The following is a 109,539-nucleotide window of genomic DNA, read 5'->3' on the forward strand; positions in this document are numbered from 1 at the left end:
CGTTCGATTACACGCTTGAAGAGCAGGATACCATTCTTGGAAAGCCGTTCATCACCGAACAGGCCAATGCAGTGCTCATCAGCTAACAGCTCTTCCGTACTCACGGCCGCCTCCACAATCCTGAAATCATCGCGTCAGCATACGCCGAATCGATGTTTCAGGAATGTGGATGTACGTTAGGGCCTGCGCCGGGATGACGTTGGTTGATCTGGAGGATGGTTCAGACAGGAGTGACTTCGACAGTGCTTGTTGACTGCGTTCCTTCCCGCGTCATCGCCGGCAGCCGATCGAACCACGGCTGCGCCCCCTCCAGCTGGTGCGCCAGCTGCAGCAACCAATCCTCCCTCCCGAACGGCGCCACGAACTGCACGCCCAGCGGCAGCCCATCGGCAGTCCAGTGCAGCGGCACCGACATCGACGGCGTCCCCGTCAGGTTCGACAGCTGCGTGAACGGCACATAGCGCAGGTTGTCCCGCGCGATCTGTTCAACGGTACTGTCCAGCAGCCCGAGCCGCACCAGCAGGCCGAGCAGGCCGGTGCGCTGCAGGAAGCCCAGCAGGGCCTGCTGTGCTGGCGGCAGGTCGCCGGCACCGTGCTTCACCGGCGGGTGCGCCAGGGTCGGCGTGAGCAGCATGTCGTAGCGCCCGTGAAAGCGTCCCAGGGCCCGCGCGAACGTGTTCCACTGCGCCAGTTGCGTCGTCAGCGCCGGCGCCTTGATGGCGCTGCCCAGCGTCACCAACAGGCGCGTCATCAGTTCCGGCTCGCCGCCGCCGGCGCCGAGCGCCTTCATGCGCGCCACCAGGGACGGCACCTGGCCGAAGTAGATATGCAAGTAACTCGTCGCCAGTGCCGCGCCGTCGATCTCCGGCGCCGCTTCCTCGACTTCGTGCCCCAGCCCTTGCAGCAGCTGCGCCGCATACCGCACCGCAGCCACTGCTTCCGGGTGCACCTCGGTACCGATCGGCGAGCGGGTGGTGAATCCGATGCGCAGCCGGCCCGGCTCGCGCCGCATCAGTTCCGCATAGGGTGCGGCCGGCGGCGCGATCACGAACGGGTCGCCCGGCTCGGCGCCCTGTAGCACGTCGAGCGCCAGGGCGCAGTCGCGCACGCTGCGCGACAACACGCCTTCGCTCGAGGCGCCGAACCAGACCTCGCCCACGTCCGGCCCGGCGGACACCCGCCCGCGCGAGGGCCGCAGTCCGAACAGGCCGCAGCACGCCGCCGGGATGCGGATCGAGCCGCCGCCGTCGTTCCCGGCCGCCATCGGCACGATGCCGCTCGCTACGGCCGCCGCCGCGCCGCCGCTCGAGCCGCCCGGCGTGTGCGCCAGGTTCCACGGGTTGCTGGTACGGCCGAACAGCTCGGGATCGGTCACGCCCTTGAGCGCGAATTCGGGCAGGTTGGTCTTGCCGAAGACGACCAGGCCGGCATCCAGGTAGCGCCGCACCACGGCCGCGTGCCGCGCGGGCACGTGGCCGCGCATCGCGCGGCTGGCATTGGTCGTCGGCAGGCCGGCGTAGTCCTGCAGGGTGTCCTTGAGCAGGAAGGGCACGCCGGCGAAGGGGCCGCGCAAGGGCCCGGCGAGCTGGCGGCGCGCTTCCTGCTCCATCAGGCGCACCACCGCATTGACCCGTCCGTGCACCTGCGCCTGGCGCGCCAGCGCGGCATCGAGCAGTTCGTGCGGCGTCGCCTCGCCGCTGGCGACGAGGGCGGCGAGCGAGGTGGCGTCATGGCGCAGGTAGTCGTGGAAGTGCATGGACAAGCCTGTAAGTGAACTTGTCCCGCATGACATCCTGTGGCGCCGGTCTTGTCAAGGAAAAGCCTGCTAGCGGTATTTCTTCTTGTTCGCCGTGTAGGTGCGTGTATAGAAATCGGGCGGCTTCTTCGCCACCCAGTCGATGAAGGTGCGGATATCGTCGTGGGCGCGCAGGGCTTCCCAGGTGTGATAGGTCTGCAGGAGCTCGCGCTCGGTGAAGGCGGAGTGGATCTTGCGGTGGCAGATCTTGTGGATCGGGAACTGTTCCTTGCCCTTGAAGGTCTTGGGGATCAGGTGGTGGCGGTCGATGTTGACCGTGCCGAGCATGCGGCCGCACAAGGGGCAGGGCGTGTCGGCGATCGGCGTGACGGAGATCGGTTCGGGCGGGCGCTTCGGCATGGACCCCATATGGCGCTGGACCAGGCCACTTGCAAGACGCTTGCCGTAAATACGCGCACACTGCTGAAATTGACGATATAGTGTTCGCCACTTAACATTGTAGTAGAATCATCGCTTACCTTTTTGCAAGATCGTGACGTATCTTTGACCCTGCCGCAATGATTGACGATCGCCCTGACTGCTCCGTTCTTCTCATCGACGATGAGCCTTTTGCGCAAGACATCATTGCGCACAGTTTACAGGGCTGCGTTCGCCATACGCTGCGCTATGAATCGAGCCCCCAGCGGGCGGTCAAGGTGGCGCGCGAGGTGCGTGCCACCGTCGTGCTGGTCGACCTGCGCATGCCGGACCTGGACGGTTTCGAGGTCACCGCACTGCTGCGCGCCCATGCCGACACCGAGGACGTGCCCGTCATCGTCCTGTCGTCCGAAGATGATCCCGAGATCAAGGCGCGCGCCTTTGCCGTGGGCGCCAACGACTACCTGGTCAAGTGGCCCGACCCGCGCGAGCTGGTGGCGCGCGTGCGCTACCACAGCGGCGCCTGCATCGCACGGCGCCAGCGCGACACCGCTTTTGCCTCGCTGCGCGTGAGCCAGGAACAGCTGGCGGCGAGCCAGCTGGCGCTGCACCAGGCCCAGAAAATGGAAGCGATCGGCCAGCTGACCGGCGGCGTCGCCCACGATTTCAACAACGTCCTGCAGATCATCGGCGGCAACCTGCAGCTGCTCAAGCTCGTCGGCAACCTGAACGACGGCGCCCGCACGCGGGTGGACATGGCGCTGTCCGGCGTCGAGCGCGGCGCCAAGCTGGCGGCGCACCTGCTGGCCTTCGCGCGGCGCCAGCCGCTGCAGTCGGTCGTGGTCGACCCCGGCCACCTGCTGCGCGACATGGACGACATGATGCGCCGCGTGCTCGGTCCGAGCGCGCGCATCGTCACCGAGATCGCGCCCGACCTGGGCAGCACCATGGTGGACCCGAACCAGCTCAACAACGTGCTGCTGAACCTGGCCATCAATGCGCGCGACGCGATGGCGGGCAGCGGCACGCTGACCATCCGCGCCCGGAATGCCGGCGCCGGTGCCGGAGCCAATGAGGAATTGCCCGCCGAGGTGCCGAGCGGCGAATACGTGATGCTCGAGGTGGCCGATACCGGCAAGGGCATGCCGAAGGAAGTCCTGCAGCGCGCCTTCGAACCCTTCTTCACCACCAAGCCGGTGGGGCAGGGGACGGGCCTGGGCCTGTCGATGGCCTACGGCTTCGTGAAGCAGTCCGGCGGGGAGATCGTGCTGCGCAGCGAACTGGGGCAGGGAACCAGCGTGCGCATCTATTTGCCGCGCAGCGATGCGGCGCCGTGCGAGGTCGAGCCGGTACACAGCGCGCCGATGACTGGCGGCCTCGAAACCATCCTGGTGGTCGAGGACGAGAAGGACGTGCGCGAGTCGACCTGCGGCATCCTGTCCGCGCTCGGCTATGAGGTGCTGGAGGCGGCGGACGCGCGCGAAGCGGTGGAGATCATCGACAGCGGCCGCCATATCGACCTGGTGTTTACCGACGTGATCATGCCGGGACCGGTCAGCAGCCTGCAATTGAGCGAGATCGTCGGCGAACGGCTGCCGGGTGCGCAGATCCTGTACACCTCGGGCTATGCCGAAGGGGTGCTGGCGCACGAAGGCAAGCTCGACGCCTCGGTCCACCTGCTGCAGAAGCCCTATCACCCGGAGGCATTGGCGGCGCGCATCCGCCACCTGCTGCGCCGCGGCAGGCGCGGCGCGGGCAAGTCAGGCCGGCCGGCCGGCCAGGCTCACTTGGGCTTGACGTAACGGCGCGAACCCGGCGGCGGTTCGTTCAGGACCGCCCAGAAGATGCCGAGGTCGGCGATGGCGCGCACGAATTCCGTGAAATCCACCGGCTTGACGACGTAGGCGTTCACGCCCAGCTCGTAGCTGCGCACCACATCCTGTTCTTCCTTCGAAGAGGTCAGCATGCAGACGGGGATGCTCTTCAGGGCTTCGCTGCTTCGGATCTCGCGCAGCACTTCCAGTCCGTCCACTTTCGGCAGCTTCAGGTCGAGCAGGATGACGGCCGGGTTGCCGACCGTACGCTCGGCGAACTCGCCGCGGCGGTGCAGGTAGTCGAGCGCTTCGGCGCCGTCGCGCACGACCACGACTTCGTTGGCCAGCTGGCTCTTGGCCAGCGCGATCAGCGTCAGTTCGAGGTCGTTCGGGTTGTCTTCGACGAGAAGGATGGGCTTGAGCATCGTTTGCCTCAATGAGTAGGATGGTTCGGAATGCTGAACGAGAAGGTCGCGCCTTCTCCCTGCCTTGACTCGGCCCAGACGCGGCCGTTGTGGCGTTCGACGATGCGGCGCACGTTGGCCAGGCCGATGCCGGTGCCCTGGAAGTCTTCCATACGGTGCAGGCGCTGGAACACGCCGAACAGCTTGTGCACGTATTCCATGTTGAATCCGGCGCCGTTGTCGGCGACGTGGAACACCGTCTCGTTCCCCAGGTCTTCGGAGGTGATGGTGATGACCGCCGGATCGCGCTGGGCAGTGAACTTCACGGCATTGGACAGCAGGTTGAACACGGCCAGGTGCAGGAAGGTCGGGTCGGCCCGGATGGCCGGCAGCGGCTCGATGTGCCACTCGACGTTGCGGCCCTGCATCTCCATGCCGAGCTTGTCGATGCAGGCCGAGACCAGGTCGTTCATGTCCACCTTGGTCGGGCGTAGCGCGGCGCGGCCCATCTGCGAGAACGACAGCAGGTCGTCTACCAGCTTGCCGGCCAGGCGCGCCGATTCCTTGATGTTCTTCAGGAAGCGCTGGCGCCGCTCCGGGTCTTCCGCGCCGGCCGATTCGATCAGGAGGTCGGAGAAGCCGACGATGTGGCGCAGCGGCGCGCGCAGGTCGTGCGAGACCGAATACGAGAACGCCTCGAGTTCCTTGTTGGCGCGGCCCAGTTCCTCGGCCAGTTCCGCCATCTGCTCGGCGCGCTCGAGCGCGATGCCCAGCAGGGCGGTGCGGAACTCGACCGTCAGTTCGATTTCGGCGCTGTGCCAGGGCAGGCTGCGGCCGTGGATGGTCTCGCGCCAGGCCTGGAAGCTCAGGCGCGGCGTCAGCTGGGTCGGGGCATCGGGGTCGGCCCGCTTGTCGTTCGGGTTGCCGGCCCATTCGATGGTCTGCACCACCTCCGGCCGGAACCACAGCAGGTAATGCTTGTGGATGCGCGAGATCGGCAGCGCCAGCAGGCCGCTGGCGTTGCGCACCATGCCGATGGCCGCCGGGTACAGGCTCATCAGGTGATCGGTGTGGAACACTTCGGCGGAATGGCCGTGCACGGCCAGCCAGTCGGTGAGGGCGCGGATCGCCGGCTCGTCCGGGGTGTCGCCGAAGGTCAGCACACGCTCGTCCACCACGATGGCGACCCCGCCCGCGCGCGCGAAGCGCAGCAGCTCGGGGAACACCCCGCTCATGTTCTCCAGGAAGTCGGCGCCCTTGGTCAGGTGGCCGAGCATCTCGACCATGATGCGGCGCACCTCGAGGCGGAAGTTCAGTTCGCTGGCATCCTCGCGCGATTCGATGCACAGCGCCAGGATCTGGCCCAGCTGCTCGCAGACGGTGCGCTTCTCGACCGGCACCGGGCAGGGCATGGCGTTGTGGCAGGAAATCAGGCCCCACAGCTTGCCCTTGACGATGAGCGAGACCGACATCGAGGCCAGCGTGCCCATGTTGCGCATGTATTGCAGGTGTACCGGCGAGACGCTGCGCAGCGCGGCGAAGGACAGGTCGTTGCGCGCGCCGCTCACCGGATTGGTGTCCGGGACCAGGCTTGCGGGGACGTAGTTCGCGTCATGGATCACCCGGATCGGCGACAGCGTGTACAGCGCGCGCGCCTGTGCCGGGATGTCGCTGGCGGGGAAATGCTGGCCGAGGTAGGATTCGTAGCCGTCTTCCTTCGACTCGGCCACCACACGGCCGTGGCCGTCGGTGTCGAACTGGTAGACCATCACGCGGCCGTAGCCGGTCACGGCGCGCACGTGGCGCGCGGCGAGCTCGGACAGGGCCGTGATCGACGCCGACTGGCTGACATTGAGCAGGAAGTCGCCGATCAGGGGGTACAGGTGGCGGAAGTCGGCGGCGCCGGCCCGTTCCGTACCCTCGAACTCGACGATGAGTAGCCCGTCCCAGGCGTGGCCCAGCACGTCGAAGTGCCCGCCGGCGGCAACGGTGACGGTGCCCAGGTAAGCCGGGCGCGATGCCAGCTTGCCGGCCTGGAGCTCGGGAAGCAGGCGCGCGGCGGCGTCGCCGATGGCGTACGCGAGCGGCTGGCCGAGCGCCTCGCTGGCCGGCACGCCGGTCCAGTGTGCGAGGTTGGCGCTTGCCTGCAGGACGCGCAGTTCCGGCGACAGCGTCAGCATGAAGCCATGCGGCTGGATGCTGCCTGGCGTGCGGATCGGCTCGTTCGCACATTGGCTGAGGTCGAGAAGTTCGGGGGAGGCCTGGGTCATGTTTGGCAAACTGGACAGCATGCGGAGGATACAGTCGGGTATTGTAACGTCAAATCCGGCAAATCAAGCATGAGTTGGCCGATTTTTCAAGATTGTTCCTTTCTAAACATGCCAATTGCGTGGCAGATTAATGCTGAGTGACGCTATCATGGTTTCTTTTGCCGGCCAAGATATCCAGGAGCGCCAGGGGCCATGAACACGCAACAACTTGTCAAGCCTTCGCTGACGGACGAACAGCGATTCCAGTACCTCATTGGCGGTATCAGCGACTATGCGATCTACATGCTCGACCCGGCGGGCCACGTCGCCAGCTGGAATGCCGGCGCGCAGCGCTTCAAGGGCTACCTGCCGCACGAGATCCTGAACCAGCACTTCTCGCGCTTCTACACCCCCGAAGACCAGGCCACCGACCTGCCGCGGCGCGCGCTGGCGCAAGCCCTCGAACACGGCAAGTTCGAGGCGGAAGGCTGGCGCCTGCGCAAGGACGGCACCCGCTTCTGGGCCCACGTGGTGATCGACCCGATCTACGACGAGTACAGGAACCTGCTGGGCTACGCCAAGATCACGCGCGACGTCACCCAGCGCAAGCAGGCCGAGGACGCGCTGCGCGAGAGCGAACAGCGGTTCCGCCTGCTGGTGCAGGGCGTGACCGACTATGCGATCTACATGCTGTCGCCCGAGGGCACGGTGTCGAACTGGAATGTGGGCGCCGAGCGCATCAAGGGTTTTGCCCAGGAGGAGATCGTCGGCAGCCACTTCTCGCGCTTCTATACCGACGAAGAACGCGAAGGCGGCCTGCCGCAGCGTGCGCTGGCAACGGCCAGGCGCGACGGCCGCTATGAGGCCGAGGGCTGGCGCGTGCGCAAGGACGGTACGCGCTTCTGGGCCCACGTGATCATCGACGCCATCTACGGCGACGAGGGGAAACTGATGGGCTTCGCCAAGATCACGCGCGACCTGACCGAGAAGAAGCAGAGCGCGGAAGCGCTGGAGCAGGCGCAGCTGGCGCTGTTCCAGTCGCAGAAGATGGAATCGATCGGCCAGCTCACCGGCGGCATCGCGCACGACTTCAACAACCTGCTGTCGGTGCTGGCCAGCGGCCTCGAAGTCTTGAGCATGACGCGCCAGGGCAGCGGCGACGCCAAGACGCTCGACAGCATGCGGCGCGCGATCGACCGCGGCGCCACGCTCACCCAGCAGCTGCTTGCCTTTGCGCGCCAGCAGCCGCTGCAGCCGGAAACGCGCAGCATCAACCGCCTGATCTCCGGTTTCGAATCGGTGCTGCGCCGCGCCGGCAACAACGACATCCAGTTCGAGCTGCGCCTCGACCCGCAGGCCGGCAGCGCGGTGGTGGACGCCGCCCGTTTCGAATCGGCGTTGCTGAACCTGGTGGTGAACGCGCGCGATGCGATGCCCGAGGGCGGCTACTTGACGCTCGACACCGCGCCGGTCGTGCTGTCCGAAGGCGAGGTCGCCGGCCTTGCTCCGGGGCCGTACGTCTGCATCTCGGTCACCGACACCGGCACCGGGATGTCGCCGGAAACCCAGCAGCGCGCCTTCGAGCCTTTCTACACGACCAAGGAAACCGGCAAGGGCACCGGCCTCGGGCTGTCGCAGGTGTACGGCTTCATCAAGCAGTCGGGCGGCGAAGTGGTCATCCAGAGCACGCAAGGCGAGGGCACGACCATCACGATCTACCTGCCGTCGGTGACCACGCAGGACCGGGAAGCGGCGCGCAGCGAATCGGAAACGGTCCTGATCGTCGAAGACGAGCCGGACCTGCTCGACGTGGCCTCCGCGCTGTTCATGAGCATGGGCTACGACGTCATGACCGCACCGAGCGGCCAGGAAGCGATGAACGTGCTGGCCAGCCGCGACGTGGACATCCTGTTCACCGACGTGGTCATGCCCAACGGCGTGAACGGCATCGAACTGGCGCAGTTCACGCGCGAGAACTACCCGAACATCAAGGTGATGCTGGCCTCGGGCTATCCGCAGCCGGCGCTCAGGCTCGACCAGTACCGGCTGGGGGACTATACCTTCATCAGCAAGCCGTACCGCCTGTCCGACCTGGCGCGGGGACTGCGCAGCGTGCATTGAGGGTTGACGGCATGGCCTACGAAATCAAGGCCGTGTCGCTTCCCGAGTAGATTTTCCGGTACCGCAGGTAGCCGCCTCTCGAGAGGATGCCGAACGACTGGTTCCATGGTTCGCGGCCCCCGATCCGGAAGCGGGGAAGCTTGTTCGTCCTGGCATACTCGTCAGCGGCGCGCTCTTCATCCGGTGTCAGCATCAGCCTGTATTCGCCCGTGCGCGCCGCAACGGCCATCGCCTGCTCGCGCTGCCGTACACGCCGGCGCAGATAGTCGTGCATTTCTTGCTCGTTCGCCGGTCCGCTCAATCTGAAGGAAGCCCGGGAATCGTGCACGTAGTTGTCGAACAAATCGGCGGTCGCCGCGCACGGCACCACCAGCGCGTGCCAGAAGGTGGCGATTTCTTCCCATTCCGCATGGTGCAGGTCGCCGAAGCCCGGGCGCTGGAGCGAAGGCTTGAAGCGGCTTCCCATGGACTGCATCCACGCCAGAAATGCCTTGACCTCGTCGTCGAATTCCAGCGCCGCGCTGTGCAGCTCGTTCTGATGAAACGCGGATGCCCGGAGAAAGCTGCCGCTGTCTTGTAGCGGCGCCTTTCCCGACACTCTGCGGTGGACGCGCCACTCGACCTGCTTGCGCATATGCTCGCGTACGATCCGGTGCAAGGGGCCCTGTTTTTCCTTGCAGGTGTCGAGATAGGCGTTGAAGGACTGGATCGTTTCCTTGCTGACCGCGAATTTGGCCTTGGTGGCGTCCGTCGCCAATTCGAGCTTCAGCGGCGTTCCGCTCAGCCGGGCGGCCTTGTACATCATGATGAGGGGAATTCGCGACAGCATGTCGTCGCCGTTCGGATGGGTGCCGCGTCCCTGCTCGCGCGGGCAATAGCCGCCGCCGATATCGGAATGCACGCCGGGTACCACGATTTCCTTGCATCCGGCGGGAACGGCGCCGTCGACTGAAATCGAATCCAGGGGAAAGCTGCGTCTGAGCTCATGTGCAGCGACCAGGTGGAGGCATTTCAGCCCTGCGGGAATGCGCAGGCTGTCTTCCGCATCGGCCCAGGCGCCATGGCCATTCAAGGCTGCTACCCCGTTGCCCATGCCGACAGAGGCCACCGTATCGAAGATGCCGAGAAAGTCGAACTCTACGGGAAAACCGCCGAGCGACATCCGTTTTGCGCCACAAAGCTGTGCATCGAGCCGGCACAGGGAGTGAAGCCAGTTCGCGAAGGCCCGTGCCTGCGTCGCGCCACGGGAGAAGCCGAAGATGGAGATGTAGATCGTCCTGACGATGCCTGGATCTTTCTTCGCCGGCATGCCGGTACGCTTGTCGAGCCAGTGCTGTGCGACCGCCTGGTGCAGGCGGGTCAGCAACCTGCTCAGGATGTATTTCGTTTGCGTGCCGGCAGCCGAGTCGATCACGTCGGCATCAGGACCGTGCCGTCCCTCGACCACCCAGCGCGTGCTACAGGTGAGCGACAGCGTCCCGAACAGATTTTCCAGTTCCGACGGCGAAACCAGTGCGGAACCGAGAAAGAAGCGATGGACATTGTTGATGGCCTGAACGAGCGCCCAGATGATACGGCGCTCGCCCCAGCGGCCGGAGGCGCCGCCGAAGACCTTGTCGGTCGCGGCGCCGCTGTCCCTGACCTGCGGGAATGCCGTGCCGACGCCGGGTATGTAGACCCGGAAGAAATGTTTATGCTCCGCCGATTTGTATTCCCAGTCCGTTGACTTGGGAAGCACCCCGGGGACGCTCATTCCTGGGAAGCAGTCATACAGGCGCGCGACGTTCGAGTGGCTTTTTGTCTTCTCGGCGGCGATGTAGTTATTTCCTGTTCCGTCGAAGAAGAAGCCGAAGAAGAGGTTGGTATCGCAGGAATTTTTGGGTGAACAGATTGGTGTGCTCTCCCTGGCGCGTAGCTTTTTGAGTGCCTTATTTTCCGCGTCATTAAAAAATATTTCGTATCTGGCGCTGTTTTCGAACTCTGGCCCGGCCGGTGTGGAAAGACTTGCGCTCATGGTTTGGCTTTCATGATTGTTTCGAGGTCACTTCTACTGCTATTGAGCCCGTCGATATAGCTCTTTTTTAGGTGCGCGTGGTAACGCGGATCATCCGGGCCCTTAAATCCGGCTATTTCTTTGGCGCTGTATTCTTTGTCGTGTTCCCACATTTCTTTCGCATGAGTCGCGGGATGTTGCTCCAGTTTTTTCAATAGCGATACGAAAGCGCTGACGTGGGCCTCTTCAACGTCCCGATATATCTGCCATCTTTCACGCTGATACTCCAGCGACGGAACTGGCCATCCCTTGATTTTTCCTGGCCAGCGAGGATGATCCGGCTGCACATTGCTGGAAACGACGCCGATCTTTCCATTCGCCTCCCTGATCACCCACAGTTCTCCGGCCTCGGCATACTCCGGCACCTCGACTTCGTGTTCTTCCGTCACCTCGGGCAGGCTCCCGTCGGGACGCTTCTTCAGCCAGTGAATCGTCGTGAGACGAATCTTCGTCCCCGCTTTCCACTTCCACGGAAGCGCGGCGCAGCAGGTCGTGCCGCCGGCAGCGAACGGCGCGATGTGCTCACCCCCGGTGGTTTGTTGCGGGTCGTCGGGAGCGGCGATGAAATAGCTGAATTCACGGTCGCTGTAGTTCACCCCATGCATGCTGACGCTGGCATGCGAGCCCCGGTATTGCGACAGGGCGGCCAGGCCGAACAAGCCCAATGCGCCCAGTATCCCGATCAGGATCTTATATTTCAGCAGCATCCACGGCCTCCGTCTCCAGCACGTGGGCCTGCCACGCTGCGAACAGTCGCACGATATGTTCCGGCGCTTTATCCCGCCCGCCATGCGCCAGTAGCCAGCCGCACCAGTCGACAAGCTCGCGGTTGCCCAACCCGGCTTTCAGGGCCGGTGCCAGCGCGGACGAAATCAACGCATGGGCTTGCGATGGACGATAGGCGGCGCGATCGGGGTGGGCGGCGAGCTGGGCCAGCACTTCATCGGCCCGGCTGTCTTCCACCAGCGCCGCGAACTGCGCATCGTCGAGTTGCGGAGCGGTTGCAATGGCGTCGCCCGCTCCGCCGAGCGCCAGCGTGCGCCAGTTGCCGTCGCGCCCCATATGGCTCCAGCTCACGGCTGGACCGCAGAATTGCGCGTGCTGCGTCCGGTCGAGCGACTTCAGGATGGCGGGAAGGCGCCGGGTGTCGGCGAAACGGAAATTGAAGCGCTGCCCATCGGCTTCGATAACGCACCATGCCGCCAGCCGTGCCGCCAGTTCCCGCCACGGTTCGGGCGTTGCGATCACGCTCACCATTGGCCAGCCCTGGCATCCGCGCAGCACCGGCCCGAGCGCACGGTCATCGGGAACGAAAGGCAGGACGAAGGGAGACACATCGAGCGCGGATGGACCGCTCGCCGGCAGCGCCTCGAACAGCAAGGCCTTGCGGCCGGCGGCGATGCGCCGGTGCAGGCCCGGAACGAAGGCGCCATCGATGAGCAGATGCAGTTCGTGGCCGGCGGGACGCTCCCGAAAGCGCTGCTGCAGCACATCGAGCCAGTCGTCGGCAAATGGATCGGTCAGCATGTCACTCCACCATGGAAAAGGCCGGCCTCGCCGTAGGTGCGCCGCGGGCACTGTCGGCGACATCGGGGCTCACGGCAGACGCGCTTCATTCTTGGGTGAAACCGTCAGCCACGATACGGTGGAGTTAAAAGGGGGCTATTGCGTTAAGTCATCCTACAGGCCAAAGATGATGTCGCTGATCTGCTCGTACACCGGATTGGCCGACGGCCCCTGGTTCGGCCAGTTCAGGATATCGAAGTGGTCATACCCCTTCTGATTCCCCAGGAAGTTCCAGCAACCCTTTATCGATTTTCCGTCGTAGTCGCGCACCGAGTGTCCGGCGGGCGCGCGCATGCTCACCGTGTTGACCACGCCGTCGTTGGCAAACCAGTCGCTGTCGATGCGCACCCGCCCCAGGCCTTGCTGCGTATAGCCGCCCAGCCCGTTCTGCAGGACCGAGGGCACGATCCACTCGCCCGCCATGCCCTTGAAGGCAGGGATCATGTCGAGGCGCGGATACTGGTGGAAGGTGGTCTGGATCGGCGCGATCACGCGGTCGGTGCCGTTGCAGCACCAGGCGCCGGCTTCGGTCGCCACCGTTCCCACCGAGTAGTAATAGATGTGCGGCGAGGTGCGGGCCCACGCGTTGAACTCGCGCGCGCCGTCCGGCGACAGCTCCCACTTGGCCCAGCGGTGCTTGAGCAGCTGATTCATCCACTGAGCCAGCGGGGACTGCAGCACCGGCGTCACGTTGAGGACGGCGTCGGCGAAGGTGGTGCCGTTGTGCGGCGCCGAGATCGTCGTCACGCTGCGCACCCAGCCCACCTTGCCGCCCTTGTACAGCTCGTGCCCGCCTTCATCGTCGGGCGAGCCGTGCTCCAGCAGTTCGACCAGCGCGCGGATGGTCGTGCCGCCCTGGCTGTGGCCGATGAAGTGCACCGGATGCTGCGCGTCCCAGGCCGGATAGAGCGCGAGCGGGTAGTTGTTCGGGTTGTTCTTCGGGTCGGCGGCCCAGCACTTGCCCGCCGGCTTTTGTTGCTGGCCCGGGAGGCCGTGCTTGGCGACGTGCGCCGCGCCGTAGTCGACGCAGCCGCCCTTGATCTGGGCGTACAGGTCGGCGGCCCGGTCCCAGTTCGAGCTGACCGGCCCGACCACCGCCGCGAACACCGTGCGCGGACCGCGGTACACCTGCATGTGCGACGCGATGTCGCCATAGCCGCCCCAGTAGTTGAAGCCGCTGTGCTCGAAGGTGTCCGGGCCGAAGCCGAGGAAGCCGTGCACCAGGATGACGGGATAGTTGTTGGCTGCGGGCGCTGGCACCGAAGCGCCGAGCGCGGCAAGCGCCAGCATGACGTGAACCAAGCGAAACATGCAATTCTCCGTAAATGGCGTCAGAACCATTGTCGGAGGTGCAAGGGAGGAGGGGTTTGCGCTGCGTCGGAATCTTAGCGGCTGTCAGATTTTACGCACAGAAATAGTGCGTGGCAGGCTTGACAGCAGGGTGGCCGGCGTAGCCGGCCACCCTGCGAAAAGCTTAGTTGGTCGCCTTGTTCGAACCGATCGAGGTGGTCGGCGCCGAGGCGCCCGGGTCCACGGCCGGTTTCGGGGCCGGCGTGACCGACGCGGTGACGGCCGCCTTCTCGATCTGGTCCAGGTTCTCGCCGTTCCACACCACGTAATCGTCCACCGAGTACAGGCGGCACGGCTCGGTGCTCTTCGCGGTGCAGGTTGCCAGCGCGCGGCCGTCCGGGTCTTCGCCTTCCTCGGCCCAGGTCCAGGCGCCGCTCGGCGACACCGCGAACGCGCGCGGCGTCATCTTGGTCAGGTATTCCTGGTAGGCGCGGCGGCCATTCTCGGACAGGAAAGGCACGGCCTCGACATCGTCCACTGCGGCGTAGTCGGTCCGGGCCGGGCTCGGGGGAGGCGGCACGTGATGGACGACCTGGGTCGGCATGCCGATCGAGTCGAGGAACTTCATCGTGTCGTCCAGCCACACCTTTTCGCCGTCGCGGCTGGCCAGCATGCCGTGCGCATCGCGCTTGAACGATGCGAACTCGACCAGGCGGCCGCGTCCGCCCGCGCCTTCGAAGGCCGCGTGCATGCGATTGGCCAGTTCCGGGCCGAACAGCGAGTCGTTCTCGCCGTACATCCACAGGGTCGGCAGCTTGCCTTTGCTCTTGGTGCCGTAGTCGGCAAAGGCCGTCACCAGCGCCGAGCGCCACGCGCAGCGGTCGCTGTCGTCGCGCAGGCCGCCGGCGTAGTTGATCAGGCCGCGCACGCCCGGCAGGTCCTTGGTGCCGAGGGCGATCGTGGCCAGGCCGCCGTAGGACTGGCCGGCGATGACGATGCGGTTCTTGTCGACCCAGGGCTGCTTGCGGGCATAGGCCAGGGTCGAGGCGATGTCCTCGGCCTGGGCGTAGCCGTTGGCGGTCATGTTGCAGCCGAAGTCGCGGTAGCTGCCGGTCGAGTTGGCGAAGCCCTGGCGCATCGGCACCATCACGGCGTAGCCGCGTTTCACGAAGGCCGTGGCCATGTGGTAGAAGCGGTCGCGCGGCTGCAGGTTGGGGCGGCCGGGATCCTTGCCGTGGTTGATGATGATGAGCGGGAACGGTCCCGGGCCATTCGGCTGGAACACCGTCGTCTCGAGCATCGCGCGGTCCTGCAGGCCTGCCGGAACCTGCACGATGTGCTCGTTCATCCTGTGATCAAGTTGCAATTCCTGCTGCACGGCGACACCAGGCAGCATGGCAAGGGCGGCCAGTGCCGCGGCGGTCAGGTTGCGAAGCGTGAGGCGTGGATACATGGTCACTCTGTCTCGACTGCGGTGCCGGTTGGAAGGATTACGGAACAATTTCCGTGTGGCATAAGTTGATTCTAGGTACGCAGAAAAAACAGAGCAATATCCGTTTAGTCAATTCCGAAGGTAAATTTTTGTGGCGTGTAAAGATGACCACATGAACGGGCGCATTTGATGCATTCCTGATCAGGTATTGCTGCCCGGAGCTGGTCGAGCTATCAACAAGGCGTGTCCGACGCGCTTCTTCGCCAGCGGTTATGATGCGAAGGTGGCAAAGGAAGAGAGGGAATGATCGGATGAGCAAGTACGCGCCGCGCGAGTGGGCGCCGGACGAAAAGCCGATGCTCCCTGGCTCGCCGTCCACGCCTGCCCATCCGACACCGCTGCGGTGGGCTTTCCTGCCAGTCGGGTGTGAAGAAAGAAGCGATGGATAAGCTGTTGAATCAGCTGTTGAATCAGCCGTTGAATCCGCCAATGCCCGGCACGGCAACGAAGCGCGCACGCTGCGCAACCTGCCTGCGCGCCGAATCGGCCTGCATCTGCCGCTGGATCACGCGCGTGCAAGCGCGCGCGGCGCTGCTGGTGCTGCAGCACCCGCTGGAAGTGGCGAATGCGAAGAACAGCGCACGCCTGCTGCACCTGTGCGTGGCCGGCAGCGCGCTGGCCGTGGGCGAAGCCTTCGAGCCGGCGGCGCTGGAGGCCTTGCTGCATGCGGAGGGCCGGGTGCCGGTGCTGCTGTATCCGGACACGCCCGGCGATGCGGCCCTGGCGGCCCCGCCGCCGTTTGTGCCATTGCCGCCGGAGCAGTTGCGCCTGGTGGTGCTGGACGCCACCTGGCGCAAGAGCCGCAAGATGTTGTACCTGAACCCGCTTCTCCAGCACCTGCCGCGCCTGGCGCTGCAGGACGTGGCGCCGTCGAACTACCGCATCCGCAAGGCGCATGCGCCGCACCAGTTGTCGTCGCTGGAGGCGGCGGCGCTGGCGCTGGCGCAGCTCGAGAGGAGCGATGAAAAGTTCCGGCCTTTGCTCGATGCCTTCGGGGGCTTTGTGGAGCAGCAGGCAGGCTATGTGCCGCACTTGAATTCCGGATGACTGCAGCGTACCATGCTGTATAAATATACAGTATGGAGCCGCCGTGGCCGACCACCGACAATCCCGAGAGACCAGCGCCCGCCAGCCGGTGGACGAGCAGACCATGCTCGGCCCGCGCCCGCTTGCGCGAAAAGGGCGTGGGGCGGTGTCGAACATGCAAGGGCGTTACGAAGTCAACGGCCGCGAAGCGTTCGACGACGGCTGGGAACGTGAGGATGGGGAACCGGCCGGCATCAGGACCGTCGTCACCGACGAATTCGCCAAGACCATCCTGACGCGCAACCAATCGCCGGACATCCCCTTCGATGTGTCGCTCAACCCCTACCGGGGCTGCGAGCATGGCTGCATCTATTGTTTCGCGCGGCCGACGCACAGCTACCTCGGCCTGTCGCCCGGGCTCGATTTCGAAAGCCGCCTGTTCGCCAAGATCAATGCCGCCGAACTGCTGCGGCGCGAACTGGCCAGGCCCGGCTACGTGCCCGAGCACATCGCCATCGGCGTCAACACCGACGCCTACCAGCCCTGCGAGCGCGAACTGCGCCTGACGCGCCAGGTGCTCGAGGTGCTGAACGAGTGCCGGCATCCGCTCGGGCTCATCACCAAGTCTTCGCTCATCGAACGCGACATCGATCTCATCGCCCCGATGGCCGAGCAGGGCCAGGCCTGCGCCGCCATCACGCTCACCACGCTCGACCCGCAGATCGCACGCACGCTGGAGCCGCGCGCGGCGGCGCCGGCACGGCGCCTGCGCACCATCCGCACGCTGACCGAGGCGGGTATTCCCGTGAGCGTGAGCGTGGCGCCGATCATCCCCTTCGTCACCGAACCGGAAATCGAACGGATCCTGGAAGCGGCGCGCGACGCCGGCGCGGTCGGTGCGCACTACGTGGTGCTGCGCCTGCCGAACGAGGTCAACCCGCTGTTCCAGGAATGGCTGCAGGCCCATTTCCCAGACCGGGCCCAGCGTGTGATGAACCGCGTGCGTGACATTCGCGGCGGTAAGGAATACGACAGCGATTTCGCCAGGCGCATGCATGGCGAAGGCATCTGGGCCGACCTGATCCGCCAGCGCTTCACCAAGGCCGTCAAGCGCCTTGGCATGGACGGCTACACCGGCCGCTTCGGCAGGCTGGACGGCTCGCAGTTCAGGCGGCCGCTGGAGGTGCCGAAGGCGGCCAGGCAGAACGTGGTTGCCGCAGCGCAGATGGATCTGTTCTGAAGGCAGTCGCCCTGACTGCCCCTGTCCGAACCCGGTTTCGGCGAAATCCCCACTTTTTCCTCCCCTGACGAACATCGTTTCGCCCCCGCATCCCGGTTGACGGTGGGCGGCGGCCTGCGCGCGCTTGGCACGCCCTTTGCACGTACCTGGTTGTCGCGAGAACGCCGTATCCGCCGGCACCAGCCAGGAGCTACAGATGGACCGACGCCTGCTTGACTACACGCCTGTACTCGAAACCTTCGGGTCGGACGAATTCGAGCGCGAAGCCGAGCGCTCCACCGACGCCGAGTCGGCCCCGCTCGACGTGAGCGAGGAATTCTCCCTCGCGGCCGAACTGCTGGAGGTCAGCCGCCAGGCGGACCTGGATCGATTCCTGTTCAAGTTGATCGGCCGCGCCGGTGCCGGGAAGCGCCTGGCGCGCTCGCCGGTGGCGGGGGAGCTGGCCGTCCTGCTCAGGAAAGCCGCACGCATGACCCTGCGGCCGATCCACCGCAGCGTGTGCTGGCTGCCCGGTCTCGCCGCGCCAGTGTGGCGTCCGGACCCGCGCCTGGTCTCGGAGGCAGGGGAGATGTTCGGGCTCGAGCTCGAAGGCTTGAGCCCGGAAGACAAGGAGTTCGCGCTGGCCAGGCAGTTCGTGCGCTTCGCGAGCGAAGCGGTGCGCACCGCGGGCCGGCGCATCGGCGAACCGCGCGCGGTTGCCAGCGCCGGCTTGCGCGGCGCCGCCCGGCGCTTCGCTCCCGGGCTGCTGGCGCGCCTCGGGCCTGCGCAAGGGGCAGGTCCGGTCCCGACGGCGGGACGCTGGGTCAGGCGGGACGGGCAGATCATCGTTCTCGGCTGTTAGAACCAACCGGGAGAGATCCCAGGCCGGGCGCGCAGTCCGGACATTTGTTGTTTCACTTTTCCAAGGGAGTCCATCATGCATGACATCGATCGCACGACGCGGGAATTCGGCGAAACCGGCTTTGAGTCCGAGCAGTTCGAAATGGGCGGACAAGAGATGGGGCAGGGCGAATCCTTCGAGCTTGGCGGGCAGGGCGAGTTCGGCGGGCAGGGCGAGTACGGGGAGTTCGGGGAATTCGGCGAGTTCGGCGAGATGGGAGAAATGGGCCAGGGCTTCATGTCGGAACAGCAGGAGACGGCCTTGGCGCACGAACTGCTCAACGTCAGCAATGAGCAGCAGCTCGAGAATTTTCTCGGCAATGTCCTGCGCCGCGCCGCGTCGGTGGCCGGAAAGGTGATCAAGTCGCCGGTCGGCCAGGCGCTGGGCGGCGTGCTGAAGGGGGTGGCAAAGAAGGCCCTGCCGCTGGCTGGCGGCGCGCTCGGGGCCTGGGTCGGCGGCCCGCTCGGCGCCAAGATCGGTTCCGGGCTGGCCAGCGCGGCCGGCAGTGCGCTCGGCCTGGAGGCCCAGGAGATGGCGGGCGAGGACCGCGAATTGACCGGTGCGCGCCAGTTCGTGCGGCTGGCCACAGATGCCGCCGTCAAGGCATCCCAGGCCAACGGCGGCAATCCGCGTGCGATCGCGCAGGCCGCCGCGGTGCAGGCGGCGCGGCGCTTCGCGCCCGGCCTGCTCCAGCAAGGCGCCGGCCAGCAGGGCAGCCGGCCCCAGGGCGGCGGCCGCCAGGGCACGGGGGGGCGCGGTTATGGCCGCTGGGCGCGGCAGGGCAACAAGATCATCCTCTACGGCGCCTGACCCCATGGCTATCAGCCCGTTCGCCGTCACGATGATCGAGCAGGAGGCCCGCTCGCTGCGGACCCGGCTCGCCCGCGTGCGGCCCTTCGTCATGATCGAGCCGATGGTGCCGGCCGCGGCGCTGTTGCCCAGCGCGCAGTCGGCCATCGAACGCTACCTGGCGTTGGGGCGGCGCGAACTGCACGGGATGGTGGTTGACTTCCTGGCTTGGCTGCGGCGTTCCAGCGCCAGCGCGACCACCGCCGAGGCGCAGCGCAGGTTCAGCTTCCTGCGGCTGCGATTCAACGCGATGCTCACCCAGTTCGACATGTTCAACGACGTCGTCACCCAGCGCAGCGAGACCGATAACGGCATCTGGCTGGCCGGGTTGGACGTGGTTGCCGCGGATGCGCTGGCGCTGCCCGGCGGCTATTACAGTCCTCCACCGGTGATCTGCTACCTGGACCGCGGGCCCGGCGCCGCGATCCGGCGCGCCCGCACCAGGCTGCCCGGCGGCGGCGAAAACCCGGTCGCGATCATCCGTGTGCCGCGCGAACGCATGATCGGCAGCGGCATCGCCTCGTCGCTGATCCACGAGGTCGGGCACCAGGGCGCGTCGCTGCTGGACCTGGTCAATTCGCTGCGGCCGGAGTTGCAGGCGATGCAGCGCAGCGACCCGGCGCAGCGCCTTGCCTGGCAAATGTGGGACCGCTGGATTTCCGAGATCGTCGCCGATTTCTGGTCGCTGGCGCGGGTCGGCGTGGTGGCCACCGTGGGCCTGATCGGGGTGGTCAGCCTGCCGCGGGTATTCGTGTTCCGCCTGAATGGAGACGATCCGCATCCGATTCCGTGGATCCGCGTCAAGCTCGGCTGCGCGATAGGACAGGCGCTGTTCCCCCATCCGCAATGGCGCCGCATCGACCGGCTGTGGGAATCGATGTATCCAAGCGCGGGCCTGGAGCCGGGTGTGCACGACATGCTGGCGCAGATCGTGCGCGCCATCCCGGCGTTTGTCGCGCTGCTGGTGCGGCACCGCCCGCCCAGCCTGCGCGGCCGCAGCCTGGCCGAGGCGTTCGGCATCGCGGCGCGCCAGCCGGCCGCGCTGGCGGCGCTGTACCGGGCCTGGAGCGCGGCGCCGCAGCGGATGTACGAGGCGTCGCCATCGCTGGTGTTCGCCGTGCTGGGACAGGCGCGCTCGGACGGCCACGTCAGTCCCGAGGAAGAAAACACCGTGCTGGCCAAGCTGCTGATGCACTGGGCCCTGCGCGCCACCCTGGACACGTCCTACCTGTGCGCCGACGCGTTGCGGCGCGGCTGGCCGGTCGCCGCCAATGGCGCCGGAAACGTCCCCAACATTGCGTGATTTATCAACGAGGAGAACGAGATGAACAAGTGTGTCGTCGAACAGGAGGACCTGCCCGGGGCCGTGCGGGTGACGGTTGCCGATTGTAATGGAAAAGCCGGGCCGCCCGTAGGGGCGGAGTTGCGCCTGTATTGCTATACCGGCAGTCGGGAAGGGTGCGCGGCGTTCAACGACACCGAGTCCACGACCTGGGAGCCTGACAAGAATGCCGAGTATCGGACGGCAACCACGGACACGAATGGGATCGCCTTGTTTCCGAGGGTCGATGCCGGCCTGTACATCCTGATGTTCAATCACTACCCAAAGACCGATCCCTGCTGCATTGAAGTGGAGCGCGGCTGTACCGTGTCGGTCCGGATCGACCTGGATATGGGCGTGAAGACGGAGCTGGTGCAACCCTGCGCCATGAACCGGGATCCGTCGTGCTTCGTAGGAGACCAGCCCGTCAATGCAATAATGCAAATACACGATTCGGACTATTTGCTGGCCAACAAACAGATCCTGGTACTCCCCGACCCCCCGTGGAGGCCGAACAATGGTGGCGACCCGACCAACCTGACCTACACCCTGGATCCATCCTCCGCGAAGATCCAGAAATTCGGTGCGACCATCTACATGATGCGCCTCGATGGCAACACCTCGGCGCACGGTCCAGCGCTGGCCGCCTCCGCACGCGCCGGCGCGGCCGGCGAGGGTATGGCGACGGCCGCACACATGAGGACGGAGTCCCAGTTCGCCCTCAACAACAGGGCCGCCACGCCGATCAGCGGCAACGTCACCGTGTCGATGAGCCGCACCGAAACCGAGCCGACCGAAGACCTGGCCCTGTGGACCCTGATCCGCAACAGCACCGAGGCGCTGTCGTTCACCAGCTACCTGCACTTCATCGACGGCGTGTTCTGCGACCCCGCCACCCTGGAGGCCGGCCCCGCATTCGAGAAGTACCGCTTCAGGCAGAAGAGGCCGATGGTGGATACGCTGCGTGCCAAACGCTTCCTGCCCTTCGTCGATGCCGAAGCCTATCGCGTGCTGAAGGCGGCCACCGAGGCCTTTGTGATGGTCAATTGCGGGGTGGCCGGCGATGCCTTTGATTTCGACGGGGACAACAGCTACCTCGACCGGCGCGACATCCCGGGCGGGTTCGACCTGCAGCGGGTGTTCCAGGAGGGTTACCTCGAAAATGAAAGTGGCATCAACATGCTGCCCTACCTCGCGGTCCTCCGGCGCAAGCTGCCCGACATCGGCATCGTCAAGCCGATCGAGCCGGACGAGGACCTCTGCTTCGGCATCATCCAGAAAAAGCTCAGCAACCCCTGCATGATCGAACTGATCTGGTCGTACTGGCAGGAAGAGGGCATGCTGGTGCAGTCGATGAACGCGATCACGCGGCGCTTCCAGAACGTGCGCGGCGGCTCGGCCGACCCGCTGTCGAACCTCGAGATCGATCCGCTGCGCCCGCTCAACAACCTGATCTGGGGCTATACGCAGGACGAGCAGCACCGGCTGTCCGTGGTGCGCCGCAATTACGAGTACGACCACCACTACGGCGTGCGCCTGGCAGGGCGGGCGGTCCGCGAGTTCCGCCCGGCCGATTCGCGCTCCAAGTTCCTGGAGGCCTTCCACTTCCTGCTGCGCCTGTGCAGCGCGTTCTTTCGCCAGGACGACGACACCACCGTCAAGGCCGATGCCTTCCCGGTGCTTAACGCCCTGAAGGAGGTGCACCTGATCCTGTCGCAGGGGGCGCACAACCAGTTCGGCGACCTGCCCTCGACCGCGCGGGTCGAGATGATGATGCAGCAATGGTTGCTGGCCCGGCCCGAGTTCCGCGAATTCCTGCCGACCCGGATCATGGTGGCGTATCCGGAACCGTGGATGGACCGGGTGGACGCGATGAAGAAGCTGCAGGAATGGAGCGATACCAGCGTGATGCATTTCCGTAACCTGGCGATCTTCGGCGAGCAGCTGCTGCTGAGCATCCGCTACGGCAACTGGAGCGACATCTACGAGCCGACCCCCGCATTCAACTGGACGCGCTTCTGGCGGCCGCAGATCCAGGGCTACATCCACGCCTACCGCGCCGCCACCGGGGTCGACCTGGCGGGCGAGCAGCGCGACCCGGTCGCCGAGGGCACCTTGCCCTCGATCCTGCTGCGCCGGCGGCTCGAGCAGCAGGTGCGCAGCACCGCCTGACGGAGAATGCCATGCCCGACTTCGGCAGCGCCCTGTACCTTGGCCTGCGTCACCCGAGCGCCACGCTGGGGGCGTGGGACGCGCTCACCCTCGGGCGTCCGGCCGGCAGCGCCGACCCGCCCGGAAGCCGCGCGCTGGCGGCCGGGTTGGCGCGGCTGGCAGGCACCGGCGCGGCCACGCTGCTGCCGTCGACCCTGCATCTGTTCTTCGACCTGCTGGCGCTGTTGGGCACGCAGCGGATCGTCCTGCTGCTCGACGACGCCTGCTATCCGGTGGCGCGCTGGGGCGCGGAGCAGGCTGCGGCGCGCGGTACGCCCCTGCAGTCCTTCCCGCACGGTTCCGCCTCGGGCGCGCTGCGTGCCGCCACCGCGGCCGCGCGCGCCGGCCGCCGGCCGGTGCTGGTCGCCGACGGCTGGTTTGCGGGGGGCGGCACGGCGCCGCCGCTGCGCGCCTACGCCGATATCGCGCGCCGCTTCGACGGCTACCTGGTGCTGGACGACACCCAGGCCTTCGGCCTGTTCGGCCACGCGCCGGGAGGCGGCGCGCCCTACGGGGCCGGCGGCGGCGGCTCGCTGCCGCTGCACGGGCTGGCCGGACCGCATGTCGTGCTGGGCGCCTCGCTGGCGAAGGCCTTTGGCGCGCCCTGCGCGGTGCTGGCGGGCGACGCGGACCTGGTCCGCCGGTTCGAGGCCGGGAGCGCCACGCGCCGCCATTCCAGTCCGCCTTCGGTGGCGGCCATCCGCGCCGGCCTGGGTGCGCTGCGGCTGAACCGGACCCACGGCGAGGCGTTGCGCGCGCGCTTGTGGGGCCTGGTCGCGCTGTGGCGCGACGGCCTCGCGCGGCACGGCCTGGCGGCGCGCGGCGGCAGCTTCCCGGTGCAGACCCTGGAACTTGCGCCGCGCGTCGATGGCGTGCGCCTGCACCAGCTCCTGCGCGGCGCAGGGATCGAGACGGTGCTGCAGCGGGATGACGGGCGCGCCACTGTCAGCTTCCTGTTCCGCGCCGACCACGGCGGCGCCGACATCGAGCGCGCCGTCACTGCCCTGGCGGCCTGCCTGCGCCGGCCCGGATCAACCACAAGTGCCCGTCTGGAGGCCTTATGAACGAGGTATTCGAAGTCATGAAGTTCGGCGCCGGCAGCGACGCCGGGGAGTGGGAGCAGGAACGCGGCGGAGGACGCGGCGGCGGGGGGCGTGGTCCCGGACGTGGAGGCGGAGGTGGAGGGCGCGGCATGCCCGGGCGTGGAACGGGGATGCGGACGGGGCGTGGGCGGACCTGGCCGCGCTACTACCCGATCACCGGCGGCGGTCCGTTGTGGAGCTATCCGGTGCCGTATCCCACCCCGTATCCCACCCCGTATCCCGAGCCCGATCCATACCCTGACGGGCCGGGCAGGGGAGCGCAGGAACCCGGCGCCGACGATGGCATGGAAGGCGAGCTGCCACCGCAGTTCAAGGCGGTCATCCAGAAGCTGGGGCTGCCCGAGTACAAGTCTGTCGGGACGCTGGACAAAGCGATCAGGAAGTTGCCGAACAGGCTTGCGGGCCTGTACCTGATCGTGTTTCGCGGGAAAAACGGACGCGAGAGGGCGTATCACGGGCAGTCGGCCGACGTGCGGCAACGCCTGTTGCAGCACAAGCTATGCGCCACCATCCTCGACGTCGATACCGGAATGCACCGTGTCTATGCCGCAGCCGTGCCGGATGGCATCGACAAGGACAGGCGCCGCAAGCTCGAGTACGCCGTCCACGACATCCTGCTGCGCAACAGCAAAGGACAGCTGGAGCCTGGGCCTAACCGGCTGCTGACCAACCAGAAGCGCGAACTGGAACAGGAACTGCTGGGCGAAGCCTGGCGCTGAATCGTGGAGGTCATGATGATGCACAACGAAACATGCCGCTGCATGCGTTGCCAGGGCGAGACGTTCGAGATGCTGTCGTTCCCGCCGCCAGCGCCCTTCGGCGAGGTGGAGGAGATGGAGCTGGCGATGGAATTGTTGTCGGTCGCGAGCGAGGCCGAAATGGATCAGTTCATCGGCAAGGTGTTCCGCAAGGCGTGGAGGGGCGTCAGGAAGGTCGGGTCGGCGATGGTCAAGCCGCTGGGCTCGGCGCTCAAGGGCGTGGCCAAGGCCGCATTGCCCTTCGTCGGCGGTGCGCTCGGCTCGTTCATCCCGATTCCGGGCGTCGGCACCATGATCGGCAGGATGGCCGGCAACGCACTCGCCAGCGCGCTCGAGGTCGAGGTGGAATCGGAGCTGGCGGGAGCAGGGCGCGACGAGCAGGAGCTCCGGATGGCCTTGCGCTTCGTGCGCATCGCCGGCAACGCCGCCGAACGGGCGGCGCGGGCGGCGCCCGGCCAGGGACCGGGCGACGTGGTGCGCGACGCACTGGAGGGGGCCCTGACCACCCACCTGCGGACATTGCCGCAGCCGGTGATCGGGCGCTGGCGCCAGCGCCGCCAGGCACTGCGGGGCCGCTGATGATCATCGACTGCCACTGCCACGCGGGGGAGGGCGACGGCTTCAGCGGCCCGTGGGACAGCGACGCCAATCTGGACAAATACGTGCGGCGCGCGCGCAAGGCCGGGATCGGGCGCACGGTACTGCTGGCCGCCTTCCATTCGGACTATGCCATCGCCAACCGGAGCGTGGCGCGGATCGTGGCAGGCGACCCGGAACGCTTCTACGGATTCGCGTTCGTGCACGCGGCGCGCGACCGCGGCCGCGTGCACCGGGTGGTGGGCACGGCGGTCGAGCAGTACGGCTTTGTGGGCATCAAGCTGCACCGCATCGACGCCCGCATCAGCCGCGAGGTGTGCGACGCCGCGCGCGCCTTCCGCCTGCCGGTGCTGTATGACCCGGTCGGGGACGTGGCGGTGGCGGAGCTGCTGGCGCAACAATACCCGGACGTGAATTTCATCCTGCCGCACCTCGGCAGCTTCGCCGACGACTGGAGCGCGCAGCTGGCGCTGATCGACCACCTGGTGCGCCACCCCAACATCTATACCGACACCTCCGGCGTGCGCCGCTTCGACCTGCTCCAGCAGGCGGTGGCGCGCGCGGGCGCGCACAAGGTGCTGTTCGGCTCGGACGGGCCGTGGCTGCATCCCGGGGTCGAACTGGCGAAGATCCATGCGCTCGAACTGCCGGAGCGCGAGCAGGCCATGGTCCTCGGTCAGAACCTGCTGCGCCTCATTCATGCTAGGTTTTCTGCCGGCCCTTCCGGCGGATCTGCAGGGCGCGGTCAGTAACGCCAAGGCGCGCGGCGGCACGCTGGTTATTGCCGTCTTCCTGCGCCAGCACCAGCTGGATCGCGAGCTCGCCCGCAGCCTGGGTGATGCGCGACAGCGGCATGCCCAGCGCGACCGCCTGGCCGATCGCCGCCTCGAAGCGGGGGTCGGGCCAGGCCGCCGGCCCCGTTCCCACCGGCCGCTCGTCCGGCGGTATGTCGCCGATCGTGAGCGGGCCCGGCCCCACGTGCCTGTGCCAGGCGCGCGTAACCGCTTGGCGCAGGTCGCGCACATTGCCGGGATACTCGCGCGTCATGAAATATTCGCGCACCCCCGGGTCCAGTCCGGGCGCGCCGGCCGGCGCCGCCAACAGGGACAGGAAGTGGGTGGCCAGCGGCAGCACGTCCTCGCGCCGCTCGCGCAGCGGGGGCGTGCGGCAGCGCCATGCCGCGATCCGGTAGAACAGGTCGGCCCGGAAGCGCCCCTGCAGCACCTCCTGTTCCAGGTCGCGGTTGGTCGCGCACAGCAGGCGGAACTCGGTGCGTTGCCAATGGTTGCTGCCGATCCGCTTGTAGCTGTGCTCCTGCATCGCACGCAGCAGTTGCGCCTGCAGCGACAGCGGCAGCTCGCCCACTTCGTCCAGGAACAGCACCCCGCCATCGGCCTGCGCCAGTGCGCCGTCGCGCGCCGTGGCGGCGCCGGTGAACGCGCCGCGCTCGTGGCCGAACAGTTCGCTGCCGCCCAGATCGAGCGACAGCGTGCTGCAATCGAGTACGGTGAACCGTCCGCCGCGGCGGTCGAGCCGATGGATCGCCTGCGCGATCAGGTCCTTGCCGGTGCCGGTCTCGCCTGTGATCAGTACCGGCGAATCGGTGAAGGCAGCGATCTCGACCACGCTGCGCACCAGTGTGCGCCAGGCCACGCTGGCGCCAACCAGGGCGGAACGGACCTTCGGCGTGTCGGCCAATTTACGCACTGCTTCCCAGCGCGCCAGCCGTGCCGTGACCTGTTCGATCTGGATGCGCTCGTCCGGCCAGGGCAGCACGTCGGCTGCCCCGGCCGCGAGCAGGGCCCAGCTGTCGGCGGTGGAGAGGGCTGCGGGCCCGGCGGCAATGGCGAGCACGGTGGCCTGCGACGAGAGCTGGCGCAGCTGCGCCAGCGTGGCGCCGGAGACATCCGTCAGTACCGCCAGGCCGTGGGAACCAGAGCGGTCATCGACGGGCGTCAACGCGATATGCGCATGTGCCAGGGCCTGCGCAATGCGCTCACGCATCGATCCAGGCACTGAATCGAAAAAATGGAGCCAGGCGGACAGCGTCATTCAATCCCCCTCGTCTTGCAGATGTCAGGGTACGAACGCTGCCGCGGAGCGGGTAATGAGATTTCGCAAACGCGTGCCGGATCTTTCACCTGGAAGCGGCGGCCGTGTGGGATTTGCGTGAGCAGCGCGACTTTATCTCACCAATACTCACACTTTATTTCACGCCGCTTGAGTTCCATGCAATAAGGTCGAGCTGGGAACGCTTTGAAAAAACAGTTGCTTCGTTTATGGGTGAATACGGCAGGAATTCGTGCTTAATAACCGATTCCTCACGGGAATTTCGATATGAGTAAGCGACCTGCGTGGCGGGCCTGCCATTCATCCAGGCTATGTGGGCTTGTGAGAATTGCTCGTATGGAGCGATGTAATTCTCGCGAATACTCACTTTTTATCCATATTGCTTGGATTCTATGCATATCAAGTAGCGCAAGCACGCTTCAAGCAAGACCACGCTCTCAGCTGTTGTGTCAATACGACGTCAATCTCCGCTAAATATCTGATTCTTTTCGGGAATTTCGATATTGCCTGGCAACTTACCTTTGCTGTCAAGAAATTATATGGCAGAGCTCGTTCCTCCGTTTCATAGTTGAGTGAGATTTTGCTAGGAATCATCACTTTTTGACCCGATGTAATTCTTATCATTTGAAGGAAGTCGATTGATTTATTCAATCAAATTTCAATCACTATTGGCAAATTCTCACACCTACTTTTTCGATAACATTTTCCCGTCTTAAATGATTTGCGATTACGCAAGTTCATTCACTTACTTATCGAAAGCGAGCGATGAAACTTCTTCGACAGGCAGGGCAAGGAATGATGGAGTACGTGGTCATCGTTGCACTCATTGCAGTGGCAGCGATCGCCGTGTACTCGGCTTTTGGCCGCACGCTGCGTGTGCAAACCGCCGGCATGGCGCAGGAGGTTGCGGGCAAGCAGGCCTCGACGGCAAACGCGACGGACGCTGCCAACGCCGCCGCGGGCCGCGCCAACGATCCGCAAAAAACCGGCATGGCCGGTTATGCCTACGCCAACGACGCAAAGAATTAACCGCGGTGCGCAGTGCGCGCCGCAAGTTAATGCAGCAACCGATGCAGTAACGCTCATTCAATCAAGGAGAGAACCATGAAATTCACGTTGAAACGCAAGCAGCTGGGCCAGGGGATGATGGAGTACGTGATCATCGTCGCCCTGATCGCTGTCGCCGCCATCGGTGTCTACAGCACCTTCGGCCAGACGGTTCGCAACCAGACCGCCGGCCTGGCCAAGGAAATCTCGGGCAAGGATTCCAGTGCCCAGGTCACCGCCGCCGGCGCGGCGTCGACCAGCGCGGCAACCCGCGGCAACACGGTCAAGGGCATGTCCGAGTACAACAAGGACAACGACGCCAAGTAATCGGCGCCGAGCACGCTGAAAAGGGGAAGATCGTGGTGCGGGTCGATCGAAGCGTTCCGATGGCGGGGGCCGGGCAGGCCGGGCAGGCATTGGTGCTGTGCCTGCTGTTTGCCGGTGCCGCCGCCCTGGTCAGCCTGCTGCTGTTTAACAGCGGGATGCTGGCCAACACCAAGACCCAGTTGCAGAACGCCGCCGATGCCGGCGCCTATAGCGGCGCCGTGATGCTGGCGCGCGACCACAACTTTTCGGCGTATGCCAACCGCGCGATGGTGGCCAACCAGGTTGCCGTCGCGCAGTTGGTCAGCCTCGACTCCTATCTCGAGGACGCGGCCAGCACCCATGCGCGCCTGAACGACCTGGTGCAGCACGCCCAGTCGCTTATCCCGAGGAGCAAGCCGAGCTGGAATGCCGGCAAGCGTTCGCCGATCGAGCGCGTGAATACTGCATACGGGAAGCTCGGCGGGCCGGCAGTCAAGTCGCTCAACCGCCTGGTCCGCGCATTCGAGAATGCGCAGCGCCTGCACCATACGGCCACGGCGGCGAACGTCATGTTCATCGTCAACGAAGTCATCCAGAAAAACGACCCGCAGGCTTCGCTCAGCACCGGGATGTTCCAGAGCGCCACGACGCTCGTACAGATCGACAAGTGGAAAAACGACTATACGAAGGAATATCGCGCCAACGACAGCTCGTCGGCGGCCGACCGTTTTGCCAACGTGGTGGTCGACGAGCAGTCGACCGATGCTTTTACCCGCAACCGCCGTTCGATTCCGCTGCCGGCCTGGTCGGGACGGCCGACAGCGTTGTCCTGCCTGCTCATCGGCCAGCCGGTCAACACCACCTTCGGCTTCGTGCACGGGGGCGGCACCATCCTCAGCAGCGACAAGCGGCGCTGGCTGGCGCTGGACGCATCGATGGGCGCGGGTGTACATGTGTGCCGCTACTACGTGCCTTTCGTGGGCGTGGTGTACACCACGCTGCCGCTGATCGACCCCAGCTCGCACGGGTTCGGCGGTTCGGGCGGCGCGGTAGCCGGGCGCGGCGGCGCCTATGGCGAAAGCAGCGGGTTCTCGGGCAACCCCGGCAGTACCAACCTGTACGGGTACTCGCTGGTGATCGCGGCGATTCCGGCCGGCGTGCGTTACCTGAGCAAGGGGCCGGGCGCCAGCCTTGACGTGAACGGCGGCTTGCAGGACAGCTACCGCGATCTCGCCGACCTGGCCCACAAGCCGGTCAACCAGTCGCCCGAACTGAACGGCGGCCAGACCCCGTTGACGGTCGAGGTGGAGCGCCCCGCTTCGAGCGTGCGCACCTCGTCGGCCTTCCTCGGCGGCGCCAGCAACCTGCGCCTCGATCCGGCGCTGAAAGGCGCCACCATGCGCAGCCTGTCGTCGGCCCACGCCTTCTTCTACCGGCCGAAGCAGAATTCCAGCGCTTTCACGCGTACCGGCTGGCAGCGGGCGGACAACCGCGCCGAAATGGCCAACCTGTTCAACCCGTACTGGCAGGCGCGCCTGCGTGACCCGAGCCTCGCCGAGCGCGCCGCCTCGTTTGGAGCCCAATGATGCGAACTTTCCCTTTCTGCAGCCGACGGCAGAACGGCCAGGCGCTGGCGGAAATGATCGTGGTGGCGCTGTTCTTCCTGGTGCCGCTGTTCCTGGCTATCGTTGCGCTCGGCAAGTTTACGGATGTGCAGCACACCACGCAAATGGCGGCGCGCTATGCAGCCTGGGAGCGTACCGTCTGGTACGAAGCCGGCAGCGGCCGCTTCGACGACATCAACGCGCCGAACCGCAAGAGCGCTGCCCAGATCAACGCCGAGATCGCCGCCCGCGTGTTCAACGACCGCTCTCGCAACACCAGCGTGATCGCGGACACCGACCGCAACGCGACCGGCTTTGTCAACGGCACCGATCCGCTGTGGCGCGACAACGCCGGCGTTGTCTTCCTGCGCGACTTCCAGCAGGCCGGCAGCGCCCTGGGCAGGTCGCGTCCGCGCACCGACGTGGCCGGCGCCGCCTTCAACCTGGTCGGCGGCCTGTCGCTGCCGCCCGGTGTGGTCGGCACCCTGGTGCCGCCTCTGCCGGCCGACACCATGGCAAGCGCGACCGTGTCCTTGCGCGAGATGGCGCGCGATAGCCAGGCCTACCAGCGCCTGTGGCCGCGCGCCGGGGTCTGGGTGGATGACTGGGCCGGCCTCGACTTCAGCGCCACTGGCGCCGTCGTGTCGAACACCTGGGGCGCCAACGGATCGGGCGGCACCAAAGGCGTGGTGGCACTGTCCGTACCCACGGCGCAGGGATTGGGGACACTGGTGGGCACCACCGTCAATGCCGCGATCCTGACCTGGGATCCCTTGATGCCGAAAGTCGACCTGGGCCGGATCGAGGTCGATGTGGTGCCCGAGGACCGGCTGCGATGAGAGGCTTCGTTTCCATCCTGGCCCTGGCCGCGGCATGCACGGCCGCCCCGTCCGCCGCCTGCCCGCAGAAGGTGCCGGCCGGACTGGCGCCGACAGTGGTCGGCGAGGGCGTGCGTGTCGACGGCCTGACCCTGTCGATCCTGCAGGTGCGCGGCGCCGAACCGGGCGAAGCGGTGCTTGACCGGGTCGAGCAGGCATGGCGCGCCGAAGGCTATCGCGTCAAGCGCAACCGTGCTGCCGGCTGGAACATCGTGTCGGCGCTCGGAGAGCGCTGCCTGAGCACCCTGCAGTTGGCCGAACGGGGCAGCGCCGAAGGCTTTTTCGCGGTCAACCCGCTGACCCGCGCGCGCGCCGGCACGCCACCGGCGCCGCCCGGTGCGCGCCTGCTGTCCGCCGTCAGCAGCAAGGAGGACGACGGACGCCGGGGCACCATGGCCGCACTGGTCTCGCAGCAGCCGGTCGACGCCTTGCGCGAGTACTACATGCAGCGCCTGCGCCGCGACCGGTGGGAGAGCGTGCGCGCCGACGCCCGCGGCAGTGCCGAAGGCCGCAGCGACAGCGTGGTGGTGAGCGCCCAGCGCGGGCGCGAGCGCATCGAGGTCGTGCTCTGGCGCGACATCGAGAGCCATATCGTGGTCAACCAGGCGGAGGCCCTGTGAAGCCGGCGCGCGGCCAGGCCTCGACCGAGTACCTGGTGGTGCTCGTGCTATGCGTGGTGGTGCTGGTGGCGAGCGCCCTGGGGGCGTCGCCGGTGCAGGAGCTGATCCAGGCAGTCAAGAATTACTTTGCGGCGTACTCGTACGCCATTTCCGTCACACCTGTCAGACCGTAAGGTAGGGAGTCCGATGCAGAATCAACCGAACGCCGTCCGCGTCAGCAAGCGGCTCAAGAATCCCCTGGTGTTGCTGCTCATCGCGGCCGTGCTCGCCATGGGTGTGGCATGGATCACGCTCCAGTACCTGGAGCGGCGCGAAGCGGCCATGAAGGCCGAACTGGCAGCGAGCGGCCAGGCCAATGCGCCGCGCCGCATCGCGGTAGCGGTACCGATGGCCGACGCCGGGGTCGGCACGGTGCTGAGCCTGGACACCTTCGTCGCGCGGCCGGTCGAGGAGGACCTGGTGTATCCGGACACTGTGCTCGCCAGCGACTTCATGTCGATGCAAGGCATGAAGCTGGCGCGGCCCGTGCTGCGCGGGCGGCCCCTGCGCGTGACCGACCTGCAGGTGCCCGAGGTGCGCGATGTCGCCGCCGTGCTGCCGGCCGGGCGGCGCGCACTGACCATCGAGATCGACAACGTCAATTCGATCGCCCAGACCCTGCGCCCGAACCACCGTATCGACATCTACCTGCTCAGCAAGATCGAGAACCAGGGCGCGGCGGCCGGGCAGGGCGCCGCAAAAGGCTACGAGCAGGTCAGCCTGTACATGCAGGACATGGTGGTGCTGGCGACCGGGACCGAATTCGCCGACGTTACCCGCACCGACGGCCCGGCCCTGGACAAGATGGTACGTCCTGGCGAGATCGACGGCAGGCGCGACGGCGACTACGACACCGTCACGCTGCTGGTCACGCCCGAGCAGGCGGCACGCCTGATGGTCGGCCAGAAGCTGGGCAGCTACCGGGTGGTGCTGCGGGGCGAACAGGACCGGACCCAGATCGCGCAGCGCACCTTGCGCGGCATCGACGTGATGGGAGGCGCCCCGCGCGCGCGCGACGCCGGCATCGAGTTCATCGTCGGCGGCGGCGGCGACAAGCTGATCTCGGAACTGGCCCAGGCGCCCTCACAGGATGCGCGCGCGGCGGTGCAGCGCGCGCGCAGCCAGGCCACGCCTTCGTCGCCACCCCGGGCCGCACCGGCCCAGGCAGCGCCTGCCCAGGTGCCGCTGCCCGGGCGTACCACGCTGACCATCAGCGCTCCCACCACCCGCGCCGACCAGGTCATCGCGCAGCGGAAACAATAACCTGACCATACGAACCGACCTATGTCCAGAATCGCTCTGCTGACGGCGCTGTCGTGCGCCCTGTTCCTGTCCGGCGCCGTACATGCCGGCAATGCTCCCCTCGTCGCCGGCGCAAGCCCGGACGTGTCCACCGCGCAGCCGGCATCCCGCGCGGCGGTGCGCCAGGCGCCACGCAAGACCGCAGGCGCGCCGCCTGCCGCCGTGCAGCCTGATGCGCCCCAGTCCCTGATCATGGCGCTCGGCGAGGTCAAGCTGCTGCCGATGCAGGCGAAGGTGCGGCGCGTGGCGCTCGGCAGCGGCTCCGTGCTGAGCGCCACCACGGTCGACCAGAGCCTGCTCCTGATCGCCGAGGCACTGGGCGACACGTCGCTGCTGGTATGGACCGGCGGCGCCGTCCGGCATTACCAGGTGCAGGTGGTGCCGCGTGGCCTGGCCGGCATGCGCGCCAAGCTCGAGGCGCTGGTAGGCGACCAGAAAGGCATCACGATCAGCCAGGTCGGCACCGAGCTGGTGCTGTCGGGCGTGGCCCACAAGGATGTCCTGGCCAGGCTGGCCGGCCCCCTGGACGACATGCCGGGTGTGATCAACAACATCCGCGAAGACCCGGGCCCGGCGTTCGCCCGTTCGGTGCTGTTCCGCCTGCACTTCGTCGAGATCAACCGCACGCTGCTCGAGAGTATCGGCGTCAGGTGGGACGACGAGGCCATGGGCCCGTCGCTGGGCCTGACGGGCGTGGCCAAGAACACAGGCATCTACAAGAACATCCCGCCGTCGACCGGCGAGAACAACCTGCTGGCGCCGAATCCGGGCTTCATCAGCCGCAACGGCTCGACCAGCGGCGTGTTCTTCGGCCTGGCCACCACCATCGGTTCGCGCCTGCGGCTGGCAATCACCGACGGCGATGCGCGCGTGCTCGCCACGCCCGAACTCACCGCACGCAGCGGCGGCAAGGCCAGGCTGCAGGTCGGCGGCGAGGTGCCGATCCCGCTGGCCGGCGCATTCGGCGCCACCACCGTCGAGTTCAAGCCCTACGGCATGCTGTTCTCGATCGAGCCGCATATCGATGCCAACGACGTGATCACCGCCAAGCTGTCGACCGAGCTGTCGCAGATCGACCCGTCGGTGTCGGTCGCGGGCATCCCCGGGTTCATCACGCGCACCACCGACAGCGAGATCAGCGTCAAGCCGGGCGAGGTCGTGGCCTTGTCGGGCCTGGTCAACAGCGAGTTGTCGAGCGCGATCGACCGGGTTCCGGCCCTGAGCCGGATTCCGCTGTTCGGCCGCCTGTTCCGTTCGGACGACTTCCGCAACCGCAAGACCGAGCTGGTGGTCTTCGTCGAGAGCGAGATCATCAACGCCGGCGACGGGCTGGCCGCGGCGCTGCGCCAGCGCGGCGAAGAGGGCCGTCGCGAGTTCGAAGAAAAATCCGGCCAGGACCCGCTGCCTACCCCTTTCCGGCAGCAGCTGGCGCCGGCTGCCGCGCCGACGGGAGAATGAGATGATCCGTGTCCAGCTGTTCAAGCGCGAGCAGTTGCTCGGCGAAGCCACCTGCGAAGGCGCCAGCTGTTTCCTCGGCAAGGACGAGGACAGCCTGCTGCCGCTGGCCGGCTGGCGCGTCGGCCGGCGCCAGGTGCAGCTGGCCGTGCGCGAGGGCGGGCTGTTCGTCAGCGATGGCGGCGGCATCGCACCGATCCGCGTGAACGGCAACGCCGTCAACGAATACGGCCCGCTCGGCAGCAACGACGTGGTCGAAGTCAGCGACTATACGCTGCGCCTGGCCCTGGTGGAGCAGCTGCGCGTGGCGCCGGAGCCCGGGCCGGCCCCGGCGCCGCAGCGCCGGATGCAGGAGCAGGCCGGGGCCGATGTCCTGCCGCTGGAAACGCAGGACGGCATCGCCGCGCGCGCCAGCCTGCACAAGAAGCTGATCGCGGCGATGGACCTGCGCCGCGTGAACGTGTCGCGCATGGGCGACGCCGAACTGCGCGTGGCGGTGCAGCGGATCATCGAGGAACTGATCGACACCGACGGCCAGTTCGCCCCGATGCGGCAGTGGCGCGACCAGCTGTGCCTGGTGGTGCTGAACGAGGTGGTCGGCCTGGGCCCGCTCGAGGAACTGCTGGCCGACGAATCGGTCAGCGAGATCATGGTCAACCGCCACAACGACATCTTCATCGAGCGCGACGGCCAGCTGCAGCGTTCCAGCGTGTCGTTCTCGAACGATGCTTCCGTACTGGCGGCGATCGAGCGCATCGTGTCGCCGCTGGGCCGGCGCATCGACGAGAGCTCGCCGATGGTCGACGCGCGCCTGAAGGACGGCTCCCGGGTCAATGCGATCATTCCGCCGCTGGCGATCAAGGGTCCGAGCGTGACGATCCGGAAGTTCGCGCGGCGCAAGCTCACGGTCGACGACCTGATCGGCTTTGGCGCGATCACTCGCGAGATGACCGAGTTCCTGAAGGTGGCGGTGGAGCGCCGCGCCAACATCGTGATCTCGGGCGGTACCGGCTCCGGCAAGACCACGCTGCTCAACGTGTTGTCCGGCTTCATCCCCGACGACGAGCGTATCGTGACCGTGGAAGACGCGGCCGAACTGCAGCTGTCGCAACCGAACCTGGTGTCGCTGGAAGCGCGGCCGGCGAATATCGAGGGGCGCGGCGCAGTCACCATCCGCGACCTGGTCAAGAACTGCCTGCGGATGCGTCCCGACCGGATCGTCGTCGGCGAGTGCCGCGGGGGCGAAGCGCTGGACATGCTGCAGGCGATGAACACCGGCCACGACGGTTCGCTCACCACGGCGCACGCCAACAACCCGCGCGACTGCCTGTCGCGCCTGGAGGTGATGACATTGATGAGCGGGCTGGATATCCCGATGCAGGCGATTCGCGAACAGATCTGCTCGGCGGTCAACCTGATCGTGCAGCAGACCCGCTTCTCGTGCGGTACGCGGCGCGTGACCCATATCACCGAAGTCACCGGCATCGAGCACAGCGTGATCAGCATGCAGGACATTTTTCGCTTCGAGCAGGACGGCTTCACGCCGGCAGGCAAGGTGCGCGGGCGCTGCCTGCCGACCGGGCACGTGCCGGAGTTCTACCAGGACCTGGCGCGCCGTGGAATCGAAGTCGACATGTCGATCTTCGGGCGCGAGCCGTCGATGGCCCAGTCTCCGGTGCGAAAGGCGGTAGCATGAACGATACCATGGCCCTGCTGGGCGTCCTGTTCGCCGGCGGCTTCGTCCTGATCTGGATGACGCTGCATTTCGGCAGCCGCTGGTTCGCACGGCGCCAGGAGCGCACTGCCGTGTCGGCGGCGACCGAACTCGAAGGCATGTTCATCTTCACCGACAGCAATCGCATCATGGTGATCAACCTGGCGGTGCTGATCCTGCTGCCCGTGCTGGCCTGGTTCGCCACGGCCAACCTGCTGCTGGTGGGCGCCTGCATGGCGCTGGCCTTCGTCGCGCCGCGCTACGTGGTGCGCTACATCGCGCGGCGCCGGCTGCGCGAGTTCGAGCAGCAGCTGCCTGACGCGCTGCTGATGCTGACCGGCGCCCTGCGGGCCGGCGCCAGCATGATGATCGCACTCGAGAGCGTGGCCGCCGAGGGCAAGCCGCCGGTGTCGCAGGAGTTCGAGCTGCTGCTGCGCGAACTGCGCCTGGGCACCGACTTCGGCGTCGCGCTGCAGAACCTGGAGCGCCGGGTGCCGCTGCCCGACCTGTTGATGGTCACCTCGGGCATGGCGCTGGCGCGCGAGGTCGGTGCCAACCTTGCCGAGACGCTGGAATCGGTGGCTCGCACCATCCGCGCCAGGCTCCAGATGGAAGGCAAGATCCGCAGCCTGACCGCGCAGGGCAAGATGCAGGGACTGGTGATGTCGGCGCTGCCGCTGTTCCTGGTCATGATCCTGCGCGTGATGGAGCCCGAAGCGATGCAGCCGCTGTTTACCGAATGGTACGGCTGGTGCACGCTGGCTTTCATCTTGCTGGCGGTCGCGGTCGGCTACCACTTCATCAGCAAGATCACCAATATCGATGTGTGAGGAACCATGCAACAGATCCTGATTGCACTCCTGGTCGGCGTCGTTTTCGTGCTGTTCGCCGCCACCGTCGTCTACAGCGCCGTGCGCCTGACCGAAGAGGTGCCGGACGAAGACCGCGAATACCTCGACCCGCTGCCGCGCGGCCTGCGCCTGCTGTGGCCGCTGCTGCGGATCGTCGACTACCACGTGTGCCAGCGCCTGCCGGCGCGCCTCACGCGCGGCCCGGCCGACAGCCTGCGCCTGTCCGGGCTGCTCTACCTGATGAGTCCGACCCAGTTCATCGCCCTGTGCCTGGTCTCGCTGGCCGGCTTCGCGCTGCTGGCGGCGATCGCGCTGCCGCTCGCCGGGCAGGAAGGCAACGGCTTCTGGATCGCCTGCGCGGCATTGTTCGGCTTCGTGTATCCGCGCGTGTGGCTCAAGGACACGCTCAAGCGCCGCCAGAAGATGGTCGTCAAGGCGCTGCCGGCCTACCTCGACTTCCTGACGATGGGCGTGGAAGCCGGCCTGAACATGGCCGGGGCGATCGGCCAGGCGGTGGCCAAGGGCCCGGAAGGCCCATTGAAGAACGAGTTCGCGTTCGTGCTGCGCGACCTGCGCTCGGGCCTGACTCGGGCCGAGGCGCTGCGCCGGATGGACGAACGGCTGAAGGTGCCGCAGGTGACGAGCTTCATCAATGCCGTGATCCAGGCCGAGCGCATGGGCGCCAGCCTGGGACCGACCTTCCGCGCCCAGGCCGACCAGCGCCGCATCGAACGCTTCCAGCTGGCCGAGAAGCTGGCGATGGAGGCGCCGGTCAAGCTGATCTTCCCGCTGGTGGCGTTCATCTTCCCCGTGACCTTCGTGGTGCTGATGTTCCCGATCGCGGTGAAGTTCATGCAGTCGGGTGCGTTCTGAGGAGCGGGCGATGCGACACCTGATCCTGGAAATCTCCGCGCCCGGCGGCGCAGAGCGGCTCGAACTGATGATGGCCGCCTCGACCCTGGAGCGGATGCGCGGCCTGCTCGGCCGGGCGGCCCTCGGCCCGCGCCAGGGCATGCTGTTGCCGCACTGCGGCATGATCCATACCTTCGGCATGCGCTACCCGATCGACGTGGTCTATCTCGACCGCCGCAACCGGGTGCTGAAGGTCAGTGCCGCGCTGGCGCCGCGCCGCATGGACGGACACTGGCGCGCCCGTTCGGTGCTCGAGCTGGCCGCCGGCAGCGCAGCCGCCTGCGGCATCCGGCCCGGCTGCACGCTGGCGCTTCCGGGCGGGGAGGGGCGATGAAGGCGTTGCCGCGTGCGGCGGGGCAGGCCATGACCGAGTTCCTGATCGCCTTGCCGCTCCTGATCCTGCTGCTGTTCGGGCTGGTCCAGTTCGCGCTGATCTACCAGGCGCGCGCAACGCTCAACCATGCGGCCATGCTGGCGGCACGCGCCGGGGCGCTGCATAACGGCGACCGCGGGGAGATGCGGCAGGCGCTCGCGGACGGGCTGGCGCCGCTGTTCGCCAGCGAAGCTTCGGCGGCGGGCTACGCGCAGGCCGTGCTCAAGGCAAGGGTCGAGACGGCCGCGCTGGCCAACATGGCGGCGCTCGACGTGCTGAACCCGACCCGCGCGGCGATCACGGATTTCGGGCGCGCCCGGCTTGACGGCACGGGCGGGCGCGAGCTGCCGAACGACACGCTGAACTACCGCAGCACTGCGCCGGGCGGGGCTTCGCGCATCTCCGTCCAGGACGCCAACCTGCTGCACCTTCGCGTGACCTACTGCTTCCGGCTGATCGTTCCCGTGGTCGACCGGGTGATCCATGCGGCGGCCAACGCGCTCACGCCGCTGGACCCGGCGCTGTCGGCCAACGGCATGTCCGATCCGTTCGGCACCGGTGGCACCACGGTACCGCGTCCGGCCTGTTTCAATCCGGCGTTTCGCGGGCCGCGCATCGAGATCCGCAGCGAAGCGTTCGTGCGGATGCAATCGCCATTCTACGAATCGAACCTATGAACAAGTACGTTATCATGACCGCGCTGATGAGCCTGGCGGCAGCCGCCTGCGCCCAGGATGTGCCGGCCCAGCGCTATGTCGATGCGCAGGGCGTCGAGATCATCCAGAACCGGGCGGCGCCACGGCCGGCCCCGGCCGCGTCGCGCACGCCGGCGCGGCCTGTCGCAGGTGCAGGCACCCCGGCCGCGTCGCCGGGCGCCCCTGTATCCGATGCCCGCTTCCAGATCAGCGCCGCCGAACAGGGTGCCCGCGATCGCGAGCGCGAGGCCATCCTGCGCCAGGAGCTGGAGACGGAGATGAAGAAGTTTGAAGCCGCGACGAAGACACTGGCCCAGGCCGAGCAGGCGGCGCGCTCGCAACCACACGTCGGGGCCGTACTGAAACAATTGAAAGAGGTATTGCATGCACATCAGCAGAACATCGAGTCCCTCGGCGCAGAACTCCAGCGCACGCGCATGGCCAACTAGTCCGCGCCGGGCTGCCGCCGCGCTGTCCGCGGCCATGGCCCTGGGCTTGGTCCTGGCAGCACCGGCGCCGGTCACGGCGCAGCAGTTGCGCAACGCGCCGGGCGGAGCCGATACGCCGGTGCTGTCGCGTTACCAGGGGTCGATCCTGTATGCCTTCGGCGAGGAATCGGTCGGCAGCGCGCAGGTGGTCGAGGCGGACAAGGGCAAGCCCGTAGTGCGCGCTGCCGAGGGTAAGATCAGCAACCGCTTCTACTGGAGCCCGGTCGGTACGTCGCCGCTCGAGATCTACCGCAACTACCGGCAGGCGCTGGAAGCGGCCGGCTACCAGATCGCCTACGCCTGCGAGGAAGCGAAATGCCGCCAGGACGGCACCCAGCCGCTGGTGGCCGGCCTGCCCGAGGCGGCCAAGTGGACCGAGTCCGATGCGCTCGTGCGCAGCATCTTCAACAGCGGCAACCAGCAGGGGTTCTACCTGATCAGTGCGCGCAAGCCGGCCGGCAGCGGCTTCCAGCGCGTGCAGGTGGCGACCTCGCTCTCGAATCTGTCGCCTCCCTACGAAAAGCGGGTGCGCCAGTTCGTGCAGGTCATCGAGCCGGCGACGGTCCAGACCGGCAAGGTCACGGTCGATGCCAACGCCATCGGCGACGCGCTCAAGCGCGACGGCAGGATCGCCCTGTATGGCGTGCTGTTCGACACCAACAAGGCGTCGCTGCGCGCCGATTCGGACGAACAGCTCAAGCAGATGGCGAAAGCGCTGGCCGATGCGCCCGGCGCGAAGGTGTTCATCGTCGGGCACACCGACAACCAGGGGGATTTCGAGAACAACATGGGCCTGTCGCAGCGCCGCGCGCAGGCCGTTGCCGACGCGCTGGCCAGCCGTTTCGGCGTTGCCGCCAACCGCATGACGGCGCGCGGCGTGGCCAGCCTGGCGCCGGTCGCATCGAACCAGAGCGAAGACAGCCGCGCGCGCAACCGCCGCGTCGAGCTGGTGCTGCGCTAGCAGCTGGAAGAACAAGGAGAACGAGCAGATGAAAGCAAGTCATACCATGATCGCCGGGCTGGCCCTGGCCCTGGCCAGCGCAGGCGCAAGCGCAGCGGGCGCGCCCGATCCCCGCTTCTTCCCGGCGCCGGGCCTGTACAAGATCGAGACGCGCCAGGACAGCACGGCGCACAACCCGGCCGGCAAGGCGCAGTCGCGCACCGCGGTCGATGCCGCCACCGGCGCAGGCAATACCAGCTATCGCCGCATCGACGGCGTGGCAGGCAGCTTTGCCACGCCGGGCGACGGTCCGCAACAGGTGTGCATCCGCCCGGTCAAGGCTGGCAGCCTGCCGCAAGGGATGCAGATCGACGGCTGCAGCGCCGGCAAGGGACAGGTCGTCGGCGACAGCATGGTCTCGTCCAGCAGCTGCCCGTGGGGCAAGGTCGAGACGCGCATCCGCCGCATCGATGCCCGTACCTGGGAGACCACGGCCCACACCACGATGACCGGCGCGCCGAGCGTGGCCGACACCGCCGGCGGCCTGCTGGCGATGCGCAGGGCTGCCGAGAAGATGGCGAAGGAGGGCACGGCAGAGGAGCGCGCCGAAGCGCGCGCCTTCCTGGAAGAGTCGAAAGGCCTCGAAGCCGAGCTGCAGAAGCACCAGAAGGCGGCGCTGCCGGCGGCGGCGATGAAGAGCGGCGCCGGGCCGGTGCAGGAATACAGGACCGTGCAGCGCATGACGCGGATCGGCGACTGCAAGGGCTGAACCCGGCTGGCGCCTGCCGCGCCGCTCAGGCCACGCGGATGAAGTCGTCCAGGTGCCGCTCGATCTCGAACACGTGCGCGTCCGGCTTGCCCAGTTCGCGCAGCGCCCTGGCCAGCTCCAGCAGGTATTCGCTGTTGGGGCCGCTGGGGCCGCGCGCCGTGGCGATCTGGCGCGCGATGTCGCGCTCGCTGGCCGGACCGAGGAAGGCGGCATTCTCCTGCGTGGCAATGTAGACGATGCCCTCGGCGGCGGTGCCGTCCTCGAAGGTGATGTCGGTGGCCAGGCGCAGGTAGCCGTTCTTCTCGCGGTGGTCGAGGTGGGCGAATTCCTCGGGCGTGACGAGGTAGGCCATGCCGTGGCAGGTGGCGCCGGTCTCCGGCACCAGGGTCACGACCCGGCCCGGGGCGCTCTCGGTGCCGCGGTGGTCGTGCGAGCCCTGCCAGAAGCGGCGGCTCCAGCCCGAGATGGAAGCGGGGCGGTGTTCGATGAAGGGGAAGTCGGCCTTGAAGATCAGTGAACCGTAACCGAACAGCCAGACGCTGTCGTGGCTGTCGAAACGGTTCATCAAGCGGTTGATCTCGATGGTGTTGTGGGACATTGGTAAAAACTGCGCGGTGACGGCTGCGGTAGGCGATGCACCGGATTGTAGCGCGGCTGCTAGCCTCGTGCCTGCCTCACGAAAGCGTGCAGGAAGCCGATGAAGCTTTCGGTGGCGGGCGACAGCGAGCGGCCGGGACGCGTGTAGACGAAGAAACGGCGGGTCAGCACCGGTTGTTCCAGCGGACGCATGACGAGGCCGTACAGGCTCACCAGCGGCGCGGCGTAGGGCAGGCACACCGTGACGCCCAGCCCGGCGGCGGCCATCGCCAGCGCGGTGGTCATGAAGGTCACTTCGTTGGCCGGCTTCACCGGGACCTCGCGTTGCAAGCCATGCAGCGAGGCGTGGACGTCGTCGAGCAGGCGCTCGGTGAACTGGCCCTGCAGCGAGATGAGCGGGTAGCGCGCCACGTCGTGCCAGGTCACGCGCGCCTGCTCCTCCAGCTCGTGCCCCTTGGGGAACACCAGCGCGAACGGCATCTCGAACAGCTGTTGCGCGTGCAGCGGCGGGGCTGGCTCGCGCTCGGGGCCGACGCCGAAGTCGGCCTCGCCCGACAGCACGCGCGTGATCACGTTTTCCACCCCGGTGTCGCCCAGGCGCACGTCGATGTCCGGGTACTGCGCGCGGTAGGCGGCGATCGCTTCCGGCAGCAGCGTGCACGACATCAGCTGCGGCGCCGCGACGCGCACCACGCCTTTCTTCAGCGAGGTGTGCTCGGCCACGTTCGCCAGCGCGCCGTCGAGGTCGTCGATCATCTGGCTGAACAGCGGATAAAGCTCGGTGCCGATGTCGGTCAGGAAGATCCGGCGCGTGCTGCGGTCGACGAGCCTGGCGCCCAGGGTCTGTTCGAGCTCCTTGATCAAACCGGAGAGCGCGGACTGCGTCACGTGCATGGCTTGCGCGGCAAGCGTAAAGTTACCCGTCCTGGCCACCGCGACGAAGGCGCGCATCTGGCGCAATGTCGGGTTCATGATGCGCGATTCATAAGATAGTCCGATAAATGCGGTGAAAAATACTGTTTGTATGATAGTTCGTTTTCGATTGTAATGGCGGAAAGTCATCACTCCTGAAGGAAACGCAATGAAACTCGCTACGCTCAAGCATGGCGGCCGCGACGGCACCCTGGTCGTCGTCAGCCGCGACCTGGTGACCTGCCAGGCTGTCCCGAAGATCGCGCCGACCATGCAGTACGCGCTGGACCACTGGGAAGAGACCGCGCCCCAGCTGAAGAAGATCTACGAGCGCCTGAACCTGGGGACCGCCGACCGGGCCGAGTCCTTCCTCGAAGAGGAGTGCCATTCGCCGCTGCCGCGCGCCTACCAGTGGTGCGACGGCTCGGCCTACATCAACCACGTCGAGCTGGTGCGCAAGGCGCGCAATGCCGAGGTGCCGGCATCCTTCTACAGCGACCCGCTGATGTACCAGGGCGGCTCGGACGCCTTCGTCGGCCCTTGCGACCCGATCGCCGTGCTGTCGGAAGAGTGGGGCGTGGACCTGGAAGCCGAGGTGGCGGTCATCACCGGCGACGTGCCGATGGGCGCCAGCGTCGAGGAGGCGGCCGCGTCGATCCGCCTGGTCATGCTGGTGAACGACGTCTCGCTGCGCAACCTGATCCCCAACGAGCTGGCCAAGGGCTTCGGCTTCTACCAGTCCAAGCCGGCCAGCGCCTTCTCGCCGGTGGCGGTCACGCCGGACGAGCTGGGCGAGGCCTGGGTCGATTCCAAGCTGCACCTGCCGCTGCTGGTGACGCTCAACGACCAGCCCTTCGGCCGCCCCAACGCCGGCGAGGACATGACCTTCAGCTTCGCGCAACTGGTCGCGCACGCGGCTACGACGCGCGAGCTGGGCGCCGGCAGCATCGTCGGCTCGGGCACGGTGTCGAACAAGCAGGGCAGCCTGCACGGTTCGAGCATCGCCAACGGCGGCGTCGGCTACTGCTGCCTGGCCGAGGTGCGCATGTACGAGACCATCGAGCAGGGCAAGCCGGCGACGCCGTACCTGGCGTATGGCGATACGGTGCGCATCGAAATGGTCGACAAGGACGGCGCCAGCATCTTCGGCGCCATCGACCAGGAAGTGGCGCAGTATCACCGGAAGGACGTGCACCGGAAGGAAGAAAGGAAACCGGCATGAAGCTCTACACCTATTTCCGCAGCTCGGCCGCGTACCGGGTGCGCATCGCGCTGAACCTGAAGGGCCTGGCCTACGAGGCGGTGCCGGTGCACCTGTTGCGCGACGGCGGCCAGCACCTGGCGCAGGAATACCTGGCCGTCAACCCGAGCGCTCTGGTGCCGGCCCTCCAGGACGATGCGATCGTCCTGAGCCAGTCGATGGCGATCCTGGAATACCTGGAAGAGGCTTATCCCGCAACGCCGCTGCTGCCGCAGGACTTGGTAGGACGCGCCCGCGTGCGCGAGCTGGCGCAGATCATCGGCTGCGACATCCACCCGGTCAACAACCTGCGCGTGCTGAAGTACCTGGTGAAACACCTGGGCCAGGACGAGCAGGCCAAGACCGACTGGTACCGCCACTGGATCATCGAAGGCTTCCGCTCGCTGGAAGCCCACCTGGCGCGCAACCCGGGTACCGGCACCTTCTGCCACGGCGACAGCCCGACCATCGCCGACTGCTTCCTGGTGCCGCAGGTGTTCAATGCCAAGCGCTTCGACATCGACGTGACGGCGTATCCGACGATCGCGCGCATCAATGACCTGTGCGTGGATTTGCCGGCGTTCAAGGCGGCGCATCCGTCGCAGCAGCCGGATGCGGAGTGAGGGTTCGACGGCTCGGCAGCATTCAAGAATTGGGTTCCCGCCTGCGCGGGAACGACGTGCTCGAGGAAGTAGCCGGAATCACGACTGCACCATTCTTCCGCTAACCTGAAGACCGTCGTCCCCGCGCATGCGGGGACCCACCCGTACCGCAGCTGCCAGCTCATCCGGGAGCTACATAAAAAACATCAATGCCGCGTCTCCGACCGGTCCGGCTCCGACGGCGTCGAAATCTCGTCCAGCGCCTGCTCGGCCGCGTCGGACGAGGACTTGGTTGCCAGATCGCCCAGCGACACGATGCCCACCAGCTGCTTCGACTGCTCGTCGATCACCGGCACGCGCCGGATCTGCACGTCGCCCATGGTGCCCAGCACCTCGTCGATGTCCTGGTTGCTGTAGCAGGTGCGCACGTCGGTGCTCATCACGTCGCCGACAAAAGCCTGGTCCGGCGACTGGCCGGCGGCCACCGAGCGCACCGTGATGTCGCGATCGGTGATCATGCCCACCAGCTGGTCGCCGTCGCAGACAGGAATGGCGCCGACATTCAGCTCATCCATCAGCTGGGCCGCGCGCTGCACGGTTTCCTTCGGCGAGATCGTTTGCACATCGGGTGTCATCACTTCACGAACGGTTTGCATACATCCTCCTGCATGGTTGGGTTGGTCGAAGGCCCCGGCGTTGCACGCAAAGGCAGCGGAAAAATCATGCCTTGAAATGCCAAAGGCGGACGCTAGATTGACCAGTGGAACAAGCCCCCGCCAGGCAACCACGACACGCGACGCTGAAGGCTGCTGCGTTACAATCGCGCCTCCCTTCGCCTTGCCTTTCCACTATGTCCGACCACCATATTCCCGAACCCATCCTGGCTGCGCTCGACCGCGCCGACGCCTCCTGGCGGCCGATCCTGGAAGCCGGCCTGCAGGCCGTCGCCGCCGCCAGCCCCGACTACCTGCCGGCGCTGGCCGTCGACGACTACCTGCCGACCGAAGGGCGCATCTTCGCCGCCTTCGCCCAGTCGCTGCAACAGGTGCGCCATGTGCTGGTGGGCGAGGGGCCGTATCCGCGCGCCGAGAGCGCCACCGGCGTGTGCTTCATGGACGGGGCGGTGGGAGAGTTGTGGAGCGAGACCGGCCTGTCGAAGCCGGTCAACCGCGCCACCTCGCTGCGCAACTTCATGAAGATGTTGCTGGTGGCGGATGGACGATTGCAGCCCGAGAGCACCGGTGGCAGCGCGCTGGCCCCGGTGGCGCAGGCGGCGCGCGCGAGCGGTTCAAGCTCGATCCAGACCCTGGCGCAGTTGCAGGACAACCTGCACCGCCACGGCTTCCTGCTGCTGAACGCGGCGCTCGTGTTCCGCAAGCATGTGGCGCCGGCCGTCGATGCGCGTGCCTGGCAACCCTTCCTGCAGACGGTGCTGGCCGCGCTGGCCAGGCAGGCGCCGCCGCCGACGCTAGTGTTGTGGGGAAAGATCGCAGAGCAGCTCCAGCGCCTGCCGGAGGCACGGCAGTTGCCGCAGATCCTGGCCGAGCACCCGTACAACCTGTCCTTCATCCGGCACAAGGGCATGCAGGAACTGTTCGGGCCGATGGAATTGCTGCGCTTGCAATAAAGCGCGGGACGCGGAAAAGCGGGGAAAAGACGGGGGAGGGGGGGCTTCGGTGGCCCCGGGCGTTTTGGGGGGCTCCGAGACAAGCCGGTCAAGATTTGCTATACTTGACTAAATCGTTCAGGTAATCGGGTTATTCGGCAAGGCCGCTGCAAGCGTTGACATGCTGCGCTGCACCCGGTGATTGAACAAAAGCAATATTTTACACTAACCGGGGTTGTGATGCGTCTGACCACCAAAGGCCGTTTTGCTGTTACCGCAATGATCGATCTTGCCCTGCGCCAGGGCAATGGTCCGGTCACGCTGTCGGGCATCAGCCAGCGCCAGGCCATTTCGCTGTCGTACCTGGAGCAACTGTTCGGCAAGCTGCGCCGCCACGAGATCGTCGAGTCGATCCGCGGCCCCGGCGGCGGCTACAGCCTGGCCCGTCCGGCGGACAAGGTCACGGTTGCCGACATCATCATCGCGGTCGACGAGCCGCTGGACGCCACCCAGTGTGGCGGCAAAGAAAATTGTCACGGCGCCGACGCTGCTTCCGGCACCCGTTGCATGACCCACGAACTGTGGACCACGCTCAACGCCAAGATGGTCGACTACCTCGATTCGGTCTCGCTGCAAGACCTGGTCGACCAGCAGAAGCAGAAAGAACAGAACGTCGTGGTGGTGCACCGCACCGCCGGCGCCAACGCCACCGCAAAAATTGAAACCGGAGTGAACTGATGAACGCGCCTTTGGACAAAAAAATCGAGCAGAGCTTCGTGACTGCGCCGCATTTCCCCATCTACATGGACTACTCGGCGACCACCCCGGTCGATCCGCGCGTGGCCGACAAGATGATCCCCTACCTGCGCGAGCAGTTCGGCAACCCGGCTTCGCGCAGCCACATGTACGGCTGGACCGCGGAAGCCGCCGTCGAGGAAGCGCGCGCCAACGTCGCCGCCATCGTGGGCGCCGACCCGCGCGAGATCATCTGGACCTCGGGCGCGACCGAATCGAACAACCTGGCCCTGAAGGGTGCCGCCCAGTTCTACAAGACCAAGGGCAAGCACATCATCACGGTCAAGACCGAGCACAAGTCGGTGCTGGACACCGTGCGCGAACTCGAGCGTGTCGGCTTCGAAGCCACCTACCTCGAGCCGCAGGACAATGGCCTGATCACCATCGAACAGCTGGAAGCGGCGATCCGTCCGGACACCATCCTGGTCTCGGTCATGCTGGTCAACAACGAGATCGGTGTGATCCAGCCGATCGACGAGATCGGCGCGCTGTGCCGCTCGAAGGGCATCATCTTCCACTGCGACGCCGCGCAAGCCGTCGGCAAGGTCCACATCAACCTGGAAAGCAGCAAGGTCGACCTGATGACCTTCACCGCGCACAAGGTCTACGGCCCGAAGGGCGTTGGCGCCCTGTACGTGCGCCGCAAGCCGCGCGTGCGCCTGGAAGCCCAGATGCACGGCGGCGGCCACGAGCGCGGCCTGCGTTCGGGCACGCTGCCAACCCACCAGATCGTCGGCATGGGCGAAGCCTTCCGCATCGCCAGGGAAGAGATGGACGCCGAACTGGTGCACGTGAAGGTGCTGCGCGACCGCCTGGCCAAGGGCCTGCTGGAGATCGAAGAGGTCTACATCAACGGCGACATGGAGCACCGCGTCCCGCACAACCTGAACGTCTCGTTCAACTATGTCGAGGGCGAGTCCTTGATCATGGCGATCAAGGACATCGCCGTGTCCTCGGGTTCGGCCTGCACCTCGGCCAGCCTGGAGCCGTCCTACGTGCTGCGCGCCCTGGGCCGCAGCGACGAGCTGGCGCACAGCTCGATCCGTTTCACCATCGGCCGCTTCACGACCGAGCAGGACATCGATTTCACCATCGAACTGCTGAAGTCGAAGGTCGGCAAACTGCGCGAACTGTCGCCGCTGTGGGACATGTTCAAGGAAGGCATCGATCTCAATTCGATCCAATGGGCAGCCCATTAATCACGGAATTCTAGGAGCATAAAATGGCATATTCGGACAAAGTACTGGACCACTACGAAAACCCGCGCAACGTCGGCGCTTTCGACAAGGGCGACGAAGCAGTGGGCACCGGCATGGTCGGCGCACCGGCCTGCGGCGACGTGATGAAGCTGCAGATCAAGGTCAACGACCAGGGCCTGATCGAAGACGCGAAGTTCAAGACCTACGGCTGCGGTTCGGCCATCGCCTCCAGCTCGCTCGTGACCGAGTGGGTCAAGGGCAAGAGCCTGGACGAGGCGCTGGCGATCAAGAACACCCAGATCGCCGAAGAGCTGGCGCTGCCGCCGGTCAAGATCCACTGCTCGATCCTGGCAGAAGACGCGATCAAGGCCGCCGTGGCCGACTACAAGAGCAAGCACGCCGAAAAGGCGTAACTGGTAGCAACTGAGTTAGACAGAAACTGGAGCAAGCCTTATGGCAATCACCCTGACTGAAAAAGCCGCGAAGCACGTCAACCGTTACCTCGAACGCCGGGGCAAGGGCCTCGGCTTGCGCTTCGGTGTGCGCACGACCGGTTGCTCCGGCCTGGCTTACAAGCTCGAGTACGTCGACGAAGCCTCGAACGAAGACAATGTCTTCGAATCGCACGGCGTGAAGGTCTTCGTGGATCCGAAGAGCCTGCCGTACATCGACGGCACCGAACTGGACTTCGCGCGCGAAGGCCTGAACGAAGGCTTCCGCTTCAACAACCCGAACGTCAAGGACAACTGCGGCTGCGGCGAAAGCTTCCGTATCTGACATGAAGCAGACGCACTTCGAGCTGTTCCAGCTGCCGGCCACGTTCGCGGTTGACCAGGCCGCGCTGGACGCGGCCTTCCGCGAAATCCAGGGCCGCGTGCACCCGGACCGCTTCGTCAACGCCTCCGACACCGAGAAGCGCGTGGCGATGCAGTGGGCCACCCGCGCCAACGAGGCCTATGCAACCCTGCGCAACCCGCAAAAGCGCGCGCAGTATCTTTGCGAGATCAACGGCGTCGATTTGCAGACCGAGTCGAACACCGCCATGCCGGCCGCCTTCCTGATGCAGCAGATGGAATGGCGCGAGGCGCTCGAGGATGCGCGCGCGGCGAAGGATGCGGGCGCCCTGGACGAGCTCGATGCGCAGGTGCGGCGCGAGCGCAAGGCGATGCTGGAACAGGTCGGCAGGCAGCTCGACGGCGGCGATTATCATGGGGCGGCGCAGACCGTGCGCGCCATGATGTTCCTCGATAAATTCGGGGAAGAGGTACAGTACGCATTCGAGGCGTTGGACGCGTAAGCGGTAAACATCGAATGATCGCGGTACGTAGGGTGGGCGGGTCTCCCGCCCACGCGTCCAAATAGAGTATGCATTTCGACGGCGAATCCGTCAGTTGAACGCGTGGGCGGCAGAGCCGCCCACCCTACAAGAACAACAAACAGGTAACACGACAATGGCACTTCTCCAAATCGCCGAACCAGGCATGTCCACCGCCCCCCACCAGCACCGCCTGGCGGTCGGCATCGACCTGGGCACCACCAACTCGCTGGTTGCGACCGTGCGGAGCAGCATTCCGGAAGTGCTGAGCGACGAGGACGGCCGTGCGCTGCTGCCCTCGGTCGTGCGTTACCTGCCGAACGGCCATGCCAATATCGGCTACAAGGCCCAGGCCCACCAGACCACCGACCCGAAGAACACCATCGTCTCGGTCAAGCGCTTCATGGGCCGGGCTTTGGCCGACATCGCCCACGCCGAGAACCTGCCCTACGATTTCGTCGACGGTCCCGGCATGGTCCAGATCAATACCGTCGCCGGCGTGAAGAGCCCGGTCGAGACCTCGGCCCAGATCCTGGCCACGCTGCGCCAGCGCGCCGAGGATTCGCTCGGCGACGAGCTGGTCGGCGCCGTGATCACCGTGCCGGCCTATTTCGACGACGCCCAGCGCCAGGCCACCAAGGACGCCGCCCAGCTGGCCGGCATCAACGTGCTGCGCCTGCTGTCCGAGCCGACCGCCGCCGCCATCGCCTATGGCCTGGACCACGGCAAGGAAGGCATCTACGCGGTCTACGACCTCGGCGGCGGCACCTTCGACATCTCGATCCTCAAGCTTTCCAAGGGCGTGTTCGAAGTGCTGTCCACCGGCGGCGATTCGGCCCTGGGCGGCGACGACTTCGACCATCGCCTGTTCTGCTGGATCGTCGAGCAGGCCAGGCTGGCCCCGCTGTCCGAGCACGATACGGCCACGCTGATGGTCAAGGCGCGTCAGGCCAAGGAACTGCTGTCGACCAACGACGAAACCACCGTCGAGGCGATCCTGAAGTCGGGCGAGATCGTGCAGGTGCAAATCACCGCGCACACCTTCGCCGAGATCACCAGGCACCTGGTTGCCAAGACCATGAATGCGATCCGCAAGGCGATGCGCGACGCCGATGTGAGCGTCGAGGACGTCGACGGCGTCGTGATGGTCGGCGGCGCCACCCGCATGCCGCATGTGCGCCGCGCGGTGGGCGAGTTCTTCCATACCATCCCGCACGCGAACATCGACCCGGACAAGGTGGTGGCGCTGGGCGCCGCCATCCAGGCCAACCTCCTGGCCGGCAACCGCGCCGAGGGCGACGACTGGCTGCTGCTGGACGTGACCCCGCTGTCGCTCGGCATCGAGACGATGGGCGGCCTGGTCGAGAAGATCATTCCGCGCAACTCGACCATTCCATGCGCCCGCGCCCAGGAATTCACCACCTTCAAGGATGGTCAAACTGCATTGGCGGTCCATGTCGTGCAGGGAGAGCGCGAGCTGGTCTCCGACTGCCGCTCGCTGGCACGCTTCGAGCTGCGCGGCATTCCGCCGATGGCGGCGGGCGCCGCGCGCATCCGCGTGACCTACCAGGTGGACGCGGACGGCCTGCTGTCGGTGTCGGCGCGCGAGACGCGCTCGGGCGTGGAAGCGTCCATTACCGTCAAGCCGTCCTATGGCCTGGGCGACGACGAGGTGGCGCGCATGCTGCAGGACTCGTACAGCGCGGCCCAGGGCGACATGCAGATGCGCGCACTGCGCGAAGAACAGGTCGAGGCCGAGCGCATCCTGCTGGCCACGCAGTCGGCCCTCGATGCGGATGCGGACCTGCTGAGCATTGAGGAGCAGGACGAGGTGGCCAAGCTGGTGCACGGCGTGCGCGACGCGATCTACCGTTCGAACGACACGGCGCTCGAGCCGGGCCAGCGCCAGGACGGCCTGCACGCGGCCGTGCAGGCGCTCGCCAAGGGCACCGAGGAATTCGCCGCGCGCCGCATGGACAAGAGCGTGCGCAAGGCGCTGGCCGGCAAGTCGCTGGACGAGGTGTAAAAGGCTGGCCGATCGCCGGCGCGAATTACGACCATGAGCCTCAAGACCGTCATTCCCGCATAGGCGGGAATCCAAGTTGGTCGCGTTTCGTTAGCGCACGCAAAAATTGGGTTCCCGCCTTCGCGGGAACGACGTGCGGAGGCAGTTACATAGAAAAATCAACGAGGTAACCCAAGTGCCACAAATCGTCATCCTTCCCCATCCGGTGTTCTGCCCCGACGGCGCCGTGCTCGAATCCCCGAGCGGCAAGTCGATCTGCGACGTGCTGCTGGAAAACGACATCGAGATCGAACACGCCTGCGACCGCGTCTGCGCCTGCACCACCTGCCACGTGATCGTGCGCGAAGGTTTCGAGTCGCTCAACGAGCAGGAAGAAAAAGAAGAAGACATGCTGGACAAGGCCTGGGGCCTGGAGCCGAACTCGCGCCTGTCGTGCCAGGCCATCGTCGCCGACGAAGACCTCGTCGTCGAAATCCCGAAGTACACGATCAACCACGCGGCCGAGAAGAGTCACTGAGGAGTCACTGAGGAGCCACGGAGGAGCCATTGAGGCCGCCGGGTAGTCACCGAAAGACTCACCGCACCGAACGCCACCGGACGCAACGAGCAGGAGGCTGCCATGAAGTGGACCGACGTCACCGCCATCGCGGAAGCCCTCTACGAGAGGTACCCGGAGGTCGACCCCGCCACGGTGCGCTTCGTCGACCTGCACAACTGGGTCGTCGGGCTCGACGGGTTCAACGACGACCGCACGCGCGGCGGCGAACGCATACTGGAAGCCATTCAGGCAGCATGGATCGATGAAGCACGCTAAGCACACCCCCAAACCCATGGCAGCGCCCACAGCGCCCGAACTTCCGCCCGAGGTCCGTCCCGGCCAGTCGGTCGAGCTGCTGAAGGAACTGCACATTCTCACGCGCGACGGCAAGCTGAACCAGGACAGCCGCCGCAAGCTCAAGCAGGTCTACCACCTGTACAACTTCATCGAGCCGCTGCTCAAGGACGTGCAGGCGGAAAAGCCCGGCGTCTCGCTGGTGGACCATGGGGCAGGGAAGTCCTATCTCGGTTTCATCCTGTACGACCTGTTCTTCAAGGACCTGGCCGACGGCTCGCACATCTACGGCATCGAAACCCGCGAAGAGCTGGTCAGCAAGTCGACCGAGCTGGCGGCGCGCCTGGGCTTTACCGGCATGTCCTTCCTGCCGCTGTCGGTGGCGGAATCCACGACCTCGAGCAAGCTGCCGCCGACGATCGACATCGTCACCGCGCTGCACGCCTGTAACACGGCCACCGACGACGCCATCGACTTCGCCCTCAAGAAGAAGGCGAAGCACATGGTGCTGGTGCCGTGCTGCCAGGCCGAAGTCGCCACGGTCTTGCGCAAGAACAAGGGCAGGGATCTGGGCCGCAGCGCGCTGACCGAGATCTGGCGCCACCCGATCCATACCCGCGAATTCGGCAGCCAGGTCACCAACGTGCTGCGCTGCCTGCAGCTGGAAGCGCACGGCTACCAGGTGACCGTGACCGAGCTGGTGGGCTGGGAGCACTCGATGAAGAACGAGCTCATCGTCGCCACCTACAAGAACCTGCCGCGCCGCCGTCCGGCCGAGCGCCTGCAGGAAGTCCTGGCCGAGCTCGGCCTGGACGAGATGAAGCAGCGTTTCTACACCCCGCAAGCGGCGCAAGACGCGCCTTTGGCAACCGACTGACCACGGACTGAAAACGACATGAGCAAGAACGAGCACTGGATCGACCTGCGCAGCGACACCGTCACCCAACCGTCGGAAGCGATGCGCGCCGCGATGGCCGCGGCCGACGTCGGCGACGACGTGTACGGCGACGACCCGGCGGTCAACCGCCTGCAGGACTATGCCGCCGACCTGTTCGGCTATGAGGCCGGCATGTTCGCCCCCTCGGGCACCCAGACCAACCTGATCGCCCTGATGGCCCATTGCGCCCGGGGCGACGAGTACCTGGTCGGCCAGGAAGCGCACACCTACAAGTATGAAGGCGGCGGCGCCGCGGTGCTGGGCTCGATCCAGCCCCAGCCGATCGCCAACCAGGCGGACGGATCGATCCTGCTGTCGGACATCGAGGCCTACATCAAGCCCGACGACATGCACTTCGCGCGCACCCGCCTGCTGGCGCTGGAAAACACGATCGGCGGCCGCGTGCTGCCGCAGGACTACGTGAAGGCGGCCACCGACTTCGCGCACAGCAGGGGCCTGGCGACCCACCTCGACGGCGCCCGCATCTGCAACGCGGCCGTCAAGAACGGCACCAGCCTGCGCGAGGCCGTGAAGGGCTTCGATACCGTGTCGGTCTGCCTGTCGAAGGGCCTGGGCGCGCCTGTCGGCTCCGTGCTGCTGGGTCCGAAGGCCTTCATCGAGCAGGGCAAGCGCTGGCGCAAGATGCTGGGCGGCGGCATGCGCCAGGCCGGCGTGCTGGCCGCCGCGGCGCACTACGCGCTCGAGCACAACGTGCAGCGCCTGGCCGAGGACCATGACAATGCCGCAGTATTGGCGCAGGGCCTGTCGCAGATCGAGGCGCTGAAGGTCCACGCCCCGCAGACCAACATCTTCTGGATCGACGTCCCGGCTGCCGCCTGCGAGCCGCTGCGCGAGGCGCTGGCGCGCGCGCGCATCCGCGCCACCGTCGGTCCGCGCATGCGCCTGGTGACGCACCTGGACGTATCCGCTGCCGACGTGGCCCGCACCGTCGAGGTGTTCCAGGCCTTCTTCGCCGATTGGCGCGCCCAGTGACCGGCAAGATGACGAACGACGCTCCCGACGAAGGCGTCCGCCTGGCCAAGCGCGTGGCAAGCCAGCTGGGCTGTTCGCGCGCGGAGGCCGAGCGCTACATCGCCGGCGGCTGGGTCAGCGTCGACGGCAACGTGGCCGAAGACCCTGCCATGCGCGTGCTGCCGTCGCAGGACGTGCGCCTGCTGCCCGGCGCCACCGCCGAGGAACCGGCGCCGGTGACGATCCTGCTGCACAAGCCGGCCGGCTTCCATTCCGGCGTCGGCGCGCGCGGCGAACCCGCGCTGGCCTGCTTGAGGCCGGAAGCGCTGGCCCAGGGCCACGGCCAGCCGCGCTTGCTCAAGCGGCACCTGCACAAGCTCACCCTGACGTCGCCGCTGGAGACCGATGCGAGCGGGCTGGTGATCTACTCGCAGGACTTCCGCGTGGTGCGCAAGCTGGTGGAGGAAAGCGCGCGCGTCGAGCAGGAATTCATCGTCCACGTCACCGGCACCATCAAGGAAGGCGGGCTGGCGCTGCTGAACCATGGCTTGAACTTCAACGGCAAGCCGATCGCGCCGATGAAGGTAAGCTGGCAGAACGAGCACCGCCTGCGCTTCGCGCTCAAGGGCGTGCGGCCGGGGCTGATCGACCACATGTGCCGCGAAGTGGGGCTGGAGATCGTCGAGATGCGGCGCATCCGGATCGGGCGGGTGCCGATGGCGGGGCTGCAGGCGGGGCAGTGGCGGTATCTGCTCGACCATGAGCGGTTCTGAATGCGCTAGCGTACGCATGCAACATTGGCCGGCTTCGCCACGCGCCTCCTGATCAGTCCTTCCGGCGCCAGAGTTGCATCCCGATCGCCGCCGCAAGCGCCGCCACCCCGACGACGAGCGCCGTGTTGTGCTGCTGCTCCGGCCGGCGCTGCCCGCTGTGGATGCCGCTGGCGCCGCGCGGCGGGGCATACAGCACGCCGCGCGTGTCCGCTGCCGGTTCGGCCCGCTTCGCCCAGGCATCCAGGAAACGGTTCATGCCTGATGCGATGAGGTTGGGCACGGCCAGGTTGGCCAGCCTGAGCACCGAGACCGGCGCCCCCAGCGACGTGGAGTCGCGCGGATGCCGCGCGAGGTCGACGATGGCCTCGGCCACCTTTTCGGGCCTCAGGACCCCCGGCGGATAGGAGAGCCTGGCGCCGGTGTAGTTCGCCGCGTGACGCAATCCGGGTGTGTCGACGAAGGTCGGATACACGTCGCAGACATGGATGCGGGGCCGCTTGCCCAGTTCGGCGCGCAGGGCCTCGCTGAAGCCGCGCAGGCCATACTTGCTGGCCGAGTAGGCGGCGGCGTAGGGCGAGGCGACGAAGCCGCCGGCCGAGATCATGTTGACCCAGATGCCGTGGTCCTGCTCGAGGAAGACCGGCAGCACCGCGTGGGCATCGTTCATATGGCTGATGAGGTTGGTCTCGATGATGCGCCTGTGGTCGGCCATCGGCACCTCGGCATACTTGCCGACCACGCCGCTGCCGACGCTGCTGAACCACAGGTCGATCCGGCCCAGGATCGCGCGCGCCCTGCGCGCGAATGCCGCGACCGCGTCGGCATCAAGCGCGTCCACGACCAGCGCCTCGGCCTGGCCGCCGGCCTGGCGGCAGCGCTGCGCGACGTCGTCAAGGCCTTCCTTGCCCCGTGCGCCCAGCACCAGGTGCGCACCCTCGCGCGCGAATGCGACGGCCGTGGCCGCCCCGATGCCGCTCGACGCGCCCATGATGACGACGCGGATGTTCGAAAGCTTCATGGTTCACCTTTCTTCAGGATCCAGGTTGGAAGCCTTCGATTATTCCCCTGTTCCTTTCATTGCCGCGTTCGAATGCCGCGCAGCAAATCCGGGCGTGCCAACGCCGCTAGGGTTTGGGCAGGAAGATCAGGCGCGTGCCGGCCAGGCGATCGTGCAGGAATTGCCGGTCCTTGTCAAACAGCGCCGTCGTCGCCCAGGCCGCGATCCCGACCAGGAATGCCGCCGCGATCTGCCCCTTGCCGTGCAGCTCGAAGGCCCAGCACACGAGAAGGGCCGGCAGGAACCATCCCCAGGCCAGCAGGAAACGCAGGGCCGCCGTCCTGAACGGCACGCGGGCGCAGCCGGGCTTGACCACCTTGATGCGCCAGGTCTTCATGGCCAGCGTGTGTCCGCTGTCGATCCAGGACCACATGAAATAGCCCGCCGTCACCAGCAACAGGTAGACCTTCATGCCTTCCTTCGCTACCGGATGCTGGCTGTTCCACGTCACCAGCATGTACAGCGCGACCGCGAACATCTCGACGGCAAGCAGCAGCAGGCCTTCGTACAGCATGGCCGTCACGCGGCGGCGGATGCTTGGCGTGGCGACCGGCGCCGGCCTGCCGGCCTGCGTTGTTGCCTGCTTGGGTGCCAGCTCGGGTGCTTGCTCGGTTGCTTGCTTAGTTGCTTGCATTCGGTGCGGACTGGACGGCGGATGGAGGAGGGGCGGCGCTCGTACCGGACGCGGCTGCCGGGGCGGTTGCGGGTGCCGGTGCGGATGCAGGTGCCGAACCGGGTGCCGGCGCCGGGGCTGGGGCCGAGACAGGCGGCGTCGACGCAACGCCCGCCGGGGCCGTGGCGGCGGGGCTGGTCGATGCGGGGGTGGTTACGGCGGGCGTGGCGGGCGCCGGCTCCGGCAGGATGCACGCGGTACCGCGGCGCATGGCGCCCGGCGGGCAGCTGGTCGGCGCGGCGATGATCGGCGAGTGCGGCATCGACGGCGCGCCCTGCGGCCGCGCCGTGCCCGAGCGCGCGAGCTTGCGCTTTTCTTCCTCGGACAACTGCTTGTAGCTTTCCCAGGTCGCAGCCTTCTGTTCCGGATCGAGCTTGCGGGTCTTGTTGTAGTTTTCGCGGGCCAGTTCGCGCTGGGCCGGCGTCAGCCGCATCCACTGGCGCATGCGCTCATGGATGCGTTGCTGCTCGGCCGGGCTCATCGAGGCGAAGCGGTGCGACAGCTCCAGCCAGCGGCGCTTGCGCATGCCTTCCATCTGGTCCCACTCGGGCTGCAGCGGGGCGAGCGCCACCTGCTGGGCGGCGGACAGATGGCGCCAGAGCGGCCTGTCGAGGGTCTTGGCGGCCGGCTTGGCGTCGTCGTCGGCAACGTCGGCCGCGTCGGCGCCGCGCGTCGCGGACGCGGTCGAGTCGGACCGGTTGTAGACCGCCCAGGTCGCGGCCCCGGCAATCAAGACCGCTGCCGCAGTTGCAACAACGGCGATGCGAGGCTTCGGAGCGGGCTTCGTCATTGCTGGCGCTGTTGCGACTCCACGTAGGCGTTGAAACCGTGGTCGAGGTAGGCCGTCAGCGGCAGCTCGTCGGCCAGCACGGCCGCGTCGGCCTCGGCCATGGCGGCCAGGCGCTGCTGCTGCTCGTGCTGGTACACGCCGCCCATGCCGATCACCAGCGCCAGCATCGGCGCCACGACCCCCAGCCGCGCCAGGTTCGTGCTGGAGAACAGCGACCTGAAGTCGAACAGCGGACGCTTGCCCTGGCGCGCCGCTGCGCGAGGAGCATCGGGTTTCTTGCGAGACAAGGCGCGCGCGCGCGCCGCGGCCAGCCGCTCGGTCGTCGAGGCCGGCAGTGCGTCGAGGTTCTCGTTCAGGGCATGGCGTACCTTGTACGCCAGGTTGATGTCGTCCGTGTTCATAGCTTGATTCCCTTGGCCTTGAGCGCCGCGGCGAGAGCGTGGGTGGCGCGGGAGCAGTGCGTCTTGACGCTCCCTTCCGAACACCCCATCGCTTCGGCCGTCTCGGCCACGTCCATGTCCTGCCAGTAACGCATGAGGAAGGCTTCCCGTTGACGCGGTGGGAGCTTTTCTACTTCCTGTTCGATGATCTGCAAGGTCTGTGCACGCTCGAACTGGTCTGCGCTCGATTCCGCGGCGGCCGTCCCTTCCTCGGCTTCGTACGAGGAAAGTATATCAAACTCCTCGTCGTCTCCCTCCGGGCGGCTGAAGCCGGAGAACAAGCTAATCCATGTATTGCGTACCTTTTCTCGGCGGAAGTAATCGAGGATGGTCGTCTGGAGAATGCGCTGGAACAGCATGGGCAGCTCGGCTGCCGGCTTGTCGCCGTATTTCTCGGCCAGCTTGATCATCGCATCCTGCACGATGTCGAGGGCCGCCTCGTCCTTGCGTACCGCATAGACCGCCTGCTTGAACGCACGCCGTTCGACATTCTCGAGGAAGTCGTTGAGTTCTTTGTCTGTGGCCATGCGTCGTTGGAAAGGGCGTGTAATGCGAATGCCGTAAGGAAAACTGTCGAATGCTAGCAAAAAACCATGCCGGGCGCATCCAAATCGCGCAGCGGGCCTGCCGGCGACCGGCCAAGGCGTGCAAAAACTGCATGAAGTTAGTCGAAATGATTCGTTGTTGAGCATGTTGGGCGTGGCTATTCTGAAAACACGACCACTCCCGCCCACTCACTCATTGCTCACCATCATGCCTCTCGATTCTACCCGACAGGACTTCGACATCCGCCCCCTGGTCAACCAGCCGCTCGGCGCCGAGGTGCTCGGCCTCGACCTTGCCCGTCCGCTCAGCGAGGACGATTTCGACCGCCTGCACCGCGCCCACCTCGAGCATCACGTGCTGGTGTTCCGCGAGCAGTCCTTCACGCCGCAACAGCAGGTCGATTTCAGCCGCCGCTTCGGCCGCCTGCAGATCCACGTGCTGCGCCAGTTCCAGCTACCCCTGCACCCGGAAGTGCTGGTGATCTCGAACATCCGCGAGAACGGCCAGCCGATCGGGCTGGGCGATGCCGGCCACTTCTGGCATTCGGACCTGTCATACAAAGCCGTGCCGAGCCTGGGCTCGATGCTGCACGCGCAGGAGTTGCCGGCCGAGGGAGGGGATACCCTGTTTGCCAACCAGCACGCCGCCTATGAAGCGCTGCCGGGCAAGATCAAGCGCGAGATCGCCGGGCTGCGCGCCGAGCACAGTTACCTCGCGCGCTACGAAGAGCTGCGCCGGCGCAATCCCTGGCGGCCTGCGCTGACCCAGGCGCAGATCGACGAGGTGGTGCCGGCGGTCCATCCGGTGGTGCGCACCCATCCGGAGACGGGACGCCGCGCGCTGTTCGTCAGCGAGCACTTCACCACGCGCCTGCTGGGCGTGCCCGACGAGCGCAGCCGCGCGCTGCTCGACATCCTGTTCGAGCACAGCACCCGGCCGGAATTCGTCTACCGCCACGGGTGGCGGCCAAACGACCTGGTGTTCTGGGACAACCGCTCGCTGCTGCACCTGGCCACGCCCTTCCCGCAGGAGCAGCGCCGCAAGCTCTACCGTACCACCATCGAGGGCGACGTCCCGTTCTGAACCGGAGAACACCATGATCGATAACATGAAGTTCGCTGCCGCGGCGCTGGCATTGGCCCTTGGGGTATCCGGGACGGCCCAGGCCGAAGGCAGGATCCGCATCGCCGAGCAGTTCGGCGTCGTCTACCTGCTGCTGAACGTGGCGCAGGACCAGAAGCTGATCGAAAAGCACGGCAGGAAGCACGGCGTCGACATCGCTGTGGACTGGGTCAAGCTGTCGGGCGGCGCGGCCGTCAACGATGCGCTGCTGTCCGGCTCGATCGACGTGGCCGGCGCCGGGCTCGGTCCCCTGTTCACCATCTGGGACCGGACCCGCGGGCGCCAGAACGTGCGCGCCATCGCGTCGCTCGGCAACTTCCCGTACTACCTCGTCAGCACCAACCCGGCCGTGAAGACCATTGCCGACTTCAGTCAGAAGGACCGGATCGCGTTGCCGGCGGTGACGGTGTCGGTGCAGGCGCGCATCCTGCAGATGGCGGCGGCGAAGCAGTGGGGCAAGGCGGAATTCCGCAGGCTCGACCCGCTCACCCAGACCGTGCCGCACCCGGACGCGGCGGCCGCCCTCATCGCCGGCAAGACCGAGCTGAACGCCCACTTCGGCAACCCGCCGTTTCAGGAGCAGGAACTGGCCGGCAATCCACGGGCGCGCATCGTGCTCGATTCGTATGAGGTGCTGGGCGGCCCCAGCTCGGCGACCGTGCTCTATGCCACCGAAAAATACGTCAAGGAAAACCCGAAGACCTACCGTGCCTTCATCGACGCCCTTGGCGAGGCGGCCCTGCTGGCGAGCAGGAATCCGGAAGCGGCGGCCGACGCCTACCTGCGCGTCAACAAGGGCAACATCGACAGGGCGCTGCTGGTGAAGGTGATCAGGAACCCGCAGGTGCAGTTCCAGGTGGCGCCGCAGAACACGCTGGTGCTGGCGCAGTTCCTGCATGAGGTGGGCGCCATTCGCAACCGGCCGGCGAGCTGGCGCGATTATTTCTTCGTCCACCCGGCGCTGGGCGATGGAAGCTGAGGAGCCGAGCATGAGTCCGCTGAACCTGGTCCAGAACGAACCGCTGCTGCGCGTCGAGCACGTCACGCTCGCATACAAGGGCGAGCGCGGCATCGTGCGCGCCACCGAGGGCGTGAGTTTCGACGTGCACCGCGGCGACCGCTTCGTGCTGCTGGGGCCGTCCGGCTGCGGCAAGTCGACACTGTTGAAAGCCGTCGGCGGCTTCATCGCGCCGCAGGCCGGCAGCCTGACGTTGGCCGGCCAGGCGATCACCCGGCCGGGACCGGACCGCATCGTCGTGTTCCAGGAGTTCGACCAGCTGCCTCCGTGGAAGACGGTGCGCGAAAACGTGATGTTCCCGATGCTGGCCGGTGGCGTGAAGCGCAAGGAGGCGGACCAGCGGGCGCGCCACTGGCTGGGCAAGGTCGGGCTGGCGCGCTTTGTCGATGCGTATCCGCACACGCTGTCGGGCGGCATGAAGGCGCGGGTGGCGATCGCCCGCGCGCTGGCGATGCAGCCGGCCATCCTCCTGATGGACGAGCCCTTCGCCGCGCTCGATGCGCTCACGCGGCGCAGCATGCAGGAAGCGCTGCAGGCCTTGTGGGAAGAGATCGGCTTCACCATGCTGTTCGTGACGCATTCGATCGAGGAAGCGCTGGTGGTGGGCAACCGCATCCTGCTGCTGTCGCCGCATCCGGGGAGGGTGAGGGCGGAGCTCAACAGCCACCAGTTCAGCCTGGCCAGCGCGGGCAGCGCCGAGTTCCAGGCGGCGACGCAGCGGATCCATGATTTGTTGTTCGGGGATGTTCATGCGCCGCTTGAACGCGCGCTCGGCGGAACCGACCACGCGTTCGACCACCATCCGAATTGCCGATGACTTTGCCAATGATGACTCCTCCAGTCCGGCCTGAATACATTCTCGATACTGCGCCAGCCGCGCCGGTGTCTGCGCCATCTTCCGGCCAGACAATGGGAAGTGCGACGCGCAACCTCGCCTGGCTGCGCAAGCTCGCCATGCTCCTTGCCATCGCCCTCGCCTGGGAAGCCTCGGCCCGCTGGGTCGACAACGACCTGCTGCTGCCCGGCGCCGTCCAGACGGCCCAGGCCTTCGGCGCCGGCATCGTCTCGGGCGAACTGTGGGGCTACATCGGCGTCTCGCTCCAGGTGCTGACCCAGGGCTTCGTGCTCGGCGTTGCCGGCTCCTTCCTGCTGACCTGGCTGGCCGTCTCCAGCAAGGCGGGTCGCGAGCTGATCGACACCCTGACGGCCATGTTCAACCCGCTGCCGGCGATCGCGCTGCTGCCGCTGGCGCTGCTGTGGTTCGGCCTGGGCAAGAGCAGCCTGCTGATGGTGCTGGTGCATTCGGTCCTGTGGCCGCTGACCCTGAACGCGACCGCGGGCTTTCGCGCGGTGCCCGAGACCCTGCGCATGGCCGGCCGCAACTACGGCCTCGGCGGGCTGCGCATGGTGCTGCACATCCTGGTCCCGGCCGCGCTGCCGAGCATCCTGTCGGGCCTGAAGATCGGCTGGGCCTTCGCCTGGCGCACCCTGATCGCCGCCGAGCTGGTGTTCGGGAGTACCTCGGGACAGGGCGGGCTGGGCTGGTACATCTTCCAGAACCGCAACGAGCTCTTCACCGACAAGGTCTTCGCCGGCCTGGCCGCCGTCATCCTCATCGGCCTGGCCATCGAGCACCTGGTGTTCCAGACCCTGGAACGCCTCACCGTCCGCCGCTGGGGCATGCAGCGCTGAGCTTCCGTATCGCACCATGCTTGTGCATGCTTCTGCCCCCAATCTTTTTTCTTCATGGAGGCTTGACCAAAATGGTGCAACGCAGTAATGTGTTTGAACGCTTTGCACCCCCGAAGCTCTCCGGTCACCCGGTGAAGGCCCACACGCCATCTCCGGATTGACGCGCTTTCATTTGTAGGCAGTTTGCTCCGACCCGCGCCACAAGCGCGAGAGATGCGTATAAACGCTACAGACACTCAAGCCGAACGAGTTGCGCCTAGCGCCCGTGCGTAAGGACCCTACGGTGTCCTGAACCACAGTCGCGACCGCAGAGAGAAGGGAAGCATGAGGGCTGTTGCGCACATCGCATTTCGTTAGGAACGGGCATCCGATCAAACTCCCATTGGGTCTTGAAAGGAATGAACATGAATAACGAAGGATCAGCCCAGATCACTGGTGCTGAAATTGTGGTGCGTTGTCTCGCGGAAGAGGGCGTCAAGCACGTCTTCGGTTATCCCGGCGGGGCAGTCCTCTACATCTACGACGCCATCTTCAAGCAGGACAAGTTCCAGCACGTCCTCGTCCGCCACGAACAGGCCGCTGTGCACGCCGCAGACGCCTATTCGCGCAGCTCCAACACCGTCGGCGTCGCCCTCGTGACCTCGGGTCCGGGCGTGACCAATGCCGTCACCGGCCTGTCCACGGCCTACATGGATTCGATCCCGATGGTCGTCATCTCCGGCCAGGTGCCGAGCCATGCGATCGGCCAGGACGCCTTCCAGGAATGCGACACCGTCGGCATCACCCGCCCGGTGGTCAAGCACAACTTCCTGGTCAAGGATGTCCGGGAACTGGCCTCGACCATCAAGAAAGCCTTCTTCATCGCCCGTACCGGCCGCCCCGGCCCCGTGCTGGTCGATATCCCGAAGGACATCACGATGCACAAGTGCGCCTTCGAATATCCCCGCGAGATCGAGATGCGTTCGTACCGTCCGGTGGACAAGGGCCATGCCGGCCAGATCCGCAAGGCGGTGCAACTGCTGCAGCAGGCCGAGCGCCCGATGATCTATGCGGGCGGCGGCGTGATCCTGGCCAATGCGTCGAACGAACTGAACCGCATGGTCGAGAAGACCGGCTTTCCGATCACCAACACGCTGATGGGCCTGGGCGCCTCGCGCTCGACCAGCCCGCACTTCGTCGGCATGCCGGGCATGCACGGCACCTATGAAGCGAACATGGCGATGCAGCACTGCGACGTTCTGATCGCCATCGGGGCGCGCTTCGACGACCGCGTGATCGGCAACCCGAAGCACTTCGCCTCCAACCCGCGCAAGATCATCCATATCGACATCGACCCCTCGTCGATCTCGAAGCGCGTCAAGGTCGATATCCCGATCGTCGGCAACGTCAAGGACGTGCTGGTGGAACTGCTCTCGCAGCTCGACGCGAGCTCGGCCCAGCCGAACGCCCCGGCGCTGCAGGCCTGGTGGAAGCAGATCAACGCATGGCGCGGCCGCGAATGCCTGGCTTACGCGCCTTCGGACGAGGTCATCAAGCCGCAATCGGTGATCGAGCAGCTGTACAAGGTGACGAACGGGGACGCCTTCATCACCTCGGACGTGGGCCAGCACCAGATGTGGGCCGCGCAGTACTACGGTTTCGACAAGCCGCGCCGCTGGATCAATTCCGGCGGCCTGGGCACGATGGGCGTGGGCCTGCCCTACGCCATGGGCGTGCAGATGGCGAATCCGGATGCAACGGTCGCCTGCGTCACCGGCGAAGGCTCGATCCAGATGTGCATCCAGGAGCTCGCCACCTGCAAGCAATACCACCTGAGCCCGAAGATCATCCTGCTCAACAACCGCTTCCTGGGCATGGTGCGCCAGTGGCAGCAGATCGACTACGGCTCGCGCTATTCCGAGTCGTACATGGATTCGCTGCCGGACTTCGAGAAGCTGGCCGAGGCCTATGGCCACGTCGGCATGCGCATCGAGAAGCCGGGCGACGTGGAAGGCTCGCTGCGTGAAGCCTTCGGGATGAAGGACCGCCTCGTGTTCATGAACTTCATCACCGACCAGAGCGAGAACGTCTGGCCGATGGTCAAGGCGGGCTCGGGCCTGTCCGAAATGCTGCTCGGCTCGGAGGACCTGTAATGCGACACATCATTTCCGTCCTCCTCGAGAACGAAGCCGGCGCGCTGTCGCGCGTGGTCGGGCTGTTCTCGGCACGCGGCTACAACATCGAAACCCTGACCGTGGCGCCGACCGAAGACGCGACCCTGTCGCGCATGACCATCGTCACCAGCGGCTCGGACGACATCATCGAGCAGATCACCAAGCACCTGAACCGCCTGATCGAGGTGGTGAAGGTGGTCGATCTCACCGAAGGGCAGCACATCGAGCGCGAGCTCATGCTCATCAAGGTGCGGGCGGTCGGCAAGGAGCGCGAAGAGATGAAGCGCACCGCCGACATCTTCCGCGGCCGGATCATCGACGTGACCGAAAAGACCTACACGATCGAACTGACCGGCGCCAAGAGCAAGCTCGACGCCTTCATCGACGCCATCGACCGCGCCTCCATCCTCGAGACCGTCCGTACCGGCGGCTCGGGCATCGGCCGCGGCGAGCGCATCCTCAAGGTTTAAAAAAGTCGTAGGGTGGTCGGCTCTGCCGACCGCGCGTTCAAGCAACGCAAACATACACACACATTTAAATAATTATCTAAGGAATGACCATGAAAGTTTTCTACGACAAAGACTGCGACCTCTCCCTCATCAAAGGCAAGAACGTCGCCATCATCGGCTACGGCTCGCAGGGCCACGCGCACGCCCAGAACCTGAGCGAATCCGGCGTCAACGTCACCGTCGGCCTGCGCCGTGGCGGCGCATCGTGGAACAAGGTCGAGCAGGCCGGCCTGAAGGTCGCCGAGGTCGATGAAGCGGTGAAGAATGCCGACGTCATCATGATCCTGCTGCCGGACGAGAACATCGCCCAGGTCTACAAGGAAAACGTCGAGCCGAACGCGAAGCAGGGCGCGGTGCTGGCCTTTGCCCATGGCTTCAACGTGCATTATGGACAGGTGGTGCCGCGCGCCGACCTCGACGTGATCATGGTCGCACCAAAAGCGCCGGGCCACACCGTGCGCGGCACCTACACCCAGGGCGGCGGCGTGCCGCACCTGGTCGCCGTGTACCAGGACAAGTCGGGCGCGGCGCGCGACATCGCGCTGTCCTACGCCATGGCCAACGGCGGCGGCCGTGCCGGCATCATCGAGACCAACTTCCGCGAAGAGACCGAGACCGACCTGTTCGGCGAGCAGGCCGTGCTGTGCGGCGGCACCGTGGAACTGATCAAGGCCGGCTTCGAGACCCTGGTGGAAGCCGGCTACGCGCCGGAGATGGCCTACTTCGAGTGCCTGCACGAACTGAAGCTGATCGTCGACCTGATCTACGAAGGCGGCATTGCCAACATGAACTACTCGATCTCGAACAATGCCGAGTACGGCGAGTACGTCACCGGCCCGAAAGTCGTCACCTCGGCGACCAAGGAGGCAATGAAGCAGTGCCTGAAGGACATCCAGACCGGCGAGTACGCGAAGAGCTTCATCCTCGAGAACAAGGCCGGCGCCCCGACCCTGATCTCGCGCCGCCGCTTGACTTCCGAGCACCAGATCGAGGAAGTCGGCGCCAAGCTGCGCGCGATGATGCCGTGGATTGCGAAGAACAAGCTGGTCGACCAGTCGAAGAACTGATCGGTCACGGCGGGGTTGCGTAGGGTGGACGGCTTCGCCGTCCGCGCGTTCAAATCCTGCTGAAAACGAGGCTCCATGATTTGCATGGAGTCATTGAACGCGCGGTCGGCAGAGCCGACCACCCTACAAAACGACAATTCGAGACACCTTTCGCATTGTCATTCGTACCTTTGGCACGAATGACAATGCCTCCAGCCGCTCAGTTGCAACGATCCATTACAAAATCACGATGGAACTTGCTGGGCCGGTATCGTATAAGTGACGCGGACATCCGTCGTAACTTACTGGAGAACAATAAATGAAGATTTCCACATCACTCGTCGCCGCCACAATGCTGCTGGCCTTCCAGGCCCACGCGCAAACCGCCCAGGTGGGGCCAGCCCCGTCCACCACCGGCACGCTGGTCGTGGTGCCGGCCTTCGGCGAAGTGAAGCACGCGAACGACCAGGCAACCGTGATGTTCGCGGTGGAAGAGCATGACAAGGACAAGGCCGCCGCAAGCGCCCGCGTGAACCGCAAGATGAAGGAGGGAACCGAGATCGTGCGCCGCGCCGATCCGCAGGCCGAACTCAAGACCATGGGCTACTACACTTACCCGGTCTATCCTGAGGTTGCACCCATGCCGCCGATGCCGCAGCCGGCAACGGGTACGCCGCCGAGGCCGGTGCCGATCGCCTGGCGCGTGGGCCAGTACCTGGAAGTGAAGACCAAGAACCTGCAGGCGTTGCCGAAGACGGCCGCCGCCGCGCAAAAAGTGCTGCAGATCAATAGCGTCACTTTCGGGCTGAGCCCGGAACTGGAAAAGCGCCTGGACGACCAGCGCATCGCCGCCACCTACCGCAACCTGAACGAACGCATCGTCTCGATCGCCAGCGCGATGGGGCGCAAGCCGGGCGACGCCGTGCTGGATACGGTCGACTTCGAAGGTTCGGGCAACTATGCCGGCGATGCACAGGGGGCGGGCGCGCCCGCGATGATGCGCATGAGCGCCAAGCGCGAAATGGCCGACGAGATGCCGGAACCGAGCTTCGAACCGGGAGAAACGACCCTGCAGATGCGTCTGGTTGGTAAGGTGCGATTCAAGTAAGCGATACAGGCAATAATAGCCATTCGCTAACATGCTGTTCCCGCCTCTATAATGCAGGGAACAGCATCACTTGAATACGGATCCTTATGCCAACTTTTCCACGACGCAGAACACCAGGGGCAGCGCCGAAAGCGCCACGATTTTCCCGCTTGAAACGCTTTGGGCGTCGGGCGGAAGACCGGGTGCAGGGCGAGCGCGGCCGCGGTATCTACCTGCTGCCGAACGCGTTCACGACCGGCGCCTTGTTCTGCGGCTTCTACGCGATCGTCATGGCGATGAACCAGCGCTTCGAGCACGCCTGCTGGGCGGTGTTCATCGCGATGATCCTCGATGGGCTGGATGGACGGATCGCGCGCCTGACCAACACCCAGTCGGAGTTCGGCGCGCAGTACGACTCCTTGTCCGACATGGTGTCGTTCGGCGCCGCGCCGGCGCTGGTGATCTATGAATGGTCGCTGCGCGGCCTGGGCAAGCTGGGCTGGATCGCCGCCTTCATTTACTGCGCGGGCGCCGCGCTGAGGCTGGCGCGCTTCAACACCAACATCGAGGTGGTGGACAAGCGCTTCTTCCAGGGCCTGCCGAGCCCGGCGGCGGCGGCCCTGGTGGTCGGCTTCATCATGATGATGACCGATCCGGACATCAACGTCAGCTCGCGCCAGGTGGACTGGGTGAGCTGGTGCATCGCAGTGTTCGCGGGCCTGACGATGGTGTCGAACGTACCGTTTTACAGCTTCAAGGACGTGAACTTCCGCAAGTCGGTGCCGTTCATCGTGGTGTTCCTGATTGCCCTGGCCTTCGCGCTGCTGGCGATCGACCCGCCGAAAGTCCTGTGGCCGATTTTTGTGATTTACGGCTTGTCGGGGTATGCCGTGTTTGCCTGGCGCGCAGCCAAGGGCAAGCCGGTGAGCATCATCCCGCTCGACGACGACGAGCCGGACGACGGCGTGCGCCGCTAGCGCGGACCTTCGGGCCGGGCAGGGCGCCCGCTGACAGTTTTCATTCTGTTTAGCACATGGAGCCCGCAATGCCGCACACGACGCCTGACCCGAAGCCCGACACCTCTCGCCTCATCATTTTCGACACCACCCTGCGCGACGGCGAGCAATCGCCCGGCGCCTCCATGACGAGGGACGAGAAGGTGCGCATCGCGCGCCAACTCGAGCGCCTGCGGGTGGACGTCATCGAAGCCGGTTTCGCGGCGGCATCGCCCGGCGACTTCGAAGCGATCCGCGCGATATCGAGCGCGGTGCGCGATTCCACCATCTGCTCCCTGTCGCGCGCCAACGACCGCGACATCGCGCGCGCCGCCGAAGCGCTCGCTCCGGCCGCGCGCAAGCGCATCCACACCTTCATCGCCACGTCTCCGCTGCACATGCAGATGAAGCTGCGCATGGAGCCGGAGCAGGTGCTGGAGCAGGCAAAGCTCGCCATCCGCTACGCGCGCAAGCATACCGACGACATCGAATTCTCGCCCGAGGACGGCAGCCGCTCGGACGAGGAATTCCTGTGCCGCGTGCTGGAAGCCGTCATCGCGGAAGGAGCAACCACCATCAACTTCCCCGACACGGTCGGCTACGCGGTGCCCGAGCAGTTCGGCGAACGCATCCGCCGCCTGCGCGAGCGCGTGCCCAATTCGGACAAGGCGATCTGGTCGGTGCACTGCCACAACGACCTGGGCCTGGCGGTGGCCAATTCGCTGGCCGGGGTGGCCATCGGCGGCGCGCGCCAGATCGAGTGCACCATCAACGGTCTGGGCGAGCGGGCCGGCAATACCTCGCTGGAAGAAGTGGTGATGGCGCTGCGCACGCGCCACGACTACTTCAACCTGGCGGTCGGCATCGACACCACGCAGATCGTGCCGGCGTCAAAAATGGTCTCGCAGATCACCGGCTTTGCGGTGCAGCCGAACAAGGCGGTGGTGGGGGCCAACGCCTTCGCGCACGCCTCGGGCATCCACCAGGACGGCATCCTGAAGGCGCGCGAGACCTACGAGATCATGCGCGCCGAAGACGTGGGCTGGACCGCCAACAAGATCGTGCTGGGCAAGCTCTCCGGCCGCAACGCCTTCAAGTCGCGCCTGCAGGAGCTGGGCATCGAGCTGGAATCGGAAGCCGAGGTGAACACCGCCTTTGCACGCTTCAAGGAACTGGCCGACCGCAAGGCCGAGATCTTCGACGAGGACATCATGGCCTTGGTGTCCGCCGAGGACCACGCCCAGGAAGGCGAGCTTTATCGCCTGGTGTCGCTGGCGCAGCGCTCGGAAACCGGCGAGCTGCCGCATGCGAAAGTCGTGTTCGCGGTGGACGGCAGGGAAGTGTCGGTGGAGTCTTCGGGCGACGGGCCGGTGGATGCGGTGATCAGCGCGATCGAGAGCGTGGTGAGAAGCGGGGCGGAGCAGGTGCTGTTTTCGATCAACGCGATCAGCAACGGGCCGCAGTCGCAGGGCGAAGTCACGATCCGCCTGTCGCATTCGGGCCGCATCGTCAACGGCGTCGGCGCCGATCCGGACATCATCGTGGCCTCGGCCAAGGCGTATTTGTCCGGGCTGAACAAGCTGCACTCGAAGGTGGAGAGAGTGAATCCGCAGGGGGTGTGAGTGTCAACGCGGCTTTGACACGAGCCGGCCGCCCCTGCACGCTGTGCGTTTTGGCAAGCGTGCGTGCAGGAGTTTGCCGTGAGCGTCACCATCCGCCCACTGACAGGCGCGCATGCAGCCGGTGCGCGTCATCGATACCTAGAGCAGGGATTTCATGGCCGACTAGTTCGCTGACGGTACGAAGAGCCAGCTGCCGACAGTCATCAATATCCATACTCCGGAAGCTTGGCAATCGTCGTCGGTTACCGGCTGGGCGGCGGAAACGTGGCCGCGGCACTCAACCGCATAGTCGAAAAACAACGGCACTGAAATGCCTGCATTCCGCTGGACTGACGTGGGCGGCGAGATTCGCCTTATGAACGATCAAGGGGACAACTATGCGAAACTTTCTGCTCATACTTTCGCTGCTGGCGCTGTTGGCCGGCTGCGACATGCGCGAGACTTACGAAGATGTCAGTACCGAGCCCCGGTCCAGGCAAGCCATCGGTATCCGCTATGAGGTCATCGGCCTGGTCTATGCGCACGGAATCCGGCCGCATTCCCAGGCGCCGGTCGACTACGTGGTGATCCTTCCGCCACCCGGCATCGGAGGGACAATGATCGCCTGGCGCGAACCTGTGCCCAAAGGATCGATCATCACGGTCCGCAAGGTGGTGCGCACCAACCGGGTCTTCGAGGGCCGCATGAATCTCGGGGTAGAACTGGATGGCATGCCGCTGCCGGTCGACGCGCCTATCACCATCGAACTCGTGCGCGAGAACGAAGGCAAGGGCTACCTTGATCTGAATCCGGAGATCTACCGCAGGCTGCCTGCGGGCTAGCCGATACGTAGGCATCTGGAGCGATAGGTGGTGATGGAAGCGGCGGCAAGTCGGTTACGTGGCTTGATGCGTACGGGATCCGGCCACATTCGAAAGCGCCCGTGGAATACGTGCCCTGATCCCGCCGCCGGGTATCGAAGGACCATGATCGCGTGATCGGACGCAACCGTACTGCCTATGTATGGATCGGTGGCCAGCTGTTCGGGATGGCGCGCGACGGACAGTTCTATGCGAGTCACAATGCTCAGGTTGGCCGGCCCGAGATGCTGACCAATGCCAGCGGTACCGTAGTCTGGCGCGGCGCCAACGCCGTGTTCGACCGCTGGGCGACCCCAACCAACGCGGTTGGCGGACTGAACATCGGATACCCCGGGCAGTACTTCGACGAGGAGAGCGGGCTCTGGTACAACTGGCACCGCTATTACGACCCGGCGACCGGACGCTACATCCAGCGCGACCGGCTCGGGCTGGCTGGGGGGATCAATCCGTATGCGTATGCCAGCAGCAACCCGCTGATGCGGATCGACCCGCTCGGACACCAGGGCCCGGGAGGTCATCGGGACGCGTTACGAAGTGGTCGGGGGGGACGCCTACGGAATACGGCGGCACTCGAAAGCCCCGGTGGAGCACGTGCATCTTATTCCGCCGCCAGGCATTGATGGGTCCGAGATCGGCTTCAGCGTTCCTGTGCAGTGTGGCTCGACGGTCACGGTGCGCAAGGTAGTGCGCACCAATCGGATTTTCGAGGGCGACATGAACCTCGAGGTCGACCTGGAAGGCGCGCTGCTGCCAGCGGACGTTCCTGTCACCATCCAGCTCATGCGTGGAAACGAAGGCAAGGGCTACCTGGAGCTGAACCCCCAGATTTTCCGCAAGCTTCCGGCCAGTTGAGTTTTGGCGCGGGCGCCTCCGGGTGCCGCGACTTTCCCACAGCATGTACGCGGTGGATGTCGACAACAAGACTGACTGCACCAAGTTGCCGTGACAGCGGGCCGCAGGCATCGTGCCGAAGATGGCGATTTCGAACTAGCCCCGCTGCATGGCTTGGCCCCGACGCGCTCGAGGTCTTCGTGCGCAGCGAAGCGGGGCACCAGCCTAGGCTACCACCCCATCATCTTCGCCTCGGCCAAGGCGTATCGGTCGGGCCTGAACAAGCTGCACTCGAAGGTCGAGCGGGTTAACCCGCAAGGGGTGTAAGGCGGCTGTCCGGCTGTTCACCTGCACCTGGATTCCCGCCTTCGCGGGAATGACGGGTTCGACGTGAGCGGTCTGCATGACTATCTTGCTGCGCCAGCCTGAAGACCGTCGTACACCCCACTGGGGCCTACGACTCCCCGCGAAGGCGGGGACCCGATTTCGTACCGCATCCTGCAGTGCCGGAACGCGCGGCGGCAAGCGCTCACCACCCGAACCTGTCCCTCGGCTCATACATCGGATCCGGCCCGTTCATCATCTGCCGCACGATGCCCTGCTGGTCGAAGTGCACATGCATGAGCGAATTCCACACTCCCGCCTCCTTGTACCGGTACGACCAGACCTCGTAGTCCCGGAAGCCGACACGCGAGGTTTCTGCCGGCTTGCCGACGGCGCGCAGCACGTCTTCCCGGGTCGCCTCGTCGATCTTGATGGTGGCGAACTTCTCGCTGGTCAACACCTGCTCGTAGGACACCAGCCGCCCGTCCGGACCGATGCGCGCCATGAAGGTTTGCTGCCCCATGGGGCCGGTCGCATACTCGAGGATGCGGTCGTTGCCGGCACCGTAGATGGCGGTCGGTGTGCCCATCTTCTGCTGCACGATGTCGACCGGATCGCCGATGCTGGGCGCCTGGCGCAGCATCGCGGCACAACCGCCGAGCGAAACGAGCGACACGACTGTTGCAAATATGATCAATTTTTTCATCGATACCCCCGTCAATGGCCCCGAAAACGCCATGATGCACCATCCGGCCGACGCAAACAGTGGCCGCACGCGCGGTTTTCCCCTATACTGGCGGGTCTGCCCGATTTGGGCAGGTACGTTAGTAGTAAATCGACAATCACGGTGCGCTGGGTTTCGACTCATGCACCGCATGTGAAAGGTAACATCATGACTGTAGAAAACATCAACAAAGCCGCGATCATCGCGGACAACGCACGTGGCCAGAACGATACCGGTTCGCCGGAAGTCCAGGTCGCACTGCTGACCGCACGCATCAACGAACTGAACGGCCACTTCAAGGCACACCAGAAGGATCACCACTCGCGTCGTGGCCTGATCATGATGGTCAACCGCCGCAAGAGCCTGCTGGCTTACCTGAAGAGCAAGGACGCCAACCGTTATCGCGACCTGATCGCCAAGCTCGGCCTGCGTAAGTAATCGTTGGTCAAGACGATTTAGTCACGAAATGCCTGCGCCAGATAGCTGTCGCGGGCATTTTTTGTTTTCATCGTCAGTTGTTGTTGAGTTAATGGCGGATTGTAAGAGCCGCCCGTGGTGAGGTGAACGACAGCTCCTGAAAATCTGTCGGCAAATAGAAAGGGATTACCCATGTTTAACAAAGTTACGAAAACCTTCCAGTACGGTCAACACACGGTCACCCTGGAGACGGGTGAAATCGCGCGCCAGGCAAGCGGCGCCGTCGTCGTGTCGGTCGAAGATACCGTCATCCTGGCAACCGTGGTCGCCAAGAAGGACGCCAAGCCGGGCCAGGACTTCTTCCCGCTGACCGTCGACTACATGGAGAAAACCTACGCAGCCGGTAAGATCCCGGGCGGCTTCTTCAAGCGCGAAGGCCGTCCTTCGGAAAAGGAAACCCTGACCTCGCGCCTGATCGACCGTCCGATCCGCCCGCTGTTCCCGGAAGGCTACCTGAACGAAGTCCAGGTCATCATCCACGTCCTGTCGGTCAACCCTGAGATCGACCCGGACATCCCGTCGATGATCGGCGCCTCGGCTGCGCTGTGCATCGCCGGCATCCCGTTCAACGGCCCGATCGGCGCAGCCCGCGTCGGCTACGCGAACGGCCAGTACATCCTGAACCCGACCACCACCGAGCTGAAGACCTCGCAGATGGACCTGGTCGTGGCAGGCACCGAAACCGCCGTGCTGATGGTGGAATCGGAAGCGCAGCAGCTGTCCGAAGAAGTCATGCTGGGCGCGGTCGTCTTCGGCCACGACCAGATGAAGGCCGTCATCGACGCCATCCACGACCTGGTGGCCGAAGGCGGCAAGCCGGAAGTCGAATGGGCGCCGGCGCCGAAGAACGAAGAACTGATCGCCCGCGTGGGCGACCTGGCCGGCGCCGCGATCCGCGACGCCTACCAGACCCGCGAAAAGTCGCTGCGCCAGCAGAAGCTCAAGTCGATCTCCGCCGAAGTCATGGCAGGCCTGGCGACCCAGGGCATCGAAGCGGATAGCGCCGAAGTCGGCAACATCCTGTTCGACATGGAAGCCAAGGTCGTGCGTTCCCAGATCCTGGACGGCGAGCCGCGCATCGACGGCCGCGACACCCGCACCGTGCGTCCGATCGCGATCCGCACCGGCGTGCTGCCGCGTACCCACGGCTCGGCCCTGTTCACCCGCGGCGAGACCCAGGCACTCGTGGTGGCCACCCTCGGCACCGCGCGCGACAGCCAGAAGATCGACGCGCTGATGGGCGAGTACACCGACGACTTCATGATGCACTACAACATGCCTCCGTTCGCCACCGGCGAAACCGGCCGCGTGGGCACCCCGAAGCGCCGCGAAGTCGGCCACGGCCGCCTGGCCAAGCGCGCGCTGGTCGCAGCTCTCCCTTCGCCGGAAGAGTTCTCGTACTCGGTGCGCCTGGTCTCGGAAATCACCGAGTCGAACGGTTCCTCGTCGATGGCATCGGTCTGCGGCGGCTGCCTGGCGCTGATGGACGCCGGCGTGCCGATGAAGGCGCACGTCGCCGGCATCGCCATGGGCCTGATCAAGGAAGGCGGCAAGTTCGCGGTCCTGACCGACATCCTGGGTGACGAAGACCACCTGGGCGACATGGACTTCAAGGTGGCCGGTACCCCGGCGGGCATCACCGCGCTGCAGATGGACATCAAGATCCAGGGCATCACCAAGGAAATCATGCAGGTGGCGCTGGCGCAGGCCAAGGAAGCCCGCCAGCACATCCTGGCCGAGATGCAGCGCGCCGTGCCGAGCGTGAAGACCGAGCTGTCGGACTTCGCACCGCGCCTGATCACCATCCGCATCAACCCGGAAAAGATCCGTGACGTGATCGGCAAGGGCGGCGCCGTCATCCGCGCGCTGACCGAGGAAACCGGCACCCAGATCGACATCACCGACGAAGGCATCGTGACCATCGCTTCGGTCGACGCCGCCGCCGGCCAGGAAGCCAAGCGCCGCATCGAAGAGCTGACCGCCTCGGTCGAAGTGGGCAAGACCTACGACGGCACCGTGCTGAAACTGCTGGACTTCGGCGCGATCGTCCAGGTCATGCCGGGCAAGGACGGCCTGCTGCACATCTCGCAGATCGCCAACGAGCGCGTGAACGCCGTGGCCGACTACCTGAAGGAAGGCCAGCAAGTGCGCGTGAAGGTCCTCGAGACCGACGAGCGCGGCCGCCTGAAGCTGTCGATGAAAGCTGCCGATCCGGTGGAAGGCGCGGCGCAGTAATTCTGCTCGCGGCTTCTAGCCTACGAAAACCGCCAGTGCGTGAGCCTGGCGGTTTTTTTATCGGCAACGCATCCCGGTTTGAGGCGGCACAACGAGTACGCAAAGCAAGCTCCGAGAATCGAAGCCACGGCTTCTTTTTCGCGGGTAAAGCATGCGCTCCCTGATCCGCCTCATCGCCCTGGTCTGCCTGTCGCTGTGCCTGCAAGCCTGCGGCGGCTCCACCTCCGTCGCCCTGTATGTCGAATGGGGCTCGTGCGACTTCGATCGCGACCGGTGGGGACGGGCGGACCGGATCGCGCGCGGTTGCATGATGCCGTCCTTTCTCGACAGGTACCAGCCGGTCGGGATGTCCGCCGTCGAGTTGAAGTTATGGCTGGGTGAGCCCACGACCTATGCCGACCTGGAGCATCCGGCCTACCTGGTGGCGCAGCTTGGGGCGAACGGCAGGCCGGGCAGGGAGCAGTTCCTGGTGTTCAGGCTCGACTGGCTCACCGGGCGCGTGGTCGGGGTCGAGCTGCTGCCGGTCTACTAGGTTCCAGTTGGCGGCGCTGCCTGCCTGTGTGTCGATTGCAGACCTGCAATCAAAGCACATCGATTATCATTGTCTTTTCGCCGAACCCGGCATGCCAATGTTGTCCACCCTGGCGACCGGTCATTTGTTCCCGCCAGATTGCAGCTTGCCATGTTCATAGACGAGATTCATCAACGCTTCCCCGACAGCAGCCTGCTGGCCCAGATGATCGCCGAGAACTCGGTGCACGGCCTGGTCATGATGGATGCGCAGGGCTACTGCCGTTACGCGAACAAGGCCTGGCTCGACATGTCCGGGTACACGCTCGAGGAATTCGCGGCCAGGCCGCTGCACGACCTGGTCCATCATCACCACCCGGACCGGCGCGCGTTGCCGATGGAGTCGTGCCCGTGATCGACGGCTACGAACTGGCGCGCCGCCTGCGCGCACGACCGGAAAACGCCGGCGCGACCCTGATCGCGCTGACCGGCTACAGCCAGGAACGCGACCGGGAAAGGGCCATGGCCGCAGGCATCGACCACCACCTTGCCAAGCCGGTCGACATGGCCAGGCTGGCGGCGCTCCTGGCCGGGCCGCGCGCGGCAGGATGAACGAGGAACCCGCATGAAGATCGGAGAGCTGGCCGAACGCACGGGCTGCCTGGTGGAGACGATCCGGTACTACGAGCGGATCGGCCTGTTGCCGCCGCCGGATCGCTCGCCGAACAACTACCGTTCCTACAACGAGGGGCATGTTGAGCGGCTGTCCTTCATCCGCCACTGCCGGGCGCTCGACATGACGCACGACGAGATCCGCGTGCTGCTCGCGCTGCGCGACCGTCCCGAGCAGGATTGCATCGGCGTCAACGAACTGCTCGACAGGCATATCGCGCACGTGGCCGAGCGCATCGCGGCCTTGTCGATGCTGGAAAAGCAGCTCAAGGACCTGCGCGGCAGCTGCATGGCGGTCGATGCCACGCGCTCGTGCGCCATCCTTCAAGCACTCGTTACGGAGACGCGCGAGGCACCGCGGCAAGGCGTCACGGCAAAACCGATGTGCGCACCCTGGGCGCAATGAGATGATGCCGGCCCGCCCTGGGCCAAGCCGGGGTACTTTGCCTGGCGGAATTGTCAGGTCTGAAAGATGTATTTCCAAAAACTACCCAACCGTCTCCTGTGCATGCTTGGAGAAATGTTATAGTTGGCCATTTAACAGAATTCGCCGAACCGGCCGCCTGCTTCCGGCCGGGCGGCATGATCGAATACACTGAATAGGGATAAGAACGATGACCACCAAGGATTACGCAACCCGTATCAGCCAGTTGATCCTCGACCAACAGGCCGCCATCGGCGCCGAATGGCTGGGGCAACTGGAAGCACTGACGGTGCGCAGCAATGCGGCTTCGAAGGAACAGCTGCGTAATCACACCCAGCAGTTCCTGACGACCTTCGCCAATGCCACCCGTGGCGGCGAACTGGACAACATCGACCATCGTTCCTGGGACGATGTGCGCGACCTGCTGGCCGAGATTTCGTCCAGCCGCGCCAGGTCCGGCTCGACCCCGAGCGAGACCGCGACCTTCGTGTTCTCGCTGAAGCAGCCGGTGTTCGCCCACCTGCGCCAGGGCTTCGAAGGCGACAATGAAGCCATCGCCTCGGCCTCGTGGACCATCAGCACCCTGCTCGACAAGCTGGGCCTGTACACCATCGAAGTCTTCCAGAAGACCAAGGACCAGATCATCGTGCGCCAGCAGCAGGAGCTGCTCGAGCTGTCCACGCCGGTGGTCAAGCTGTGGAACGGCATCCTGGCGCTGCCGCTGATCGGCACCCTCGATTCGGCCCGCACCCAGGTGGTGATGGAGAACATCCTGCAGAAGATCGTCGACACCGGCGCCGCCATCGCCATCATCGACATCACCGGCGTGCCGACCGTCGACACCCTGGTGGCCCAGCACCTGATGAAGACCATCGCCGCCGCGCGCCTGATGGGCGCCGACTGCATTATCAGCGGCATCCGTCCGCAGATCGCCCAGACCATCGTGCACCTCGGCGTGAACCTCGAGGACGTCACCACCAAGGCGACCCTGGCCGACGCCTTCGTGGTAGCGCTCGAGCGCACCGGCACCTCGGTCATCGCCAAGGCATAAGGCAGCGCACATGGAACGCATCCCTATCCTGCGCATGGGCGACCTGCTGCTCGTGACGATCCAGGTCGACATGCACGACCGCCTCGCCATGCAGCTGCAGGACGACCTGACCGAGCGCATCGTGAGCGACGGCGCCAAGGGCGTCCTGATCGACATCTCCGCCCTCGACCTGGTCGATTCCTTCATCGGCCGCATGATCAGCAATACCGCCGCCATGGCGCGCGTGCTCGACGCCCAGACGGTCGTCGTCGGCATGCAGCCGGCGGTGGCGATCACCCTCGTCGAGCTGGGCCTGACCCTGCACGGCGTGAAGACCGCACTGAACGTCGAGAAGGGCATGACCCTGCTCGGAAAGAGCTACAAGTAATGAACGACGCGCATACCAATGCAGTCCTGTTCGAGACCGCGCTGCTGGATAGCCACCGCCAGCACCGCACCGCACGCGTGACCCTGCGCCTGCAATCGGACGAGGACGTTGTGGGGCTGCGCAAGCAGGTGCGTGAGCGCGCGGTGGCCATCGCCTTGTCCCTCGTGGACCAGACCAAGCTCGTCACCGCCGCCAGCGAACTGGCGCGCAACACGATCAAGTATGGCGGCGGCGGCGAGGTCCACCTCGACAGCCTGTCCGACGGCATCCGCAACGGCGTCGGGCTGCTGTTCATCGACGCCGGGCCGGGCATCCCCGACGTCGACAGCGCGCTGCGCGACGGGTTCACCACCGGCGGCGGCCTGGGCCTGGGGCTGGGCGGTTCCAAGCGCCTGGTCGACGAGTTCACCATCGACAGCCGGCCAGGAGAGGGCACTGCCGTGCAGGTAGTCAAATGGAAGCGCTGATCAGTTCCCTCACGCGGCAGCAGGTCTTCGCCATCACGCACGCCAGCGATGTTTCCGCCGCACGGCGTGCCGGCCAGCGCCTGGCCGACGAACTCGGCTTCGACGAAACCCGCGCCGGGCAACTGGCGCTGATCGTCACCGAGGCCGCCACCAACATCCTGAAGCATGCGGGCGAGGGCGAGATCCACATCGGCCCGGCGCAGTCGGCGGCCGGCAGCGGCGTCGACGTGCTGGCGCTCGACAGCGGGCCGGGCATTGCCGACATCGACGCCTGCCTGGTCGACGGCATGTCCACCACCGGCACCGCCGGCACCGGGCTGGGCGCGCTGCGCCGGCTGTCCGACGAATTCGACGTTTACACCGAACCGGGCCGCGGCGCGGCCTTTTTCATGCGCCTGTGGCGCGATTCGCCGGCGCCGGAACCCTGCGGTGTCGAGATCGGCGCGCTGTGGGCGCCGCTGGCGGGCGAGGACGAATGCGGCGACGGCTGGGCCGTGCGCTGCGACGCACGCGGCGCGACGCTGCTCGCCGCCGACGGCCTGGGCCATGGTCCCGACGCGGCGCGCGCGGCGGCGGCAGCCATCGAGACGCTCGGCCGCAACAAGACGGCACAGGCGGACGAACTCATGCTCGCGGCCCACGAAGCCCTGCGCAGCACGCGCGGCGCCGCGCTGGCGACCGCGCGCATCGACTTCGCAGGCGACGAGCTGCGCTTTGCCGGCATCGGCAACATCGCCGGCTGCGTCATCGAGGACGGCCGCCGCGCGCTGGTGTCGCACAACGGCATCGTCGGCCACAACATGCGCAAGGTGCAGGAGTTCGCGGTGCCGTTCCCGCGCGGCGCGCTGTGCATCCTGCACTCGGACGGCATCCAGACCCAGTGGGACCTGGACAAGTACCCGGGCCTGGCGGGACGCAGCACGGTCCTGATCGCGGCCATGCTCATGCGCGACTTCATCCGCCGCCGCGACGATGCGATGGTGCTGGTGGTGCGCCGCCACGGGAGCGCTTCATGACGGCCCAGCGCATCCTGAATGTCGCCCTGGACCAGGACCCGGACGTGGTGCTGGTGCGCCAGCGCGCGCGCCAGCTGTCGGAACTGCTCGGCTTTTCGCAGCAGGACCAGGTGCGCGTCGCCACCGCCGTGTCGGAAGTGGCGCGGGTGGCCTGCCACCAGGGCTCGGGCGGGCGCGCCTCCTTCCTGCTGGCCAGGATCGGCATGCGCCAGCACCTCGAAGTGACGATCAACCCGGGTACCGGCCCGCGCATGGCGTCCGCGCCGGCCGGACTGCAGGAGGGCATCACCAGGTCCTTGCCGGAACTGGCCCTGATCACGGCGCACCGCCTGATGGATTCGTGCGACGTGGAACCGGAGCAGGGGGTGGCCACCGCGATCACGATGCGCAAGGCGCTGCCGCCCCAGGTCATGATCGTCCCGTCGCAACTGGCCGACATCAGCGCCCGCATTGCCGCCAGCCCGGTCTCGAACACGCTGCAGGAATTGCAGCTGCAGAACCAGGAACTGGTGGCGACGCTGGCCGAGCTGCGCGAGCGCCAGGACGACCTGCTGTCGCTGACGCGCGAGCTGGAAGACACCAACCGCGGCATCGTGGCGCTGTACGCCGAGATCGAGGACAAGGCCGAGCGATTGCGCCGCGCCGACGAGATGAAGTCGCGCTTCCTGTCCAACACCAGCCACGAGCTGCGCACGCCGCTGTCGTCGATCCGCGCGCTGGCCCAGCTGCTGCTGGACCGCATGGACGGCGAGCTGACCGTCGAGCAGGAACGGCAGGTGCAGTTCATCGCCAAGGCGGCCAACGACTTGTCCGAGCTGGTCAACGACCTGCTCGACCTGGCCAAGATCGAGGCCGGCAAGGTCGAGGTCCTGCTGGCGCCGGTGGTGGTGGAGAACCTGTTCCGCGCGCTCAAGGGCATGCTGCGCCCGCTGGTGGACGAAGGCCGCGTGGAGCTCGTGTTCGAGCCTTCCGAGGTGGAGCAGGCCTTCGATTCCGACGAAGGGAAGATCTCGCAGATCCTGCGCAATTTCATATCGAATGCGCTCAAGTTCACCGAGCATGGTACGGTGCGGGTCTCGGCCGCCTACGGCGCGGCGGGCGACACGATCGAGTTCGCGGTCGCCGATACCGGGATCGGCATCAGCCCCGACAACCTGCAACTGATTTTTGAAGAGTTCAGCCAGATCGAGCATCCGCTCCAGCGGCGCAGCAAGGGAACGGGCCTCGGCCTGCCGCTGTGCCGCAAGCTGGCGGACCTGCTGCACGGGCGCGTCGACGTGTCCAGCACGCCCGGCGTCGGCTCGACCTTCACGCTGACCCTGCCGCGACGCTTCCCGCAGTCCTCCCCGGACAGCAGCCAAGACGGAACCGAATCATGAAAGCCAATCCGACCCTGATCCTCAACGTGGACGACAACGACGGCGCCCGCTACGCCAAGACCCGCATCCTGCAAGGGGCGGGCTTCGAGGTGGTGGAGGCGACCAACGGCACCGATGCGCTGGAGATGGTCAAGCGCCTGTGCCCGGCGCTGGTGCTGCTGGACGTCAAGCTCCCGGACATCAACGGCATCGAGGTCTGCCGCCGCATCAAGGCCGATCCCGACAGCGCCATGGTGCTGGTGCTGCAGACCTCGGCCGCGCTGACCGGGCGCGCCGACAAGATCCGCGGGCTGGAAGGCGGCGCCGACAACTACCTGGCGGCGCCGATCGAGGCCGACGAGCTGATCGCCAACGTCAACGCGCTGCTGCGCATGCGCCAGACCCAGGTCGAGCTGCGCGACAGCGAGGAGCGCTTCCGCCAGCTGACCGACAACATCGACGACGTGTTCTGGATGTTCGCCGTGCCCGGGGGCGACCTGGTGTACGTCAGCCCGGCCTATGCCGACATCTGGGGACGCAGCGTGGCCTCGCTGCGCGAACAGCCGGGCGGCTGGCTCGATGCCGTGCATCCCGACGACCGTGAACGCATCGCCGTGCGCTGGCGCCAGCTGCCGCGGGCGGCCCATTACGACGACGAGTTCCGCATCAGCGTGCCCGATGGGCGCACGCGCTGGGTGCGCGACCGCCTGTTCCCGGTGCGCGATGCGCGCGGCGAGGTGTACCGCGTGGCGCGCGTCACCAGCGACATCACGGCGCGCAAGGAAATGGAAGCGCTGCTGCGCGCGGCCGACCGCAACAAGAACCAGTTCCTGGCCACGCTGGCCCACGAGCTGCGCAATCCGCTCAGCCCGATCCGCAACGCGGCCGCCTTGCTGGGCGTGGCGGGCGAAAGCGGCGGCCACAAGGTCGACGAACGCCAGGCGCGCGCACGGGAAGTCATCACCCGCCAGGTCGACCACCTGGCGCACCTGGTCGACGACCTGCTCGACGTGGCCCGCATCTCCGAAGGCAAGATCGTGCTGCGCACCGAGGAGGTGGACCTGGGCGCCGTGGTGAACCAGGCCGTCGAAACCGCCGGTCCCTTGATTACCGCACGCGAACACCACCTGAACGTGAGTTTGCCGGAACAGCAGGTGTGGGTGAACGGCGACCCGGTACGCCTGGCCCAATCGGTCGGCAACCTGCTGCACAACGCCGCGAAATTCACGCCCAAGGGCGGCGAGATCGGCGTCACCGTCAGCCTGGGCGAGGGCCGCGAGGCGGGACGCGTGAAGATCGCCGTGCGCGACAACGGCATCGGCATCGCCGAGGACAACCTGCCACGCATCTTCGGCATGTTCGCGCAGGTCGGGGCGCCGCCGGACCGCGCGCCGGAAGGCCTGGGTATCGGCCTGTCGCTGGTGTCGCACCTGCTGGAACTGCACGGCGGCCACCTGTCGGCCGAAAGCCCGGGCATCGGCATGGGCAGCACCTTCACGGTCGACCTGCCGCTGCTGCGCGTCGCCTCGCCCGAGGCCCGGCCCGACCACTGTACGGGGCCCGACACCGGCGGCAGCGGCATGCGCGTGCTGCTGGTGGACGACAATGTCGATGCGATGGAGATGATGGGCTTCCTGCTGGCCGAAATGGGCTACGAGACCTGCACCACGGCCGACGCCTCGCAGATCGAGGAGCTGGCGCTGCGCCACAAGCCGCATGTGATCGTGCTCGACATCGGCCTGCCGGGCATCGACGGCTACGAGGTCGCGCGCCGGATCAAGAAGAGCCCGGCGCTGTCCTCGATCCGCCTGGTGGCGCATACCGGCTACGGCTCGCCGGAAGACCGCCGCCGCGCGCAGGAAGCGGGCTTCGACGCCCACCTCGTGAAACCGGCGGAGCTGGAAGACCTGGAGAAGGCGCTGAAAGGATGAGCCACTTCGGCTAGAATGCCGACAGGAGGACGACCTCCCCCGCGGTGGGAAGAATGTCCGGGACGGCCCGGCTTTTCGAAAGGAGAGCCGGTATGGCTTGGATCATGTTGTTGGTAGCGGGACTTTTCGAGGTCGTGTGGGCGGTGGCGATGAAGCAGTCGGCAGGCTTCACCCGGCTCTGGCCCAGCCTCGTCACCCTGGTCGGGATGGTCATCAGTTTCGTGCTGCTTTCCGCGGCCATGCGCAGCATTCCCCTCGGTACCGCTTACACCATCTGGACCGGCATCGGCGCCGTGGGCGCGTTCGTGGTCGGGGTCACGCTGCTGGGAGAGCACCTGAGCGTCATGCGGGTCGTGGCGGCGGTGTTGATCGTGTCGGGGCTGGTGTTGATGAAGTTGTCGGCTGACTGACCTGCTGCGGGCCACATGCAGAAATCCAAGACGGTGCGTAACCCGGAAAGTTAAAAGCCCCGCGCCAGCGGGGCTTTTCCTTTGCAGCGGAAGAATTACTTGTCCGTCACCGTGAACTCCCCGAAGGCCTTGAGCTGCTCGCCCACCGCCTTCTGGTCGCCCACCACGACGATCGACTGCTTCTCCGGCGCGAAGTACTTCTTCGACACGTCGCGCACCTGTTCCGGCGTCACCTTCTGGATGCGCGGCACGTACTCCCCGAGGAACTCCGCGGGCAGGCCGACCAGCCAGTTCGCCGCCAGGGTGTTGGCCACGCCGCGCTGCAGCTGGTTGGTCAGCAGGTAGCCGCCCGCCACGTAGCGCTTGTTCATCTCCATTTCCCTGGTCGGCACCAGCTCGGTGCCGATGCGCGTGTACTCGCCGAAGTATTCGTTCAGCGCCGCGCCGGTGACCTCGTTGCGCACGTCGGCGCCGCCGACGATCGCGCCGCCCGCGCGGTGCATGCGCGCGCCTGCCGAGGCGCCGTAGGTATAACCCTTCTCCTCGCGCAGGTTGGTGTTCACGCGGCTCGAGAAGCCGCCGCCGAGGATGGTGCTGGCCAGGCGCAGCGGGATCTGGTCCTGGGCGCTGGCGGCGATGCCGGGGCTGCCCAGGCGCAGGGTCGACTGCACGCTGCCGTCGCGCTGCAGCAGGATGCGCGCCGGCTTGGCCGTGCCCGGGGCCGACGCGGTCTCGGCCGGGGCAGGGCCGCTGGCCTTCCAGTCGCCGAAGGCCGCCTGCGCCAGCTTCATCGCCTCAGCCTCCTTGATGTTGCCGGCGATGACCAGCAGGGCGCGGTCCGGGCGCATGCGCTTGGCGTGCTCCGCACGCAGCATGTCCTGGGTCACGGCGTTGATCGATTCCACGGTCGGGGTGGTGCGGCCGTACGGGTGCTCGCCGTAGACCGCGCGGTTGAGGGCGCGTTCGGCGCGGAAGGTCGGCTGGGTTTCGGACACGCGCAGCGACTGCAGCGCATTGGCCTTGGCCAGCTGCACTTCGCTTTCCGGGAACGTTGGCGTGCGCGCGATCTCGGCCAGCAGCTGCATCATCGGGCCGGCCTGCGAGGCCAGGGCATTGGCCGAGACGACGATGCCGTCCGACGTCGGGCTGCCGGCGACTTCGCCGCCCATGGCCTGGGCCGCCTCGGCGATCGCGCGCGAGTCGCGCTTGGCGGTGCCCTCGTTGAGCAGGCCGGCCAGCATGCCGGCAAAGGCCGGGGTCTGCGGCGAGTCGGCGGCGAAGCCGGCGCCGCGCACGGCCAGCACGTAGTCCACGCGCGGCAGGCCCTGGCGCGGCACGAACCAGACGACCAGGCCGTTCGGCAGGGTCTTCTTGGCGATCTTCGGCACCGGGATCGGCTTGTCCTTGCCGTAGGCGGGCATCGGCAGGTTCTGGTCCGCGGCGGGCGCGGAGCTTGCGGCATGGGCGGCCGCCGGCGCGAATGCGACCGAGACGGCGAATGCGAGCATCAGTTTTTTCATCGATGCGCTCCTTATTTGTTGGTGCCCGCAGCCGGGGCTGCAGCGGCAGGGGTTGCGCCGGGGGCCGCGAGCATCGCGGCCGGCTTGCGGTCGATGACGGTGCGGTTGGTCGGCACCAGGTAGGTGCGCGCTGCGCGCTGGATGTCTTCCGAGGTCACGCCGTCGATCCAGCCCGGGATCTTGTTGACCACGTTGGCGTCGCCCCACAGCACCTGCATCTTGGCCATCATGTCGGCGCGGTTGATGAAGCTTTCCAGCTGGTTGTTCCAGTTGGCCAGCATGCGGGTCTTGATGCGCTTGAGGGTAGCGTCGTCGACGCCGTTCTGGACGACCCTGGCGATCTCCTCGTCCATGGCCTTGAGCATGGCGTCGGCGCTGCTGTTCGGCTTGTACAGCGCGAAGATGGTCATCACGGTCGGGCCGTCGTACTCGAACGGGCCGGTCAGGCCGAACAGGGTGTCGACGTTCAGGGCGATCTCGCGCCCCTTCACCAGGCCCTGGTAGAACAGCGAGGCGTCGCCGCCGCCCAGCAGTTCGCCCAGCACGGCCATTGCCGGCTGGTCGCGGTGGCCGCGCGGCGGGACCTTCCAGGCGGCGGCGATCGCCGGCACCTGCGCCAGCGGGTCGCTTTGCACCACCCGCTTTTCCTGCGTGTTCAGCCCTTCGCTGAAGTCGGTCGGCTTCGGGGTGGGGCGGGCCGGGATCGCGCCGAAGTACTTCTGCGCCAGCGCGAAGCCCTGGGCCGGGGTGACGTCGCCGGCGATGGCGATCACGGCGTTGTTCGGGCCGTAGTAGTCGCGGTGGAAGGCGCGCACGTCGTCCAGGCTGGCATTCTCGAGGTCTTCGAAGCTGCCGTACCCGTCGTGGTTGTTCTCCCACTTCTGGAAAGCGTGCTGGCTGATGTCGATCCAGTAGAAGCCGCCGTAGGGCTGGTTCTTCACGTTCACGCGGATCTCCTCCTTGACCACGTCCTGCTGGTTCTTCAGCGTGGTCGGGTTGAAGTCGAGTGTCTTCATGCGGTCCGCTTCCAGCCACAGGATCGGCTCGAGCGCCGACACCGGGGCGGTCTCGATGTAGTTGGTGTAGTCGGGACGGGTCGAACCGTTGTTGCGCCCGCCTCCGGCGGTGATGGTGGTGTCGAACACGCCTTTCTTGGCGTTCGGGGTGCCCTGGAACATCAAGTGCTCGAACAGGTGGGCGAAGCCGGTGCGGTTCTTCGGTTCCAGGCGCATGCCCACGTGGTAGACGACCGAGACGCCGACGGTCGGCGAGCTGTGGTCTTCGGTGACGATGACCGTCAGGCCGTTGTCGAGCTTCTTGACATTGACCGGCAGGGTCCACTGGTCCGACTTGGCGGCGAATGCCGACAGCGAAAAAGCGAGCCCTGCCAGCAAAACAGGTAATTGGCGCATGCGCATGGGTGACCTCGAAAATGTACTCGGGAAGGTGAGCTTGTCTTGACAGCCAGGCTGTCATGCGCTGCATCTTAGCGTAATAACATGCCAATAAGTAATCTTTTTAGACGGAAAAGTTTGTGCAATGTCCAAGCGCGGCAACGCACGCCTGTCCCGCCATATGCCGCCCTGGACGGCGCTTTTTGCAGTTCATCGCACGAAGCTGGGGTGACGGCGGCAAAGCCGATATAGTTGCAACATGCCAAGACCGGCAATCCGCTGGTCATGTTGCGGCCGGTAGCCAATCGCTGTCGGCCAGCGACCAGGAACATGTATCTGTCATTCTGGAGAACCCGATGAAGCACCTTTCCAAGCTCGGCGTGGCCTTTGCGGCACTGTGCGCCACGCTGTTCGCCCCGCTGTTCACCGCTGCGGGGAGCGCGGTCGCGGCGCCGGACACGGCCACCGAAACGCGCCCGGTCGATGCGCGCGTGGTGCGCGTGAGGCTCGACGGGGTGGTGGACCTGAAGATCCGCCAGGGCGCGACGCCAATGCTGGTGCTCACGGGCGACCCGCGCCTGCTCGGCAGGACCACCACGCTGCAGAGCGGCGACACCCTCAACATCGGCACCGAGACCAAGGGTGCGGGCATCAACCTCGGGCGCAGCATGGGCCTGCACGCCGAACTGACCTTGCCGAACCTGCGCGAAGTGAGTTCCGAGAGCCTGGGCGGCACGGCGATCAGTGGCTTTTCGGGCGACGAACTCGAGCTCAACCTCGATGGCGCCGGCTCAATGAATGTATCATGTAACTACAGGTTGCTGAGCGCGAAGCTCGGCGGCGTCGGCAGCATGAAAATCCATGGCATCAACAGCGACAGCGTCGAGCTGAACCTGAGCGGCGCCGGCCACGTGGTCCTGTCCGGCCGCAGCCGGCAGCTCAAGGCCGAACTCGGCGGCCTGGGCGGGCTGGACGCCAGGGCCTTCGCGGCCGAGAGCGTGATCCTCGAGCTGTCCGGCCTGGGCAACGCGACCGTTACCGCCAGGGACGCCGCCAACGTGACGCTGTCGGGCCTGGGTTCGGTGACCGTGTTCGGCAAGCCGCTCAATCGCAAGGTCAGCGTCGACGGCCTGGGCAAGGTGAACTGGAAGTAGGCGGAACCCTCGGCAGCACCAGAACAACAAGAAGACAGAACGAACAAGAACAACGGGATACCTTACGAGGACCAGGGATACGCAGAGATCCCGACTCCATGTACGAGACATGAAAAAACTACTCATAGCGATCGTATGCGCACTCGGCCTGCAGGCCGGCGCGCACGCGGGCTTTGCGGAAGGGGCGAGCGCGTACAACGCGCGCAACTACGCGACAGCACTGAAAGAGATCGTTCCGCTTGCCCGGGCCGGCCATGCGGACGCCCAGCATTTGCTGGGCCTGATGTATTACATGGGCCGGGGCGTCGCGCGCGACTACAAGCAGGCCTTTTCCTGGCACTACAAGGCGGCCCAGCAGGGCAAGGCCGACGCGCAGTATGTGGTGGGCGCCATGTACTACACCGGCAACGCCGTGCCGCAGGACCAGCGCCACGCCGTCACCTGGTTCCGCAAGGCGGCCGAGCAGGGGCACGCCGAGGCCCAGCATGCGCTCGGCCTGATGTACCGCTACCACCAGGCCGGCATGCCGCAGGACATGGTGTTGGCCTACATGCTGTGGAACCTGGCGGCCGCCAGCGGCAACCGCAACGCGGTCGACCAGCGCGCCGCGATTTCGCGCCAGATGACGCAGGAGCAGATCGAGGAAGCGCAATCCCTGTCGCGGCTGTGGAAGCCGGGCAGGCCGCTGCCGACGACGTCCCGCACCGGGGGCAATTCCTGATGAAAGAACCGCCGGCATTGCCGGCGGTTTGTTTTGGCAGGGCGGGCGAGCTGGAATTTCATGCTCCGGTTGAGCGCGTGGGCGCAATGTGGTCCACTGGACTACATTGCCCTGCCCCCCTATGGGTCACTTCGCCGGCGCCGGCGCCGCTGTCGCTGCCGGCTCCGCTTGCAGCGCCCTGGCCGCGCTGCGGAATACGGCCAGCGGCACCGCATTGCCCATCGCCTGGTAGCCCAGGTCGTTCGGATGCAGGTGGTCGCCGCTGTCATAGGCCGGCAGCAGGCGCGTCGGGCGCGACGGGTCGCGGGTGGCGCGGTCGAAGTCGATCACGGCATCGAACTCGTCGTTGTTACGGATCCAGTTGTTCACCGCCTGCCGCACCACCTCTTTCTCGGGCGAGTAATAGGCCGCGCCCTCGAAGGGCGTCAGGGTGCCGCCGATCACGCTGATGCCCTTGGCATGCGCACGCGCGATCAGCTGGCGGTAGCCGGCGATCAGGTCTTCCGCCGTGACCGGATTGGCGGGCGAGCTGTTGCCGATGTCGTTGATGCCGATCAGGACCACCAGGTAGCGCACGCCGGCGGTGGACAGCACGTCGCGGTCGAAGCGTTCCAGCGCGCTGCGCCCGGCCAGCGGATTCGGCGAGTTGCCCAGCAGGCGGTTGCCGCTGATGCCGCGGTTGACGACGCCGAAGCGGGCATTGATGCCGAGCACCGGGTCGCGCTCGGTCTGCAGGCGCCGCGCCAGCCAGTCGGGCCAGCGGTTGTTGGTGTCCGGCGTGCTGCGGGTGCCGTCCGTGATCGAGTTGCCGAGCGTGACGATGGCCGGCCCGGCCGAGTCCACCTCGACAGCCGTGAGGAAGGGCCAGATGGTGATGGTGCGCTGCACCGGCAGCGTCGCCGCGGCCGTGAAGTTACCGGGCAGCGAAACGTAGTTGGTCTGCAGCGCCAGCGAGTGCAGCGTCGTCGCCTGCACCGTGCCGGGCAAATACAGGCTCACGGCCAGGTCGGACAGCGGCGGAACGTTCAGCTCGACCGGATCGGACAGCACCGGGGCGCCCGGCGGGATCGTGATCGCCGTGCGGCCGCCGAAGGTCAACGGGCGGTCGGTGCCGGCCGCGACGTCCGAACCGCCGGCGCGCAGGCCGATGCGGGCTGCGCCGATGGTCAAGGGCGTGGTCCCCAGTTCGTTCGACACCCGGATGCGCACGCGGTTGCCGCCGATGCTGGTGTGGACGATCAGGCGCAGCGTCTGGTCGGTGAAGGTCTGCAGGGCGGTTTCCGGCGGCGGTCCGGCCGGCGCCGTGCCCCAGGTCGTGGTCCACTGTTCGGTCGTCCACGGCTGGGCATGCACGGGCTGGCTGGTGAACGACATGGCGGCCGCCAGCATGGCGCTGCCCAGCAGCAGGCGCCGGCGCAGCGGGTTCATGCGGCGGGTGGAGGAGGCGATGCCGGCGGAAAAACGCTGCGCGGCATCGAGCAGAACGGGCAGGATACGTTTCATCGTGTACTCCCCAAAGAGGCAGCCATGCGGTATGCATGAGCTCGCATGAACAATCTAGCCACGCACGCAGCCATGGACAAGAAGGCAACGGTCTCATCCATTGCGCAGGATCGAAGGCGGAGAAGTTTGACATTCCTGCAAGAATTTTTGCTGGTGGCTGGGCAATCTTGTACGGGTTGTGCCGGCACCGTGGTGCGCGAAGACTTCGGGCAGGCCGGCTGCAGTTTCTTCTTCGGTCCGGATGTGGCGGTGAAGGTGGCGCAGGAAGCCGGCATGACCCTGGCCGGCTTCGTGCGGGGAGGGCGCCACGTGCTCTACAGCCATCCGCAGCGGCTCGCGCCGAGGCCGCCTTGAAGGCGGTATGATGCAGCCCTTCGAACCGAGCATCCTGGAGTCTTCATGGTCATCGTGACCCACAACGGCAAGTTCCATGCGGACGACGCATGGGCGGTCGCCGCGCTGCACATCCTGTTCCCCGACGCCGCCATCGTCCGCACCCGCGAGCCGGCGCTCATCGAGGCCGCCGATTTCGTCGTCGACGTCGGCGGTATCTGGGACCCGGCCGCGGGCCGCTTCGACCATCACCAGAAGGGCTTCGGCGGTGCGCGCGCCAGCGGCGTGCCCTACGCCAGCGCCGGTTTGGTCTGGCGCGAATACGGCGGGCGCTGCGTGGCCGCGCTGGCGCTGGCGCACACCGGGCAGCAGCTCGACGAGGACACGGCCCAGGGGCTGGCCTACGCCATCGATGCCGACATCGTGCAGTACCTCGACCTGTCCGACGTGGGCGCGGCCAAGAACGCACCGGGCGGCTATGGCCTGTCGGCCGTGGTGTCGGGCTACAACCCGAACTGGATGGACGAGGAGCGCCTGGGCTATGGCGAGCAGGCCGAGGCCTACCGCCTGGCGCAGTTCCGCAAGGCGATGGCATTCCTTGCCGACGTGATGATCAATGCGGTCAAGTACCGTGTCGGCGCGCTGGCCGCGCTGGCGCAGGTGCGGCAGTCCGAGGCGCTCGAGAACGGCCGCCTGCTGTTCCTGAAGAACGCCGCGTTGCCATGGAGTTCGGTGGTGCGCAAGGAGATGCCGAAGGTGCTGTTCGTGCTCAGCCACAGCCTGTCGGAAGACCGCTACATGCTCCATACGGTGCCGGCCACAACCGACACCTTCGAGGCGCGCGCCGACCTGCCCGAATCCTGGGCCGGCCTGCGCGACGCCGATCTGGCGGCGGTGACCGGCGTGCCGGACGCGAAGTTCTGCCACAACGGCCGCTTCATCGCGGCCGCCAAGTCCTATGAGGGCGCCTACGCCATGGCGCTGCAGGCGCTGAAGGCCGTGGACGACGGGCTGACGCCGGTGTTCGAGCGGCCCCCGCTGACGCCGCCGTTGGCGTCGGCGGTTGCTCCCTGAGCCTGCTGCTTCGGCTGGACCCGGTTGCAGCATGCGTTAGGTAAGGCACCGTCCCCGGCCCGGGGAGACATTATCTTGGACCCATGGCCAAGACTGTCTCCGTCAAGAAGCTCTACGCGATGCAACGCACGTCGGCCGCGCTCGACCGTGCGGCGCGGGCGCGGCCGTTCGGCCCCGAGACCGACCGGGCGCTGCGCTGGGCGGCGGCCTGGGGCATGTCGGCCGGAATCCGGGCGCCCCACACGCGGGTACGGCTGCGCCGCGATACCTTGTCTGGCTCCGCGCCGCGTGTCCACCCCTGAGCAGGCTTCATGGTAATCTCCTCCCCTGGCCAACCATGTTTGCCGATCCGCGGGGCGGCGCCAGGCGCTGCGCCGATCGATGGAGCCACCGTCATGATTTCCAGGCGCAAGCTGAACCACACCGCAGCAGGACTGCTCGACAAATTCGTCGGGCGCTACAATGACCATGAAGGCTACTGGGCGCTTGGCGTGCTCTACAAGGAGGCGCGGATCTCGGCCAACCGGGTCGAGATCGACATGCTGGATGCGAGTGTCCAACCCGCGTCGCCCATATGTACCGACCTGGCCCGTACCTGGGCCTCCTGCCTGCGGCAGGCAATCGACCGGCACGGCATCCCGACGCATGACCTGGCGGCCGCGTCCATCTCCATCGAGTTCGGCCTGCCGGCAGTACCGACGCCGCCAGGCCTCGTCGCGTGGGGCGATCCTTTTCCTGTGCACCTTGCGCCTCGCATCCGCGATGGCCGCGTGTCCACCAGGCAGAAGAGCGGGCATTGCAGGCCCAGCGACCAGTTCCCTGGCCGCCGCAGCGGACGCTACACCGGCTAGCGAATAGCGGACGCGCAGCTTTTTCACGGCTCCCGTACAATTGCGGTTTTTGTAACACGGGAGCATCCATGCGCGCCATCGAAATCACGCAGCCGGGCAAACCGGAGGTCCTGCAGCTGTGCGAACGCCCGGTGCCGGTGCCGAAGGCCGGCGAAGTGCTGGTCAAGGTGCACGCGGCCGGCATCAACCGGCCGGACGTACTGCAGCGCCTCGGTAAATACCCGGTGCCGCCCGGTGCCTCCGACCTGCCGGGCCTGGAAGTGGCCGGCGAGATCGTCGGCGGCGACTTCGCCGCCGCCGGCTTCGCCAGGGGCGACATGGTCTGCGCACTGGTGCAGGGCGGCGGCTATGCCGAGTACTGCACGGCGCCGGTCGAGCAATGCCTGCCGATCCCGGCCGGACTGAGCCCGCTGGAGGCCGCCTCGCTGCCGGAGACATTTTTTACCGTCTGGTCAAATGTGTTCGACCGCGCCCGCCTGTCGCCCGGCGAAACGCTGCTGGTGCAGGGCGGCAGCTCGGGCATCGGCGTCACCGCGATCCAGCTCGCCGCCGCGCTCGGCCACCGCGTGTTCGCCACCGCCGGGACGGACGAAAAATGCCGCGCCTGCGAGGCGCTCGGCGCCGAACGCGGCATCAACTACCGCAGCGAGGACTTCGCGGCCGTCGTGAAGGCATCGACGGGCGGGAAGGGCGTGGACGTGATCCTCGACATGGTCGGCGGCGACTACCTCCCGCGCGAAATCGACTGCCTGGCCGACGACGGCCGCATCGCCCTCATCGCGCTGCTCGGCGGCGCCAGGGCCGAGATCGACATGGGTCAGGTCCTGCGGCGGCGCCTGACGATCAGCGGCTCGACCCTGCGCCCGCGCCCGGTCGCGTTCAAGGCCGCGATCGCGCGCAGCTTGCGCGAACGCGTATGGCCGTTGTTCGGACAGGGCACACTCAAGCCGGTCATCTACCGCAGTTTCCCGCTGGCCCAGGCCGCCGAGGCGCATGCGCTGATGGAGTCGAGCACGCACGTGGGCAAGATCGTGCTGGAAGTTGCCGGGCACTGAGCGTCAACTGAGCAGCGCTGCGCTAACAGATTGAATCAAAAAGGGAAGTGGCAGCCGGCAAGGCCTGGGCAAGGCCCAGTCATTGTTTGACCGCCACATATTCGACCGCTAGAATAGCGGGTTAATTTAATGATGGGGTTCTATGCGTCCCAAACTCGTCGTAGGTAACTGGAAAATGAACGGCAGCCGCGCGGCCAACGCCTCGCTCCTGACCGGTATCCTTGAAGGTCTCGCCGACGCCAAAGCCGCTTGCGCGGTGTGCGTCCCCGCTCCCTACCTGTACCAATGCCAGGATCTGTTGCAGGACAGCCCGGTGGCCTGGGGTGCGCAGGACGTGTCCTGCCATCCGGTCGGCGCCTATACTGGTGAAGTGTGCATGTCGATGCTGCAGGATTTCGGCTGCCGCTACGTGATCGTCGGCCATTCCGAGCGCCGCGCCTACCACGGCGAGACGAACGAACTGGTGGCGAAGAAGGCGAAAGCCGCGCTGGAGTCGGGCCTGACCCCGATCGTCTGCGTCGGCGAAACGCTCGAGCAGCGCGAAGCGGGGCAGACCATGGACGTGGTCAATGCCCAGCTCGACGCCGTGCTGGAACTGGTCGGCCCGGACGCGGTGGCGAAGCTGGTCATCGCCTACGAACCGGTGTGGGCGATCGGCACCGGCAAGACCGCGACTCCGGCGATGGCCCAGGAAGTGCATGCCGCCGTGCGCGAGAAGCTGCGCGCCTGCAACGCCGAGGCGGCGCAAACCGTATTGGTCCTGTACGGCGGCAGCATGAAGCCGGATAATGCGGCGGACCTGATGGCGCAGCCGGACATCGATGGCGGCCTGATCGGCGGCGCAGCACTGAAGGCGGCGGATTTCCTCGCGATCATCCGTGCCGCGCAGTAAAAAGCGCAGTACAAAGACGCAGTAAAAAGAGTATGGCAACGCCGCGCGGCAAGGCCGCGCGGCATGCAGTAGTCGTGCAGCAGTCGTGCAGCACCGCAGTACAGCAACAAGAAACAAGAATCAAAAAGCATCTACAACGTCGTTAACTTGGGAATGGAATTGCAATGAACACCATGTTCAATCTGATTATTGTCGTGCAGGTTATCTCGGCCCTGGCCATCATCGGCCTGGTGCTGGTCCAGCACGGCAAGGGCGCCGACATGGGCGCTGCCTTCGGCTCCGGCGCCTCGGGCAGCCTGTTCGGCGCCTCGGGCTCGTCGAACTTCCTGTCGAAGTCGACCGCCTTTGCCGCCGCGATCTTCTTCGCGTCGACCCTGGCGCTGGCCTACATCACCAATAATCGTACCGCCGGCATCGATGGCGGCGTGATGGAGCGCGTGACCGTGCCGTCGTCGCAAGCGCCGGCTACCGGCATCCCGAGCGACGTGCCGGGCGCCGGCCCGAACGCCGGCCCGGCCACTGCACCGGCCGTCCCGGTGAACGATATCCCGCAGACGCCTGGCGTCTCGAACCCGGCGCCGTCGACCGCCCCGGCCGCCGACGCGCCGGCTGCCGCTCCGGCAGTTCCGGCCCCGGCCACCAAGTAAGAAGTAACAGGTCGTAAAAGTAGTAGAAGTAAATCCGTCGGGTATCGTACGCCCGTTCGCGATTAGCGGTAGAATGCGGCTCGCAACGGGCTGTGTTTCTCCTGTAGCCCGGCCGGCACTGGCCTTCGACGCACTGATCAAGCTGTAAAGATTGTTTGGCAAGATCAAATAGTTGAAAAATTGCGAAAATTCCTTGTGATAGCGCAATTTGTGCATTGAAAAGTAGTGCTAAGGCAGGGTAAAATACTGGTCTCCAGCCGACGTGGTGAAATTGGTAGACACGCTATCTTGAGGGGGTAGTGGCGAAAGCTGTGCGAGTTCGAGTCTCGCCGTCGGCACCAAGATATGAAAGAGCCAGCTAGGGCGCATGAGCGATCGCTCTCCTGCCTGAGCTGGCTTTTTTACGAGGATCAGTCGTACGGTCCTGGTGGCAACCATCGGGGATCTTGAAAACCATCGCAAGCGACCGCATTGTCGGTCGCGAAGCGCGTTGTGCGGGTCGTGCGCCGGGGATTGCAGCCTGGCCTGGTTCGACAGTGCAGGGCGCAGCAGGTTGTTCGAGGTCATCCAGCCAGGTTCGCGCGATTCGGAGCTGCAGCCCTGCAGTGTTTCATTAACCGATCGTTCAAGTAGGCTTCACGTGAACCTCGAAAGTTATTTCCCCGTTCTTCTCTTTATCCTGGTTGGTGTCGGCGTCGGCGTCGCTCCGCAGGTGCTCGGCCGCCTGCTCGGCCCGCACCGCCCCGACGCGGCCAAGTTGTCCCCGTATGAATGCGGCTTCGAGGCTTTCGAAGATGCGCGCATGAAGTTCGACGTTCGCTACTACCTGGTGGCGATCCTGTTTATTTTGTTTGATCTGGAAACGGCATTCTTCTTCCCATGGGGCGTCTCGATGCGCGAACTGGGCTGGACCGGTTTCATCACGATGATGGTGTTCATCGCCGAATTCGTCGTGGGCTTCTGGTACATCTGGAAGAAAGGTGCCCTTGATTGGGAATAAGCCATGGCAATTGAAGGCGTATTAAACGAAGGTTTCATTACCACCACAGCCGATAAGCTGATCAACTGGGCGCGCACGGGATCGATGTTCCCGATGACGTTCGGCCTGGCATGCTGCGCGGTCGAGATGATGCATGTGGGCGCAGCCCGCTACGATCTCGACCGTTTTGGCATTGTGTTCCGCCCGTCGCCGCGCCAGTCCGACGTGATGATCGTCGCCGGCACGCTGTGCAACAAGATGGCTCCCGCGCTGCGCAAGGTGTACGACCAGATGGCCGAGCCGCGCTGGGTGATCTCGATGGGCTCCTGCGCCAACGGCGGCGGCTACTACCACTATTCGTACTCGGTGGTGCGCGGCTGCGACCGCATCGTTCCGGTCGACGTCTACGTTCCGGGATGCCCACCGACCGCAGAGGCCCTGCTGTACGGCATTTTGCAGCTGCAAAACAAGATCAAGCGCACCAATACCATCGCGCGCTAAAAACCAGCGATTCATCATGACGACAAAACTCGAAACTCTCGAACTCGCCCTGAAAAAAGCACTGGGCGAGGGCGCCGCCATTAGCTCGGCGCTGGGCGAAGTGACTGTGGTGGTCAAGGCCGCCGACTACATCAAGGCGATGCAGACCCTGCGCGACGACCCGTCTCTTCGCTTCGAAGAAATGATCGACTTGTGCGGCGTCGACTATTCCCAATATGGGGAAGGCACCTGGGACGGCGCGCGCTTCGCGGTCGTCGTCCACCTGCTCTCGCTCGAGCACAACTGGCGTGTCCGCGTGCGCGTGTTCTGCCCGGACGACGACATGCCGCTGCTCGAGTCGATCACCCCGATCTGGCGCGCCGCCAACTGGTTCGAGCGCGAAGCGTTCGACCTGTTCGGCATCCTGTTCGACGGCCACGGCGACCTGCGCCGCATCCTGACCGACTACGGCTTCATCGGCCACCCGTTCCGCAAGGACTTCCCGATCACGGGCTACGTCGAAATGCGCTACGACCCTGAACAGAAACGCGTGATCTACCAACCGGTAACGATCGAACCGCGCGAGAACATCCCGCGCGTGATCCGCGAAGAAACCTACGGGACGAAATAATGGCTGAGCTTAAGAATTACACCCTGAACTTTGGTCCGCAGCACCCGTCCGCACACGGCGTGCTGCGCCTCGTGCTGGAACTGGACGGCGAAGTCATCCAGCGCGCCGACCCGCACATCGGCCTGCTGCACCGCGGCACCGAAAAGCTGGCCGAGACCCGCACCTACCTGCAATCGGTCCCGTACATGGACCGCCTGGACTACGTGTCGATGATGTGCAACGAGCACGGCTACGTGCTGGCGGTCGAGAAGCTGCTGGGCATCGAAGCGCCGATCCGCGCGCAGTACATCCGTACGATGTTCGACGAGATCACCCGCATCCTGAACCACCTGATGTGGCTGGGCGCGCACGCGCTCGACATCGGCGCCATGGGCCCGTTCCTGTACGCCTTCCGCGACCGCGAAGACCTGTTCGACGTGTACGAGGCCGTCTCGGGCGCGCGCATGCACGCGGCCTACTACCGCCCGGGCGGCGTGTACCGCGACCTGCCTGACCGCATGCCGCAGCACAAGGAATCGCCGATCCGCTCGAAGAAGGCCATCGACGACCTGAACGCCGACCGCCAGGGTTCGGTGCTCGACTTCATCGAAGCCTTCACCAAGCGCTTCGACACCTATGTCGACGAATACGAGACCCTGCTGACCGATAACCGTATCTGGAAGCAGCGTACGGTCGGCATCGGCGTGGTGACGCCGGAAGACGCGAAGGCGATGGGCTTCACCGGCCCGATGCTGCGCGGCTCGGGCATCGCCTGGGACCTGCGCAAGACCCAGCCGTACGCGGCCTATGCGAACCTCGACTTCGACATCCCGGTCGGCACCAACGGCGACTCGTACGACCGCTACCTGGTGCGCATGGAAGAAATGCGCCAGTCGAACCGCATCATCAAGCAGTGCATCGCCTGGCTGAAGGTCAACCAGGGTCCGGTCATGATCGACAACTACAAGATCGTGCCGCCGAAGCGCATGGACATGAAGTCCAACATGGAATCGCTGATCCACCACTTCAAGCTGTTCACCGAAGGCTTCCACGTGCCGGAAGGCGAAGCCTATGCGGCCATCGAGCACCCGAAGGGCGAGTTCGGCATCTACATCGTGTCGGATGGCGCCAACAAGCCGTACCGCCTGAAGATCCGCACTCCGGACTATGTCCACCTGCAGAGCCTGGACGAAATGGCGCGCGGCCACATGATTGCCGACGCCGTGGCCATCATCGGCACCCAGGACATCGTGTTCGGCAGTATCGACAGGTAACGCTCACGTTCGCTAAGAGGGCAAGAAAGATTATGTTATCGCAGGAATGCTACAAGAAAATCGATCGTGAGCTGGCCAAGTATCCAGCCGATCAACGCCAGTCGGCCGTGATGGCCTCGCTGGCCCACGCCCAGGTCGAACTGGGCTGGCTGTCGCCAGAGACCATGCAGGAAATCGCCGACTACATCGGCATGCCGGCGATCGCCGTGCAGGAAGTGGCGACCTTCTACAACATGTACAACATCAAGCCGGTCGGCCAGCACAAGATCACCGTGTGCACCAACCTGCCGTGCGCGCTGTCGGGCGGCGAACGCGCCGGCCAGCGCATCAAGGATGCACTGGGCATCGACTACCGTGAAACCACCGCCGACGGCAAGTTCACCCTGGTCGAAGGCGAGTGCATGGGCGCCTGCGGCGACGCACCGGTGATGCTGGTGAATAACCACCGCATGTGCTCGTTCATGAGCGACGAGAAGATCGACGCCCTGCTTGAGGAACTGAACAAATGACCAGCCTGCACGACCGTCACATCAACCCGCTGATCCTCAAGGACCTGAACGGCGACAACTGGCGCCTGGCCGACTACGTCAAGCGTGGCGGCTACTCGGCGCTGCGCCGCATCCTGGAAGAAAAGATCACGCCGGAACAGATCATCGCCGACATGAAGGCATCGGGTCTGCGCGGCCGCGGCGGCGCCGGTTTCCCGACCGGCCTGAAGTGGAGCTTCATGCCGCGCCAGTACCCGGGCCAGAAATACCTCGTCTGCAACACCGACGAAGGCGAACCGGGCACGTTCAAGGACCGCGACATCATCCGCTACAACCCGCACGCGCTGATCGAAGGCATGGCCATCGGCGCCTACGCGATGGGCATCACCGTGGGCTACAACTACATCCACGGCGAGATCTTCCAGGAATACCTGCGCTTCGAAGAAGCGCTGGAAGAGGCGCGCGCCGCCGGCTTCCTGGGCGACCGCATCATGGGTTCGGACTTCTCGTTCCAGCTGCACGCGCACCACGGCTACGGCGCCTACATTTGCGGTGAAGAGACCGCGCTGCTCGAATCGCTGGAAGGCAAGAAGGGCCAGCCACGCTTCAAGCCGCCGTTCCCGGCCTCGTTCGGCCTGTACGGCAAGCCGACCACGATCAACAACACCGAGACCTTCGCGGCCGTCCCGTTCATTCTGAACCTGGGCCCGGAAAACTACATGGGCCTCGGCAAGCCGAACAACGGCGGCACCAAGATCTTCTCGATCTCGGGCGACGTCGAGCGTCCGGGCAACTACGAAGTCCCGCTGGGCACCCCGTTCGCCAAGCTGATGGAGCTGGCCGGCGGCATGCGCGGCGGCAAGAAGATCAAGGCCGTGATCCCGGGCGGCTCGTCGGCGCCGGTGATCCGCGGCGAGGTCATGATGGACACCGACCTCGACTACGACTCGATCGCCAAGGCCGGCTCGATGCTGGGCTCGGGCGCCGTGATCGTCATGGACGAGACGCGCTGCATGGTCAAGTCGCTGCTGCGCCTGTCGTACTTCTACTACGAAGAATCCTGCGGCCAGTGCACGCCGTGCCGTGAAGGCACCGGCTGGATGTACCGCATGGTCCACCGTATCGAGAACGGCCAGGGCCGTCCGGAAGACATGGATCTGCTGAACAACATCGCGGGCAACATCAAGGGCCGCACCATCTGCGCGCTCGGCGATGCCGCGGCAATGCCGGTGGAAGCGATGATCAAGAACTTCCGCGAGGAGTTCGAATATCACATCGAGCACAAGCACTGCCTCGTGCCCACTTACCTTTAAACCAGGTCAGGTAACGATCAAATGGTTGAAATTGAATTAGACGGCAAGAAAGTCGAAGTCGCACCAGGTTCCATGGTGATGGACGCCGCAAACAAACTCGGGACCTACATCCCGCACTTCTGCTATCACAAGAAACTGTCGATCGCAGCGAACTGCCGCATGTGCCTGGTCGAGGTGGAGAAGGCGCCGAAGCCGCTGCCCGCCTGCGCGACTCCGGTCTCGCCGGGCATGATCGTGCGCACCCACAGCGACAAGGCCGTGCAGGCGCAGAAGTCGGTGATGGAGTTCCTCCTCATTAACCACCCGCTGGATTGCCCGATCTGCGACCAGGGCGGCGAATGCCAGCTGCAGGACCTGGCCGTCGGCTACGGCAAGGGCAACTCGCGCTATGCCGAAGAAAAGCGTGTCGTGGCGCCGAAGGAAGCCGGCCCGCTCATCTCGATGGAAGAGATGACCCGCTGCATCCAGTGCACCCGCTGCGTGCGCTTCGGCCAGGAAGTGGCCGGCGTCATGGAATTCGGCATGGTCGGCCGCGGCGAGCACTCGGAGATCACCACCTTCGTTGGCAAGACCGTGGACTCGGAAGTATCGGGCAACATGATCGACCTGTGCCCGGTCGGCGCGCTCACCAGCAAGCCGTTCCGCTTCTCGGCACGTCCGTGGGAACTGCAGCGCCGCAAGTCGGTCTCGCCGCACGACTCGCTCGGCTCGAACCTGATCGTCCAGGTCAAGGGCGGCAAGGTCATGCGCGTGCTGCCGCTGGAAAACGAAGCCATCAACGAATGCTGGCTGTCGGACAAGGACCGCTTCTCGTACGAGGCGCTGGACAATGCCGACCGCTTGGTCAACCCGATGATCAAGCAGGACGGCAAATGGATCGACACCGACTGGCAGACCGCGCTGGAATACGTGGCCCACGGCCTGCGTAACATCCGCCACGAGCACGGCGCCGACAGCATCGCCGCTGTCGCCACCGCGCACTCGACGCTGGAAGAACTGTACCTGCTGAACAAGACCGTGCGCGGCCTGGGTTCGGACAACATCGAGTTCCGCCTGCGCCAGACCGACTTCGCGCTGGACGGCCAGGTTACCCCGTGGCTGGGCATGCCGATCGCGGACATCTCCAAGCTCAAGCGCGCCTTCGTCATTGGCTCGTTCCTGCGCAAGGACCATCCGCTGGTCGCGACGCGCCTGCGCCAGGCCACGAAGGGCGGCGCCAAGCTGTCCATGCTGCACGCGGCCGACGAAGAGCTCTTGATGCCGGTCGCAAACAAGCTGATCGCCGCACCGGGCGACTGGCTGGCCGCGCTGTCGGAAGTGGTCGTCGCCGTGGCAGCCGCCAAGGGCGTTGCCGCTCCGGCAGGTTTCGAGAACGTGGAAGCCGGCGCCGCCGCCAAGGGCATCGCGGCGACCCTGGTCGGCATCGATACCCCGGGCGCCGTCCTGCTGGGTAACGCCGCCGCGCAGCATCCGCAGGCATCGAAGCTCCACGCCGCTGCGCAATGGATCGCCGAACAGACCGGCTGCAGCTTCGGCTACTTCGTCGAAGCGGCCAACACCGTCGGCGGCTACATCGTCGGCGCAACCGGCAAGGGCGCCGGCAAGACCGAAGCCGCCTTCGCCACGCCGAAGAAAGCCTATGTGCTGCTGAACGCGGAACCGGAACTGGATGCGGCCAACCCGCAGCAGGCCAGGGCCGCCCTGGACGGCGCCGAGATGGTCGTTGCCATGTCGGCTTTCAAGCACGGCATGGACTTCGCCGACGTGCTGCTGCCGATCTCGCCGTTCAGCGAGACCGCCGGCACCTTCGTCAACTGCGAAGGCCGCGCACAGAGCTTCAACGGCACCGTGCGTCCGCTGGGCGAGACCCGTCCGGCCTGGAAAGTGCTGCGCGTGCTGGGTAACCTGCTGGGCCTGTCGGGCTTCGACTACGAGACTTCGGAATCGATCCGCGACGAAGCCATCGGCAAGGGCAACCTGGACCTCTCCAGCAAGCTGAACAACGTCGCCAAGCTGGCGCCGACCGCAGGCAGCTACGCCCCGGCCGGCCAGCTCGAGCGCGTCACCGACGTGCCGATCTACTTCACCGACGCGCTGTCGCGCCGTTCGGAACCGCTGCAGCGCACCGCCGACGCCAACGCGCCGCTGGTCAATCTGTCGAAGGCGGTTGCCGAGCAGATCGGCGTGAACGCCGGCGACCTGGTGCGCGTGTCGCAGGGCGCGGGCAGCGCCGTTCTGGTGGCCAACGTGGACGCACGCCTGCCGTCGAACGCAGTGCGCGTGGCTGCCGGCCACCCGGCCGTTGCCACCCTTGGCGCGATGTTCGGTCCGATTAATGTTGAAAAAGCGGTTGAAAAAGCAGGGGAGGGCAAGTAATGGCAACGCCCGATTTCGTCAATGCACTAAACGCCGGCGGGGCTGACCTGCTCGGCCCGGTCTGGCCGCTGGCCTGGACCCTCATGAAGATCCTGGTGGTGCTGCTGCCCCTGATGGGCCTGGTCGCCTACCTGACGCTGTGGGAGCGCAAGCTGATCGGCTGGATCCAGATCCGCGTGGGCCCGAACCGCGTGGGTCCGGGCGGCCTGCTGCAGCCGATCGCCGACGCGGTCAAGCTGCTGTTCAAGGAAATCGTGGTCCCGACCAAGGCGACCACGAACCTGTTCGTGCTTGGTCCGATCATGACCATCATGCCGGCGCTGGCCGCCTGGTCGGTGATCCCGTTCGGTCCGGAGGCCGCGCTGGCCAACGTGAACGCCGGCCTGCTGCTGCTGCTGGCAATCACCTCGATCGAAGTCTACGGCATCATCATCGCCGGCTGGGCCTCGAACTCGAAGTACGCCTTCATGGGTGCGATGCGCGCCTCGGCACAGATGATCTCGTACGAAATCCCGCTGGGCTTCGTGCTGGTCGTGGTGCTGATGGTGACCGGCAGCCTGAACCTGACGGACATCGTCGTCAGCCAGCAGGCCGGCATGTTCGCGGACATGGGCCTGAACCTGCTGTCGTGGAACTGGCTGCCGCTGCTGCCGCTGTTCGTGATCTACCTGACCTCCGGCCTGGCCGAGTGCAACCGCCACCCGTTCGACGTCGTGGAAGGTGAATCGGAAATCGTGGCCGGCCACATGGTCGAGTACTCGGGCATGTCCTACGCGATGTTCATGCTGGCCGAATACGCCAACATGATCCTGATCGCCACGACCGCATCGCTGCTGTTCCTGGGCGGCTGGTCGGCGCCGTTCGGTTTCCTGGACATCGGCGGCGGTCTGGGTGGCTTCTTCTGGCTGTTCCTGAAGACCTTCCTGCTGGTTTCGCTGTTCATCTGGGTTCGCGGCACCTTCCCGCGCTACCGCTATGATCAGATCATGCGCCTGGGTTGGAAAATCTTCATTCCGATCACGCTGTTCTGGCTGGTGGTGGTCGCAGTCTGGATGCAGACGCCGTGGAATATCTGGTAAGGAATCACTGAAAAATGACTCGGATTAAAGAATTTGTCGGCAGCCTGATGCTGACCGAACTCTTCAAGGGCCTGGCCCTGACCGGCAAGTATGCGCTGTCGCGCAAGATCACGGTCCAGTACCCGGAAGAGAAGACGCCGATGGGCAACCGCTTCCGCGGCCTGCACGCCCTGCGCCGCTACCCCAACGGGGAAGAGCGCTGCATCGCGTGCAAGCTGTGCGAGGCCGTGTGCCCGGCGATGGCGATCACGATCGAATCGGCCCAGCGCGAGGACGGCACCCGCCGCACCACGCGCTACGACATCGACCTGACCAAGTGCATCTTCTGCGGCTTCTGCGAAGAATCGTGCCCGGTCGACTCGATCGTCGAAACCCACGTGCTGGAATACCACGGCGAGAAACGCGGCGACCTCTACTACACCAAAGAGATGCTGCTGGCCGTGGGCGACCGCTACGAAGCCGATATCGCCGCCGCCCGCGAAGCGGACGCGAAGTATCGCTGATGGCCCGCCAATAAGAAGAGGCTTATAAGTCATGGAATTTACAACTGCTTTGTTCTACGTGTTCGCGGCCATCATGGTGCTGGCAAGCTTGCGCGTCATCACCACCAAGAACCCGGTCCACGCCGCGTTGTTCCTGGTGCTCGCGTTCTTCAACGCGGCCGGCATCTGGATGCTGCTGAAGGCCGAGTTCCTGGCCATCGTGCTGGTGCTGGTCTACGTCGGCGCCGTCATGGTGCTGTTCCTGTTCGTCGTCATGATGCTCGACATTAATATCGACCGCATGCGCGAAGGCTTCTGGGGCTACCTGCCGCTGGCCTCGGGTATCGGCGCCCTGATCGTGCTCGAGATGGCTGCCGTCCTGTGGCAGGGTTTCCTCGGCTTCGAGCAGTCGCCGGAAGCCGCCGCCGCGAACATCGGCGGTACCAAGGAACTGGGCCTGCTGATCTACACCCAGTACATCTACGGCTTCGAGATCGCGGCCGTGATCCTGCTGGTGGCGATCATCGCAGCCGTCGCCCTGACCCTGCGCAAGCGCCGGGACACCAAAGCAATCGACCCGGGCCTCGCCGTCCGCGTCAAGCGTAACGACCGCCTGCGCATCGTGAAGATGGATGCGGTCAACCAGCGCGCCATCGATGCAGCGGCTGCCGAACAGGCGGCAGCGCAGGCAGCGGCCGCACCGAAGGAGGCACCATGACTTTGTCGCTCGCACATTACCTGATCCTGGGCGCGATCCTGTTCGCGATCTCGGTGATCGGTATCTTCCTGAACCGGAAGAACATCATCATCCTGCTGATGGCCATCGAACTGATGCTGCTGGCGGTGAACCTGAACTTCGTCGCATTCTCGCATTACCTGGGAGACGCGGCGGGACAGATCTTCGTGTTCTTCATTCTGACCGTCGCGGCCGCCGAAGCAGCAATCGGCCTGGCGATCCTGGTGGTCCTGTTCCGTAACCTGGACACGATCAATGTGGAAGACCTCGACCGCCTGAAGGGCTGATGGTCTCGGCTTGATAAACAATAACGATTAAGGTTCAACAATGGCGGGGCAACTCTCTTCCTCAATGTTACTGGCGGTGCCACTGGCGCCGCTGGCAGGTTCGGCAATCGCCGGCCTGCTCGGTACCAAGTTCTTTGGCAACGTGGTCGGTCGCAAGGTGTCGCACACCGCGACCATCCTGGGCGTGCTGATCGCGCTGATCATCTCGGTCCAGACCCTGATGGCGCTGCTCGACGGCGCACCGGTCTTCAATGAAGACATCTATACCTGGATGACCGTCGGCACGCTCAAGCTGGCCGTCGGCTTCCAGATCGACATGCTGTCGGCAGTGATGATGTGCGTGGTGACGTCCGTCTCGCTGATGGTCCACATCTACACGATCGGCTACATGGCCGAGGACGAAGGCTACAACCGCTTCTTCTCGTACATCTCGCTGTTCACGTTCGCGATGCTGATGCTGGTCATGTCCAACAACTTCCTGCAGCTGTTCTTCGGCTGGGAAGCGGTGGGCCTGGTCTCGTATCTCTTGATCGGCTTCTGGTACACCCGCCCGACCGCGATCTTCGCGAACATGAAGGCCTTCCTGGTCAACCGCGTGGGCGACTTCGGCTTCATCCTCGGTATCGGCCTGCTGCTGGCCGCATCGGGTTCGATGCAGTACACCGAAGTCTTCGCCCAGGCCGACACGCTGGCCGGCATGACCGTGCCGGGCATCGGCTGGCCGCTCCTGACCGCCGCCTGCATCTGCCTGTTCATCGGCGCAATGGGCAAGTCGGCGCAGTTCCCGCTGCACGTCTGGCTGCCCGACTCGATGGAAGGCCCGACCCCGATCTCGGCGCTGATCCACGCTGCAACCATGGTTACCGCCGGCATCTTCATGGTGTCGCGCATGTCGCCGCTGTTCGAACTGTCGGACGGCGCACTGAGCTTCATGATCGTCATCGGTTCGATCACCGCGCTGTTCATGGGCTTCCTGGGCATCATCCAGAACGACATCAAGCGCGTCGTCGCTTATTCCACGCTTTCCCAGCTGGGCTACATGACCGTCGCGCTGGGCGCCTCGGCCTACTCGGTCGCCGTGTTCCACCTGATGACCCACGCGTTCTTCAAGGCGCTGCTGTTCCTCGGCGCGGGCTCGGTCATCATCGGCATGCACCACGACCAGGACATGCGCAACATGGGCGGCCTGCGCAAGTACATGCCGATCACCTGGATCACCTCGCTGCTCGGTTCGCTGGCCCTGATCGGTACCCCGTTCTTCTCGGGCTTCTTCTCGAAGGACTCGATCATCGAGGCCGTGCACGCAACGACCATCCCGGGCGCCGGCTTTGCCAACTTCGCCGTGCTGGCAGGCGTGTTCGTGACCGCCTTCTACTCGTTCCGCATGTACTTCCTGGTCTTCCACGGCGAAGAGCGCTGGCACACTGCCCATGGCCACGACAGCCATGCGCACGATGCGCACCAGCAGCACGTTGCCGCCGCAGGCAAGGGCGATCCGCACGCGCTGCACGATTCGGACGCGCACCATGAAGAAGAGCACGGCCACGACCACCATCACGGCCTGGCCCCGGGCCAGAAGCCGCACGAGTCGCCGTGGGTGGTGACCGTGCCGCTGATCCTGCTGGCGATCCCGTCGGTCATCATCGGCTACCTGGCACTCGGCCCGATGGTGCATGGCGACCTGTTCAAGGGCGTCATCACGGTCAACCCGAGCCACCCGGCGATGGCGACCCTGAGCGAAGCCTTCCACGGCCCGATGGCGATGGTACTGCACGGTTTCCAGACCGCACCGTTCTGGCTGGCACTGGCCGGCGTGGCGGCGGCGTACTACTGCTACATGGTCAACCCGCGCGTTCCGGCCTGGTTCTATGCCAAGTTCAAGTTCCTGCACACCCTGCTGGACAACAAGTACTACATGGACAAGTTCAACGACGTCGTGTTCGCCGGTGGCGCACGTGCGGTGGGCGGCGGCCTGTGGAAAGTGGGCGACCGCGGCCTGATCGACGGCCTGATGGTCAACGGCTCTGCCCGCCTGGTGGGCTGGTTCTCGACGATCACCCGTACCTTCCAGACGGGTTACATCTACCACTATGCGTTCGTGATGATCGTCGGCGTGCTGGGAGCCCTGCTGTACTTCTTCCCGTTCTGGCGCGGTTAATCAGGCCTCGAAAAGAAAAAGCGAAAAATGATGCAGTCAATTTCTACATTTCCACCTTACCTGAGCCTGTCCATCTGGCTCCCGATCCTGTTCGGCCTGCTCGTGCTGGCCGTGGGACGCGACAAGAACGCCGGTTTCACGCGCATGCTGTCCCTGGCCGGCGCCGTCGTCAGCCTGCTGCCGACGCTGCCGCTGATCGCGAACTTCGACAGCACCGCGCACGGCATGCAGTTCTATGAAACCGCTGCCTGGATCGAGCGCTTCAACGTGTTCTACACGCTGGGCGTCGACGGTTTGTCGCTGTGGTTCGTGCCGCTGACCGCCTTCATCACCATCATCGTGGTGCTGGCGGCGTGGCAGGTGATCGACGAGCGCATCGGCCAGTACATGGGCTCGTTCCTGATCCTGTCGGGCCTGATGATCGGCGTGTTCACCGCGCTCGACGGCCTGCTGTTCTACTTCTTCTTCGAAGCCACCCTGATCCCGATGTACATCATCATCGGTGTGTTCGGCGGCCCGAACCGCGTGTACGCAGCATTCAAGTTCTTCCTGTACACGTTCTTCGGCTCGCTGCTGACCCTGGTCGCGATCATCTACCTGTACAACGCTTCGGGCAGCTTCGACATCCTGAAGTGGCACGCCCTGCCGCTGACGATGAACGAGCAGATCCTGATCTTCATCGCCTTCTTCATGGCCTTCGCCGTGAAGGTCCCGATGTGGCCGGTGCACACCTGGCTGCCGGACGCCCACGTGGAAGCGCCGACCGGCGGTTCCGTGGTGCTGGCCGCGATCATGCTGAAGCTGGGCGCATACGGTTTCCTGCGCTTCTCGCTGCCGATCACCCCGGACGCCTCGCAGTACCTGGCCCCGGTGGTCATCGTCCTGTCCCTGATCGCCGTGATCTACATCGGCCTGGTGGCGATGGTGCAGAAGGACATGAAGAAACTGGTCGCCTACTCGTCGATCGCGCACATGGGCTTCGTCACCCTGGGCTTCTTCATGTTCAACGACCTGGGCGTGCAGGGCGGCCTGATGCAGGCGATCTCGCACGGCTTCGTGTCGGGCGCGATGTTCCTGTGCATCGGCGTGCTGTACGACCGCGTCCACTCGCGTGAAATCGCCGACTACGGCGGCGTCGTCAACACGATGCCGAAGTTCGCCGCCTTCGCCGTGCTGTTCTCGATGGCCAACGCCGGCCTGCCGGCCACCTCGGGCTTCATCGGCGAATTCATGGTGATCCTGGGCGCAGTCGAATTCAACTTCTGGACTGGCGTGCTCGCCGGCACCGCCCTGATCCTGGGCGCGGCCTACTCGCTGTGGATGGTCAAGCGCGTCGTGTTCGGTCCGATCGGCAACAAGAACGTCGCCGAACTGACCGACCTGAACGGCCGCGAGTTCGCCCTGCTGGGCGTGCTGGCCATCGCCACCCTGTGGATGGGCCTGTATCCGGCGCCGATCGCCGAAACGCTGCAGGTGTCGGTCACCGATCTGCTGCAGCACGTTGCAGCCGGCAAATTGCCTCAATAAACTGCCATGAATGAAATGAACTCCACATTGTTAGCAGCGGCCGACACCAACCTGGCGCCGGTCTATGCCGAAATCTTCCTGCTGATCGCGACTTCCGCGATCCTGCTGATCGACCTGTTCCTGAAGGAGGGCAAGCGCACCTGGACGTACGCGCTGTCCCTGATGGCCATCGCCGGCTGCGGCGTGCTGACCTTCGCCGACATGAACGCCGGCGCCACCGTATATACCTTCAACGGGATGTACGTGTCGGACCCGATGTCCAACCTGCTCAAGCTGGTGACCTACGTGGCCACCGCCATGACCCTGGTGTATTCGCGCCAGTACGCCGAAGACCGCGCGATGATGTCCGGTAACCTGGGCGGCGAGTTCTATTCGCTCGCGCTGTTCTCGATGCTGGGCCAGATGATCATGATCTCGGGCAACAGCATGCTGTCGCTGTACCTGGGCGTGGAACTGATGTCGCTGTCGCTGTACGCCCTGGTGGCGCTGCGCCGCGACCACGCGATCTCGACCGAAGCCGCGATGAAGTACTTCATCCTGGGCGCACTGTCGTCGGGCTTCCTGCTGTACGGCATGTCGATGATCTACGGCGCGACCGGTTCGCTGGACCTGACCACCATCGGCCAGGTGAGCGCGACCGCCGACGCCAACCGCACCATCCTGGTGTTCGGCCTGGTGTTCATCGTTGCCGGCCTGGCGTTCAAGCTCGGCGTGGTGCCGTTCCACATGTGGGTACCGGACGTGGTGCAGGGCGCCCCGACCGCCGTCACCCTGCTGCTGGGCGGCGCACCGAAGCTGGCGACCTTCGCCATGGTGGTCCGCCTGCTGGTGGAAGGCCTGCCGGCGATGGCGTTCGACTGGCAGCAGATGCTGCTGGTGCTGGCCGTGCTGTCGCTGGCCGTGGGTAACATCACCGCGATCGCCCAGACCAACATCAAGCGCATGCTGGCCTACTCGACCATTGCCCAGATGGGCTTCGTGGTCCTGGCCATGATGACCGGCGTGGTCGGCGGCGACAACAGCAATGCCGCCTCGTCGTACAGCGCCGCGATGTACTACACCATCACCTACGTCCTGACCACGGTCGGCAGCTTCGGCCTGATCATGATGCTGGCGCGTGCCGGCCACGAAGCGGAGAACATCGCCGACTTCAAGGGCCTGGGCAAGCGCAGCCCGTGGTTCG

Annotated in this window: 114 protein-coding genes and 1 tRNA gene (1 of these 115 only partly in view); 91 read left to right on the forward strand and 24 right to left on the reverse strand. The window is 65.8% G+C overall.

What is annotated here, in order from left to right; translation table 11 throughout:
- Nucleotides 1-220 precede the first annotated feature (220 nt).
- Nucleotides 221-1,756: an amidase gene (locus ACFFJK_RS18460; RefSeq protein WP_379681063.1), complete on the reverse strand. Its 1,536-nt coding sequence runs from the start codon at nucleotides 1,754-1,756 to the stop codon at nucleotides 221-223.
- 69 nt (nucleotides 1,757-1,825) lie between these two features.
- On the reverse strand, nucleotides 1,826-2,155 hold the full coding sequence (locus ACFFJK_RS18465) for a hypothetical protein (RefSeq protein ID WP_379681064.1): 330 nt from the start codon (nucleotides 2,153-2,155) through the stop codon (nucleotides 1,826-1,828).
- Nucleotides 2,156-2,313: 158 nt separating this feature from the next.
- Here ACFFJK_RS18465 and ACFFJK_RS18470 point away from each other — a divergent pair, with 158 nt between their 5' ends.
- Nucleotides 2,314-3,975: a response regulator gene (locus tag ACFFJK_RS18470; RefSeq protein WP_379681065.1), complete on the forward strand. Its 1,662-nt coding sequence runs from the start codon at nucleotides 2,314-2,316 to the stop codon at nucleotides 3,973-3,975.
- Here ACFFJK_RS18470 and ACFFJK_RS18475 read toward each other — a convergent pair.
- Nucleotides 3,957-4,412, reverse strand: a complete 456-nt coding sequence (locus ACFFJK_RS18475) for a response regulator (protein WP_379681066.1) — start codon at nucleotides 4,410-4,412, stop codon at nucleotides 3,957-3,959. The two genes, ACFFJK_RS18470 and ACFFJK_RS18475, sit on opposite strands and share 19 nt — an antisense overlap.
- 8 nt (nucleotides 4,413-4,420) lie before the next feature.
- The gene (locus ACFFJK_RS18480) at nucleotides 4,421-6,661 is read right to left on the reverse strand and encodes an ATP-binding protein (protein ID WP_379681068.1); all 2,241 of its coding nucleotides are present in this window, start codon (nucleotides 6,659-6,661) and stop codon (nucleotides 4,421-4,423) included.
- 192 nt (nucleotides 6,662-6,853) lie between these two features.
- Here ACFFJK_RS18480 and ACFFJK_RS18485 point away from each other — a divergent pair, with 192 nt between their 5' ends.
- On the forward strand, nucleotides 6,854-8,761 hold the full coding sequence (locus ACFFJK_RS18485; protein WP_379681070.1) for a hybrid sensor histidine kinase/response regulator: 1,908 nt from the start codon (nucleotides 6,854-6,856) through the stop codon (nucleotides 8,759-8,761).
- 16 nt (nucleotides 8,762-8,777) lie between these two features.
- On the opposite strand, the gene ACFFJK_RS18490 is transcribed toward ACFFJK_RS18485, so the two are convergent.
- The 5 genes from ACFFJK_RS18490 to ACFFJK_RS18510 form a co-directional block, all read right to left on the reverse strand.
- Nucleotides 8,778-10,775, reverse strand: a complete 1,998-nt coding sequence (locus ACFFJK_RS18490; protein ID WP_379681071.1) for a Tle1 family T6SS lipase effector — start codon at nucleotides 10,773-10,775, stop codon at nucleotides 8,778-8,780.
- A complete protein-coding gene (locus ACFFJK_RS18495; RefSeq protein WP_379681072.1) occupies nucleotides 10,772-11,521 on the reverse strand; it encodes a DUF3304 domain-containing protein in 750 nt (249 codons plus the stop codon). Before ACFFJK_RS18495 ends, ACFFJK_RS18490 begins: the two co-directional genes overlap by 4 nt.
- The gene (locus ACFFJK_RS18500; protein WP_379681073.1) at nucleotides 11,505-12,341 is read right to left on the reverse strand and encodes a DUF4123 domain-containing protein; all 837 of its coding nucleotides are present in this window, start codon (nucleotides 12,339-12,341) and stop codon (nucleotides 11,505-11,507) included. Before ACFFJK_RS18500 ends, ACFFJK_RS18495 begins: the two co-directional genes overlap by 17 nt.
- A gap of 153 nt (nucleotides 12,342-12,494) precedes the next feature.
- A complete protein-coding gene (locus ACFFJK_RS18505; RefSeq protein WP_379681074.1) occupies nucleotides 12,495-13,691 on the reverse strand; it encodes an esterase/lipase family protein in 1,197 nt (398 codons plus the stop codon).
- A gap of 163 nt (nucleotides 13,692-13,854) precedes the next feature.
- Nucleotides 13,855-15,123, reverse strand: a complete 1,269-nt coding sequence (locus ACFFJK_RS18510) for a dienelactone hydrolase family protein (protein WP_379681250.1) — start codon at nucleotides 15,121-15,123, stop codon at nucleotides 13,855-13,857.
- 468 nt (nucleotides 15,124-15,591) lie between these two features.
- On the opposite strand from ACFFJK_RS18510, the gene ACFFJK_RS18515 reads away from it, so the two are divergent.
- The 10 genes from ACFFJK_RS18515 (at nucleotide 15,592) to ACFFJK_RS18560 (ending at nucleotide 25,899) form a co-directional block, all read left to right on the forward strand.
- Complete coding sequence (locus ACFFJK_RS18515; RefSeq protein ID WP_379681075.1) at nucleotides 15,592-16,209, forward strand: tRNA-uridine aminocarboxypropyltransferase; 618 nt, start codon at nucleotides 15,592-15,594, stop codon at nucleotides 16,207-16,209.
- A gap of 103 nt (nucleotides 16,210-16,312) precedes the next feature.
- Nucleotides 16,313-17,428 carry a PA0069 family radical SAM protein gene (locus ACFFJK_RS18520; RefSeq protein ID WP_379681252.1) on the forward strand — a complete coding sequence of 372 codons (1,116 nt, stop codon included), beginning with the start codon at nucleotides 16,313-16,315 and terminating at the stop codon, nucleotides 17,426-17,428.
- Between the two features lie 196 nt (nucleotides 17,429-17,624).
- On the forward strand, nucleotides 17,625-18,269 hold the full coding sequence (locus ACFFJK_RS18525) for a hypothetical protein (RefSeq protein ID WP_379681077.1): 645 nt from the start codon (nucleotides 17,625-17,627) through the stop codon (nucleotides 18,267-18,269).
- Nucleotides 18,270-18,344: 75 nt separating this feature from the next.
- Nucleotides 18,345-19,118 (forward strand): hypothetical protein, encoded by a 774-nt coding sequence (locus ACFFJK_RS18530; RefSeq protein WP_379681079.1) that lies wholly within the window; start codon nucleotides 18,345-18,347, stop codon nucleotides 19,116-19,118.
- Nucleotides 19,119-19,122: 4 nt separating this feature from the next.
- Nucleotides 19,123-20,460 carry a hypothetical protein gene (locus ACFFJK_RS18535; RefSeq protein WP_379681081.1) on the forward strand — a complete coding sequence of 446 codons (1,338 nt, stop codon included), beginning with the start codon at nucleotides 19,123-19,125 and terminating at the stop codon, nucleotides 20,458-20,460.
- A 21-nt stretch (nucleotides 20,461-20,481) separates the two neighbouring features.
- Nucleotides 20,482-22,650 (forward strand): hypothetical protein, encoded by a 2,169-nt coding sequence (locus tag ACFFJK_RS18540; protein ID WP_379681083.1) that lies wholly within the window; start codon nucleotides 20,482-20,484, stop codon nucleotides 22,648-22,650.
- Between the two features lie 11 nt (nucleotides 22,651-22,661).
- Nucleotides 22,662-23,753, forward strand: a complete 1,092-nt coding sequence (locus ACFFJK_RS18545) for an aminotransferase class I/II-fold pyridoxal phosphate-dependent enzyme (protein ID WP_379681085.1) — start codon at nucleotides 22,662-22,664, stop codon at nucleotides 23,751-23,753.
- The gene (locus ACFFJK_RS18550) at nucleotides 23,750-24,511 is read left to right on the forward strand and encodes a hypothetical protein (RefSeq protein WP_379681087.1); all 762 of its coding nucleotides are present in this window, start codon (nucleotides 23,750-23,752) and stop codon (nucleotides 24,509-24,511) included. Before ACFFJK_RS18545 ends, ACFFJK_RS18550 begins: the two co-directional genes overlap by 4 nt.
- A gap of 15 nt (nucleotides 24,512-24,526) precedes the next feature.
- On the forward strand, nucleotides 24,527-25,129 hold the full coding sequence (locus ACFFJK_RS18555; protein ID WP_379681089.1) for a hypothetical protein: 603 nt from the start codon (nucleotides 24,527-24,529) through the stop codon (nucleotides 25,127-25,129).
- Complete coding sequence (locus ACFFJK_RS18560; RefSeq protein ID WP_379681091.1) at nucleotides 25,129-25,899, forward strand: amidohydrolase family protein; 771 nt, start codon at nucleotides 25,129-25,131, stop codon at nucleotides 25,897-25,899. Before ACFFJK_RS18555 ends, ACFFJK_RS18560 begins: the two co-directional genes overlap by 1 nt.
- Here ACFFJK_RS18560 and ACFFJK_RS18565 read toward each other — a convergent pair.
- Complete coding sequence (locus ACFFJK_RS18565; protein ID WP_379681093.1) at nucleotides 25,850-27,151, reverse strand: sigma-54-dependent transcriptional regulator; 1,302 nt, start codon at nucleotides 27,149-27,151, stop codon at nucleotides 25,850-25,852. The two genes, ACFFJK_RS18560 and ACFFJK_RS18565, sit on opposite strands and share 50 nt — an antisense overlap.
- An 861-nt stretch (nucleotides 27,152-28,012) precedes the next feature.
- Here ACFFJK_RS18565 and ACFFJK_RS18570 point away from each other — a divergent pair.
- The 16 genes from ACFFJK_RS18570 (at nucleotide 28,013) to ACFFJK_RS18645 (ending at nucleotide 41,210) form a co-directional block, all read left to right on the forward strand.
- Nucleotides 28,013-28,246, forward strand: coding sequence for a hypothetical protein (locus tag ACFFJK_RS18570; protein ID WP_379681095.1), 234 nt, complete (start codon nucleotides 28,013-28,015; stop codon nucleotides 28,244-28,246).
- 75 nt (nucleotides 28,247-28,321) lie between these two features.
- Nucleotides 28,322-28,591, forward strand: coding sequence for a Flp family type IVb pilin (locus tag ACFFJK_RS18575; RefSeq protein ID WP_379681096.1), 270 nt, complete (start codon nucleotides 28,322-28,324; stop codon nucleotides 28,589-28,591).
- A 32-nt stretch (nucleotides 28,592-28,623) separates the two neighbouring features.
- Entirely contained in the window at nucleotides 28,624-30,156 is a 1,533-nt protein-coding gene (locus tag ACFFJK_RS18580; protein WP_379681097.1) for a pilus assembly protein TadG-related protein, read from the forward strand.
- A complete protein-coding gene (locus tag ACFFJK_RS18585; protein WP_379681098.1) occupies nucleotides 30,156-31,013 on the forward strand; it encodes a hypothetical protein in 858 nt (285 codons plus the stop codon). Before ACFFJK_RS18580 ends, ACFFJK_RS18585 begins: the two co-directional genes overlap by 1 nt.
- Nucleotides 31,010-31,672 carry a hypothetical protein gene (locus ACFFJK_RS18590; RefSeq protein ID WP_379681100.1) on the forward strand — a complete coding sequence of 221 codons (663 nt, stop codon included), beginning with the start codon at nucleotides 31,010-31,012 and terminating at the stop codon, nucleotides 31,670-31,672. The genes ACFFJK_RS18585 and ACFFJK_RS18590 overlap by 4 nt, the downstream gene beginning before the upstream one ends.
- Entirely contained in the window at nucleotides 31,669-31,845 is a 177-nt protein-coding gene (locus ACFFJK_RS18595; protein ID WP_379681101.1) for a hypothetical protein, read from the forward strand. Before ACFFJK_RS18590 ends, ACFFJK_RS18595 begins: the two co-directional genes overlap by 4 nt.
- 13 nt (nucleotides 31,846-31,858) lie before the next feature.
- Nucleotides 31,859-32,974: a Flp pilus assembly protein CpaB gene (cpaB, locus tag ACFFJK_RS18600; RefSeq protein ID WP_379681103.1), complete on the forward strand. Its 1,116-nt coding sequence runs from the start codon at nucleotides 31,859-31,861 to the stop codon at nucleotides 32,972-32,974.
- 21 nt (nucleotides 32,975-32,995) lie between these two features.
- Nucleotides 32,996-34,471: a type II and III secretion system protein family protein gene (locus ACFFJK_RS18605; RefSeq protein ID WP_379681104.1), complete on the forward strand. Its 1,476-nt coding sequence runs from the start codon at nucleotides 32,996-32,998 to the stop codon at nucleotides 34,469-34,471.
- Between the two features lies 1 nt (nucleotide 34,472).
- Entirely contained in the window at nucleotides 34,473-36,164 is a 1,692-nt protein-coding gene (locus ACFFJK_RS18610; RefSeq protein WP_379681105.1) for a TadA family conjugal transfer-associated ATPase, read from the forward strand.
- A complete protein-coding gene (locus tag ACFFJK_RS18615) occupies nucleotides 36,161-37,012 on the forward strand; it encodes a type II secretion system F family protein (protein WP_379681107.1) in 852 nt (283 codons plus the stop codon). Before ACFFJK_RS18610 ends, ACFFJK_RS18615 begins: the two co-directional genes overlap by 4 nt.
- Nucleotides 37,013-37,018: 6 nt before the next feature.
- Nucleotides 37,019-37,906 carry a type II secretion system F family protein gene (locus ACFFJK_RS18620; RefSeq protein ID WP_379681108.1) on the forward strand — a complete coding sequence of 296 codons (888 nt, stop codon included), beginning with the start codon at nucleotides 37,019-37,021 and terminating at the stop codon, nucleotides 37,904-37,906.
- Between the two features lie 10 nt (nucleotides 37,907-37,916).
- Nucleotides 37,917-38,279 (forward strand): DUF192 domain-containing protein, encoded by a 363-nt coding sequence (locus tag ACFFJK_RS18625; protein WP_379681109.1) that lies wholly within the window; start codon nucleotides 37,917-37,919, stop codon nucleotides 38,277-38,279.
- Complete coding sequence (locus tag ACFFJK_RS18630; protein ID WP_379681110.1) at nucleotides 38,276-38,995, forward strand: TadE/TadG family type IV pilus assembly protein; 720 nt, start codon at nucleotides 38,276-38,278, stop codon at nucleotides 38,993-38,995. Before ACFFJK_RS18625 ends, ACFFJK_RS18630 begins: the two co-directional genes overlap by 4 nt.
- Nucleotides 38,992-39,462, forward strand: coding sequence for a hypothetical protein (locus ACFFJK_RS18635; protein WP_379681112.1), 471 nt, complete (start codon nucleotides 38,992-38,994; stop codon nucleotides 39,460-39,462). The genes ACFFJK_RS18630 and ACFFJK_RS18635 overlap by 4 nt, the downstream gene beginning before the upstream one ends.
- Before the next feature lie 34 nt (nucleotides 39,463-39,496).
- Complete coding sequence (locus ACFFJK_RS18640) at nucleotides 39,497-40,462, forward strand: OmpA family protein (RefSeq protein ID WP_379681114.1); 966 nt, start codon at nucleotides 39,497-39,499, stop codon at nucleotides 40,460-40,462.
- Nucleotides 40,463-40,490: 28 nt separating this feature from the next.
- Nucleotides 40,491-41,210, forward strand: coding sequence for a hypothetical protein (locus ACFFJK_RS18645; protein ID WP_379681115.1), 720 nt, complete (start codon nucleotides 40,491-40,493; stop codon nucleotides 41,208-41,210).
- A gap of 25 nt (nucleotides 41,211-41,235) precedes the next feature.
- On the opposite strand, the gene ACFFJK_RS18650 is transcribed toward ACFFJK_RS18645, so the two are convergent.
- The gene (locus ACFFJK_RS18650) at nucleotides 41,236-41,808 is read right to left on the reverse strand and encodes a gamma-glutamylcyclotransferase (RefSeq protein WP_379681117.1); all 573 of its coding nucleotides are present in this window, start codon (nucleotides 41,806-41,808) and stop codon (nucleotides 41,236-41,238) included.
- A gap of 59 nt (nucleotides 41,809-41,867) precedes the next feature.
- Nucleotides 41,868-42,779: a LysR family transcriptional regulator gene (locus ACFFJK_RS18655; protein ID WP_379681119.1), complete on the reverse strand. Its 912-nt coding sequence runs from the start codon at nucleotides 42,777-42,779 to the stop codon at nucleotides 41,868-41,870.
- Between the two features lie 109 nt (nucleotides 42,780-42,888).
- On the opposite strand from ACFFJK_RS18655, the gene ACFFJK_RS18660 reads away from it, so the two are divergent.
- Both ACFFJK_RS18660 and maiA read left to right on the forward strand, forming a co-directional pair.
- On the forward strand, nucleotides 42,889-43,941 hold the full coding sequence (locus tag ACFFJK_RS18660) for a fumarylacetoacetate hydrolase family protein (protein WP_379681121.1): 1,053 nt from the start codon (nucleotides 42,889-42,891) through the stop codon (nucleotides 43,939-43,941).
- A complete protein-coding gene (gene maiA, locus ACFFJK_RS18665) occupies nucleotides 43,938-44,582 on the forward strand; it encodes a maleylacetoacetate isomerase (protein ID WP_379681122.1) in 645 nt (214 codons plus the stop codon). Before ACFFJK_RS18660 ends, maiA begins: the two co-directional genes overlap by 4 nt.
- Before the next feature lie 185 nt (nucleotides 44,583-44,767).
- Here maiA and ACFFJK_RS18670 read toward each other — a convergent pair whose 3' ends face one another.
- A complete protein-coding gene (locus tag ACFFJK_RS18670; RefSeq protein ID WP_379681124.1) occupies nucleotides 44,768-45,217 on the reverse strand; it encodes a CBS domain-containing protein in 450 nt (149 codons plus the stop codon).
- 194 nt (nucleotides 45,218-45,411) lie between these two features.
- Between ACFFJK_RS18670 and ACFFJK_RS18675 the strand changes: the two genes are divergently transcribed.
- The 12 genes from ACFFJK_RS18675 to ACFFJK_RS18730 all read left to right on the forward strand — a co-directional run bounded on the left by ACFFJK_RS18675 (nucleotide 45,412) and on the right by ACFFJK_RS18730 (nucleotide 55,016).
- Complete coding sequence (locus ACFFJK_RS18675; protein ID WP_379681126.1) at nucleotides 45,412-46,188, forward strand: uracil-DNA glycosylase family protein; 777 nt, start codon at nucleotides 45,412-45,414, stop codon at nucleotides 46,186-46,188.
- A 219-nt stretch (nucleotides 46,189-46,407) separates the two neighbouring features.
- A complete protein-coding gene (iscR, locus tag ACFFJK_RS18680; RefSeq protein WP_379681127.1) occupies nucleotides 46,408-46,905 on the forward strand; it encodes a Fe-S cluster assembly transcriptional regulator IscR in 498 nt (165 codons plus the stop codon).
- A complete protein-coding gene (locus ACFFJK_RS18685; RefSeq protein ID WP_379681128.1) occupies nucleotides 46,905-48,161 on the forward strand; it encodes an IscS subfamily cysteine desulfurase in 1,257 nt (418 codons plus the stop codon). The genes iscR and ACFFJK_RS18685 overlap by 1 nt, the downstream gene beginning before the upstream one ends.
- A 23-nt stretch (nucleotides 48,162-48,184) precedes the next feature.
- Nucleotides 48,185-48,574 carry a Fe-S cluster assembly scaffold IscU gene (gene iscU, locus ACFFJK_RS18690; protein ID WP_379681130.1) on the forward strand — a complete coding sequence of 130 codons (390 nt, stop codon included), beginning with the start codon at nucleotides 48,185-48,187 and terminating at the stop codon, nucleotides 48,572-48,574.
- A 40-nt stretch (nucleotides 48,575-48,614) separates the two neighbouring features.
- On the forward strand, nucleotides 48,615-48,938 hold the full coding sequence (iscA, locus tag ACFFJK_RS18695; RefSeq protein ID WP_379681132.1) for an iron-sulfur cluster assembly protein IscA: 324 nt from the start codon (nucleotides 48,615-48,617) through the stop codon (nucleotides 48,936-48,938).
- Nucleotide 48,939: 1 nt separating this feature from the next.
- Entirely contained in the window at nucleotides 48,940-49,458 is a 519-nt protein-coding gene (hscB, locus tag ACFFJK_RS18700) for a Fe-S protein assembly co-chaperone HscB (RefSeq protein WP_379681133.1), read from the forward strand.
- A 154-nt stretch (nucleotides 49,459-49,612) separates the two neighbouring features.
- A complete protein-coding gene (gene hscA, locus ACFFJK_RS18705) occupies nucleotides 49,613-51,502 on the forward strand; it encodes a Fe-S protein assembly chaperone HscA (RefSeq protein ID WP_379681134.1) in 1,890 nt (629 codons plus the stop codon).
- Between the two features lie 175 nt (nucleotides 51,503-51,677).
- A complete protein-coding gene (gene fdx / locus ACFFJK_RS18710; protein ID WP_379681135.1) occupies nucleotides 51,678-52,019 on the forward strand; it encodes an ISC system 2Fe-2S type ferredoxin in 342 nt (113 codons plus the stop codon).
- Between the two features lie 102 nt (nucleotides 52,020-52,121).
- Entirely contained in the window at nucleotides 52,122-52,316 is a 195-nt protein-coding gene (iscX, locus tag ACFFJK_RS18715) for a Fe-S cluster assembly protein IscX (protein WP_379681137.1), read from the forward strand.
- 16 nt (nucleotides 52,317-52,332) lie between these two features.
- Nucleotides 52,333-53,211, forward strand: coding sequence for a class I SAM-dependent methyltransferase (locus tag ACFFJK_RS18720; RefSeq protein WP_379681139.1), 879 nt, complete (start codon nucleotides 52,333-52,335; stop codon nucleotides 53,209-53,211).
- Nucleotides 53,212-53,229: 18 nt separating this feature from the next.
- Nucleotides 53,230-54,264 carry a low-specificity L-threonine aldolase gene (gene ltaE / locus ACFFJK_RS18725; protein WP_379681140.1) on the forward strand — a complete coding sequence of 345 codons (1,035 nt, stop codon included), beginning with the start codon at nucleotides 53,230-53,232 and terminating at the stop codon, nucleotides 54,262-54,264.
- Nucleotides 54,265-54,272: 8 nt separating this feature from the next.
- Nucleotides 54,273-55,016, forward strand: coding sequence for an rRNA pseudouridine synthase (locus ACFFJK_RS18730; protein ID WP_379681142.1), 744 nt, complete (start codon nucleotides 54,273-54,275; stop codon nucleotides 55,014-55,016).
- Between the two features lie 52 nt (nucleotides 55,017-55,068).
- Here the strand turns inward: ACFFJK_RS18730 and ACFFJK_RS18735 are convergent, their stop codons facing one another.
- From ACFFJK_RS18735 to ACFFJK_RS18755, 5 genes are all read right to left on the reverse strand, one after another.
- Nucleotides 55,069-56,034, reverse strand: coding sequence for an SDR family oxidoreductase (locus tag ACFFJK_RS18735; RefSeq protein ID WP_379681143.1), 966 nt, complete (start codon nucleotides 56,032-56,034; stop codon nucleotides 55,069-55,071).
- 106 nt (nucleotides 56,035-56,140) lie between these two features.
- Nucleotides 56,141-56,707: an RDD family protein gene (locus ACFFJK_RS18740; RefSeq protein WP_379681144.1), complete on the reverse strand. Its 567-nt coding sequence runs from the start codon at nucleotides 56,705-56,707 to the stop codon at nucleotides 56,141-56,143.
- Nucleotides 56,694-57,536 (reverse strand): DUF3106 domain-containing protein, encoded by an 843-nt coding sequence (locus tag ACFFJK_RS18745; protein WP_379681145.1) that lies wholly within the window; start codon nucleotides 57,534-57,536, stop codon nucleotides 56,694-56,696. The genes ACFFJK_RS18740 and ACFFJK_RS18745 overlap by 14 nt, the downstream gene beginning before the upstream one ends.
- A complete protein-coding gene (locus ACFFJK_RS18750; protein ID WP_379681146.1) occupies nucleotides 57,533-57,937 on the reverse strand; it encodes a DUF3619 family protein in 405 nt (134 codons plus the stop codon). The genes ACFFJK_RS18745 and ACFFJK_RS18750 overlap by 4 nt, the downstream gene beginning before the upstream one ends.
- On the reverse strand, nucleotides 57,934-58,503 hold the full coding sequence (locus ACFFJK_RS18755) for an RNA polymerase sigma factor (RefSeq protein WP_379681147.1): 570 nt from the start codon (nucleotides 58,501-58,503) through the stop codon (nucleotides 57,934-57,936). Before ACFFJK_RS18755 ends, ACFFJK_RS18750 begins: the two co-directional genes overlap by 4 nt.
- A gap of 226 nt (nucleotides 58,504-58,729) precedes the next feature.
- On the opposite strand from ACFFJK_RS18755, the gene ACFFJK_RS18760 reads away from it, so the two are divergent.
- The 13 genes from ACFFJK_RS18760 (at nucleotide 58,730) to ACFFJK_RS18820 (ending at nucleotide 71,478) form a co-directional block, all read left to right on the forward strand.
- Complete coding sequence (locus tag ACFFJK_RS18760) at nucleotides 58,730-59,605, forward strand: TauD/TfdA dioxygenase family protein (RefSeq protein ID WP_379681148.1); 876 nt, start codon at nucleotides 58,730-58,732, stop codon at nucleotides 59,603-59,605.
- 13 nt (nucleotides 59,606-59,618) lie between these two features.
- Complete coding sequence (locus tag ACFFJK_RS18765) at nucleotides 59,619-60,623, forward strand: ABC transporter substrate-binding protein (protein WP_379681149.1); 1,005 nt, start codon at nucleotides 59,619-59,621, stop codon at nucleotides 60,621-60,623.
- Nucleotides 60,613-61,479 carry an ABC transporter ATP-binding protein gene (locus ACFFJK_RS18770; protein ID WP_379681150.1) on the forward strand — a complete coding sequence of 289 codons (867 nt, stop codon included), beginning with the start codon at nucleotides 60,613-60,615 and terminating at the stop codon, nucleotides 61,477-61,479. Before ACFFJK_RS18765 ends, ACFFJK_RS18770 begins: the two co-directional genes overlap by 11 nt.
- Entirely contained in the window at nucleotides 61,476-62,354 is an 879-nt protein-coding gene (locus ACFFJK_RS18775; protein ID WP_379681151.1) for an ABC transporter permease, read from the forward strand. Before ACFFJK_RS18770 ends, ACFFJK_RS18775 begins: the two co-directional genes overlap by 4 nt.
- Nucleotides 62,355-62,758: 404 nt before the next feature.
- Nucleotides 62,759-64,486 (forward strand): acetolactate synthase 3 catalytic subunit, encoded by a 1,728-nt coding sequence (locus ACFFJK_RS18780; RefSeq protein ID WP_379681153.1) that lies wholly within the window; start codon nucleotides 62,759-62,761, stop codon nucleotides 64,484-64,486.
- A complete protein-coding gene (ilvN, locus tag ACFFJK_RS18785) occupies nucleotides 64,486-64,977 on the forward strand; it encodes an acetolactate synthase small subunit (RefSeq protein WP_027867685.1) in 492 nt (163 codons plus the stop codon). The genes ACFFJK_RS18780 and ilvN overlap by 1 nt, the downstream gene beginning before the upstream one ends.
- A gap of 89 nt (nucleotides 64,978-65,066) precedes the next feature.
- The gene (gene ilvC / locus ACFFJK_RS18790) at nucleotides 65,067-66,083 is read left to right on the forward strand and encodes a ketol-acid reductoisomerase (RefSeq protein WP_379681155.1); all 1,017 of its coding nucleotides are present in this window, start codon (nucleotides 65,067-65,069) and stop codon (nucleotides 66,081-66,083) included.
- 298 nt (nucleotides 66,084-66,381) lie between these two features.
- On the forward strand, nucleotides 66,382-67,170 hold the full coding sequence (locus tag ACFFJK_RS18795; RefSeq protein ID WP_379681156.1) for an SIMPL domain-containing protein: 789 nt from the start codon (nucleotides 66,382-66,384) through the stop codon (nucleotides 67,168-67,170).
- An 86-nt stretch (nucleotides 67,171-67,256) separates the two neighbouring features.
- Nucleotides 67,257-68,126, forward strand: a complete 870-nt coding sequence (gene pssA, locus ACFFJK_RS18800) for a CDP-diacylglycerol--serine O-phosphatidyltransferase (protein WP_379681158.1) — start codon at nucleotides 67,257-67,259, stop codon at nucleotides 68,124-68,126.
- A gap of 56 nt (nucleotides 68,127-68,182) precedes the next feature.
- Nucleotides 68,183-69,766 carry a 2-isopropylmalate synthase gene (locus ACFFJK_RS18805; RefSeq protein WP_379681160.1) on the forward strand — a complete coding sequence of 528 codons (1,584 nt, stop codon included), beginning with the start codon at nucleotides 68,183-68,185 and terminating at the stop codon, nucleotides 69,764-69,766.
- Between the two features lie 377 nt (nucleotides 69,767-70,143).
- Nucleotides 70,144-70,587 carry a hypothetical protein gene (locus ACFFJK_RS18810; RefSeq protein WP_379681161.1) on the forward strand — a complete coding sequence of 148 codons (444 nt, stop codon included), beginning with the start codon at nucleotides 70,144-70,146 and terminating at the stop codon, nucleotides 70,585-70,587.
- Nucleotides 70,588-70,739: 152 nt separating this feature from the next.
- Nucleotides 70,740-71,246 (forward strand): RHS repeat-associated core domain-containing protein, encoded by a 507-nt coding sequence (locus ACFFJK_RS18815; protein ID WP_379681162.1) that lies wholly within the window; start codon nucleotides 70,740-70,742, stop codon nucleotides 71,244-71,246.
- 52 nt (nucleotides 71,247-71,298) lie between these two features.
- Entirely contained in the window at nucleotides 71,299-71,478 is a 180-nt protein-coding gene (locus ACFFJK_RS18820) for a hypothetical protein (RefSeq protein WP_379681164.1), read from the forward strand.
- A gap of 508 nt (nucleotides 71,479-71,986) precedes the next feature.
- Here ACFFJK_RS18820 and ACFFJK_RS18825 read toward each other — a convergent pair.
- Entirely contained in the window at nucleotides 71,987-72,487 is a 501-nt protein-coding gene (locus ACFFJK_RS18825) for a hypothetical protein (protein ID WP_379681165.1), read from the reverse strand.
- Between the two features lie 186 nt (nucleotides 72,488-72,673).
- Here ACFFJK_RS18825 and rpsO point away from each other — a divergent pair, with 186 nt between their 5' ends.
- Nucleotides 72,674-72,943: a 30S ribosomal protein S15 gene (rpsO, locus tag ACFFJK_RS18830; RefSeq protein ID WP_224942505.1), complete on the forward strand. Its 270-nt coding sequence runs from the start codon at nucleotides 72,674-72,676 to the stop codon at nucleotides 72,941-72,943.
- A 17-nt stretch (nucleotides 72,944-72,960) separates the two neighbouring features.
- Here rpsO and ACFFJK_RS18835 read toward each other — a convergent pair whose 3' ends face one another.
- Nucleotides 72,961-73,116 carry a hypothetical protein gene (locus ACFFJK_RS18835; protein ID WP_379681167.1) on the reverse strand — a complete coding sequence of 52 codons (156 nt, stop codon included), beginning with the start codon at nucleotides 73,114-73,116 and terminating at the stop codon, nucleotides 72,961-72,963.
- Between ACFFJK_RS18835 and pnp the strand changes: the two genes are divergently transcribed.
- From pnp to ACFFJK_RS18895, 12 genes are all read left to right on the forward strand, one after another.
- Nucleotides 73,115-75,217, forward strand: coding sequence for a polyribonucleotide nucleotidyltransferase (gene pnp, locus ACFFJK_RS18840; RefSeq protein WP_379681168.1), 2,103 nt, complete (start codon nucleotides 73,115-73,117; stop codon nucleotides 75,215-75,217). The two genes, ACFFJK_RS18835 and pnp, sit on opposite strands and share 2 nt — an antisense overlap.
- 151 nt (nucleotides 75,218-75,368) lie before the next feature.
- The gene (locus tag ACFFJK_RS18845) at nucleotides 75,369-75,749 is read left to right on the forward strand and encodes a hypothetical protein (protein ID WP_379681170.1); all 381 of its coding nucleotides are present in this window, start codon (nucleotides 75,369-75,371) and stop codon (nucleotides 75,747-75,749) included.
- A 150-nt stretch (nucleotides 75,750-75,899) separates the two neighbouring features.
- A complete protein-coding gene (locus ACFFJK_RS18850) occupies nucleotides 75,900-76,142 on the forward strand; it encodes a PAS domain S-box protein (RefSeq protein WP_379681171.1) in 243 nt (80 codons plus the stop codon).
- A complete protein-coding gene (locus ACFFJK_RS18855; RefSeq protein WP_379681173.1) occupies nucleotides 76,139-76,339 on the forward strand; it encodes a response regulator in 201 nt (66 codons plus the stop codon). Before ACFFJK_RS18850 ends, ACFFJK_RS18855 begins: the two co-directional genes overlap by 4 nt.
- A 13-nt stretch (nucleotides 76,340-76,352) precedes the next feature.
- Nucleotides 76,353-76,805 (forward strand): Cd(II)/Pb(II)-responsive transcriptional regulator, encoded by a 453-nt coding sequence (cadR, locus tag ACFFJK_RS18860; protein WP_379681174.1) that lies wholly within the window; start codon nucleotides 76,353-76,355, stop codon nucleotides 76,803-76,805.
- Between the two features lie 208 nt (nucleotides 76,806-77,013).
- Nucleotides 77,014-77,874, forward strand: a complete 861-nt coding sequence (locus ACFFJK_RS18865; protein WP_379681175.1) for an STAS domain-containing protein — start codon at nucleotides 77,014-77,016, stop codon at nucleotides 77,872-77,874.
- Nucleotides 77,875-77,884: 10 nt separating this feature from the next.
- Complete coding sequence (locus ACFFJK_RS18870; protein WP_379681176.1) at nucleotides 77,885-78,241, forward strand: STAS domain-containing protein; 357 nt, start codon at nucleotides 77,885-77,887, stop codon at nucleotides 78,239-78,241.
- Nucleotides 78,241-78,708, forward strand: coding sequence for an anti-sigma regulatory factor (locus ACFFJK_RS18875; RefSeq protein ID WP_379681177.1), 468 nt, complete (start codon nucleotides 78,241-78,243; stop codon nucleotides 78,706-78,708). Before ACFFJK_RS18870 ends, ACFFJK_RS18875 begins: the two co-directional genes overlap by 1 nt.
- Entirely contained in the window at nucleotides 78,696-79,724 is a 1,029-nt protein-coding gene (locus ACFFJK_RS18880; RefSeq protein ID WP_379681178.1) for an ATP-binding protein, read from the forward strand. Before ACFFJK_RS18875 ends, ACFFJK_RS18880 begins: the two co-directional genes overlap by 13 nt.
- Nucleotides 79,721-81,103, forward strand: a complete 1,383-nt coding sequence (locus tag ACFFJK_RS18885; RefSeq protein WP_379681180.1) for an ATP-binding protein — start codon at nucleotides 79,721-79,723, stop codon at nucleotides 81,101-81,103. Before ACFFJK_RS18880 ends, ACFFJK_RS18885 begins: the two co-directional genes overlap by 4 nt.
- Complete coding sequence (locus ACFFJK_RS18890; protein ID WP_379681182.1) at nucleotides 81,100-83,013, forward strand: ATP-binding response regulator; 1,914 nt, start codon at nucleotides 81,100-81,102, stop codon at nucleotides 83,011-83,013. Before ACFFJK_RS18885 ends, ACFFJK_RS18890 begins: the two co-directional genes overlap by 4 nt.
- A gap of 92 nt (nucleotides 83,014-83,105) precedes the next feature.
- Nucleotides 83,106-83,423, forward strand: a complete 318-nt coding sequence (locus ACFFJK_RS18895; protein ID WP_379681184.1) for a DMT family transporter — start codon at nucleotides 83,106-83,108, stop codon at nucleotides 83,421-83,423.
- Between the two features lie 95 nt (nucleotides 83,424-83,518).
- Here the strand turns inward: ACFFJK_RS18895 and ACFFJK_RS18900 are convergent, their stop codons facing one another.
- On the reverse strand, nucleotides 83,519-84,943 hold the full coding sequence (locus ACFFJK_RS18900) for a M16 family metallopeptidase (RefSeq protein ID WP_379681185.1): 1,425 nt from the start codon (nucleotides 84,941-84,943) through the stop codon (nucleotides 83,519-83,521).
- An 11-nt stretch (nucleotides 84,944-84,954) separates the two neighbouring features.
- Nucleotides 84,955-86,355 carry a M16 family metallopeptidase gene (locus tag ACFFJK_RS18905; RefSeq protein ID WP_379681186.1) on the reverse strand — a complete coding sequence of 467 codons (1,401 nt, stop codon included), beginning with the start codon at nucleotides 86,353-86,355 and terminating at the stop codon, nucleotides 84,955-84,957.
- A 338-nt stretch (nucleotides 86,356-86,693) separates the two neighbouring features.
- Here ACFFJK_RS18905 and ACFFJK_RS18910 point away from each other — a divergent pair, with 338 nt between their 5' ends.
- Nucleotides 86,694-87,491, forward strand: coding sequence for a GIN domain-containing protein (locus ACFFJK_RS18910; protein WP_379681188.1), 798 nt, complete (start codon nucleotides 86,694-86,696; stop codon nucleotides 87,489-87,491).
- A gap of 109 nt (nucleotides 87,492-87,600) precedes the next feature.
- Nucleotides 87,601-88,212, forward strand: a complete 612-nt coding sequence (locus tag ACFFJK_RS18915) for a tetratricopeptide repeat protein (protein WP_379681190.1) — start codon at nucleotides 87,601-87,603, stop codon at nucleotides 88,210-88,212.
- 126 nt (nucleotides 88,213-88,338) lie between these two features.
- Here the strand turns inward: ACFFJK_RS18915 and ACFFJK_RS18920 are convergent, their stop codons facing one another.
- Nucleotides 88,339-89,715: an SGNH/GDSL hydrolase family protein gene (locus ACFFJK_RS18920; protein ID WP_379681191.1), complete on the reverse strand. Its 1,377-nt coding sequence runs from the start codon at nucleotides 89,713-89,715 to the stop codon at nucleotides 88,339-88,341.
- Between the two features lie 45 nt (nucleotides 89,716-89,760).
- On the opposite strand from ACFFJK_RS18920, the gene ACFFJK_RS18925 reads away from it, so the two are divergent.
- Nucleotides 89,761-90,069: a formate dehydrogenase accessory sulfurtransferase FdhD gene (locus ACFFJK_RS18925; RefSeq protein ID WP_379681192.1), complete on the forward strand. Its 309-nt coding sequence runs from the start codon at nucleotides 89,761-89,763 to the stop codon at nucleotides 90,067-90,069.
- Between the two features lie 45 nt (nucleotides 90,070-90,114).
- Nucleotides 90,115-91,122, forward strand: a complete 1,008-nt coding sequence (locus ACFFJK_RS18930) for an MYG1 family protein (RefSeq protein WP_379681194.1) — start codon at nucleotides 90,115-90,117, stop codon at nucleotides 91,120-91,122.
- A gap of 112 nt (nucleotides 91,123-91,234) precedes the next feature.
- Here the strand turns inward: ACFFJK_RS18930 and ACFFJK_RS18935 are convergent, their stop codons facing one another.
- Nucleotides 91,235-91,435: a hypothetical protein gene (locus ACFFJK_RS18935; RefSeq protein ID WP_379681196.1), complete on the reverse strand. Its 201-nt coding sequence runs from the start codon at nucleotides 91,433-91,435 to the stop codon at nucleotides 91,235-91,237.
- Nucleotides 91,436-91,517: 82 nt separating this feature from the next.
- Here ACFFJK_RS18935 and ACFFJK_RS18940 point away from each other — a divergent pair, with 82 nt between their 5' ends.
- The 19 genes from ACFFJK_RS18940 to nuoN all read left to right on the forward strand — a co-directional run.
- Nucleotides 91,518-91,973 carry a hypothetical protein gene (locus ACFFJK_RS18940; RefSeq protein ID WP_379681197.1) on the forward strand — a complete coding sequence of 152 codons (456 nt, stop codon included), beginning with the start codon at nucleotides 91,518-91,520 and terminating at the stop codon, nucleotides 91,971-91,973.
- Between the two features lie 68 nt (nucleotides 91,974-92,041).
- Nucleotides 92,042-93,028 (forward strand): NAD(P)H-quinone oxidoreductase, encoded by a 987-nt coding sequence (locus ACFFJK_RS18945; RefSeq protein ID WP_379681198.1) that lies wholly within the window; start codon nucleotides 92,042-92,044, stop codon nucleotides 93,026-93,028.
- Nucleotides 93,029-93,170: 142 nt separating this feature from the next.
- The gene (gene tpiA, locus ACFFJK_RS18950; protein WP_379681199.1) at nucleotides 93,171-93,920 is read left to right on the forward strand and encodes a triose-phosphate isomerase; all 750 of its coding nucleotides are present in this window, start codon (nucleotides 93,171-93,173) and stop codon (nucleotides 93,918-93,920) included.
- Nucleotides 93,921-94,084: 164 nt separating this feature from the next.
- Nucleotides 94,085-94,567: a preprotein translocase subunit SecG gene (gene secG, locus ACFFJK_RS18955; protein WP_379681201.1), complete on the forward strand. Its 483-nt coding sequence runs from the start codon at nucleotides 94,085-94,087 to the stop codon at nucleotides 94,565-94,567.
- A gap of 256 nt (nucleotides 94,568-94,823) precedes the next feature.
- Nucleotides 94,824-94,908 (forward strand) — tRNA-Leu (locus ACFFJK_RS18960).
- A gap of 299 nt (nucleotides 94,909-95,207) precedes the next feature.
- Entirely contained in the window at nucleotides 95,208-95,567 is a 360-nt protein-coding gene (locus ACFFJK_RS18965; protein WP_379681202.1) for an NADH-quinone oxidoreductase subunit A, read from the forward strand.
- A gap of 3 nt (nucleotides 95,568-95,570) precedes the next feature.
- Complete coding sequence (locus tag ACFFJK_RS18970) at nucleotides 95,571-96,047, forward strand: NuoB/complex I 20 kDa subunit family protein (protein WP_036249088.1); 477 nt, start codon at nucleotides 95,571-95,573, stop codon at nucleotides 96,045-96,047.
- Between the two features lie 16 nt (nucleotides 96,048-96,063).
- Nucleotides 96,064-96,657: an NADH-quinone oxidoreductase subunit C gene (locus ACFFJK_RS18975; protein WP_379681204.1), complete on the forward strand. Its 594-nt coding sequence runs from the start codon at nucleotides 96,064-96,066 to the stop codon at nucleotides 96,655-96,657.
- Complete coding sequence (locus ACFFJK_RS18980; protein WP_379681205.1) at nucleotides 96,657-97,910, forward strand: NADH-quinone oxidoreductase subunit D; 1,254 nt, start codon at nucleotides 96,657-96,659, stop codon at nucleotides 97,908-97,910. Before ACFFJK_RS18975 ends, ACFFJK_RS18980 begins: the two co-directional genes overlap by 1 nt.
- A gap of 32 nt (nucleotides 97,911-97,942) precedes the next feature.
- On the forward strand, nucleotides 97,943-98,419 hold the full coding sequence (nuoE, locus tag ACFFJK_RS18985) for an NADH-quinone oxidoreductase subunit NuoE (protein WP_379681207.1): 477 nt from the start codon (nucleotides 97,943-97,945) through the stop codon (nucleotides 98,417-98,419).
- Nucleotides 98,416-99,711, forward strand: a complete 1,296-nt coding sequence (nuoF, locus tag ACFFJK_RS18990; protein WP_379681209.1) for an NADH-quinone oxidoreductase subunit NuoF — start codon at nucleotides 98,416-98,418, stop codon at nucleotides 99,709-99,711. The genes nuoE and nuoF overlap by 4 nt, the downstream gene beginning before the upstream one ends.
- Nucleotides 99,712-99,732: 21 nt before the next feature.
- Nucleotides 99,733-102,087: an NADH-quinone oxidoreductase subunit NuoG gene (gene nuoG / locus ACFFJK_RS18995; protein WP_379681210.1), complete on the forward strand. Its 2,355-nt coding sequence runs from the start codon at nucleotides 99,733-99,735 to the stop codon at nucleotides 102,085-102,087.
- Nucleotides 102,087-103,166, forward strand: a complete 1,080-nt coding sequence (nuoH, locus tag ACFFJK_RS19000; RefSeq protein ID WP_379681211.1) for an NADH-quinone oxidoreductase subunit NuoH — start codon at nucleotides 102,087-102,089, stop codon at nucleotides 103,164-103,166. Before nuoG ends, nuoH begins: the two co-directional genes overlap by 1 nt.
- Before the next feature lie 14 nt (nucleotides 103,167-103,180).
- Nucleotides 103,181-103,669, forward strand: a complete 489-nt coding sequence (gene nuoI, locus ACFFJK_RS19005) for an NADH-quinone oxidoreductase subunit NuoI (protein ID WP_379681212.1) — start codon at nucleotides 103,181-103,183, stop codon at nucleotides 103,667-103,669.
- A gap of 31 nt (nucleotides 103,670-103,700) precedes the next feature.
- A complete protein-coding gene (locus ACFFJK_RS19010) occupies nucleotides 103,701-104,366 on the forward strand; it encodes an NADH-quinone oxidoreductase subunit J (RefSeq protein ID WP_379681213.1) in 666 nt (221 codons plus the stop codon).
- Nucleotides 104,363-104,671, forward strand: coding sequence for an NADH-quinone oxidoreductase subunit NuoK (gene nuoK, locus ACFFJK_RS19015; RefSeq protein ID WP_379681215.1), 309 nt, complete (start codon nucleotides 104,363-104,365; stop codon nucleotides 104,669-104,671). Before ACFFJK_RS19010 ends, nuoK begins: the two co-directional genes overlap by 4 nt.
- 40 nt (nucleotides 104,672-104,711) lie before the next feature.
- Nucleotides 104,712-106,829, forward strand: coding sequence for an NADH-quinone oxidoreductase subunit L (nuoL, locus tag ACFFJK_RS19020; protein ID WP_379681216.1), 2,118 nt, complete (start codon nucleotides 104,712-104,714; stop codon nucleotides 106,827-106,829).
- A 27-nt stretch (nucleotides 106,830-106,856) separates the two neighbouring features.
- Nucleotides 106,857-108,356, forward strand: a complete 1,500-nt coding sequence (locus tag ACFFJK_RS19025; RefSeq protein ID WP_379681217.1) for an NADH-quinone oxidoreductase subunit M — start codon at nucleotides 106,857-106,859, stop codon at nucleotides 108,354-108,356.
- Nucleotides 108,357-108,371: 15 nt separating this feature from the next.
- Nucleotides 108,372-109,539, forward strand: the 5' portion of a protein-coding gene (gene nuoN / locus ACFFJK_RS19030; RefSeq protein WP_379681219.1) for an NADH-quinone oxidoreductase subunit NuoN. Its footprint extends 338 nt past the window's final position; 1,168 of the gene's 1,506 nt are visible here — the first part of the coding sequence; it begins with the start codon at nucleotides 108,372-108,374; the stop codon falls past the right edge of the window.

The sequence above is a fragment of the Massilia consociata genome, assembly GCF_042432755.1.
GTDB lineage: Bacteria > Pseudomonadota > Gammaproteobacteria > Burkholderiales > Burkholderiaceae_D > Telluria > Telluria consociata.

Excerpts from the sequence above, each read along its gene's own strand:
- ACFFJK_RS18500 (WP_379681073.1), bottom strand. The coding sequence starts at position 12,341 with ATGCTGACCGATCCATTTGCCGACGACTGGCTCGATGTGCTGCAGCAG.
- ACFFJK_RS18645 (WP_379681115.1), top strand. The coding sequence starts at position 40,491 with ATGAAAGCAAGTCATACCATGATCGCCGGGCTGGCCCTGGCCCTGGCC.
- ACFFJK_RS18770 (WP_379681150.1), top strand. The coding sequence starts at position 60,613 with ATGGAAGCTGAGGAGCCGAGCATGAGTCCGCTGAACCTGGTCCAGAAC.
- pssA (WP_379681158.1), top strand. The coding sequence starts at position 67,257 with ATGCCAACTTTTCCACGACGCAGAACACCAGGGGCAGCGCCGAAAGCG.
- ACFFJK_RS18560 (WP_379681091.1), top strand. The coding sequence starts at position 25,129 with ATGATCATCGACTGCCACTGCCACGCGGGGGAGGGCGACGGCTTCAGC.
- ACFFJK_RS18745 (WP_379681145.1), bottom strand. The coding sequence starts at position 57,536 with ATGACGAAGCCCGCTCCGAAGCCTCGCATCGCCGTTGTTGCAACTGCG.
- ACFFJK_RS18555 (WP_379681089.1), top strand. The coding sequence starts at position 24,527 with ATGATGCACAACGAAACATGCCGCTGCATGCGTTGCCAGGGCGAGACG.
- ACFFJK_RS18540 (WP_379681083.1), top strand. The coding sequence starts at position 20,482 with ATGAACAAGTGTGTCGTCGAACAGGAGGACCTGCCCGGGGCCGTGCGG.
- ACFFJK_RS18850 (WP_379681171.1), top strand. The coding sequence starts at position 75,900 with ATGTTCATAGACGAGATTCATCAACGCTTCCCCGACAGCAGCCTGCTG.
- ACFFJK_RS18460 (WP_379681063.1), bottom strand. The coding sequence starts at position 1,756 with ATGCACTTCCACGACTACCTGCGCCATGACGCCACCTCGCTCGCCGCC.
- ACFFJK_RS18640 (WP_379681114.1), top strand. The coding sequence starts at position 39,497 with ATGGCCCTGGGCTTGGTCCTGGCAGCACCGGCGCCGGTCACGGCGCAG.
- ACFFJK_RS18475 (WP_379681066.1), bottom strand. The coding sequence starts at position 4,412 with ATGCTCAAGCCCATCCTTCTCGTCGAAGACAACCCGAACGACCTCGAA.
- nuoI (WP_379681212.1), top strand. The coding sequence starts at position 103,181 with ATGACTCGGATTAAAGAATTTGTCGGCAGCCTGATGCTGACCGAACTC.
- ACFFJK_RS18810 (WP_379681161.1), top strand. The coding sequence starts at position 70,144 with ATGCGAAACTTTCTGCTCATACTTTCGCTGCTGGCGCTGTTGGCCGGC.
- iscA (WP_379681132.1), top strand. The coding sequence starts at position 48,615 with ATGGCAATCACCCTGACTGAAAAAGCCGCGAAGCACGTCAACCGTTAC.
- ACFFJK_RS18915 (WP_379681190.1), top strand. The coding sequence starts at position 87,601 with ATGAAAAAACTACTCATAGCGATCGTATGCGCACTCGGCCTGCAGGCC.
- cadR (WP_379681174.1), top strand. The coding sequence starts at position 76,353 with ATGAAGATCGGAGAGCTGGCCGAACGCACGGGCTGCCTGGTGGAGACG.
- ilvN (WP_027867685.1), top strand. The coding sequence starts at position 64,486 with ATGCGACACATCATTTCCGTCCTCCTCGAGAACGAAGCCGGCGCGCTG.
- ACFFJK_RS18515 (WP_379681075.1), top strand. The coding sequence starts at position 15,592 with ATGCCCGGCACGGCAACGAAGCGCGCACGCTGCGCAACCTGCCTGCGC.
- ACFFJK_RS18920 (WP_379681191.1), bottom strand. The coding sequence starts at position 89,715 with ATGAAACGTATCCTGCCCGTTCTGCTCGATGCCGCGCAGCGTTTTTCC.
- ACFFJK_RS18730 (WP_379681142.1), top strand. The coding sequence starts at position 54,273 with ATGACGAACGACGCTCCCGACGAAGGCGTCCGCCTGGCCAAGCGCGTG.
- pnp (WP_379681168.1), top strand. The coding sequence starts at position 73,115 with ATGTTTAACAAAGTTACGAAAACCTTCCAGTACGGTCAACACACGGTC.
- ilvC (WP_379681155.1), top strand. The coding sequence starts at position 65,067 with ATGAAAGTTTTCTACGACAAAGACTGCGACCTCTCCCTCATCAAAGGC.
- ACFFJK_RS18935 (WP_379681196.1), bottom strand. The coding sequence starts at position 91,435 with ATGAAGCCTGCTCAGGGGTGGACACGCGGCGCGGAGCCAGACAAGGTA.
- ACFFJK_RS18870 (WP_379681176.1), top strand. The coding sequence starts at position 77,885 with ATGGAACGCATCCCTATCCTGCGCATGGGCGACCTGCTGCTCGTGACG.
- nuoH (WP_379681211.1), top strand. The coding sequence starts at position 102,087 with ATGGCAACGCCCGATTTCGTCAATGCACTAAACGCCGGCGGGGCTGAC.
- ACFFJK_RS18505 (WP_379681074.1), bottom strand. The coding sequence starts at position 13,691 with ATGTTTCGCTTGGTTCACGTCATGCTGGCGCTTGCCGCGCTCGGCGCT.
- ACFFJK_RS18845 (WP_379681170.1), top strand. The coding sequence starts at position 75,369 with ATGCGCTCCCTGATCCGCCTCATCGCCCTGGTCTGCCTGTCGCTGTGC.
- ACFFJK_RS18470 (WP_379681065.1), top strand. The coding sequence starts at position 2,314 with ATGATTGACGATCGCCCTGACTGCTCCGTTCTTCTCATCGACGATGAG.
- ACFFJK_RS18925 (WP_379681192.1), top strand. The coding sequence starts at position 89,761 with ATGAACAATCTAGCCACGCACGCAGCCATGGACAAGAAGGCAACGGTC.
- iscR (WP_379681127.1), top strand. The coding sequence starts at position 46,408 with ATGCGTCTGACCACCAAAGGCCGTTTTGCTGTTACCGCAATGATCGAT.
- ACFFJK_RS18780 (WP_379681153.1), top strand. The coding sequence starts at position 62,759 with ATGAATAACGAAGGATCAGCCCAGATCACTGGTGCTGAAATTGTGGTG.
- ACFFJK_RS18650 (WP_379681117.1), bottom strand. The coding sequence starts at position 41,808 with ATGTCCCACAACACCATCGAGATCAACCGCTTGATGAACCGTTTCGAC.
- ACFFJK_RS18890 (WP_379681182.1), top strand. The coding sequence starts at position 81,100 with ATGAAAGCCAATCCGACCCTGATCCTCAACGTGGACGACAACGACGGC.
- ACFFJK_RS18660 (WP_379681121.1), top strand. The coding sequence starts at position 42,889 with ATGAAACTCGCTACGCTCAAGCATGGCGGCCGCGACGGCACCCTGGTC.
- ACFFJK_RS18825 (WP_379681165.1), bottom strand. The coding sequence starts at position 72,487 with ATGAAAAAATTGATCATATTTGCAACAGTCGTGTCGCTCGTTTCGCTC.
- ACFFJK_RS18885 (WP_379681180.1), top strand. The coding sequence starts at position 79,721 with ATGACGGCCCAGCGCATCCTGAATGTCGCCCTGGACCAGGACCCGGAC.
- ACFFJK_RS19010 (WP_379681213.1), top strand. The coding sequence starts at position 103,701 with ATGGAATTTACAACTGCTTTGTTCTACGTGTTCGCGGCCATCATGGTG.
- ACFFJK_RS18670 (WP_379681124.1), bottom strand. The coding sequence starts at position 45,217 with ATGCAAACCGTTCGTGAAGTGATGACACCCGATGTGCAAACGATCTCG.
- ACFFJK_RS19025 (WP_379681217.1), top strand. The coding sequence starts at position 106,857 with ATGATGCAGTCAATTTCTACATTTCCACCTTACCTGAGCCTGTCCATC.
- ACFFJK_RS18585 (WP_379681098.1), top strand. The coding sequence starts at position 30,156 with ATGCGAACTTTCCCTTTCTGCAGCCGACGGCAGAACGGCCAGGCGCTG.
- ACFFJK_RS18620 (WP_379681108.1), top strand. The coding sequence starts at position 37,019 with ATGCAACAGATCCTGATTGCACTCCTGGTCGGCGTCGTTTTCGTGCTG.
- hscA (WP_379681134.1), top strand. The coding sequence starts at position 49,613 with ATGGCACTTCTCCAAATCGCCGAACCAGGCATGTCCACCGCCCCCCAC.
- ACFFJK_RS18940 (WP_379681197.1), top strand. The coding sequence starts at position 91,518 with ATGATTTCCAGGCGCAAGCTGAACCACACCGCAGCAGGACTGCTCGAC.
- ACFFJK_RS18495 (WP_379681072.1), bottom strand. The coding sequence starts at position 11,521 with ATGCTGCTGAAATATAAGATCCTGATCGGGATACTGGGCGCATTGGGC.
- ACFFJK_RS18625 (WP_379681109.1), top strand. The coding sequence starts at position 37,917 with ATGCGACACCTGATCCTGGAAATCTCCGCGCCCGGCGGCGCAGAGCGG.
- secG (WP_379681201.1), top strand. The coding sequence starts at position 94,085 with ATGAACACCATGTTCAATCTGATTATTGTCGTGCAGGTTATCTCGGCC.
- ACFFJK_RS18490 (WP_379681071.1), bottom strand. The coding sequence starts at position 10,775 with ATGAGCGCAAGTCTTTCCACACCGGCCGGGCCAGAGTTCGAAAACAGC.
- ACFFJK_RS18485 (WP_379681070.1), top strand. The coding sequence starts at position 6,854 with ATGAACACGCAACAACTTGTCAAGCCTTCGCTGACGGACGAACAGCGA.
- ACFFJK_RS18805 (WP_379681160.1), top strand. The coding sequence starts at position 68,183 with ATGGAGCCCGCAATGCCGCACACGACGCCTGACCCGAAGCCCGACACC.
- ACFFJK_RS18765 (WP_379681149.1), top strand. The coding sequence starts at position 59,619 with ATGATCGATAACATGAAGTTCGCTGCCGCGGCGCTGGCATTGGCCCTT.
- ACFFJK_RS18740 (WP_379681144.1), bottom strand. The coding sequence starts at position 56,707 with ATGCAAGCAACTAAGCAAGCAACCGAGCAAGCACCCGAGCTGGCACCC.
- ACFFJK_RS18795 (WP_379681156.1), top strand. The coding sequence starts at position 66,382 with ATGAAGATTTCCACATCACTCGTCGCCGCCACAATGCTGCTGGCCTTC.
- ACFFJK_RS18775 (WP_379681151.1), top strand. The coding sequence starts at position 61,476 with ATGACTTTGCCAATGATGACTCCTCCAGTCCGGCCTGAATACATTCTC.
- ACFFJK_RS18930 (WP_379681194.1), top strand. The coding sequence starts at position 90,115 with ATGGTCATCGTGACCCACAACGGCAAGTTCCATGCGGACGACGCATGG.
- ACFFJK_RS18545 (WP_379681085.1), top strand. The coding sequence starts at position 22,662 with ATGCCCGACTTCGGCAGCGCCCTGTACCTTGGCCTGCGTCACCCGAGC.
- ACFFJK_RS18900 (WP_379681185.1), bottom strand. The coding sequence starts at position 84,943 with ATGAAAAAACTGATGCTCGCATTCGCCGTCTCGGTCGCATTCGCGCCG.
- nuoE (WP_379681207.1), top strand. The coding sequence starts at position 97,943 with ATGTTATCGCAGGAATGCTACAAGAAAATCGATCGTGAGCTGGCCAAG.
- tpiA (WP_379681199.1), top strand. The coding sequence starts at position 93,171 with ATGCGTCCCAAACTCGTCGTAGGTAACTGGAAAATGAACGGCAGCCGC.
- ltaE (WP_379681140.1), top strand. The coding sequence starts at position 53,230 with ATGAGCAAGAACGAGCACTGGATCGACCTGCGCAGCGACACCGTCACC.
- ACFFJK_RS18905 (WP_379681186.1), bottom strand. The coding sequence starts at position 86,355 with ATGCGCCAATTACCTGTTTTGCTGGCAGGGCTCGCTTTTTCGCTGTCG.
- ACFFJK_RS18630 (WP_379681110.1), top strand. The coding sequence starts at position 38,276 with ATGAAGGCGTTGCCGCGTGCGGCGGGGCAGGCCATGACCGAGTTCCTG.
- ACFFJK_RS18525 (WP_379681077.1), top strand. The coding sequence starts at position 17,625 with ATGGACCGACGCCTGCTTGACTACACGCCTGTACTCGAAACCTTCGGG.
- ACFFJK_RS18590 (WP_379681100.1), top strand. The coding sequence starts at position 31,010 with ATGAGAGGCTTCGTTTCCATCCTGGCCCTGGCCGCGGCATGCACGGCC.
- nuoF (WP_379681209.1), top strand. The coding sequence starts at position 98,416 with ATGACCAGCCTGCACGACCGTCACATCAACCCGCTGATCCTCAAGGAC.
- nuoK (WP_379681215.1), top strand. The coding sequence starts at position 104,363 with ATGACTTTGTCGCTCGCACATTACCTGATCCTGGGCGCGATCCTGTTC.
- ACFFJK_RS18735 (WP_379681143.1), bottom strand. The coding sequence starts at position 56,034 with ATGAAGCTTTCGAACATCCGCGTCGTCATCATGGGCGCGTCGAGCGGC.
- rpsO (WP_224942505.1), top strand. The coding sequence starts at position 72,674 with ATGACTGTAGAAAACATCAACAAAGCCGCGATCATCGCGGACAACGCA.
- ACFFJK_RS18880 (WP_379681178.1), top strand. The coding sequence starts at position 78,696 with ATGGAAGCGCTGATCAGTTCCCTCACGCGGCAGCAGGTCTTCGCCATC.
- hscB (WP_379681133.1), top strand. The coding sequence starts at position 48,940 with ATGAAGCAGACGCACTTCGAGCTGTTCCAGCTGCCGGCCACGTTCGCG.
- ACFFJK_RS18685 (WP_379681128.1), top strand. The coding sequence starts at position 46,905 with ATGAACGCGCCTTTGGACAAAAAAATCGAGCAGAGCTTCGTGACTGCG.
- ACFFJK_RS18895 (WP_379681184.1), top strand. The coding sequence starts at position 83,106 with ATGGCTTGGATCATGTTGTTGGTAGCGGGACTTTTCGAGGTCGTGTGG.
- ACFFJK_RS18535 (WP_379681081.1), top strand. The coding sequence starts at position 19,123 with ATGGCTATCAGCCCGTTCGCCGTCACGATGATCGAGCAGGAGGCCCGC.
- cpaB (WP_379681103.1), top strand. The coding sequence starts at position 31,859 with ATGCAGAATCAACCGAACGCCGTCCGCGTCAGCAAGCGGCTCAAGAAT.
- ACFFJK_RS18615 (WP_379681107.1), top strand. The coding sequence starts at position 36,161 with ATGAACGATACCATGGCCCTGCTGGGCGTCCTGTTCGCCGGCGGCTTC.
- ACFFJK_RS18520 (WP_379681252.1), top strand. The coding sequence starts at position 16,313 with ATGCTCGGCCCGCGCCCGCTTGCGCGAAAAGGGCGTGGGGCGGTGTCG.
- ACFFJK_RS18755 (WP_379681147.1), bottom strand. The coding sequence starts at position 58,503 with ATGGCCACAGACAAAGAACTCAACGACTTCCTCGAGAATGTCGAACGG.
- ACFFJK_RS18910 (WP_379681188.1), top strand. The coding sequence starts at position 86,694 with ATGAAGCACCTTTCCAAGCTCGGCGTGGCCTTTGCGGCACTGTGCGCC.
- ACFFJK_RS18610 (WP_379681105.1), top strand. The coding sequence starts at position 34,473 with ATGATCCGTGTCCAGCTGTTCAAGCGCGAGCAGTTGCTCGGCGAAGCC.
- ACFFJK_RS18970 (WP_036249088.1), top strand. The coding sequence starts at position 95,571 with ATGGCAATTGAAGGCGTATTAAACGAAGGTTTCATTACCACCACAGCC.
- ACFFJK_RS18570 (WP_379681095.1), top strand. The coding sequence starts at position 28,013 with ATGATGGAGTACGTGGTCATCGTTGCACTCATTGCAGTGGCAGCGATC.
- ACFFJK_RS18575 (WP_379681096.1), top strand. The coding sequence starts at position 28,322 with ATGAAATTCACGTTGAAACGCAAGCAGCTGGGCCAGGGGATGATGGAG.
- ACFFJK_RS18675 (WP_379681126.1), top strand. The coding sequence starts at position 45,412 with ATGTCCGACCACCATATTCCCGAACCCATCCTGGCTGCGCTCGACCGC.
- ACFFJK_RS18465 (WP_379681064.1), bottom strand. The coding sequence starts at position 2,155 with ATGCCGAAGCGCCCGCCCGAACCGATCTCCGTCACGCCGATCGCCGAC.
- ACFFJK_RS18945 (WP_379681198.1), top strand. The coding sequence starts at position 92,042 with ATGCGCGCCATCGAAATCACGCAGCCGGGCAAACCGGAGGTCCTGCAG.
- iscX (WP_379681137.1), top strand. The coding sequence starts at position 52,122 with ATGAAGTGGACCGACGTCACCGCCATCGCGGAAGCCCTCTACGAGAGG.
- ACFFJK_RS18605 (WP_379681104.1), top strand. The coding sequence starts at position 32,996 with ATGTCCAGAATCGCTCTGCTGACGGCGCTGTCGTGCGCCCTGTTCCTG.
- iscU (WP_379681130.1), top strand. The coding sequence starts at position 48,185 with ATGGCATATTCGGACAAAGTACTGGACCACTACGAAAACCCGCGCAAC.
- ACFFJK_RS18750 (WP_379681146.1), bottom strand. The coding sequence starts at position 57,937 with ATGAACACGGACGACATCAACCTGGCGTACAAGGTACGCCATGCCCTG.
- ACFFJK_RS18530 (WP_379681079.1), top strand. The coding sequence starts at position 18,345 with ATGCATGACATCGATCGCACGACGCGGGAATTCGGCGAAACCGGCTTT.
- ACFFJK_RS18565 (WP_379681093.1), bottom strand. The coding sequence starts at position 27,151 with ATGCGTGAGCGCATTGCGCAGGCCCTGGCACATGCGCATATCGCGTTG.
- ACFFJK_RS18975 (WP_379681204.1), top strand. The coding sequence starts at position 96,064 with ATGACGACAAAACTCGAAACTCTCGAACTCGCCCTGAAAAAAGCACTG.
- ACFFJK_RS18720 (WP_379681139.1), top strand. The coding sequence starts at position 52,333 with ATGGCAGCGCCCACAGCGCCCGAACTTCCGCCCGAGGTCCGTCCCGGC.
- ACFFJK_RS18980 (WP_379681205.1), top strand. The coding sequence starts at position 96,657 with ATGGCTGAGCTTAAGAATTACACCCTGAACTTTGGTCCGCAGCACCCG.
- ACFFJK_RS18865 (WP_379681175.1), top strand. The coding sequence starts at position 77,014 with ATGACCACCAAGGATTACGCAACCCGTATCAGCCAGTTGATCCTCGAC.
- maiA (WP_379681122.1), top strand. The coding sequence starts at position 43,938 with ATGAAGCTCTACACCTATTTCCGCAGCTCGGCCGCGTACCGGGTGCGC.
- ACFFJK_RS18635 (WP_379681112.1), top strand. The coding sequence starts at position 38,992 with ATGAACAAGTACGTTATCATGACCGCGCTGATGAGCCTGGCGGCAGCC.
- nuoL (WP_379681216.1), top strand. The coding sequence starts at position 104,712 with ATGGCGGGGCAACTCTCTTCCTCAATGTTACTGGCGGTGCCACTGGCG.
- ACFFJK_RS18550 (WP_379681087.1), top strand. The coding sequence starts at position 23,750 with ATGAACGAGGTATTCGAAGTCATGAAGTTCGGCGCCGGCAGCGACGCC.
- ACFFJK_RS18655 (WP_379681119.1), bottom strand. The coding sequence starts at position 42,779 with ATGAACCCGACATTGCGCCAGATGCGCGCCTTCGTCGCGGTGGCCAGG.
- nuoG (WP_379681210.1), top strand. The coding sequence starts at position 99,733 with ATGGTTGAAATTGAATTAGACGGCAAGAAAGTCGAAGTCGCACCAGGT.
- ACFFJK_RS18875 (WP_379681177.1), top strand. The coding sequence starts at position 78,241 with ATGAACGACGCGCATACCAATGCAGTCCTGTTCGAGACCGCGCTGCTG.
- ACFFJK_RS18760 (WP_379681148.1), top strand. The coding sequence starts at position 58,730 with ATGCCTCTCGATTCTACCCGACAGGACTTCGACATCCGCCCCCTGGTC.
- ACFFJK_RS18510 (WP_379681250.1), bottom strand. The coding sequence starts at position 15,123 with ATGTATCCACGCCTCACGCTTCGCAACCTGACCGCCGCGGCACTGGCC.
- ACFFJK_RS18835 (WP_379681167.1), bottom strand. The coding sequence starts at position 73,116 with ATGGGTAATCCCTTTCTATTTGCCGACAGATTTTCAGGAGCTGTCGTT.
- ACFFJK_RS18480 (WP_379681068.1), bottom strand. The coding sequence starts at position 6,661 with ATGACCCAGGCCTCCCCCGAACTTCTCGACCTCAGCCAATGTGCGAAC.